General features: G+C 43.3%; 94 protein-coding genes and 1 other RNA gene. 33 read left to right on the plus strand and 62 right to left on the minus strand.

The genetic code is table 11. The features are described from left to right. Positions 1-318 precede the first annotated feature (318 nt). Both DKT73_RS15035 and glgC read right to left on the minus strand, forming a co-directional pair. Positions 319-951, minus strand: a complete 633-nt coding sequence (locus tag DKT73_RS15035) for a riboflavin synthase subunit alpha (RefSeq protein ID WP_111639375.1) — start codon at positions 949-951, stop codon at positions 319-321. 333 nt (positions 952-1,284) lie between these two features. Continuing rightward, complete coding sequence (gene glgC, locus DKT73_RS15040; protein ID WP_111639376.1) at positions 1,285-2,538, minus strand: glucose-1-phosphate adenylyltransferase; 1,254 nt, start codon at positions 2,536-2,538, stop codon at positions 1,285-1,287. A gap of 92 nt (positions 2,539-2,630) precedes the next feature. Here glgC and glgA point away from each other — a divergent pair, with 92 nt between their 5' ends. Continuing rightward, positions 2,631-4,064 (plus strand): glycogen synthase GlgA, encoded by a 1,434-nt coding sequence (glgA, locus tag DKT73_RS15045; RefSeq protein WP_111639377.1) that lies wholly within the window; start codon positions 2,631-2,633, stop codon positions 4,062-4,064. A gap of 69 nt (positions 4,065-4,133) precedes the next feature. On the opposite strand, the gene DKT73_RS15050 is transcribed toward glgA, so the two are convergent. Together DKT73_RS15050 and DKT73_RS15055 are read right to left on the minus strand one after the other, a co-directional pair. Next, the gene (locus tag DKT73_RS15050; protein WP_111639378.1) at positions 4,134-4,970 is read right to left on the minus strand and encodes a substrate-binding periplasmic protein; all 837 of its coding nucleotides are present in this window, start codon (positions 4,968-4,970) and stop codon (positions 4,134-4,136) included. Between the two features lie 273 nt (positions 4,971-5,243). Then, positions 5,244-7,544, minus strand: a complete 2,301-nt coding sequence (locus tag DKT73_RS15055; RefSeq protein ID WP_111639379.1) for a transglycosylase domain-containing protein — start codon at positions 7,542-7,544, stop codon at positions 5,244-5,246. 287 nt (positions 7,545-7,831) lie between these two features. Here DKT73_RS15055 and DKT73_RS15060 point away from each other — a divergent pair, with 287 nt between their 5' ends. Continuing rightward, the gene (locus tag DKT73_RS15060; protein WP_111639380.1) at positions 7,832-8,161 is read left to right on the plus strand and encodes a Rieske (2Fe-2S) protein; all 330 of its coding nucleotides are present in this window, start codon (positions 7,832-7,834) and stop codon (positions 8,159-8,161) included. Positions 8,162-8,264: 103 nt separating this feature from the next. On the opposite strand, the gene DKT73_RS15065 is transcribed toward DKT73_RS15060, so the two are convergent. Next, positions 8,265-8,714: a DUF2798 domain-containing protein gene (locus tag DKT73_RS15065; RefSeq protein ID WP_111639381.1), complete on the minus strand. Its 450-nt coding sequence runs from the start codon at positions 8,712-8,714 to the stop codon at positions 8,265-8,267. Positions 8,715-8,813: 99 nt separating this feature from the next. Between DKT73_RS15065 and DKT73_RS15070 the strand changes: the two genes are divergently transcribed. Then, on the plus strand, positions 8,814-9,260 hold the full coding sequence (locus DKT73_RS15070; RefSeq protein ID WP_111639382.1) for a MarR family winged helix-turn-helix transcriptional regulator: 447 nt from the start codon (positions 8,814-8,816) through the stop codon (positions 9,258-9,260). A gap of 25 nt (positions 9,261-9,285) precedes the next feature. Here DKT73_RS15070 and DKT73_RS15075 read toward each other — a convergent pair whose 3' ends face one another. Then, positions 9,286-9,924 (minus strand): HD domain-containing protein, encoded by a 639-nt coding sequence (locus DKT73_RS15075; protein WP_111639383.1) that lies wholly within the window; start codon positions 9,922-9,924, stop codon positions 9,286-9,288. A 130-nt stretch (positions 9,925-10,054) separates the two neighbouring features. After that, entirely contained in the window at positions 10,055-10,669 is a 615-nt protein-coding gene (locus DKT73_RS15080) for an OmpW family outer membrane protein (protein ID WP_111639384.1), read from the minus strand. 314 nt (positions 10,670-10,983) lie between these two features. On the opposite strand from DKT73_RS15080, the gene DKT73_RS15085 reads away from it, so the two are divergent. Next, positions 10,984-11,862 (plus strand): carboxylate/amino acid/amine transporter, encoded by an 879-nt coding sequence (locus tag DKT73_RS15085; protein WP_111639385.1) that lies wholly within the window; start codon positions 10,984-10,986, stop codon positions 11,860-11,862. 76 nt (positions 11,863-11,938) lie between these two features. Here DKT73_RS15085 and DKT73_RS15090 read toward each other — a convergent pair whose 3' ends face one another. Beyond that, the gene (locus tag DKT73_RS15090; RefSeq protein ID WP_111639386.1) at positions 11,939-12,670 is read right to left on the minus strand and encodes a YccT family protein; all 732 of its coding nucleotides are present in this window, start codon (positions 12,668-12,670) and stop codon (positions 11,939-11,941) included. 207 nt (positions 12,671-12,877) lie between these two features. On the opposite strand from DKT73_RS15090, the gene DKT73_RS15095 reads away from it, so the two are divergent. Then, complete coding sequence (locus DKT73_RS15095) at positions 12,878-13,915, plus strand: GGDEF domain-containing protein (protein ID WP_111639387.1); 1,038 nt, start codon at positions 12,878-12,880, stop codon at positions 13,913-13,915. Between the two features lie 16 nt (positions 13,916-13,931). Here DKT73_RS15095 and DKT73_RS15100 read toward each other — a convergent pair whose 3' ends face one another. The 8 genes from DKT73_RS15100 to DKT73_RS15130 form a co-directional block, all read right to left on the minus strand. Continuing rightward, the gene (locus DKT73_RS15100; protein WP_111639388.1) at positions 13,932-14,366 is read right to left on the minus strand and encodes a GNAT family N-acetyltransferase; all 435 of its coding nucleotides are present in this window, start codon (positions 14,364-14,366) and stop codon (positions 13,932-13,934) included. Positions 14,367-14,395: 29 nt separating this feature from the next. Continuing rightward, positions 14,396-14,875, minus strand: a complete 480-nt coding sequence (locus DKT73_RS15105) for an MgtC/SapB family protein (RefSeq protein WP_111639389.1) — start codon at positions 14,873-14,875, stop codon at positions 14,396-14,398. A 165-nt stretch (positions 14,876-15,040) separates the two neighbouring features. Further along, positions 15,041-17,029: a cache domain-containing protein gene (locus DKT73_RS15110; RefSeq protein ID WP_111639390.1), complete on the minus strand. Its 1,989-nt coding sequence runs from the start codon at positions 17,027-17,029 to the stop codon at positions 15,041-15,043. A gap of 196 nt (positions 17,030-17,225) precedes the next feature. Then, positions 17,226-17,501: an esterase-like activity of phytase family protein gene (locus DKT73_RS15115; protein WP_232827895.1), complete on the minus strand. Its 276-nt coding sequence runs from the start codon at positions 17,499-17,501 to the stop codon at positions 17,226-17,228. Between the two features lie 141 nt (positions 17,502-17,642). Then, positions 17,643-17,825: a hypothetical protein gene (locus tag DKT73_RS20220; RefSeq protein WP_198666637.1), complete on the minus strand. Its 183-nt coding sequence runs from the start codon at positions 17,823-17,825 to the stop codon at positions 17,643-17,645. A 24-nt stretch (positions 17,826-17,849) separates the two neighbouring features. Further along, entirely contained in the window at positions 17,850-19,679 is a 1,830-nt protein-coding gene (locus tag DKT73_RS15120) for an ATP-binding protein (RefSeq protein WP_111639391.1), read from the minus strand. Between the two features lie 174 nt (positions 19,680-19,853). Then, positions 19,854-21,455, minus strand: a complete 1,602-nt coding sequence (locus DKT73_RS15125; protein WP_111639392.1) for an isocitrate lyase — start codon at positions 21,453-21,455, stop codon at positions 19,854-19,856. 60 nt (positions 21,456-21,515) lie between these two features. Continuing rightward, positions 21,516-23,693: a malate synthase G gene (locus tag DKT73_RS15130; RefSeq protein ID WP_111639393.1), complete on the minus strand. Its 2,178-nt coding sequence runs from the start codon at positions 23,691-23,693 to the stop codon at positions 21,516-21,518. A 143-nt stretch (positions 23,694-23,836) separates the two neighbouring features. Between DKT73_RS15130 and DKT73_RS15135 the strand changes: the two genes are divergently transcribed. Continuing rightward, on the plus strand, positions 23,837-25,363 hold the full coding sequence (locus tag DKT73_RS15135; RefSeq protein WP_111639394.1) for a DUF3612 domain-containing protein: 1,527 nt from the start codon (positions 23,837-23,839) through the stop codon (positions 25,361-25,363). Between the two features lie 187 nt (positions 25,364-25,550). Here the strand turns inward: DKT73_RS15135 and DKT73_RS15140 are convergent, their stop codons facing one another. Together DKT73_RS15140 and DKT73_RS15145 are read right to left on the minus strand one after the other, a co-directional pair. Then, positions 25,551-25,772, minus strand: coding sequence for a DeoR family transcriptional regulator (locus tag DKT73_RS15140; protein ID WP_111639395.1), 222 nt, complete (start codon positions 25,770-25,772; stop codon positions 25,551-25,553). 17 nt (positions 25,773-25,789) lie between these two features. Next, positions 25,790-26,959 carry an MFS transporter gene (locus DKT73_RS15145; RefSeq protein WP_111639396.1) on the minus strand — a complete coding sequence of 390 codons (1,170 nt, stop codon included), beginning with the start codon at positions 26,957-26,959 and terminating at the stop codon, positions 25,790-25,792. A gap of 142 nt (positions 26,960-27,101) precedes the next feature. On the opposite strand from DKT73_RS15145, the gene DKT73_RS15150 reads away from it, so the two are divergent. Next, complete coding sequence (locus tag DKT73_RS15150; protein WP_111639397.1) at positions 27,102-28,013, plus strand: AraC family transcriptional regulator; 912 nt, start codon at positions 27,102-27,104, stop codon at positions 28,011-28,013. A 129-nt stretch (positions 28,014-28,142) separates the two neighbouring features. On the opposite strand, the gene DKT73_RS15155 is transcribed toward DKT73_RS15150, so the two are convergent. Then, positions 28,143-29,492 (minus strand): alpha/beta hydrolase family protein, encoded by a 1,350-nt coding sequence (locus DKT73_RS15155; RefSeq protein WP_198666638.1) that lies wholly within the window; start codon positions 29,490-29,492, stop codon positions 28,143-28,145. 230 nt (positions 29,493-29,722) lie between these two features. Here DKT73_RS15155 and DKT73_RS15160 point away from each other — a divergent pair, with 230 nt between their 5' ends. Then, positions 29,723-30,784, plus strand: coding sequence for a LacI family DNA-binding transcriptional regulator (locus DKT73_RS15160; protein ID WP_111639398.1), 1,062 nt, complete (start codon positions 29,723-29,725; stop codon positions 30,782-30,784). A 77-nt stretch (positions 30,785-30,861) separates the two neighbouring features. On the opposite strand, the gene nudK is transcribed toward DKT73_RS15160, so the two are convergent. Further along, a complete protein-coding gene (nudK, locus tag DKT73_RS15165; RefSeq protein ID WP_111639399.1) occupies positions 30,862-31,437 on the minus strand; it encodes a GDP-mannose pyrophosphatase NudK in 576 nt (191 codons plus the stop codon). 258 nt (positions 31,438-31,695) lie between these two features. Between nudK and DKT73_RS15170 the strand changes: the two genes are divergently transcribed. Further along, entirely contained in the window at positions 31,696-32,907 is a 1,212-nt protein-coding gene (locus DKT73_RS15170) for a phosphoribosyltransferase family protein (RefSeq protein WP_111639400.1), read from the plus strand. Positions 32,908-32,986: 79 nt separating this feature from the next. On the opposite strand, the gene DKT73_RS15175 is transcribed toward DKT73_RS15170, so the two are convergent. Then, the gene (locus tag DKT73_RS15175) at positions 32,987-33,571 is read right to left on the minus strand and encodes a hypothetical protein (RefSeq protein ID WP_111639401.1); all 585 of its coding nucleotides are present in this window, start codon (positions 33,569-33,571) and stop codon (positions 32,987-32,989) included. A gap of 186 nt (positions 33,572-33,757) precedes the next feature. Beyond that, positions 33,758-34,021, minus strand: a complete 264-nt coding sequence (locus DKT73_RS15180) for a DksA/TraR family C4-type zinc finger protein (protein WP_111639402.1) — start codon at positions 34,019-34,021, stop codon at positions 33,758-33,760. Positions 34,022-34,188: 167 nt separating this feature from the next. Between DKT73_RS15180 and DKT73_RS15185 the strand changes: the two genes are divergently transcribed. Beyond that, complete coding sequence (locus DKT73_RS15185; RefSeq protein ID WP_111639403.1) at positions 34,189-35,292, plus strand: outer membrane protein transport protein; 1,104 nt, start codon at positions 34,189-34,191, stop codon at positions 35,290-35,292. Positions 35,293-35,410: 118 nt separating this feature from the next. Here the strand turns inward: DKT73_RS15185 and DKT73_RS15190 are convergent, their stop codons facing one another. Then, a complete protein-coding gene (locus DKT73_RS15190) occupies positions 35,411-36,046 on the minus strand; it encodes a LysE family translocator (protein WP_111639404.1) in 636 nt (211 codons plus the stop codon). Positions 36,047-36,309: 263 nt separating this feature from the next. Between DKT73_RS15190 and DKT73_RS15195 the strand changes: the two genes are divergently transcribed. Both DKT73_RS15195 and DKT73_RS15200 read left to right on the plus strand, forming a co-directional pair. After that, positions 36,310-36,891 carry a HupE/UreJ family protein gene (locus tag DKT73_RS15195; RefSeq protein WP_111639405.1) on the plus strand — a complete coding sequence of 194 codons (582 nt, stop codon included), beginning with the start codon at positions 36,310-36,312 and terminating at the stop codon, positions 36,889-36,891. Between the two features lie 237 nt (positions 36,892-37,128). Next, entirely contained in the window at positions 37,129-39,324 is a 2,196-nt protein-coding gene (locus DKT73_RS15200; RefSeq protein ID WP_111639406.1) for a bifunctional diguanylate cyclase/phosphodiesterase, read from the plus strand. 148 nt (positions 39,325-39,472) lie between these two features. Here DKT73_RS15200 and DKT73_RS15205 read toward each other — a convergent pair whose 3' ends face one another. The 5 genes from DKT73_RS15205 to ectA form a co-directional block, all read right to left on the minus strand. Further along, the gene (locus DKT73_RS15205) at positions 39,473-40,915 is read right to left on the minus strand and encodes an aspartate kinase (RefSeq protein WP_111639407.1); all 1,443 of its coding nucleotides are present in this window, start codon (positions 40,913-40,915) and stop codon (positions 39,473-39,475) included. Positions 40,916-41,007: 92 nt separating this feature from the next. Beyond that, positions 41,008-42,027, minus strand: a complete 1,020-nt coding sequence (thpD, locus tag DKT73_RS15210) for an ectoine hydroxylase (RefSeq protein WP_269814507.1) — start codon at positions 42,025-42,027, stop codon at positions 41,008-41,010. Between the two features lie 55 nt (positions 42,028-42,082). After that, positions 42,083-42,472: an ectoine synthase gene (locus tag DKT73_RS15215; RefSeq protein ID WP_111639408.1), complete on the minus strand. Its 390-nt coding sequence runs from the start codon at positions 42,470-42,472 to the stop codon at positions 42,083-42,085. 148 nt (positions 42,473-42,620) lie between these two features. Then, positions 42,621-43,934, minus strand: coding sequence for a diaminobutyrate--2-oxoglutarate transaminase (ectB, locus tag DKT73_RS15220; protein WP_111639409.1), 1,314 nt, complete (start codon positions 43,932-43,934; stop codon positions 42,621-42,623). A 128-nt stretch (positions 43,935-44,062) separates the two neighbouring features. After that, the gene (gene ectA / locus DKT73_RS15225) at positions 44,063-44,566 is read right to left on the minus strand and encodes a diaminobutyrate acetyltransferase (RefSeq protein ID WP_232827896.1); all 504 of its coding nucleotides are present in this window, start codon (positions 44,564-44,566) and stop codon (positions 44,063-44,065) included. A 441-nt stretch (positions 44,567-45,007) separates the two neighbouring features. On the opposite strand from ectA, the gene DKT73_RS15230 reads away from it, so the two are divergent. After that, complete coding sequence (locus DKT73_RS15230) at positions 45,008-46,366, plus strand: sodium-dependent transporter (RefSeq protein ID WP_111639411.1); 1,359 nt, start codon at positions 45,008-45,010, stop codon at positions 46,364-46,366. 89 nt (positions 46,367-46,455) lie between these two features. Here the strand turns inward: DKT73_RS15230 and DKT73_RS15235 are convergent, their stop codons facing one another. Both DKT73_RS15235 and DKT73_RS20420 read right to left on the minus strand, forming a co-directional pair. Next, positions 46,456-46,695, minus strand: a complete 240-nt coding sequence (locus DKT73_RS15235; RefSeq protein WP_111639412.1) for a DUF2061 domain-containing protein — start codon at positions 46,693-46,695, stop codon at positions 46,456-46,458. A 99-nt stretch (positions 46,696-46,794) separates the two neighbouring features. Beyond that, on the minus strand, positions 46,795-47,727 hold the full coding sequence (locus DKT73_RS20420; RefSeq protein ID WP_269814508.1) for a MerR family transcriptional regulator: 933 nt from the start codon (positions 47,725-47,727) through the stop codon (positions 46,795-46,797). Between the two features lie 182 nt (positions 47,728-47,909). On the opposite strand from DKT73_RS20420, the gene DKT73_RS15245 reads away from it, so the two are divergent. From DKT73_RS15245 to DKT73_RS15260, 4 genes are all read left to right on the plus strand, one after another. Next, positions 47,910-48,920, plus strand: a complete 1,011-nt coding sequence (locus DKT73_RS15245; RefSeq protein ID WP_111639463.1) for an NAD(P)/FAD-dependent oxidoreductase — start codon at positions 47,910-47,912, stop codon at positions 48,918-48,920. Between the two features lie 22 nt (positions 48,921-48,942). Beyond that, a complete protein-coding gene (locus tag DKT73_RS15250) occupies positions 48,943-49,923 on the plus strand; it encodes a YbgA family protein (RefSeq protein ID WP_111639414.1) in 981 nt (326 codons plus the stop codon). A gap of 15 nt (positions 49,924-49,938) precedes the next feature. After that, on the plus strand, positions 49,939-51,351 hold the full coding sequence (gene phrB, locus DKT73_RS15255; protein ID WP_111639415.1) for a deoxyribodipyrimidine photo-lyase: 1,413 nt from the start codon (positions 49,939-49,941) through the stop codon (positions 51,349-51,351). 152 nt (positions 51,352-51,503) lie between these two features. Beyond that, on the plus strand, positions 51,504-51,992 hold the full coding sequence (locus DKT73_RS15260; protein WP_111639416.1) for a MarR family winged helix-turn-helix transcriptional regulator: 489 nt from the start codon (positions 51,504-51,506) through the stop codon (positions 51,990-51,992). Positions 51,993-52,058: 66 nt separating this feature from the next. Here DKT73_RS15260 and dapB read toward each other — a convergent pair whose 3' ends face one another. From dapB to pomA, 3 genes are all read right to left on the minus strand, one after another. After that, positions 52,059-52,859 carry a 4-hydroxy-tetrahydrodipicolinate reductase gene (gene dapB, locus DKT73_RS15265; RefSeq protein ID WP_111639417.1) on the minus strand — a complete coding sequence of 267 codons (801 nt, stop codon included), beginning with the start codon at positions 52,857-52,859 and terminating at the stop codon, positions 52,059-52,061. A 142-nt stretch (positions 52,860-53,001) separates the two neighbouring features. Continuing rightward, positions 53,002-53,994 (minus strand): flagellar motor protein MotB, encoded by a 993-nt coding sequence (locus DKT73_RS15270; RefSeq protein ID WP_111639418.1) that lies wholly within the window; start codon positions 53,992-53,994, stop codon positions 53,002-53,004. Between the two features lie 26 nt (positions 53,995-54,020). Next, the gene (pomA, locus tag DKT73_RS15275; protein ID WP_111639419.1) at positions 54,021-54,776 is read right to left on the minus strand and encodes a flagellar motor protein PomA; all 756 of its coding nucleotides are present in this window, start codon (positions 54,774-54,776) and stop codon (positions 54,021-54,023) included. Positions 54,777-54,950: 174 nt separating this feature from the next. Between pomA and DKT73_RS15280 the strand changes: the two genes are divergently transcribed. From DKT73_RS15280 to dxs, 3 genes are read left to right on the plus strand one after another with little or no spacing between them, the layout of a single operon-like run. Then, the gene (locus DKT73_RS15280; protein WP_111639420.1) at positions 54,951-55,193 is read left to right on the plus strand and encodes an exodeoxyribonuclease VII small subunit; all 243 of its coding nucleotides are present in this window, start codon (positions 54,951-54,953) and stop codon (positions 55,191-55,193) included. Next, positions 55,190-56,071, plus strand: a complete 882-nt coding sequence (gene ispA, locus DKT73_RS15285; protein ID WP_111639421.1) for a (2E,6E)-farnesyl diphosphate synthase — start codon at positions 55,190-55,192, stop codon at positions 56,069-56,071. The genes DKT73_RS15280 and ispA overlap by 4 nt, the downstream gene beginning before the upstream one ends. Positions 56,072-56,121: 50 nt before the next feature. Then, positions 56,122-58,008, plus strand: coding sequence for a 1-deoxy-D-xylulose-5-phosphate synthase (dxs, locus tag DKT73_RS15290; RefSeq protein ID WP_111639464.1), 1,887 nt, complete (start codon positions 56,122-56,124; stop codon positions 58,006-58,008). An 81-nt stretch (positions 58,009-58,089) separates the two neighbouring features. On the opposite strand, the gene DKT73_RS15295 is transcribed toward dxs, so the two are convergent. From DKT73_RS15295 to DKT73_RS15305, 3 genes are all read right to left on the minus strand, one after another. Beyond that, entirely contained in the window at positions 58,090-58,422 is a 333-nt protein-coding gene (locus tag DKT73_RS15295; protein ID WP_111639422.1) for a YnfA family protein, read from the minus strand. A 277-nt stretch (positions 58,423-58,699) separates the two neighbouring features. Next, positions 58,700-59,161, minus strand: coding sequence for a DMT family transporter (locus DKT73_RS15300; RefSeq protein ID WP_111639423.1), 462 nt, complete (start codon positions 59,159-59,161; stop codon positions 58,700-58,702). 11 nt (positions 59,162-59,172) lie between these two features. Beyond that, on the minus strand, positions 59,173-59,601 hold the full coding sequence (locus DKT73_RS15305; protein ID WP_111639424.1) for a DMT family transporter: 429 nt from the start codon (positions 59,599-59,601) through the stop codon (positions 59,173-59,175). Positions 59,602-59,690: 89 nt separating this feature from the next. Between DKT73_RS15305 and DKT73_RS15310 the strand changes: the two genes are divergently transcribed. Beyond that, positions 59,691-60,638 (plus strand): LysR family transcriptional regulator, encoded by a 948-nt coding sequence (locus DKT73_RS15310; RefSeq protein WP_111639425.1) that lies wholly within the window; start codon positions 59,691-59,693, stop codon positions 60,636-60,638. 58 nt (positions 60,639-60,696) lie between these two features. Here DKT73_RS15310 and DKT73_RS15315 read toward each other — a convergent pair whose 3' ends face one another. From DKT73_RS15315 to prfB, 7 genes are all read right to left on the minus strand, one after another. Then, positions 60,697-61,461 carry an anti-sigma factor gene (locus tag DKT73_RS15315; RefSeq protein ID WP_111639426.1) on the minus strand — a complete coding sequence of 255 codons (765 nt, stop codon included), beginning with the start codon at positions 61,459-61,461 and terminating at the stop codon, positions 60,697-60,699. Next, a complete protein-coding gene (locus DKT73_RS15320) occupies positions 61,458-62,120 on the minus strand; it encodes a sigma-70 family RNA polymerase sigma factor (RefSeq protein WP_232827897.1) in 663 nt (220 codons plus the stop codon). The genes DKT73_RS15315 and DKT73_RS15320 overlap by 4 nt, the downstream gene beginning before the upstream one ends. 10 nt (positions 62,121-62,130) lie before the next feature. Then, positions 62,131-63,135, minus strand: coding sequence for a DKNYY domain-containing protein (locus DKT73_RS15325; RefSeq protein ID WP_157959194.1), 1,005 nt, complete (start codon positions 63,133-63,135; stop codon positions 62,131-62,133). 184 nt (positions 63,136-63,319) lie between these two features. Next, positions 63,320-65,101, minus strand: a complete 1,782-nt coding sequence (locus DKT73_RS15330; RefSeq protein WP_111639428.1) for an SLC13 family permease — start codon at positions 65,099-65,101, stop codon at positions 63,320-63,322. Between the two features lie 224 nt (positions 65,102-65,325). Continuing rightward, positions 65,326-66,384: a histidinol-phosphate transaminase gene (gene hisC / locus DKT73_RS15335; protein WP_111639429.1), complete on the minus strand. Its 1,059-nt coding sequence runs from the start codon at positions 66,382-66,384 to the stop codon at positions 65,326-65,328. Positions 66,385-66,495: 111 nt separating this feature from the next. Then, positions 66,496-67,998, minus strand: a complete 1,503-nt coding sequence (lysS, locus tag DKT73_RS15340) for a lysine--tRNA ligase (protein WP_111639430.1) — start codon at positions 67,996-67,998, stop codon at positions 66,496-66,498. A gap of 45 nt (positions 67,999-68,043) precedes the next feature. After that, positions 68,044-69,139 (minus strand): peptide chain release factor 2 gene (gene prfB / locus DKT73_RS15345; RefSeq protein ID WP_111639431.1). Its coding sequence is split into 2 segments (ribosomal slippage): positions 68,044-69,066 and positions 69,068-69,139, totalling 1,095 coding nucleotides; the frame shifts between segments, so codons are not numbered across the junction. A gap of 144 nt (positions 69,140-69,283) precedes the next feature. On the opposite strand from prfB, the gene DKT73_RS15350 reads away from it, so the two are divergent. From DKT73_RS15350 to DKT73_RS15360, 3 genes are all read left to right on the plus strand, one after another. After that, the gene (locus DKT73_RS15350; protein ID WP_111639432.1) at positions 69,284-69,583 is read left to right on the plus strand and encodes a cell division protein ZapA; all 300 of its coding nucleotides are present in this window, start codon (positions 69,284-69,286) and stop codon (positions 69,581-69,583) included. A gap of 129 nt (positions 69,584-69,712) precedes the next feature. Beyond that, positions 69,713-69,890: non-coding RNA, 6S RNA (gene ssrS / locus DKT73_RS15355), on the plus strand. Positions 69,891-69,894: 4 nt separating this feature from the next. Then, entirely contained in the window at positions 69,895-70,479 is a 585-nt protein-coding gene (locus tag DKT73_RS15360) for a 5-formyltetrahydrofolate cyclo-ligase (protein WP_111639433.1), read from the plus strand. 22 nt (positions 70,480-70,501) lie between these two features. Here the strand turns inward: DKT73_RS15360 and traF (DKT73_RS15365) are convergent, their stop codons facing one another. The 8 genes from traF (DKT73_RS15365) to astE all read right to left on the minus strand — a co-directional run bounded on the left by traF (DKT73_RS15365) (position 70,502) and on the right by astE (position 79,169). Further along, complete coding sequence (traF, locus tag DKT73_RS15365) at positions 70,502-71,914, minus strand: conjugal transfer protein TraF (RefSeq protein ID WP_111639434.1); 1,413 nt, start codon at positions 71,912-71,914, stop codon at positions 70,502-70,504. Between the two features lie 117 nt (positions 71,915-72,031). Beyond that, positions 72,032-73,279 carry a conjugal transfer protein TraF gene (gene traF / locus DKT73_RS15370; RefSeq protein WP_157959195.1) on the minus strand — a complete coding sequence of 416 codons (1,248 nt, stop codon included), beginning with the start codon at positions 73,277-73,279 and terminating at the stop codon, positions 72,032-72,034. A gap of 312 nt (positions 73,280-73,591) precedes the next feature. Next, positions 73,592-74,410, minus strand: coding sequence for a 3-deoxy-manno-octulosonate cytidylyltransferase (gene kdsB, locus DKT73_RS15375; protein WP_111639436.1), 819 nt, complete (start codon positions 74,408-74,410; stop codon positions 73,592-73,594). Next, positions 74,410-74,991 carry a KdsC family phosphatase gene (locus tag DKT73_RS15380; protein WP_111639437.1) on the minus strand — a complete coding sequence of 194 codons (582 nt, stop codon included), beginning with the start codon at positions 74,989-74,991 and terminating at the stop codon, positions 74,410-74,412. Before DKT73_RS15380 ends, kdsB begins: the two co-directional genes overlap by 1 nt. 3 nt (positions 74,992-74,994) lie before the next feature. Further along, complete coding sequence (gene kdsA / locus DKT73_RS15385) at positions 74,995-75,861, minus strand: 3-deoxy-8-phosphooctulonate synthase (protein WP_111639438.1); 867 nt, start codon at positions 75,859-75,861, stop codon at positions 74,995-74,997. A 118-nt stretch (positions 75,862-75,979) separates the two neighbouring features. Beyond that, positions 75,980-76,954 carry a KpsF/GutQ family sugar-phosphate isomerase gene (locus tag DKT73_RS15390; protein ID WP_198666640.1) on the minus strand — a complete coding sequence of 325 codons (975 nt, stop codon included), beginning with the start codon at positions 76,952-76,954 and terminating at the stop codon, positions 75,980-75,982. A 118-nt stretch (positions 76,955-77,072) separates the two neighbouring features. Further along, on the minus strand, positions 77,073-78,047 hold the full coding sequence (znuA, locus tag DKT73_RS15395) for a zinc ABC transporter substrate-binding protein ZnuA (RefSeq protein ID WP_111639440.1): 975 nt from the start codon (positions 78,045-78,047) through the stop codon (positions 77,073-77,075). A gap of 105 nt (positions 78,048-78,152) precedes the next feature. Beyond that, positions 78,153-79,169, minus strand: a complete 1,017-nt coding sequence (gene astE / locus DKT73_RS15400) for a succinylglutamate desuccinylase (RefSeq protein ID WP_111639441.1) — start codon at positions 79,167-79,169, stop codon at positions 78,153-78,155. 240 nt (positions 79,170-79,409) lie between these two features. Between astE and DKT73_RS15405 the strand changes: the two genes are divergently transcribed. The 3 genes from DKT73_RS15405 (at position 79,410) to hemE (ending at position 81,966) form a co-directional block, all read left to right on the plus strand. Further along, positions 79,410-79,946 (plus strand): NUDIX hydrolase, encoded by a 537-nt coding sequence (locus DKT73_RS15405; protein WP_111639442.1) that lies wholly within the window; start codon positions 79,410-79,412, stop codon positions 79,944-79,946. 22 nt (positions 79,947-79,968) lie between these two features. Then, on the plus strand, positions 79,969-80,712 hold the full coding sequence (locus DKT73_RS15410) for a DUF2927 domain-containing protein (RefSeq protein WP_232827898.1): 744 nt from the start codon (positions 79,969-79,971) through the stop codon (positions 80,710-80,712). 153 nt (positions 80,713-80,865) lie between these two features. Beyond that, positions 80,866-81,966, plus strand: coding sequence for a uroporphyrinogen decarboxylase (gene hemE / locus DKT73_RS15415; RefSeq protein ID WP_111639444.1), 1,101 nt, complete (start codon positions 80,866-80,868; stop codon positions 81,964-81,966). A gap of 62 nt (positions 81,967-82,028) precedes the next feature. On the opposite strand, the gene DKT73_RS15420 is transcribed toward hemE, so the two are convergent. Further along, positions 82,029-82,397, minus strand: coding sequence for a hypothetical protein (locus DKT73_RS15420; RefSeq protein ID WP_111639445.1), 369 nt, complete (start codon positions 82,395-82,397; stop codon positions 82,029-82,031). A gap of 137 nt (positions 82,398-82,534) precedes the next feature. Here DKT73_RS15420 and DKT73_RS15425 point away from each other — a divergent pair, with 137 nt between their 5' ends. Then, positions 82,535-82,873: a P-II family nitrogen regulator gene (locus DKT73_RS15425; protein ID WP_111607907.1), complete on the plus strand. Its 339-nt coding sequence runs from the start codon at positions 82,535-82,537 to the stop codon at positions 82,871-82,873. Between the two features lie 84 nt (positions 82,874-82,957). On the opposite strand, the gene DKT73_RS15430 is transcribed toward DKT73_RS15425, so the two are convergent. The 5 genes from DKT73_RS15430 to DKT73_RS15450 all read right to left on the minus strand — a co-directional run bounded on the left by DKT73_RS15430 (position 82,958) and on the right by DKT73_RS15450 (position 87,293). Next, positions 82,958-83,668: an ABC transporter permease gene (locus DKT73_RS15430; RefSeq protein WP_111639446.1), complete on the minus strand. Its 711-nt coding sequence runs from the start codon at positions 83,666-83,668 to the stop codon at positions 82,958-82,960. A 3-nt stretch (positions 83,669-83,671) separates the two neighbouring features. Further along, entirely contained in the window at positions 83,672-84,361 is a 690-nt protein-coding gene (locus DKT73_RS15435; protein ID WP_111639447.1) for an ABC transporter permease, read from the minus strand. A 149-nt stretch (positions 84,362-84,510) separates the two neighbouring features. Then, positions 84,511-85,269 carry a transporter substrate-binding domain-containing protein gene (locus DKT73_RS15440; protein WP_111639448.1) on the minus strand — a complete coding sequence of 253 codons (759 nt, stop codon included), beginning with the start codon at positions 85,267-85,269 and terminating at the stop codon, positions 84,511-84,513. Between the two features lie 74 nt (positions 85,270-85,343). After that, positions 85,344-86,111 carry an ABC transporter ATP-binding protein gene (locus tag DKT73_RS15445; RefSeq protein ID WP_111639449.1) on the minus strand — a complete coding sequence of 256 codons (768 nt, stop codon included), beginning with the start codon at positions 86,109-86,111 and terminating at the stop codon, positions 85,344-85,346. Positions 86,112-86,261: 150 nt separating this feature from the next. Beyond that, positions 86,262-87,293, minus strand: coding sequence for a GlxA family transcriptional regulator (locus DKT73_RS15450; RefSeq protein ID WP_111639450.1), 1,032 nt, complete (start codon positions 87,291-87,293; stop codon positions 86,262-86,264). A 294-nt stretch (positions 87,294-87,587) separates the two neighbouring features. Between DKT73_RS15450 and DKT73_RS15455 the strand changes: the two genes are divergently transcribed. Together DKT73_RS15455 and DKT73_RS15460 are read left to right on the plus strand one after the other, a co-directional pair. Continuing rightward, positions 87,588-92,405: an NAD-glutamate dehydrogenase gene (locus DKT73_RS15455; RefSeq protein WP_111639451.1), complete on the plus strand. Its 4,818-nt coding sequence runs from the start codon at positions 87,588-87,590 to the stop codon at positions 92,403-92,405. A gap of 54 nt (positions 92,406-92,459) precedes the next feature. Next, positions 92,460-93,695 (plus strand): aspartate aminotransferase family protein, encoded by a 1,236-nt coding sequence (locus tag DKT73_RS15460; RefSeq protein WP_111639452.1) that lies wholly within the window; start codon positions 92,460-92,462, stop codon positions 93,693-93,695. Between the two features lie 48 nt (positions 93,696-93,743). On the opposite strand, the gene DKT73_RS15465 is transcribed toward DKT73_RS15460, so the two are convergent. Beyond that, positions 93,744-94,610, minus strand: a complete 867-nt coding sequence (locus DKT73_RS15465; protein ID WP_111639453.1) for a PhzF family protein — start codon at positions 94,608-94,610, stop codon at positions 93,744-93,746. Between the two features lie 214 nt (positions 94,611-94,824). On the opposite strand from DKT73_RS15465, the gene sbmA reads away from it, so the two are divergent. Further along, the gene (gene sbmA, locus DKT73_RS15470; RefSeq protein ID WP_111639454.1) at positions 94,825-96,117 is read left to right on the plus strand and encodes a peptide antibiotic transporter SbmA; all 1,293 of its coding nucleotides are present in this window, start codon (positions 94,825-94,827) and stop codon (positions 96,115-96,117) included. A gap of 69 nt (positions 96,118-96,186) precedes the next feature. Here the strand turns inward: sbmA and DKT73_RS15475 are convergent, their stop codons facing one another. The 3 genes from DKT73_RS15475 to DKT73_RS15485 form a co-directional block, all read right to left on the minus strand. Continuing rightward, entirely contained in the window at positions 96,187-96,396 is a 210-nt protein-coding gene (locus DKT73_RS15475) for a hypothetical protein (protein ID WP_111639455.1), read from the minus strand. Positions 96,397-96,492: 96 nt separating this feature from the next. After that, the gene (gene glnE, locus DKT73_RS15480) at positions 96,493-99,423 is read right to left on the minus strand and encodes a bifunctional [glutamate--ammonia ligase]-adenylyl-L-tyrosine phosphorylase/[glutamate--ammonia-ligase] adenylyltransferase (RefSeq protein ID WP_111639456.1); all 2,931 of its coding nucleotides are present in this window, start codon (positions 99,421-99,423) and stop codon (positions 96,493-96,495) included. 50 nt (positions 99,424-99,473) lie between these two features. Continuing rightward, entirely contained in the window at positions 99,474-100,421 is a 948-nt protein-coding gene (locus DKT73_RS15485) for a CYTH domain-containing protein (protein ID WP_111639457.1), read from the minus strand. 130 nt (positions 100,422-100,551) lie between these two features. On the opposite strand from DKT73_RS15485, the gene argE reads away from it, so the two are divergent. Together argE and argA are read left to right on the plus strand one after the other, a co-directional pair. Further along, on the plus strand, positions 100,552-101,736 hold the full coding sequence (gene argE, locus DKT73_RS15490) for an acetylornithine deacetylase (protein ID WP_111639458.1): 1,185 nt from the start codon (positions 100,552-100,554) through the stop codon (positions 101,734-101,736). After that, positions 101,717-103,039, plus strand: coding sequence for an amino-acid N-acetyltransferase (gene argA, locus DKT73_RS15495; RefSeq protein ID WP_111639459.1), 1,323 nt, complete (start codon positions 101,717-101,719; stop codon positions 103,037-103,039). The genes argE and argA overlap by 20 nt, the downstream gene beginning before the upstream one ends. 73 nt (positions 103,040-103,112) lie before the next feature. Here argA and DKT73_RS15500 read toward each other — a convergent pair whose 3' ends face one another. Beyond that, positions 103,113-103,538: a chemotaxis protein CheW gene (locus DKT73_RS15500; protein ID WP_157959196.1), complete on the minus strand. Its 426-nt coding sequence runs from the start codon at positions 103,536-103,538 to the stop codon at positions 103,113-103,115. Between the last annotated feature and the right edge of the window lie 137 nt (positions 103,539-103,675).

Here is a 103,675-nt window from a genome sequence, read left to right on the forward strand (position 1 = left end):
CAGCGAAAAACAATCAATTATAGATATGTGCAATTATCGAAAAATTGCGTATGTGCTTAAGATTATTGGAAGACACTATTTACTCACACTTTAAAAGCGATATTAGAATGATTACCTGTTAAAAAACGCTCATTGGACATCTATTTCATTACGAGTGACACTCAAATTAAATAACATCATCATGACAATCATAAGAAATACTTATCAACACGCTTGCAGGATAGAAATTGGCGAGCATTCTACCGAAAATCGGGCAAGGACTCCATTTATTTCAAAGCCAAGCAAAATGAGCGGGTAAAATCGACACGAAATAGACGTCTAAGGTAAAACGATCCCTCTTTGTTTCAAGATACGCTCAACTGTATCAACAGTCGCTTGCGTATGCGCATCGATCTCAAGGTTTACCCTATCGCCTAGTGATAACATAGCAAAGGTTGTCAATCTAAGCGTTTCTGGAATCAAAGACACTTCGATCCAATCATTACCAATGGCGCTAATCGTCAAACTGGCACCGTTTAGTCCCACGTAGCCTTTGTCGAACAAATAACGTCTTGCATCCACTTCATGCTGACGATCTGTCGTGAAACGAATATGCACACTTTCTTCAATTTTCTCAATTCTAGACACCACGACAGAAGTCATAATGTGACCAGACATAACATGCCCACCAATTTCATCCCCCATCCGAGCGGCGCGTTCAAAATTGACTGTATCGCCTACCTGTAAAAGACCAATATTGGTTAATGCTAAAGTGGTATCAATGACATCAAACGTCAAAACATCATGACCAATTTCGGCAACAGTAAGACAAACGCCGTTAATAGCCACACTTGCCCCAAGCTGCTGCCCCAACATAACGCCAGCGGGAAAAACCACTTCTAATCGCTTGTTACGACCGACTTGATCGGCCGTTTTGACCGTCGCTGTCCCCTGAACAATACCCGTAAACATAAAACCTCCTCACTAGTAGGTGAAAATACAAACCGATTTACCAAATACACTGCGTCAGTTGAAAGACTGAAGAAGAAATGAACACCAATGTGCAAAGCAGCATACTGACTGGTTTTGCGTAAGTTATCAAAGATTCACCAATAGGGTTATCCACAGGTTACGGGGATAACCAACGCTCTTTTCAATCATTTAAAAACCCACCTTACTAATGCGTCCAATTTAGTATTTTACAAGACATAGCCCACAAGATAGTGGAACAAAGCTTGATCTTAAACACAAAAAAGCCGCTGATTAAGCGGCTTTTCACGACATAAACAAACACCATACAGAACACTATTCAGACAATGCTTCTATCATCTCTTGAGTCACCAAAGTGATACCGTCTGAATTTCGGTAAAAGCGCGCAGCATCCGCAACAGGATCTTCACCAATAATCGTCCCTTCTGGAATACAACAATCAGAATCCACCACCACCTTGTTCAAACGACAATGACGACCAATATCACATCGAGGCAATATAACCGACTTATTCACATGAGAATACGAGTTGACTCGAACGTTGTTAAACAAGATAGATTGCTCAACAGTAGAACCGGACACGATACAACCAGCCGACACAACCGAATTTAATGCCGTACCAATGCGTTCTTCATAATTATAATTGAACTTGGCTGCAGGTCGTTGATACTGCGCAGTACGTATGGGCCACTCTTCATCGTATAAATCCAATTCTGGAACCAATCGAGTAAGATCCATATTGGCTTCCCAATAAGCCGTTAAAGTCCCTACATCACGCCAATAGGGTTTATCTGGATAACTGCTGTTATTGATCACGCTGTTAGCAAAATGGTGTGCCTTAATTTTACAACGTCCAACAAACAAAGGAATTAGGTCTTTACCAAAATCATGACTTGAGTCGTCATCGCTTGCGTCAGAGCGCAAATTCTCTGATAAAAACTTAGTATTAAAAATATAGATTCCCATACTTGCAAGTGAGACATCTGGCTTACCTGGCATGGTCGGCGGATTGGCAGGCTTCTCTTCAAACGCAATAATATTGTCGTTTTCATCTACGTGCATAACACCAAACTGATCAGCCTCTTTTAGAGGGACTTCGATACACGCAACGGTCACATCTGCACCACTTTCGATATGATCCTGCAGCATCAAACTGTAGTCTTGTTTATACACATGATCACCAGCGAGAATCAAAATATACTCACTGTCTAAACCGTCTATCATGCTTAAATTTTGATAAACGGCATCGGCCGTCCCACGATACCAGTCACTACCTGTCTGCTGCTGAGCAGGCCACAGCTCAATAAACTCATTAAAGTCTGAGCGCAGGAAATTCCAGCCTCTTTGCACGTGCTGGTTTAATGTGTGAGAGCGATACTGAGTCAGAACAGCAATACGACGCATGCCTGAGTTAATACAGTTGGAAAGGGGAAAATCAATAATTTTATACTTACCTGCAATAGGCACAGCAGGCTTAGAACGATTATCCGTTAGTTGTCTTAATCTTGAACCACGTCCACCGGCTAGGATAATGGACAAAGTTTTCATACGCGCCGTATTTAAATCCATGTGATGCCCTTAAAATTTTTATCAACACACCTATTTGAAGTCCTATTTAGGTATACTCTGATCATTATTCTAAATCAATAAGATGACTAATAATGAAAATACTCTTTGCTGCTTCTGAAATTTACCCTCTCATAAAAACAGGTGGATTGGCCGATGTGGCTGGCGCACTACCTGTCGCGTTAAGAAACAAAGGCCACGATATCAAACTTATCATGCCAGCGTACCAAGGCATACTAAATAAAGTAGCGCCAATTCAAAAGAGTATCAACCTAGGAAACCCATTCGGTGTCGGAGATTTATTGTTACTTGAAACCCACATTCCCGACAATGACACACCAATTTGGCTATTACAATGCCAAGCACTTTACGAACGTGAAGACGGTCCCTACGTTGACAAAAATGGCGTCGACTTTCAAGACAACCATTTACGCTTTGCCGCCTTTTCATGGGCTATCGCGACACTGGCCTTGCATGGAAATCTTATCGATTGGCGAGCTGACATACTTCACCTAAACGATTGGCAAACAGGCTTTGCAGCCGCCTATCTGAAAAGTTGGAAAGTAAACCATATCCCTGTTGTGACGACTGTACATAATTTACGTTATAACGGTAGTTTTGATATGGATCAATTTTCAGCCACTCACTTATCACCAGAACTTCTCAGCATGCACGGTATGGAGTTTTATGGCCGATTCTCAGGACTGAAAGCTGGTTTAGTCTACGCTGATGCCATTACTACGGTCAGTCCAACCTATGCACAAGAAATTCTTACTCCTGAATATGGAGATGGCCTAGACGGCACTCTCAGAGCGATGCAAGACAAGCTGATTGGTATTTTGAATGGTGTCGATTACAACCAATGGTCACCAGAGAAAGACCCCCTTATTCCACAAAATTACGACCTCAACAGCCTTAACCTCAAACAGAAAAACAAACTGGCCTTACTTCGCGAGAATGCCCTATCAGAAGAACTAGACTATCCAGTATTTGGTGTAGTTAGTCGACTAACGGAGCAGAAAGGATTAGACCTTGTTTTGCAAGTCATGCCAGCTTTGCTGGAAAAAGGCGCTCGACTGATTGTACTAGGTTCAGGTGACAAGCATTTAGAATCGGGCTATTTGGAATTACAAAGAAACTACCCTCAACAAGTCGCTGTGCGCATCGGATACTTTGAAGATTACTCTCATCGAATACAGGCAGGGATAGACGCACTGCTCATACCATCACGTTTTGAGCCTTGCGGACTGACACAGCTTTATGCTTTGAAATACGCTACGTTACCCATTGTGAGACAAACCGGAGGACTCGCAGATACGGTGTTCGAGGAGGGAGAGAAAGCCAATGGTTTTGTCTTCAAGGAAGCCGACATCGAATCTTTAAAAGCCGCTATGGAGCGCTGTATGGCATGCTTCCAGGATACGAACCGCTGGCAACAAAAACAGCAAAACGCTATGGGCTATGATTACAGTTGGGAAGCCGTAACTGACCAGTGGATTGAGCTCTACCAATCTTTATTAAATCGCTAAAAATAAATCAGGGGGAGGAAAACCTTCCCCTGATTTATGACAGCGTTAACTATGGTAAGACCGCACTAACTAAGGTAAGACCACACTAATACGGCTATGGGCTTCCCATTCCTGAACACCGCTAATCAGTGCTTGTTCAGTAAAACCATCCTGCTTCATCTCCTGCAATGCCGTGGCAATACGCAGCTTAATGCTATTCTCATTACACGGTGATTTTTTTGACATAGTAAGATACAAGCCTTCACTGCTAATATAAGGCACCGCCGCGACAATAGAGTCGGATAAACCCAACATGGTCGCATAGGCATGAGCTGGACTTTTCTCATATAAAACATAGTCAACTCTGTCCGCCTCAAGCATACGCAACGCTTGGGTTAAACTAGACACGGCCAAAATATTCAAGTTACGCTGGGCATATTGATCAAACTCTTGACCAAAACTATTGTTAATGACTGTGACTCCCCACTTGCCCTTTAAATCTTCTTTTTTGTTGAACGGGAAGGTTTTGTCTTTACGTTGCCAGACAACACTCGTCGTATGCAAAATCACAGGCGTAAAATAATCCATATAGTCTGCCCGCTCATTGGTGTAAAAAGCACCAGCCATTAAATCAATACGACCATTTTTCACTTCTGTCTGGGCTCGAGACCAAGGCCCCGCATGAACCAATGTGATAGGAATATTAATACGTCGGCTAAGCTCATCTATAACAAGGCGATTTACACCGCGAAGTTCTGTTGATGTATCACTTTCTCGCCACAAAAAAGGGGGGTACTCAGAATTGCCAGAGGCTTTGAGAGCATTACACGAAGAGGTCTGAGGCAAATTTGTCGCACCAAAAGTCATGCCTGCATTAAAAAAAGTGGCTGTCAACAAACAGCCAACTATGTATGTGTAAAGCCGCATAACTGCGCCACTCCATTACCTATAAAATTAAAACAACCAAAAGCATTTTTCTTTTATATATTAAGGTGGTGTTATTTCTGAAAAGAGTTCGATAAATCTTCTCAGTACGACAATTATTCTCCTATATTGTCTATTATCCTACTTCCGTAAAGGCACCTAAAATGCTCAATAAAGATCGACCTAGAGTGTAACCTTATTATTTTCAACAACCTAGAAGGCTATATAAGAACAAAGGAATTATCAATCTTCTTTTTATCTTTCATAAAAGGCAGCCTAGAAAGGCCAAAAACATGAGCTACTGTCTCTTGGCTCAGTGCCTAAAATAAAGGCGAGTGTCGTCTTATCTTTACAACGATCCGCCGCCACCTCAAATTTACTGTCTAACACATTGAAACGCGCAGCGCCGTCAGGCAAGCTTTCAGGTAAAGATATCGGATTAACATTACGAGTAAAGTCTATCCAGACATTTTGCGCCCCACTACTTCCCGTAATACTCAATGGCCTATTATCGTCGTCTCCTAGCCATACCGTAGAAGAATAATCACCTGTAATCCCCACAAACCAACTGTCTTTTTGTTGATTCGTGGTTCCCGTTTTAGCCGCAAAATTTAAGTTTGGAAAAGCCGCTTGGGCCGCCCGTGCGGTACCAATTTTTGGTGTTTTTGTCATACCGTCTAAAGTAACAGCCAACAAGGCATCCGTGAAAGGCACATCATTGTGTTGATCAAAACGCTTCATTAATTGATCATTTTGATCCATCACAGCAAGCACAACTCCGAGTTCACTACTCTTTCCTTGTGATGCTATAGGTTGATATAAACGTGATACCTCAAACGGTGACAACTCCAATGCCCCTAAAGCCACAGCTGGATGCATGGTAAAGGGTCGCTTAACGCCTAACTGCCTTAAAGTCTCCCCCACTCGATCAAAACCGATTTGCTGCGCCAGAGACACTGTCGCCAAATTATAGGATTTTGCCATGGCCTCATAAAGATGAACTTCACCATGTGTCTGTCTGTCGTAGTTTTCAGGCTGCCACGTTTTGCCGCCAACATTGAAGCGTAATTTTTTATCTTCAATCTTGGACCACCATGTGTAACGCCCCGTAGCTAATGCCGACAAATAAAGTGGCGGTTTTACTAAAGAACCAATAGGTCTTACCGCTCCCAAGGCCCGGTTAAATCCGGTATACACTTGGCCACTTGATCCGACTACAGCGCGAACCTGTCCTGACACTCTGTCTGTCACTACCATCGCGCCCTGCAAGCCTTTTAATTTAGGATCTCGCTTCTCCAATACCGCGACTTGACGCTGCATAGCCAAGCTAGCGGCACGTTGAGCTCGTATATCTACGCCTGTATAAATACGCAAATTCTTAGTGGCTAAGGTGGTTTCATCAAAATCCCGTGATAATTGCATCGCCACTAAATCTAGATAATCACCAAATACTGAACGCTCTTTTTTCTTACTGGCGAGACGAAGAGGCTGTTTTACCAAACGATTATAGTCAGCATCAGACAATCGTCCCTGACTTTTTAATACGCCTAATACGGTATTCCGTCTCTCTTTCGCACGATTAGGAGAGCGTTCAGGGTTATACAAAGAAGGACCTTTGACCATCCCCACTAATAACGCAAATTCGTCAATGTTTAATTCATTTAGAGGGCGACCAAAAAAGTGCTGACTCGCAGCAGCAAAGCCGTGTAATGCACTACTGCCCACCTGAGCCAAGTACACTTCATTCATATACGCGGTGATAATGGCCTCTTTTGAGTAGTGGTACTCCAACAGAACACTCATAACAATCTCAGTTACTTTACGCGTGTATGTCCGCTCAGAACTCAAATACATATTTTTAACGAGTTGCTGTGTGAGAGTCGAGCCACCTTGACGCACAGAAGCATGCGTAAGATTCACGACCATGGCACGAGCGATACCCACTAAAGAAATTCCCCAATGCTCATAAAACTCTTTATCTTCTACAGCAATCAAAATATCAATTAAAGGCTTGGGAATGTCTTCATAGGATAATATCTGGCGACTCTCTGTATTACCGCCATACAAAAAGCCAATACGCTGAGGTTCAATTCTTGCTTCTGCAATCTCATCACCATTTAGCGCTTGTATCACCAATCGACCATTTTGAAATGAAAATATACGTCTTTCACTTTGATGAAAACCCAAATGATCAACATAAGATCGTAAGTGTGCACTCACTTTTGTTTGGCTGCGAGCGGCCCAACCGACATTTTGACTGTTACGACCAAACCGATACCCAGTCTCCTCCAATAGCGCTTCAAGATCTTGCTTATTCCAAGGTGAGCCATTACGCAAAATAATGGGGGCACTGTAGACTTCAGAGGGAACTTGCCACTTTTGTCCTTCAAAGCGACTCACTACCTGCCCGTTAAGCCACCACACCCAAGCAGAGAAGGGAATACTTCCGACCAAAGCAACAATGAGCCCCCATTTAAAAAGGGCGTGAATAATTCTCTTCAATAAAGAAGACGTCGTTTTTTTTCTCTTTTGAGTCGAAGACTTAGAAGACGATCTTGCGGGAGTTTTTTTAGCCATAACTTGCGATTATAAAGGAGCTTAATCACAGCAAGCAACGAGCAAAAAACAACTAACTTAATTCTTGCATATTGACTCGTGCTGGATAGCGCTTTAGAGTGCTTTGCTCACGGAAAGTTTATTTAACTGACATTTTCCTGAATTTCACCAGCTTAGTCGGCAACAGAATGGCAAGAAACACCACTAAGAGCATGACGATAGTCACAACATCTCTTAGTTCGCATGATTATGGAAAGCAGCCGTTCAGTTGGAATAAACAACATTCATCAAAAAAGTGCGGTAATCACGTGTTTAATAAATATCTTATACCAAATGCGCACAACCTTCCTGAAGGTCAAGCGCTTAATATCACTGTCGAACAGTCTAATTTTTTAATCACCAAACAACAGGGGCAGATTATAGCGTTCGAAAACATTTGCCCACATCAAAACAAACCCCTTAATTGGTCTTCTGAATCTGTATTGGATGACGAAGGTGATTATTTACAGTGCCACCACCATGGTGCCCTTTTCTCTCCGTCAGACGGTGTATGCATTACAGGACCATGCCAAGGCAGTCAGCTAAAAAAAGCGACTGTCGGTATCGAGCAAGGTCATTGTTACCTGCTTTTTGCTTAACCCACAAGAAGCGACTTTGCTTTGCTGTCATAAAAAGCCAGTGGCTATGGTGAAATAACATCGTAGCCAATCGTTAAAGTTAATTTTTTTATCAACACATCTTTCAAGCTTTCGCCCAAAAGACAGCAAGTCTCGGTTTAATGACCAGCGACATTAGAACAGAAATGATCAATCCCGCTGGCAACGCAGAAATAAAAGTCGCCCCCCAATAATCGACAAACTCACTTGGAAGCAGAAAGCCATGCAAGTTGATGGTTGTCACAATCGCCATAATAGATTCCATTATTACCGCCATCACAAGTCCAAACAGAATGTTTTTTTGTGTCCTAGATAAAGCATAAAACACCTTATTCACCAGACTGTTTGTCACAATAGAGATCACGCCGCCAATTGGTGCAATACATAAAACACACCACGCAAATGACGATAACCAAGCCCCAATGAAATGATGAGAAAATCCGATGTTTCTCCAAGTCATTAAGAAGGTTAACAAACCCCCAATGACCATAATAAAGCTAATAATGATGGCAATTTTTTGAACTTTCTTTGACATAGATACACTTCCAAGGAATGATAGGATGGGAACGAAAACTAATTGACAATGTCAACTATATTTAATTAAATTGACTTTGTCAACTATCTGGAAATCACTATGCATAATACCGAATCAGCGCTACAAGCCCTTTTTATGAATACCATTGGCGGACTAAAAACCTCGATGAAAAACATCATGAAAGAAAAGCAACTGTCCCTGTCCCCCATATATTTTTTGGTTTTAAAAAATATTCATGATACGCCAGACTGTACCGCAAATTATTTGGCAGACATCACAGAGAAAGACAAAGGGCAGATCACTCGATTGGTTCAAGAGCTGATGAATCAATCAATGGTAGCAAAAGTGCCTAATCCAACCGATAAGCGCAGTCAGTTTCTCGAGTTAACACCTATGGGAATGGCCTGTTATCAGGCCTTAGCCAGCGCTGATCGAACGGTGCTTAAAGAAATGAGAGCCAATATTAGCGATGAAGACCTGACGTTGTTTTTGGCCATAGGGGAAAAAATGCTCGCGAATTTAAACGCAATTAATCACAAGCTATAGATCATTCTGCCTAAACCGTTTGCCATTAAATCTCTAACGCTAATTGCTCCAAAAAGAGACGCATCACTTGTTCACGTCTGCTTCCCTCCAACTGGGCCGAAGGCGTGTTCAAACTCCCCGAGATGCGGAACAGCTTATGATAGAAATGATCAATAGAATAACGTACATCATCCGGTTTACGCTCTTCACAGAAAGGATCGTCCAAAGCATACAAAGTTCTGTTTAGCGCCCCACTTACTTGCATACAACGAGCAATACCTATGGCTCCTAATGCATCCAAACGATCTGCATCTTGAACTATTTTGGCTTCAAGGCTTTCAGGAACGACATTGGCACTAAAACTATGAGCTCGAATGGCATGATGAATCGCATCGTAGTACTGACTGGGGTAAGCAATTGACAGTAAAAACGCAACGGCTTTGTCTCCTGCCATTGTCGAAGCCAAATGTCGATCCGGATGGTTTTTGGGTAAAGACACACAGTCATGCAGCCAAGCAGCAGGAACCACGACCGCTAAATCGGCACACTCTTCAATCGCCAGTTGCTTCGCAACTTTGACAACGCGAGAAATGTGGCTCAAATCATGAGCTGAGTCAGCATGCCCTTGGGTTTGCAAAAAGACACGGCATTGATGTTCAAGTTCAGGTAAAAATTCTAATGACATCGTTTTTCCATGAGAGGTGAGGTATCTACATTAAAATGAAAAAGCCTACCCCATATACATGAAATAACACAGTAAAAAAGGCTTTGATTCGAAAACCAAAGCCTTTCTTTTAACGCTTAGATAAACACTTTTAGAAGGTATAACCCACACTTGCCATAAAGGTAATAGGGTCAATGTCTGTATCAAATGTCCCTGCAATGGTATGCACATCTGTATTGATATCCATGTACCAAAGAGAAGCGTTCGCAAACCAGTTTTCAGCAAAATTCACATCAACACCAACCTGAGCGGCAAATCCCAGTGAATTATCAAGACTTACGTCCGTTCCACCTAAAACAGACCCTTTGCCTTTTTCATCGAAGAACACGGTATAATTTAAACCAGCTCCAACATAAGGGCGGATTTGGCTGTTCGCTTGTCCAAAGTAATACTGTGCCATAATGGATGGTGGTAAATGCGACACTTCAGCGACTTCTCCCAGCCCTTTTGTTGACACTTTATGAGTAAAAGGGGTTGCGGCTAAAAGCTCAACACCAAATTGCTCTGTCAACATATAAGTCACCGTCACCCCAACTTGAGTATCACTATCCAGTTCTAGCTCTCCAGAATTGGCGACATCATCACTGCTTTCATTTGGCATCACTACCGCAAGACCACCACGAACAAATACATCGCCAGCGTTGTGAGCTAACGCAACAGATGAACAAAGCGCAGAAACAAGAGCGAGAGGAAGTATAGCTTTCATAATCGATTCCTTTTTTGGTCAAATAAAATGTCTGTGACAAAAAGGTAACAGGATAAAAATTTAAATTATTAATCTAGATCAAGGTTTTACTCGCCACGTAACAACGACCTCCGCAACCTATTAGCTAGATCAAGAAAAGCAGAACTACCCAAATAAAATCACTTTTAAGACAATTGTGCAGATAAAAAGATGGAGGCTGGTGAAAACGATGAAAAAGCCATTAGTAAACCTAATAAAATATAAAAGTAAACTGATTTACCCTAATGCCATTTGTCGGTAAACTTTGCGAAAATTTTCTTATGGAAGAAATACCTATGCCAATACTTATAGCCGTCACCCTACTTTGGGCGTTTTCATTCAGTTTAATTGGGGTTTATCTTGCCGGACAAGTCGATGCTTGGTTCTCAGTTCTAATGCGCGTATCTCTCGCTACGCTGGTTTTTTTACCCTTCTTAAAACTACGCCAGATTGAAGCAAAAATCGCTTTTAAATTGATGATCTGTGGTGCTTTACAGCTGGGAATTATGTACGGCTTCTACTACCAATCCTTCTTGTATCTGTCTGTACCAGAGGTGCTGTTATTCACTGTAATGACACCACTGTATGTGACGCTGATCAATGACATGCTAGACAAACGATTTAATATTGGTTTCGCCATCAGCGCGTTATTGGCCATTCTTGGAGCGGTCGCCATCCGTTACCAAGGTGTCGATGAAGGCTTCATCAAAGGCCTAATGATAGTGCAATGTGCCAACTTGTGCTTTGCAGCAGGCCAAGTAGGCTATAAACGAATCATCGCAAAAGAGCGTCCAGACCTACCGCAGCGCACAGTGTTCGGGTGGTTTTTTATCGGCGCTCTCGCCGTCGTTATTCCTTGTTACATCGCCATGGGCAACACAGAACAGTTGCCGACAACGAATCTACAATGGGGCATCTTGATTTATCTTGGGATTATCGCTTCGGGCTTAGGTTATTTTGCTTGGAACAAAGGGGCAACCATGGTAAACATCGGCACCTTAGCGGTGGCAAATAACTTACTCATCCCAGCGGGTATCTTGGTCAATGTGGTTTTTTGGAACAGAGACGCGGATATTCTACGCCTTACAATCGGTGGGGCTATTATCTTGTTGGCACTTTGGGTCAATGACAAATTCAACCAAAAATTTGCTGACGCTAAAGCAACAACAGCTTAATAAAACGCTAGCCAATCTGTAAAAAACGCCTAACAATCGTTGGGCGTTTTTTATACATTTAACTAAGAATAATGGCTTACTCTTCGGTCAACCAAGTTTGAAAAGCGTTGCGATCACTTTGATCTGCTTTTTTGAACCAAAACTGTGACATTTCTAATTGAATACTAGAAACAGTTGGTTTGTATAAATCGTCAGCGATCCACACACGGAGATCTTTACGAGTTGCTTCATCAGATTGGTTATACCAAAACTTCATCATATTAAGTGTGACCTTGTCTGACATGACCTCAGGTGCGGTAACAGGCCCACTAGAGGACGTTGCGCTGCTACCCATAGTTTTATCTGTTAAGCGTTCAATTTCTGCAACATAGTCACGCGTATTTTGAAAACCCGATTTCGTTGCCAATGCCTGTTGTTGATAATTGACCTCTTTACCACTTAATTCATCATGAATAGTGAACTGAGGGTTTTTCGCGTTATCTTCCGCTTGTCTATGTGTTGAGATATAAGGCGCCTTCAGAGTCAAATAAGTATCTTTTTCAAACAAAAGATCTAATACAATTGGCTCAGACTGAAAGACTTGAGTATCGCCGCCGCTGCGAAATAGCTTATTGAAGCGGACAACAATCTGGTGCTGACCTTCGTCAAGGTCCACTTTAAAATCATTACCAAAACGCCCAGCGCTTTCAAGGTCAACATACATAATCTCATACGAACGAGGCACTTCAAATGTTGCCGCCATTAAAGGCGATGCAATTGAGCCACACAATACGGCTATAAACACTAGAACACGATTTTTTAAGCACATAGAACACCTCTTACAACACACAACAAAAAAAGAAAAGAATTTAGCATAGAGTGCTGTATTATTTGTTTATTAAAATAGGGTTATGAGAAACTTGCTAGATTTTGTCTTTTTTCATACCCTAAAAAAACAAACCCTATAGACTGCTGGTCTCTAAATTGCCTTTCTAAAGACTTGTTAGCGCAAAAACAGGATAGAATTCAAAAAATTATGCCAAACAGTGCACAGACCCAGCTTAACCATTTGTTAACCTTACGAATCATAGAGCTGACGATATTGACTTTAGCCTTCTCATTGGCTGTCAGACCCTTATTTACTGAATCATCAGACATCTTACAACTGGCCGCACTATTAGCACTCGTCATCGTGATCGGCTTCTATTTTGTTGTCCGATCGAACATGATTCCGAAATGGGAAATTACGTTATCACTGCTTATTGCTCTAATAATTATTCTACCAACACTTACCATATCAGGTGGTGTCAATAGCCAAGTAGCGTATTTCTTACCGCTTTACCCTATTTTAGCGGCCTTAATAGGTGGCACAAAAGAATCTGTTGTAATAACTATCATTCTGGTCGTCTACACTGTCATCGCAACTGTATTTGGTGACCTTATTACGGATTTAACAGATGAGATAGACTCAAGAGAAAAGTCTCTCGATCGTGGATTTTGGCTAACAACCACCATCGTTTTTAGTGCTTTTTTTGGCCATTTTTTCCTACGAAAATACGCAGAACTGACGACAAAGTTGAATGAAGAAAACACCCAAGATCCATTAACGGGTCTTTTGAATAGACGAGGATTAAACATTTATTTCAGTATAGAACTCAAAAAATCTCTATTAACATCATCACCATTAAGCCTAATTTTAATCGATGTCGATTATTTTAAAAAAATAAACGACCAATATGGGCATGACATTGGAGATATTTGTCTGATTGAGATTGGTCAGTTGCTTAAAAGGAATCTTAAGAATAAAGATATTATTGCTCGATTTGGAGGAGAGGAATTTATTATTATTTTACCAAATACGAATAAAGATGAGGCAGCCTTAACTGCAGAGTATTTAAAGGACTTGGTCTCGAAAGAGACTTTCAGTGAATTTAATCTGGCGTTAACGATTACGTTAGGCGTAACAGATTATGAAAAACACGATGATAATGCTTTAAATATGACAAAACGAGCGGACAAAGCTTTATACAAAGGCAAAGAAAATGGACGAAATAGAGTCGAATTGTCACAATGATTAGTAAGAAATAAATCTAAGAACACTCATTATAAACATCCGGATTCCATTTCTGCATCAGGGTCGATGGATGACTCAAAGACGAATAACCAAACTGCTCATACAAACCATGAGCATCACGTGTCACTAATAGTATCCTGCGTAAACCTTGTAGCGCTGGGTAGTCATGAATGGTCTGCATTAACCACTTAGACAACCCTTTTCCACGATGTTCCTCATCGATAAAAACATCGGCTAAATAAGCAAATGTGGCTTGATCAGAAATCATTCTAGCAAAACCTATTTGCTTCCCTTCCGGCGAAAAAACGCCAAAACACAGCGAGTGCTCAAGCGCTCTTTTCAAGGTTGTTTTCGGAATATTGTTTGCCCAGTAGGTATTTGATATATAATGGTGGATAACATCAAAGTCCATCTCTTCATAATCACAGCTAATGCGATAACCTAATACCATGTTAGTTCCCCAATGATCCTTCAGTGTATTTATTCTCTATTACGCCATCGACTGTATTTGGAATGTACACCACGAGTAAAAGCCGACGAGTATACTTCCAAAATATCCACGCCATATAAAATGGCCACAACAATAAAAGACAGCTTTATCGCCACATAAGAGTCAATAATAGCAATGCACACACCGATAGAAGCTAATGCCCAAATAGTCGCAGCGGAGGTGACTCCAATCACAGAGCCGTCTTTTGACAACATAACACCGGCACCAAGGAAACCAATGCCAGTAATAACCTGCCCTATAATTCGTGATGGATCTGTTATATCCACTGCAACTAACATAGAAGATGCGATAAACACATACGTCCCTAAAACAATGAGTGCAGAGGTTCTTATGCCTACCGGCTTACCTCTAAGTTGTCGTTCTAAACCAACCACAGCACCACAAAAGATAGCCGTCGCAATCGAGCTCCAGCTATAAGGATCAATAGAAAATAACGATTCTAAATTCATATGATTTTCTTAGGACAAACGCCATGAGTGGAAGAATAAAACCTTATCAATAGGTTACTGAGTTTTTGCTATTAGTATAGTTTTAAATCGGAGATGCGCACAAAAAAGCAGAGAGCGCATACTAAAACACCGACGTCTTCCATGACATCATATGGATATTTTAAGCTAACAAGGCACGAGCACCCAGGCTATAATCGTATTCTCATAACCATCTTGACGTTTATATTCTCGATATCCGTTCGACCTCGCAGCACCAATAAGATACACATTGCCGTCGAATCTAATAGCGGTTGCTGTACTGCCATCTTGATAGAGCTCAGTCATGCTAATCGCAGGAAAAAAGACACTGCCAACAACATGATGGTCCGACGAACTTGCAATGACAAAGCCTTTATCTGAAGTAAACAAGGCTTTAGTACCTGCTTTTACAACACCATTCTCTCTGGGCAAAATATCATTAAGAATGGCACGAAACTCTACCGTAGAATCGAATACGATACCGATACCACCAACCACCTCATTGTTTTTTTCAGGACTACGAATAGCCGCATTATAAATATAAGTATGCGCGCCACCGTAACAAGCAAAAGGCATGAATGGCGACACGCAGTAAGCGTAAATATCTTGCGAGTGGAACACGCCCATTCCTGCAGAATTTTCTTCTATATTTTGTCCAATATAATGCTGATAAGAGTCATCTGAAAAGGCGAGATAACGCCCATTTTGATCATAAACGTATAAGCTATGATACACAGTATACAAAGAGTGTATTTTCCCTAACGTCTGACGAATACGGCTTTTATCAACCTCTGATGTCGATAATGCCGTTTGTAACGATGTATTCAATCCCCACCAGCGGCAGTCATTTGCACGTTCATAAAGATTACGATCTATAATGTCTACCGCCAAGCTGGCTTGCAGACTTATTGCATTTAATTGGCCCGAAATGATAGTAGAAAACAAAGATTCAATGGAGTTCGCAAACACATTGTCTATGTCTCTACCAATCTTTTTGATGGCTTCTAGTACAGGCATAAACTCCACAGCATCTTTACGAGCCGCTGTGATAATGCCATTCAAAACAATCAACTCTAGGTCGTCATTGATAGAAATAGATTGACGACGGATATCAAACAAATCAGCTGAAATAAGCCCAGCAAGATCAGCAACCAATGTTTGATGATCCTGTGTCTCGCTTACCCGATCCATGTTTTCTAATGCTAATAAGGACGCCATATGCCAATTTTCAGGTCCAGTATAACCTTGATAAGGTTGGCCTTTGGTCGTCACTTGAACACGGTCTTTATGATAAAACGACACTACTTTTGGCGCAGCGCTTATAGACAAATGAGTCGGAATCCCCTGCTGGTAACTTTGTGGCGCAAACAGCACGCCCCCCGCACCATTTAAGAGCAGAAAGTGATTCTCCTCCTGTTCAAATAAAAGATGATTGGTTATTTCTTCTAGTTCATTTTGAAATCGAAAACACAAAACAATAACACCAACAACACCTTCCTCATCTCTTACCGCATGAGCATACAAAAGGTTTGGTAGAGAATTCGCCATCAAATCCGTATGCCCAAAATACTCCACATAGCGATCTGGGTATGTAATCGCTTGCTGAATGAACCTATCCTGCACCTTGCCTCGTCGTGAAGACTGGCTAAGCTGAAACACCACCTCACCATCAAGCGCAATGAGAAATGCATCTTGGTAGACTGAATAAATATCGATATAGGCTTGAAGTCTCTGTCTTAAAAAAACACTATCCTCTTCTTTTTGATCACTATTTTTCAAAAATTCGATAACATCATGATCTGTGGCCAAAAAGCCAATATCAGCCGTTCGCTCAAAAAGGTTACGAATTAACACATCAATCGCCATCTGGCAGCGAGACTGATCTTGCATAATAACTTTTCGAGCCTGCTCGTTTGTCAAACTGTCAATTAAGCGTTTCTGAAGGCGGTGGAACTGCCCCAATGTATGCTCCATATCTTCCAAAATAGTCGATGCGACTTCTAAACTATTAATCTTGCCGATTAAAGCAATTTTTTCCCACCAAGTACTCAATGATTTTAATGTTTGATCGTACTTATCCACCCCTTTGGCAAAACGCTTAATGGTTGATTGATTTTTAACAAGGAACAGGTCCACTACAAATATCCTAGAAAGCATTGAAGATCGCCGTAAGCAGCAATTAACTTGCCAATACCGAGACAACTGAAAAAAGCAAAATAATAGTGAATTACACATGACAAGAGCCAATGTGTTAGATAATAACTCTGGTTCTTTAGGATATAAAAAAGGAATGCCCTTAGACATTCCTACTTTCGTTGTTTTGATAGATCAATCAATTACCCATCAAATCTGCTTTAAAAATGTAGAGACGATTCGAGTCAATCGTGTTTTGATCAAGGTACTTTTGCTCCAACTTACCGTTGGTCGACCAAGTAGCAAAATCGTCATCGTTTAGCACCCCAAGATGATTGTTATCAATCACCCATAAGCCTTCCATCTTATAGTGTGGATAAGACACTTCCTTCACCATATCAACCACCAAGGTTTTGCTGACAGGTTTAATCCCTTTTGCCGCTAACGCACCCCAACCCTTAGTGATAAAGCACATTGGTGCATTTTATAGAGTAAAGATTCCCTATGGCGCTTTGATGAACAGACATCAAAAAGCCCAAGTCTTGATTGTCAATGACTCAAGCTGTACTTATTCTTTATATTAAAAGAGTTCTTCTCTATGGTAAAAGAATACGATTTATTGACGCAATGGCTCAGTCGGACCACCACTACGATGATCACCACCGTGATAACCATCATTCGAAAATAACGTACAAGCCGCTAAACTAATCAATACCATGCCAATCGATCGTGATTGAATCGTGCTAAGTCGTTTATTACTGAAACACAAAGTTGGTATATCAAAAAAGAACCTGTTCATAAAAACAAGAATACGAGCCTTATATTAATTGTTCAGATTTGTTGATTGATTTACCAACTCACTTCGGACTTTGTTAACCACAGACTCCAAATCTTCAAACAAAAACGGTTTGCTCAAGAAGTCGTTCATTCCAGACTCAAGACATTTACGTTTAATGCTCTCCTCCACATGAGCGGTTAAAGCTATAATCGGTGTTTGGTTTAAGCCTTTGTTTTTCTCAATCTGTCTGATGGCAAGGGTGGCTGAAAAGCCATCCATTTCAGGCATATTGCAATCCATAAAAATGGCATGGTAACGCTGAGCGTTGTCGAATTTATCCAGTGCTATGACGCCTGTCTCCGCTAAGTCAACTGTACACCCCAGCTTAAACAGAAACTGCTCACAAATTTTTTGATTTATACGATTGTCTTCGACTAACAAAATATGCAATACCTGTTTAGACGGACTGTCACTAGCTGATTCTTTTAATGTCTCTCGAGAAAGCGTATTGACATCAACATCAACAGGCCGTGTATAGGGAAGCGTTACACTAAAAGTAGTACCAATACCAATGGCACTCTCCACTGCAATGGTGCCCCCCATAAGTTCCACTAAACGCTGGGTAATACTAAGCCCAAGTCCCGTTCCTCTAACATGAGGATTAAAGTGACTTACCTGATAAAACTGCTCAAAAATTTTTTGTTGATCATCGGGCGAAATACCAATACCCGTGTCTTTTACAACGAACGACATAAAAAGTGTTTTATGGTCATCACTCTCTTCACAGGATACACCTATAGAAATATCGCCCTCATTCGTGAACTTAAAAGCATTACCAACAAGGTTGTAAAGAATTTGATGAAGCCGATAAGGGTCGCCTTGTACTAACTCAGGAATATCGTGGATGAGACAGGTAAGTTTGATGGGTTTTTTATCAAACTGAGGATGAATTAAAAGCATCACCTCATTAACAACATTACGGGGGCTAAATAAAACTCGCTCAATCTCTAACTGTTTAGCACTGATCTTTGAATAATCGAGTATGTTGTTGATAATATGCATCAAGGTTCGACCCGCATTATTAATCACTGCAACTTGCTGCTGCTGTTGGTCGTTAAGATTACTCATCGCCAGTAATTGTGCCATGCCAAGCACGCCATTCATTGGTGTCCGTATTTCGTGAGTCATTGCAGATAAAAAATCCGCCTTAGCCTGTCCGGCTAGCTCCGCAGCTATCTTAGCTTTTTCTAGTTCTTCAGCCTGCGCTGAAAGCTTTAAATTGTCATTAAGCGCTTGCCAATAAATACGATTCTGTTGTTTTCCTGTCACAAAAATAAACAGCCCATAACCCAGAATTAAGCCAACAACAATAAGGTTACCAGGCTCATTAAGAAACAAACCAGCCGCCAAAGCAAAAGGAAAGCAGATTATAACAAAGTAACTGCGCATGATCTGATAAGAGGGAGCCAACACTGTAACGCCACCAATACTGATACCAGCGGCCGCCATCATATTTATCGTCACTGCCAAATCAACCACAGGGTTGACGTAAAATAACCAAGCCGCACCACTTACCCAAACTGCAGCGGAGGCATTGTAGACAAAAGCATAATGAAAGAAATACGCGTTAATTCTAGTACGACTAGGGGAAGATACGCGTAAAAACAACACCAAACGATAAACTTGCAGCAGAACAAAGCCGCTCGAAAAAAAACCAATGATATCTAGATGTTGACGAGCCGTCACTGAGCTAAAAACCGCTCCCCAAAAAGCCAGCAAATAAAAGATTCCGCCAAATCTCGAGCGTTGCGCCAAGTCCTTTAAGCTGATGTCACTGACTTGCTTATTACTAAGCATATACCTTGAATTATTCAATAAAACTCTCAGCTAACAGGCGAATTAAAGAGAAATATCATCAGAAAAAAGCAACTGATTTACCCACAGGATAGTAGAGCATTTTAAGAAGATTGAAAACAAGCGCAAAAAAGACCAGCGGGGGGAAGGCCGCTGGTCTTTGTTATCAAGACACTCTGATTATTATTTCGCCAATCAGACTGCGAATTGATTCATGGTGTTATCTTTGCCGGACGCTTTTAGTGCTTGCTCACCAGAGAAGTACTCTTTATGGTCGTCACCAATATTAGAACCCGACATGTCTTGGTGTTTCACACAGGCCAAACCTTGGCGAATTTCTTTACGTTGAACTTCTCTCACGTAGCCTAACATACCCAGTTCACCGAAGTAGTCTTTTGCCAAATTGTCTGTAGACAAGGCCGCCGTATGGTATGTCGGCAAAGTAATCAAATGATGGAAGATCCCCGCTTGCGCGGCAGCGTCTTTTTGGAAGCGGCGAATTCGTTCATCAGCTTCATCCGCCAGTGCACTGCCATCGTAATCTTGTGACATCAGTTTCTCACGCTGATATTGGCTCACATCTTTGCCTTCAGCCAACCACGCATCAAACACTTGCTGACGAAAGTTTAATGTCCAGTTAAACGACGGGCTGTTGTTGTAAACCAATTTTGCGTTTGGCATAACATCACGAATACGATTCACAATCGCAGCAATTTGTCCGATGTGTGGTTTTTCGGTTTCGATCCACAATAGATCCGCGCCATTTTGCAAAGACGTAATACAATCCAACACCACTCGATCTTCACCTGTATTCGGTTTAAAGCGCACCAAACCATTGGCTAAACGAGTTGGCTTAATCAAACGCTCACCCAGTTTGATCGCCATATCACCAGACTTCATTTGCTCCAGTGACGTCACTTCTTCACCATCAATAAAGGCATTGTATTGTTCCGCCAAGTCGCCAGCCGTTTGAGAGACAGGGATCTTTTGAGTCAAACCCGCACCCAAAGAATCCGTACGCGCTACGATGACACCATCGTCTACACCCAATTCCAAAAAGGCGTAACGCACAGCGTTAATTTTCGCTAAGAAGTCTTCATGAGGCACAGTAACCTTTCCGTCTTGATGACCACACTGTTTGGCATCAGACACTTGGTTTTCGATCTGAATACAACAAGCGCCCGCTTCAATCATTTTCTTCGCCAGCAAATAGGTCGCTTCTTCGTTACCAAAGCCCGCATCGATATCCGCAATAATCGGTACAACGTGGGTTTCGAAGTTATCGACTTTTTGCTGCGCGGCTTGCTCACGAACTTGATCGCCAGCAGCTCTGGCTTCGTCCATTTCCTTAAATAAATGCTGCAACTCTCGGGCATCCGCTTGTTTCAAAAAAGTATAAAGTTCTTCAATCAAAGCAGGAACAGACGTTTTTTCATGCATAGATTGATCTGGCAATGGGCCAAACTCAGAACGCATGGCCGCCACCATCCAGCCAGACAAGTACAAGTAACGACTGCGTGTGGTGCCAAAATGTTTCTTAATCGAAATCATTTTTTGTTGGCCGATAAAACCGTGCCAGCAACCTAAAGACTGGGTGTAATTCGCTGGGTCTTTGTCGTAGTTGGCCATGTCTTCACGCATGATCTTAGCGGTATATTTGGCGATATCTAACCCCGTATTAAAACGGTTTTGCAATTGCATTCTAACCACGGATTCTGGGTTCATCGCGGCCCATGTTGGACCTTGTGCATGAATCGTTTGGCTAGCTTGTTGCGTTTTATTTTTGTAAGTATGCATCGTTTTTCTCGCTCTTTAGGTTGTTTAAATGGGTACAAATTCTTAACAATTAATTCGTTTTCAGTGAGATTCTTTCACCTGCATTCGATAAGCATGTAGTAAAGGCTCCGTATAACCGTTAGGTTGAATGACGCCTTTAAAAATCAAATCCTGCGCAGCTTTAAAAGCGACACTTTTGGCATTTTTTGCCATCGGGCGATATCCTTCGGTCGCTGTATTTTGCTCATCCACCACCCGCGCCATGCGTTGCATGACTTCATCAATTTGTTCTTTACTGCACAGCCCATGAAGCAACCAGTTCGCCAAGTGCTGACTGGAAATTCGCAAGGTGGCACGATCCTCCATCAAGCCTACGTTGTTAATATCTGGCACTTTCGAACACCCTACGCCGGCTTCAACCCAACGCACCACATAACCGAGTAACCCTTGAACGTTGTTTTCGATTTCTCGCTCAATGACTGGCTGCGACAAGGTCAGATTGCTTGGAATCGTCGGAATAGTTAGTAGATCCGTTAGATTCGCTTTTGGGCGATGTTTAATACGCTCCTGCACTTCAAATACATTCACTTGGTGATAATGCATTGCGTGCAATGTGGCCGCTATTGGTGATGGCACCCAAGCCGTATTCGCGCCCGCTTTCGGATGGGCAATTTTCGCTGTCATCATGGCGGCCATTTCATCTGGCATGGCCCACATGCCTTTGCCGATTTGGGCTTTACCTGGCAAACCACACTGCAAACCGATATCTACATTGCGATTCTCATAAGCCTGAATCCAAGGCTGAGTTTTAATCTGATCCTTTGGCAAAAAAGCGCCCGCTTGCATACTGGTGTGAATTTCATCGCCGGTGCGATCCAGAAAACCGGTATTAATGAAAAACACGCGTGTTTTCGCCTGACGAATGCACTCTTTCAGGTTCAAGGTAGTACGACGCTCTTCGTCCATAATCCCGATCTTGATGGTGTTTTCTGGTAAGCCAAGCATCTGCTCTACTCGAGCAAATAACGCACAGCTAAACGCCACTTCTTCTGGTCCGTGCATTTTTGGCTTCACGATATAAATGCTGCCTGTGCGGCTATTTCTCATTCGGTTATACTCAGTTCGCTGCAAGTCCAATGAGGCAATCAAGCTTGTCACCACGGCATCGATAATGCCTTCAGGCACAAAGTTACCCAGTTCGTCTTGCATTAGGTCACATTCCATCAAGTGGCCAACGTTTCGAATCAAGAGTAAAGAGCGGCCATGTAAGCGGTATTCCTGATTATCTAAGTCAGTAAAAATACGATCTGGGGTCATGCGCCGCGTTTGTATTTTTCCATCTTTTTCGAAGCTCGCTTCCAGCGTGCCTTGCATCAACCCTAGCCAATTTCGGTACACTTCGATTTTGTCTTCCGCATCAACGGCTGCTACTGAGTCTTCACAATCCATAATGGTGCTTAGTGCTGACTCAATGAGAATATCATTGATATTGGCAGGGTCTTTCATACCGTTTTTGCCGTTACGATCAAACTGAATTTCTACGTGCAGTCCATTGTTTTTCAGCAAAATAGCTTCTGGTTCGCTGCGTTGACCATTTACCGCCACCAGCTGGCAAGGTTGCTGTAAACCGGTTTGGCTTCCATCTTGGAAAAAAGCCAATAAATGATGGTAATAAACCACGTAACTGATCACGTCTTTATGAGAACCAGACTCCAGCGGAAACACCTGGTCTAAAAAGTCTTTGGCTTTGGCAATCACGGCGTCACCACGAACTGGGTTATAGGTTTTGCCTGTCGCTAGTTCACCTGCTTTGGCAATCACATCCGTGCCGTAAAAAGCGTCGTACAAACTACCCCAGCGGGCATTGGCAGCATTCAATGCAAAGCGGGCATTCTTTACTGGCACCACCAATTGAGGCCCTGCTAAGCTGGCGATTTCTTCATCGACATTCGTCGTGGTGATGGTGAAATCGTCCCCCTCTTCGACCAAGTAACCAATCTCACGCAAGAAAGCTTCATACGCTTGGATATCCATCGCTTTGCCCTTGTGGTCAAGATGCCATTGGTCAATCTGATATTGCATCGCATCGCGAGTGGCCAACAATTGGCGATTAATCGGCGACAAATCGGCCACTAATTGCTCAAGGTCGCGCCAGAATTTAGTGGGTTCGATAGCGTGAAGCGGCAGCACTTCTTCATTGATGAAGTGGCAAAACCCTGAATGAATCACACTGTTATTTTTCGCTTGGGGCATATTCATCTCGCATTCCTTCTTTTTCTTATCAGTCTGATTCTAAGGGTTAGCAATGCATTGAATCTTTCTCTCGATTGCTTGATTTATAGTCTATGCCCATCTAAGCTAAAATTTCACAATAAGAATTACACAGTGTAAATTTTACAAAAATGAAAAATAAAAATAGCCTAAATCGCAAAGCCCATTTTCTGGGCACTAAGATCCGTAACCTGCGTAAACGCAACCGTTTGACGATGGAAGACCTATCGGCGCGCTGTATAAAAGTCGACGCAGAGTCCGCCCCGTCTGTGTCTTATTTATCCATGATAGAAAGAGGAAAGCGCATTCCCAGTGAAGACGTCTTGGAAGTCATTGCCAGCGTTTTTCAAAAAGAGGTCGAATGGTTCTTAGATGACATTCCAGAAGAAGACGCCATCACGCCAACGAAAGGCTCTGGTGGCGGCATTAACGGCATGGCGTTAGAGCCAAACTTTTTGTTCTCGAAAGAAATACTGCAAATCGCCATCCCTGAAATGCTTTCACAAACAGGCACCAGTGGTCGTCAATTTGCGCATTTATTGATTCGTGCCCACCAAGAACATCATCAGAACCATTTCCCAGATTTAGAACGCGCGGCGGAAGAAGTGGGACTCAAGCGTTTGCCATTGAGCCTTGATGAGATTGTCGCCATCACCAAGCAAATGGGCTTACAGGTTAAATGGTTTAAAAAAACCCCGTTGGCAGTTTTGCAAGAAATGGGTATTAGTGAAAGCCATGTAGTGACGTCTTTCTTTGATCCGCCAAACACGATTTATATCAATCACGTCATGAAAAATCAGCCTCAGCGCCTCAAATACAACCTTGCGGTACACATAGGTCACACGGTATTACACGACAAAGACGGGCTAAAAAACGTCTTAGTCACGGGACGAAATGAGATATCCCCCCTGCAAGCCAAAAACGCAAAGATACAATCGTCTGGCATGGATGCTCAGGATATTTTGTACGCTTGGCGAGACTTTGAGTGCAGTTTTTTTGCTGGTGCGTTGCTGTGCCCCAAAGTGCCGTTTCGCCAAATGCTGGATCGCAACGGGTATGAAATTAATACTGCGCAACTGGCTGGCGTGTCGGAATCCGTCACCATGCGCCGTATGACCGCCGCCTCACCCTATCCTCATTGGCATTATTTTGATGCTTACGCACCGGGCAAACTCAAAGCCGTTTACCGTGGCAATGGCATTCCCTTACCTTGGGGGAATATGAGTACCGTGGAAGATCCCTGCCAACACTGGTCGGTGTTTCGCAAAATAAGCGAGCCAAGCACCGGCACCTCTGCGCAAATATCGATTCTCAATGTCAGTGACGAGCCACGAATTTACGCCTGTGAATCTATTAAAGTGCAAGACCTTGCCGGCAACAGCCACGTACTTTGCTCCGGTATTGATCTGAACCCAGCCATTGATGCCCAAGGCAAAGACGCTCTATCCATCGCCGCCGATTTAAGGGAGGCTTGCGTTACCAAAGGAGGCTCATCCCAAATCCCGAGAAGCATCAAAAAAGACCTCATGAGCGTGGCAAAAATTCTCAATATTAATTGGGTAGAACGCGGCATAGACAGTGATGCACGTTTGATTTGTTCACGCGGTGCCGTTTGCCCAAGGAAACCGAGTTGTTATCAGCAGTGTGAGGCGAGATAGTTTGTTTGAGGAGAGTTTGTCGGTGGAAGCCAAGCCGTTTTAGCTTCTCTTCGTCTAGTCTGATGGAGGTGGCTTTTAAAGACATTGAAACTCTCCGAGGTTCTCTAAGAATCTAAATCATTGTCCATCCATGTTTCTTTGTCTTCATCACTCTTAAAATTTGACGATGAATAAGACAAGATAACCGCTACTTTTCTGCCGGCTCCAAACATTCTTCTATAACAACTGCCCCAGCTTCGATACGCGTTAGCAAACCCGCTTTTTCTAAATACATCAAGTCGCTGAAAATAATACTATCTGACACCTTAAATCGCCGTTTTAGCGTCTCAGAGAAGACTTTTCCATCCAGCGCTAGCAAAAGCAGTATGGTTTGTTGTCGCTGAATATTTTGCATCTTGCTGTCGCTCATCAGAATTCCTCACTTTCCTACTGGCGCAATGACATGTCGCTGTAACGCCTTAATCGTTCCGTGGTTAGTAATAAGATGGCGACCAGAAACAGCAATATCATGGGGAATGAAGCAAAGGTGAAGACCTTTGCTGTGGCACCAAGTATTGGTGGTACAACCATGATACCGGTATAAGCCGTCGCCATGGATAGCCCAATAATGGCTTGCGATGCCGATGAGCCAAAGCGTTTTGGGGTCATTTGAAGGGTATTAGGAAAGATAGGTGCACAACCAAGTCCAATGAATATCAAGCCCATTTTTGTAAGTTCACCTGAAAAGGGTAAAGCAAGTAAGACACAACCAAATAGGATAATCACAACACCAGAGCGGATAAGGGTTTCTTCTACCACTTTTTCAGCAATCACTCCACAGGCAAAGCGACCTGCGGTAATACCTAAATAATACATTGCTACCCAAAAAGCAGCATCAACTGGCAAAATATTTCGCTCTGTCGTTAAGTAACTCGCAGCCCATAACCCTGTGCTCGTTTCTATGGCACAATAACTAAAGAACATAATTAATTGCAGTGATACACCTTTCATTTTTAATGCAGTCATATTTGTGACTAATGGAGCACTTGTCTCATCCCTTTTTACTGAGTGGGTAACAAACTGTTTCCACAGTGGAAGGGAAGCAAATAGTAAAATGACCAGTAAAAATTGCACTACCGCAATAGTCATGTAGCCGTCACGCCAGCCTTCTGTAAGAGCTAGAAAATTCGCCATGAGAAGCGGGCCAGCTGTCGCCCCCACGCCCCAAAAAGAATGCAAATAGTTCATGTGCTTAGCTTTGTAGTGCAATGCAACGAAGTTATTTAATCCAGCATCTACAGCACCTGCCCCAACACCTAAAGGAATAGCTAGGAACACAAGCGCCAATGCCATATTGGACATACTAAAACCAAGCAATGCCACTGCGGTTAGTAAGACACTTAGCGCAACAACTTTTCCTATTCCAAAATAATGAATCGCCTTGGTGACATAAAGGCTAGAGAGCACAGTGCCAGCACTGATGATAAGAGAAATAACACCAGCAAATTCCAGTGAGGCATTTAAATCGTTTCTCATCACTGGCCATGATGAACCGAGCACGGCATCTGGTAGACCTAAACTGATAAAAGCGATGTAAATAATGAAAAGTAGTAGCATATCCGGATTTGCCTATTTTAGTTTTTTAGAACAATACCGTCTGCTAAGCTTTATATATAGGTATATACTCTCTTAAAACATAACGATTCTACCAAAACGATTTTAACGACTATTTAACCTAAGCTCGTTACTAAGCACTAGCATGCAAATTTATAAGATTGAAACAGAAGAAAATGGCAGAGAACTAACGATTCACGGGAATCATGATTTCCCCTGTGGTTCTTATGACGAACGCTTTTCACATTTTGTTAGTGGCGAAGTACCGTGGCATTGGCACAGTGAAATAGAAATCGTATTGGTTATAGAAGGCGCCACTAAGGTCGAATGCCTTAATTCCAGTGACATAGTGAAGACTGGAGAAATGATTTTTATCAATGCCAATACCTTACACAAGCTAACCAACCACAGTAAGGAAGACTGCCGAATACTGAATGTGGTGTTCAATCCAAAAATGCTTGGAGGTGTTGGTTATGGGCTAATTTATAAAAAACATGTGCTTCCTGTTATCAATAACAAAGAGCTGCTGTTTTATAAATTCTGTGGTGATAAAGCTTGGCACAAGACAGCGATCAATGAGCTTATTTCTGCCTTTGATGTGTGGGCTGAGCAAGGTTCTGATCGTGAGTTTTATATGAACATAGCACTAATGAAATTTTGGCACATTTTCTGTACCAATCAGCAAGATATCATCGCGAGCCAAAGCACCACAAAGGGACATGAGAGAAGAGTTCAATCCTTGCTAAATTTTATTCATAGCAATTACAAAGAACGTATTTCCATTGCCGATATTAGCCAAGCTGCAAACATCAGTGAAAGTGAGTGTTATCGTATCTTTCGCAACGCTTTGAGTTGCTCACCAAACAGTTATTTATTGGATTATAGGTTGCGCAGATCTGTTCAACTTCTAACCGAAAGTAATAAAAAAATCGCCGATATTGCTTACGAGATTGGTTTCAATTGCTCTACCTATTTCGCCAAAAAATTCAAACAAGCCTTCAATGTTACCCCTATGCAATTTCGGAAAAACTACCGTCTAACCCTAGGGAAACTATAAACAAGCCTTCTTGTCTTTATACATGGGTAAAAGCTTGCTATTCGTAAACAGCAAAGACAAGACCCAAAAGCCTGATTAAACGCTTTTGGGTCTGCCTAGGTGATCCACTCACTAGGTTTTTAGCTGTTTTTAAGAGCCCGCTTTTAAGCTTTCCAATCTCAAGCCACTTGCGCTCCGGTTAGGGAAACCTTTCCAGTAGGTATTATCTGGTTTGTCCATACCATTTTTGTCTTTACTCCATTTCCCATCATTGGAAACAGGAACAAGATCAAAGTAGCTCGACATAGCAGAATCTTGTTTTAAATACTTACCGAGCCATGCGGTAATAAAGTGCGTTGAAATATTGTTCATGCGCACATTGTCCCAAACAGGATCCAGGTAATGCATGCTTAAGTTAAAACCCAAGTCCGGAGACAGCACATTGGCTTCTTTCGGTGGTGCCATTGGCGCCCCCGCATTATGATTGGCATAATCAAACGTCAATAAAGAACGATCAACGCTGCTTGCCGACTTCCATAAAGCACGTACACCCTCTTCATAGCCGACCACATCGTCTACCGAGCCTGCAATAAACAGCATAGGAACGCGAATGCCTTTTGCTGTGTTTGAATCCATAAAGCGTCTTTTCATCCCTGCTGGGGCGAAAGTCACCGCGGTTTTAATTCGCTCATCAGCTAACGCTAAATATGCTTTGCTGCCACTCAAGTACTGGTCCAATGTGCCTTTGGGTGAAGAAAAAAAGCCTTCTCGTTGATCCAAAGCATAGTGTGTTAAACCACCACCCACGGTCACAACCGTGCCATAGCCGCCCATGGAATAACCAATGATTCCTGTATTGTTTGCATCCACTAAGTTGTACAAAAAGGAGGTTTTGTCTTTGGCTAGTTGGCTAATTTGATCCAAGACAAACAGCTGATCTTTGGTTCGATTCACCAAGCTTGAACTGATCTTAGATAACGTACTGTAAGTGGAGTCAGTATGATCAATCGCAACAACCACATACCCTTTTGAAGCAATATTTTCGGCGATGGGTGACATTAAAAACCGATTACCAGGATAGCCATGAGAAATAATCACCAAGGGGAAGGCTTGCTTGGTACTTGCTGGCTTGGCGCCTACAATGGCTTTTCCGTGTAAATCAACGAGTGTTTTGCCATCGCGCATAAAAGCGTTAAGTACATGAGAACCACTGGCGTTAGCCTCTGCCGGATACCACACCTCAACCGTTAAAGGTCGATCATAATAGGGAAACGCATCCCCCTCTTTTCTATTGACGTCGGTATTTAAAATATCAATTTGGTTTTTATGAATAAAATCCAGTTGTCTAACGCCAACCGTTTGTTCGCCATAAGCGGCAAGCTCAGGGGCATCGGCCCGTATGATATCGATCCTGTTTTCCGCCCTTAAGGTCGAAAATGGGATGCAGGTTGCTACCAATAGCGTCAAGGCGCATCGAGTCATGGGTTTATTTTTCATCATAACCATCCTTATTATCTTTATTTTTGAAGAGTAAAACGCTTACCAAGCGGTATTTTTAACATTGGCTTAATCTTTAGGTAATCGATTAACCAAACAAAGTATAAACACGATAATCCTTCCTTCTCAAGCCCTAAAACAGTCATTGCTCAATGAATCAACCGGCTTGCTTGTTGCCCTTATCAAACGCAGTTAGAATCTTTACACACCAAAGCCCTTGCTAAGGATATGTCATGCCGCCCAACCAACGTCGTAAACAAAAGCACACCACAACCAACCGAGTGTCTTTGGCTATGGTGGCGGCTCATGCCAATGTATCGACGGCAACCGCTTCTCGTATTATCAACGGCATAACCAACAAGGCGTCCGAACAAACCATTATTCAGGTTAAAAAGGCGGTGGAAGAATTAGGCTACCGGCCAGCGAGCATTGGCAGAGCCTTAAGATGTCAGGAAAGCCGTATGGTGGGGGTGTTAGCGGCAAGCTTGGCTAACCCCACCATGTCTGCCATCGCCTCCTCCATAGAGTGGGCATTAAGAGACGAAGGCTACATCATGTCCCTTTGTGACACCCATGAAGAAGCCGACATTCAAGACGAATATTTACGAGAAATGCAGTCTCAGCTCGCTCGCGCTGTGGTCATAATTGGTGCCGTACAAAGTGAGTTACTCAATGATTACCGTCATAATGGCACGACACTCCTGTTTGTTAATCGCCCAGCACCAGACCAAAAAAACAGCCATTATGTTGGGATCAACAATTACCAAGCCGGAGTCGATGTTGCCAATACCCTTTTGCAGAATGGAAAACGACACATTGGGATTATTCATGCGTCTTTAGAATTTACCGCGGCTGCCGAACGGCGTAGAGGCTTATTAGATAGGCTGTCTGAGGAAGGCATTCACCCTAACGATGTGCCTCATGCCCATAGTGAAGGGCTCAATCATCTGGAAGTTGGCTATAAAAGTATGGAGACTTTTTTGGAGATGCCCAATAGACCCGATGTCATCGTTTGTCTAAGCGATATGCTGGCCTATGGTGCCTATCGTCTTACTCAGGAAATGGGGTTAGATCCTGTCGAAGACTTCACTTTTTTTGGCTTTGATGACAACCCGCTTAACCCTTGGGTTGCTGGCTGGCTAAACTCGGTTGGCGTTCCTGCAAGCGCCTATGGCCCCGCCACAGTTGCCACCTTAAAGGCCATTTGGAATCAATCACCACCAACCGAGCCTGTTTATCTTCCACATCAATTTCGTTTGAATAAAGCGTTTTTTCTTCTGTCACTGAAAAAATAAGTTATCTCATGGCTAATCTGATCAACTTCTCACGTTATCAGGATACGCCTCAAATTTTGCTTTTACGCTAGGCAACATTAAAGCAAACCCTGTAATTTAGCGTATTGCAGCAACATAATGGTTTTTCCGTCTTTAATTTCACCAGATTCCACCATGGAACAAGCTAGCTGGAAATCTAACTCAAGCACTTCAATATTCTCCTGTTCATGCTCAAGCCCTCCCCCATCAGATACCTTCATGTTGTCAGAGTATTCAGCGACAAAGAAGTACAGAATCTCTGTCACAGAGCCTGGCGACATGTAAGCTTCAAAGATTTTCTTTACTCGCTCGACTTTAAAACCCGTTTCTTCTTCTGTCTCTCGTTTTATGCAAACTTCAGGGTTATCTTGGTCTAATAATCCAGCACAAGACTCAATCAACATGCCATCCTGATTGCCATTCACAAAAGTAGGCATTCTAAATTGTCGCGTCAGTACGACCGTCTTTTTTTCAACGTTGTAGAGCAAAATAGTCGCTCCGTTACCTCTATCATAAGCCTCTCGCTCCTGACGTTGCCACTGACCATTTTTGCCCTTTAGTTCAAAAGAGAACTTATTCAAGGTATACCAATTGTCAGATAAAAGCGTTTTTTCAATGTTGCGAATGTCTGTCATGACCGCACTGGTTCCTAAAAAAGTTTATAAAAGAGAGCAACCAAATATAACAGGATGAGAAGGCTTTATTCTATCCGTTCGGATGAGGACTTTAAAAATAGACAGAGCAACGATAACAACACTGAACTTGATCACAAACAGTCCTCGCAACCTCTAATCCATATAAAAATGTCATTTATCCTCAATCAACCCTATCGAAATAAGCCCACAAGTATTAAAATCAGCGCAAATTCCCCTACCCTTAGTTAAGGATCTCTCATGACTTTGTCGACCGGTCAGGCTACTAATGTTGTCGTTGTTAGTAACTCTTCCGATAATCCCTTTGCTATTGATGTCGCCTATGCAATGGGACAACATGAAGACATCGCTGATTTAATCAGTATGAAGCAGTTCATGAATTCCGAGTTTTGCCCTCGATTTATTTCCGATGAAGCCGATTTCGATAACATTGGGCGTAAGCTCAAGGGGAAAGCGGTTATTATCGTTAGTACTGGCAGTCATGTAAAAAGTCGTCAAGAACTGGCCATGTCTAACCTGATCATCGCCCGTGCAGCAAAAGAGAATGGTGCTGACCGCGTTATTCTGGTTGAACCAGATCTTTTTTACAGCGCACAAGATCGTGGCCCACATCAGAGCTTAGGTGAAACCAGTTTTGAGCGTGATATCCAAGACGTAAAAAAATTCGATGGCCAGCCTTTTACCGCCAAACTTTATGCACAGTTGCTAAAACTGTCCGGCGTGGACACTGTGATGACCATTCACAACCATTCTGAATCCGTGCAAAAGATGTTTACCGAGGTGTTTGAAGGCGACTTCCACAACCTTATCCCATACGAGATCTACGCCCATTACTTGTTGAATTCGAATATTCTTAACTATGGTGAAGATGGTGAAGGACTTGTTCTTTGTGCACCAGACAAAGGTGCCCGAGACTTCGTCAAAGAAATGTATAAAACATTGGGTCTGAGCAAAGCAAAATTCATCATGCTGGATAAAGACCGTACCGCTGAACGCAAAGTTGAAATCACATTACACAAAGAAAGCGAACATACTTTCGACGGCCTAGATGGCGCGAGTATTGTGCTATTCGATGACATGGTTCGTACGGGCTCTACCGTGGTGAAATCTTGCCAATTCTTACAACAAATCAATCCTGAGCGCATGGTGTTTGCGGTATCGCATTTCTATGCCAGCGATGAAGGTCGCGAGCGTATGGCGCACCCAGCCATTGGCGAAATTTTGACACTGAATACCTTACCAACGATTTTGAACCGTGATGAACAAGGTCGCTTGCGTAAGAAAATGGTGGTATTGAAAGTGGAAAAATGGCTTGCTCAAGAACTTTGCAACATTCTTGATTTGCCACAAACACATGAGCCGAACCCTTACAAAATTGATATGTCGTCTAAAAACCCTCGTTTTAAACGCAAAATCTGGTTTAGTGAAGAATTGTCTGAGCTAAAAAGCTAATACTGCTAGTCACTTAGATTTCCCATAAAAATGCCGCGATCACGCGGCATTTTTGTTTCTGTTCGATGTAACTTCTTTGCTAAGCACGAAAAGCCAATAAAAGGATGTCTTTGATTTTACGATCGATTTCTACTTGAGCAGTCTCAAAATCCGCTCGTTCTACCTTGTACAAGAACGGCTGAACACCACGTAATTTCTTAATGGCTTGTGGATCTTCCGCTAACAAAACCGCCACATAAGAAAAGGCATCGTAGTAGGGAAACGCTTGTTCACGCAATGCGTTCAAGTAGGAGTCAACCGACGCCTCGCCAAACACTTGTTTTATCGCCGTCACTGCGCCAAAAACAGCAACGCCTTCACATAAGGCTGTTGTTTTCACTCCTTCAAAACCCACTGGATACTGGCCGCGAACCATCTCTTGAATGACATCGGCTAACAACATGACGTCATTACTAAAGACTCTTGCTGGCATGTGAATTTTATAGCAATAAGGTTCACCGGCGTGCTCAAAGACCGCACTTGGTTTGGCAATATCATCCCAAACCTCAAAGCCATCAAATTTGGCTTCCTCAACGGCTTCACCAAAAAGAAACTCGACTGCAGGCAACCAAGCCGCTCGCAATTTCTCTAATTTATTTACTTCTGTTGAGTAAGTGTCTGCCACAACCTCATCCTTATTTATTCTGAAAGAAATAGAGCGTCAGACTCATGGTCAACACACTCTTTTAGATAGAAGAAACCTTACCATACTGAAGAGAATCAAGCAGGAAAAATTCGATGATAAATAGCTAGATTCAGTGAATAACAATGGAATTTAGATCAATGAAACCGAGGAAAACAACGAACAACCTCACCTGAGCTGACTGTCCTTACTGCCCGCTCGATTATACCAAGAAGTCCGTCCTTTCTTCTCTTGCTCAGACTGGCATTGAATGCACAAACGCACACCTGAAATGGCTTTGCGACGAGGCTCAGGAATGACGGCATCGCACTCTTCACAATGGGTCAGACTCTCGCCTTTTGGCAGGCTGTTCTTGGCGCGCTCAACTTCAGAATCGACTGTCGCCTCTATTTGATCTTGTACCGCGCCATCTTGCGCCCAACCGCTTGCCATAATCGTTTGGCCTCACACTCTATAAATAACCAATTTACCGTTTAGCAATCTCTTACAATTGCTTTATTATTGGCCGCTGTAAAAGACACGCCAAATAATTTTTATTTATTTAACAGCCTACTTATTAAAAAGGAGGCGGCATTAAACCGAGAATAGGTCAAAGTCTCATGAACAAGTCTCTCATTTCAGCCACTCTTTGTGCGCTTAGTGCCACAAAAATATATGCCGGTGGCATGGATCTATCAAGACAATCCATAGCGCCCCTATTCGAGCAGGGAACTTATCTTGAGTTAAGTGTCTATTCCTTAGAGCCAAAAGTATCAGGAAAACTAACGGACTCAATCCAATCAGGAAATGTGGCGAATAGACACTATTTTTTCGGTGGAGCCTATAAACAAGACGTGTCCAACTCAACATCAATGGCCATTATTATAGATCAACCTTTCGGTGCAGATATTCACTACCCTTCCAGTACGACTTATCCTCTTTCTGGAACCCGTGCTTCTGTCGATACCCTAGCCATCAGCGGAATCATTCGCTATAAAATAAAGACACCTTTTTCAGTCTATGGCGGACTAAGAAATGTCACATCCCGTGGTGACGTTACCGTCCATCAGAGATCGAACAATCTACTCTACACAATGACAACAGATACTCAAAACGATTGGGGTTATCTGTTGGGCGCTGCCTACGACATTCCAGAAATCGCTTTTCGCGCCTCGTTAACCTATCACTCAGCGATAAAAGTAGATTTTGAGAGCAAAGAAAACCTTGTCAGCTCCTCTTTTGCAAAAGAGACTTCGTTTAACGTCGATATGCCCAAATCAGTAAATTTTGACTTTCAAACTGGTATTACGCAATCCACATTACTTATGTTTTCTGCACGTTGGGTGGAATGGAAAAATACAAAAATCACCCCCGAACTTTTCACCCAGTTTGTTAATGCCGGAAATAACCTTGTTGGTTTTAGAGAAAACACCATCACCTACTCTCTCGGGCTTGGCCAGACACTAACAGACACGCTTACAGGGTTACTCTCCATCTCGTATGAAAAACCATCAGAAAACCTAGTTAGCAACCTATCACCGACCGATGGCTTTACGTCATTAACTGCTGGACTTAAATATCAAGCAACACAAAACACAGCCATTACGACAGGCGTATCTTACACATGGATCGGCGAAGCTAAAGCCAATCTAGCGGGAAATGAAGTAACATTCGAAGACAATCACAGTGTGAATTTTGGGATAAAGCTATCTCATCATTTTTAATATTGGCATAAAAAATAGTAAAAGACCTAATTCCACCTGATCAATGTGACAAATAAGGCCTTTTATCATACAAGGCAAGGTCGCTGTAAGTTGACTTGTGTACGCTTTTTCACTCTCTTTATCGATTACTCAACAATATTCCGCCGCCCATAGCGATAAACAACCCGCCCGTAATTTTGGTGATTTTGGCTTCCATGTTTTTCAGTGAGAAACGTTTTCCTAGATGCGATATACCAAAGGCGTAACCGATATGCACGCTGGTCACGATAGCGCAGATGGTAATAAACATAACAGAGAATTGTTGGTACGCTGGCGACTCTAGCGTTAAAAACTGCGGTAAGAAAGCCGACAAAAATATCAGTGTTTTTGGATTACTGGCAGACACCAAGAAAGCTTCACTAAAGAGCGCAAGTCCCGTTTTAGTCGCCCCAGTGACGGCTATATTATCTACAGCATCAAACGTTGATTTCTTTTTCGATCTCAAGGCTTTAATACCAAGGTAAATCAAGTAGGTTCCGCCCATTATTTTCATCGCCAAAAACCAGACAGGTAATGTTTGTAACAGTGCCCCAACCCCTAAAGCTACCAAACACACGATCAAAAATTGACAAGTCAAATTCCCGAAAATCGTAATAAAGGCCGATTTCCAACCAAATTGAATGCTGTTTTTAAGCACAAGCAATACATTCGGCCCAGGCGACAGAGTGGTCACCAAGTAAGCCAAGAAAAATAAAGTCCACAGATGAAAGGTCATAGTTTCTCCTTAACGGTATAGCGCCATTAGTGTCTGATTGGTAATGGTGTTTGTATCATCCATACAGACCAAAACCTCAGTAAAGACTAATTTATCACCTTATTTCGCCAAAAGCTGAATATTTCGTCATCGATTGGCAATATCATTCAATTTACCCTCTCTATAGGTGTGTTAGAATCCTCGCTTCCAGCCGCAAGAGCGGTGGTGTAGAGAAGACCATCCTGTAAGGTCTTAATATTCATGAATATTTTGGAGAAACAACCATGCGTTTATCGCTTAAAATGGGATTGGCCGCACTTATTGCCGCAATACCAGCTCTTGCATCAGCTCACCCAGGACATGAACATACAACAAGCTTTATGACAGGCTTTATGCACCCTATGGGTGGCTTGGATCATTTATTGGCTATGTTAGCCATTGGTCTTTGGGCGGCTAGCCTTGGCGGTCGCGCGTTGTGGGCTGTGCCGGCAGCGTTTGTTGGCACTATGTTAATTGGTGGCGGATTAGCGGTTGCTGGTGTACAGGTTCCTTTCATCGAGCAAGGCATTGTCTTGTCTGTTATTCTGATGGGAGCATTATTAGTAGGAGCGGCACGTTTCCCTATTATCGTTTGCGCTGGTATTGCTGGTTTATTCGCCCTTTTCCACGGCGCCGCTCACGGATTAGAAATGCCATTAAACGCTAACGGCGCAGAATACGCTTTGGGCTTTGCTGCCGCAACCGCCTTGTTGCACGTTGCGGGTATCGGCTTTGGTATGGCCGTGGCTCGTTTTCAAGCGCCAATCGTCACTCGTGTTATGGGAAGTGTGATTGCTATCGTAGGTATGTACCTAGCTATCGCCTAAGAAACATCAAGACCGCACTGCCTTCCCAAAAAGCAGTGCGGCTGTTTATTTACCACTTCACCGACTTTAACTGTGTCAATGTGTTGCTGACAATGGGCCTAAAATACTAGCCACCTCGACTTTAGACATTTAATCACTGTACACAGAATCATCTATTTACAAAATTATCAGATACCCAGACAGAATTTATGTGTATGATTTTGCGTGTTTGTTCATTATGAAATAAAGGATCATTCGTTGAGTAAAGCCGAGTTTAAACAACCCTCAGCCCTATTGTTTTCATTGATTACTTTTTTCGCCATTACTTTCTTTGGCGTCTATTGGACACAATCGGCTACCGACTCGATCATTAGTCAACAGCAATCTATTTTAAGCGATCTATCACGAACACAAGCCTCCTCTCTAGAGCGCCACCTGTCAGCCGCTTTTACTTCGGCGCAAATATTAGCGTACGAAGTAGAATTAAATAACGGTAACACTGACTGGTTTAATGACTACGCTGATAAGTTAATTCAGTCTATTGGAGGGATCGAAAACCTTCAATTGGCACCTGACGGTGTTATTCAAAAGATTTATCCTATCAAAGGAAATGAAGCCGCAATCGGCCTAAACATCGTCTCCAGCCCCAGATTTATAGATGAAGCAATATTAGCCATAAAAAACCGTAAACTGTTCGCGATAGGCCCAGTTCCTCTCGTTCAGGGTGGTATAGCCGTTATCAGCCGATCTCCTATTTTTTTAAATAAAGGCACTCAATATGAGGTCTTCTGGGGACTGGCATCGGCAGTTATTTATTTGGATAACTTACTTAAAAATACTCAACTAAAACAATTGGAAGCAGAAGGCTATCAGTACACACTGGTAAGACCTCATGCCGACCAAAAACAACAAATCCTACTTTTTTCTTCGGTCGCACCATTGATGAAAATTCAAGCGTCAACGGATTTGATTCTCCCCGTAGGTTCATGGACACTAACGATCAGCCGCGATTTAGACCTGCAGCTGGAAAAAAGAAAAACATTTGGCTATATACTTTCTTTGGTCGTAGCACTGCTACTGTCGATGTCACTTTATGGTATTTTGTTACAACCTCTTAGACTTAGAACCTTGGTCAAAGAAAAGACCGCCGAATTACAACAACTTGCTTACAATGACCCATTAACAGGCTTGCCTAATCGTCGTTACTTACAAGACAGCTTACCCAACACCTTATTTAACAATCAAAAACGTAAGCGCATTTCAGCGTTTATTTATTTTGACCTTGATAACTTTAAACGCATCAATGATACGATCGGCCATGACATAGGTGATCAAGTATTAATTATTGTGGCTGATCGTCTCAATAAATTAAGAGGGATATCTGACTTAGTTGTGCGTTTGGGTGGTGATGAGTTTGGTATACTACTCAGCGACATCATGAATCAAGCAGAAGCAGAAGAATTTGCCAACAAAATACTCAACAGTATTCGAACTCCAGTTAACATTGACGACAAAGAATATTTTTTAAGTACTTCATTGGGTATCGCTATGATTCCCGAGCATGGTGATGATCTGGTTACCATTATGCAAAATGCCGACATGGCTTTGTATCAAGCGAAGTTGTTGGGGAAAAACCAACATTCTTTTTACAATGAAAACATGAAGATCCGCACGCATAATCTCATCAAAGCAGAAGAAGATTTATCATTAGCATTGCAAAGAAATGAATTTGAGCTCTACTTTCAACCGCAATTCAACCTTCATACTGACCAGGTGTTTGGCGCTGAAGCACTCATTCGCTGGAACCACCCTGAAAAAGGTCTGGTGTTTCCGAATGACTTTATACCGCTCGCAGAAAGTACGGGGAAAATTGTAGAGTTAGGCTATTGGATTCTAGAGGCTGGTATTGCGTATTTAGCGAAGCGTAAATTAGAAGGCCGACCTGATATTTTATTGCATATCAATCTGGCCTCATCGCAGCTGTCTGATCCCAGCTTTATTGTTTTGGTCAAAGAATTGCTGCTTAAATACCAAGTTCCCGCGCATTTAATCGGCTTTGAGATCACCGAAACCTCGATTCTTGAAGATGTTCATCTTGCAAGAGCATTATTGCAAACCTTTAAAGACATGGGAATTTGCATTGCCATTGATGATTTTGGTACAGGATATTCATCACTTTCGCAGTTAAAAAATCTTCCAGTCAATTTATTGAAAATCGATCGTAGCTTTGTAATGGATCTAGAAAATGATCCGGATGATCGTAAAATCATTGAAGCCATTATTGCCATGGCGCACAAACTGAATATCAGAGTATTAGCAGAAGGTATAGAAACCAGAGAGCAATGGAAAATGCTGGCCGAATTCCAATGTGATTTTGGCCAAGGTTACTATGTAAGCAAAGCAGTGACTGCCGATGAGTTCAATCAGGGCTTACCGATCACACACAAAGAGTAGTGTGTTGTATTATTCTTTATGAAAGCTTGATCCATTAAAAGCCGAGCTATTATTCATGATTCACAAATCGCGCTTTTTATAAAAAAGCCTCAAGCATCTCTAACAATGCTTGAGGCTTAGAATCACGCCAACCGATACTATTGCCGTATTAGGACGCTAAACAAATAGCACGACCATGGTTGTGTACTTCAACCAACTCTTTATGTAAGCTGCAGATCGCTTTTTCGTAGTCTTCTTCATCGACAACAAACTGCATGTCTACCTGACGCATAGATTGGTGCATGGCCAATACGTTCACATCTTGTTCAGCAATGGCTTTTACCGCCTTCGCCAACATACCTGTGGTTTTCATATCGCTGCCAATAGCAGAAACAATCGCCACTTTACGTTGCGTTATCTCAGCATCCGCAAAGCGTTCATGCAATACTCGCATGACTCGCTTCAAGGTCTTCAAATTAATCGCCAAGTAATGGGTAATGGTGTTGGCGTTAATGTCTTTGGCAATGATATGAGCATGGAACTGTCTTAATACTTTAAGAATATCGACATCAAATTTATCGATATCACCCGCCATATCTTGATCGAATAATTCTACGGCAAACACACCACGGCAACCCGCAATAATTTCAACACATGGCGCATCACTGACGTAATCGCCTGTAATCAGCGTACCCGTATGCTCTGGCTCAAAGGTGTTTTTTACGCGTAGCGCAATACCACTTTGACGCAAACCTTTTGCTGCTTTTGGATGAATGGCTTCCATACCAAGGTTAGCAAGTTGATCTGCTACATCGTAATTAGTACGCCCAATTGGCACAGCTTTGCTTTCCCCTACTAATCGAGGATCGGCACTGCTCAGATGGAACTCTTTATGAATGACCGCTTCATGAGCCTTTGTCAAAACGGCAATACGACTAAAGGTCATTTCACTGTAACCACGGTCAAACGTTGACATTAGACCAGTTTCACTGTGCGCATACCCTGTCGCGATAGGAAGCTCTTTAGTCAAATCAATGTCTTTGAAAGCATCTAAGATACGTTCATCAAGAGACATGTGACTCGGGCTGTTCCAGCCTGTCAAATCAACAAACACCGCATTAACGCCATCACGTTGCAACAAATGCGCCGTATTCCAAGCACTGTGCGCTTCGCCAAGACTGGCAAGCATCTCACGAACGGTTGCAAGGTGCTCACTGATCGAAAAATGCCCATGTTGGCAAAGACGATGTAAGTCTTCTAAACATTCTTGAGCTTCTTTCAAGCGGCTATTTAAAAAAGCATCTGCTTTGTGACGCAGTTCACCCGCTTCGAACAAACTGTGATTAATTGCCAACATCGCATTGCGTACGTCTTGCAAAGCCGGAAACCAATTATTTTGCTTACGTTCTTGCGCAAACAAAGCAAACACGCCAGCATCACCCGTTTTCTTATGTTCTAGCAACTTATCCGTCATACCGGCATAAGCAGAAACAACGAAAATTCGCTGGTACATGTTGTTCGCTAAAGTGGGTTTGAAGATTATATTATCTCTCACAGAACGGTAGTCACTCATGGACGTACCGCCAATTTTTTCAACTGTATGTTGTCCCATCATTTTTCCAATTTTTAAGGGGCTAAAAGCCAGCTTATACCGATATTTAAAACTGCCGCTATAGTGTCATAAGGTTGCGGAAAATTTAAGCATTAATCGCTATTTTTGAGGGCTTTAATTGACTTCCTAGCCGCGATGTATTCAGGCCTTGGCGCCGTGCTGCCAAATGGCTGACCGACACGATTCGACAAAGCATTGTAGACAAAAAATAAATTCGACCTAGGCGTTGAAGTAATGTTGCTATTCGAACCATGCAACACATTACAATCAAACAAAATAATTCTACCAGGCTGACCAACGGCTGCTTCAATACCGTTTTGTTCAATCAATGATTGCAACGAAGCCTCATCTGGCACACCAAAATCTTGTTTTTTAAGAGAAGAAAGATAGTTATTCTCTGGAGTTTCACCGACACAAGATATAAAAGTCTGATGAGAGCCAGGAATCAGCAATAAAGGCCCGTTATAATGATCATTTGGGGTCAACGTAATGGACATACTTAACGCCCTCATGCGAGGCATCCCATCTTCCACATGCCAGGTTTCAAAATCTGAATGCCAATAAAACTCTTTGCCACGAAAACCTGGTTTGTAATTTAAGCGCGTCTGATGGAGATAGACTTTATCGCCCAACAGATACTCAGCGATTCGAACTATTCGTGGATCTTGTGCGACTTTCTGAAAAAAATCACTCAGTTTGTGCACATCAAAGACTGAACGAACATCCCCGCTGTTGGCTTCGGTTATGCTTTCTTCTCTTTGCTTGATCTCATCACTGTCTCGTAAGCGCTGCATATGGCGTTGCATATCAGCGATTTCATGATCCTCAAAAAGATCATCTAAAAACAAGAAGCCTTTTTTTTCATATCGATCTAAAAGCGCGGCATCGAGCGGCGCTTTTTGTCGACCATCAGAGTAAATTACAGGGTCTATACGATTAAAATGCCTTGGCAAAGAATACTGTCTAGAAGGATAAACGTCTCTCACCTCCTCTTCTTGTGCCTTATTCCTCACCCTCTCTTCGCTATCATTTTTTTTACTCATGAGCTCTTGCTCAGCAAGATCTGTATCATAAAAAATATCATGTGCTAAAGCTGATGCCGACGACGACATTATCGTACCTCCTACTTTACTCCTTCATTAATGAACAACTTGACCTAGAATCAAATTAATCCAGTAGCTCGTAAGCACCTTCTGAATTGTGTACTTCTTTACCTGTGATAGGTGGATTAAATACACAAGCTAATTTCAACTCTTTGAACGCACGCAAAGTGTGTGCATCGTGTTTATCCAGCACATACACCACACCAGGTTTAATAAGATGCTTCTGACCTGTTTCGCGGCTTTCTACTTCACCTTCACCCGAAATGCAGTACACAGATTCAAGGTGATTTTGATAATGCATGTCAAAATCTTTACCTTCATAAATAGTGGTTATGTGAAAAGAAAAGCCCATATTATCTTCTTTCAATAAAAGACGTGTGCTTTCCCAATTTCCATCTGGAGACACAACGCGGCGTTCGGTTTTTTCACATTCGGCTAAATCACGTGCAAACATTCTTTTCTCCTTATGATCCGAAGATCGCTTAATTGTCGGTAAAGCGTTACCGAAAGAAACTTGAGGTTTTTAACTTACTATTTACGTCACTCAAGTGTTTGACAAAATCCGCCCTTAGAAGACAGGGGCGGATTTTATAACGAAGGAACTAGACCGCGATGTCGTAGTTCTCATCAAAATAACTTTTTGCTTCAGGCATATCGTCTTCTTTCGCACACACATCGCGGATAGCACGTTCTAAGATATCGATACCTTGTTTTAAATCTTCGTCACTGATAATAAGTGGGCAAAGGAATTTCACCACTTGATCATCGGCACCCGATGTCTCGATCATCAAGCCATTCTGGAAACATTTTTTAGTAATTTTTCCAGCAAGCTCACCACTTACACAGTTGATGCCTCGCATCATGCCTCGCCCTTGAAGCGTGAAGTTCCCTTCACCAAATTCATTAACAATTTCTTGTGTACGCTTATGGATGTACTCACCTTTGCGCTTAATTTCTTTTTCAAACGCATCATCTTTCCAATACGTTTCAATCGCTGCTTTTGCCGTAACAAACGCAAGATTATTTCCACGGAAAGTACCGTTATGCTCACCAGGCTTCCACTCATCCAATTCTGGACGCATTAGAACCACAGCAAATGGCAAGCCGTAACCACTTAATGACTTAGACATGGTAACGATATCAGGCTTAATACCCGCGTCTTCAAAGCTAAAGAAAGTGCCTGTACGACCACACCCTGCTTGAATATCATCAACGATTAGCAGGACGCCATGTTTTTTACAGACCGCTTCAAGGTTTTGTAACCACCCAAAACTCGCAGCATTAATGCCACCCTCACCTTGAACTGTCTCAACGATGACAGCTGCGGGCGTATCAACACCACTACTTGAATCTGACAAAACCTTATCTAAATATTCAGTGGTTTCAATGCCATCACCCAAATAGCCATCAAAAGGTACAGTAGAAACACCCGCACCCAAACTTGTACCAGCTGCACCACGGTGATGGGAATTACCCGTAACCGATAACGCCCCCAAACTGCAACCATGAAAACCATTGGTAAAACTAATAACATTTTCACGACCAGTCACATTTCTAGCCAATTTCAATGCGGCTTCAACTGCGTTAGTGCCCGTTGGCCCAGTGAACTGAACCATATATTCCAGACCACGAGGCTCAAGAATGTGCTTTTTAAAAACTTCAAGGAATTCACCTTTAGCCTTTGTGTGCATATCTAGACCGTGAGTAATGCCATCTTCAAGGATATATTCCACCAACTTTTCTTTAAAAATTGGATTGTTATGACCGTAATTCAAAGTACCGGCCCCCGCTAGGAAGTCTAGGTACTTGTTACCCTCTTGATCAAACAAGTAGGCGCCTTGAGCACGATGAAAAACACGTGGAAAAGAGCGGGCATAAGATTGTACTTCTGATTCGATTTCGTCAAAAATTTTCATATTTTCATCATCCTTTAAATTAATAAAACGTATATTGAGTGTGTAAGTTGAAAGCAAACACTGAGAACGAAAGTTCAACTTTGCGCCCCATCGCGTTTCTACTTCACTTTTTAATAAATTGATCGAGCCTATACAGTCGCTGAAAACGGCCCAATTCTGACTAGATGCTCGGTGTCATGCTTGCCTTTGAAATGATCTTGTTTATCAAACATAACAGACTCCTCTAGAGAGGCTTGTAGTTGATCCGCAAGCCTTCTGAATAAAGCCCAAGACCCTTCATTCGATGCCGTGATGCTGGTTTCAATGTAATGCACCTCTGAGCACGCTGAACGCTCAAGCAGTGATAAAAGCATTTTTTTCGCTAGACCTTGACCACGCGCTTTTTCGCTGACAGCGACTTGCCAGATAAACAAGGTATCCAGTTGATTGGGAATAATATAACCAGAGACAAAACCCAGCATTTCACCACCTTCCACACTCGCAACAACGGAGGTTTCATTGAAGTGGCTGGCTTGTAACAAATTACAATACACCGAATTTGTATCCAGTGGCGGGCAGGCTGCCACGAGCTGGTTCACAGCCATACCATCTATCGCACTGGGTTTAGTAAACACAATTCTTTCTGATTTCATAATAGTATCCATTAGAAAACAAAGTATTTTAACCAGTTAAATCGATAAGCCTGACGGTTAACAAAAAACGTAACTGCCTATTAAAAGGGCTATAACGTCAATCAACTGATGTTTAAAAGCAATTTAATTTGATGTCTAATCATTCTACATGAAATCAAATTCATGTCCAGACATTTATTTAGAGAACTAACCATTACATGCGTAAGTTTATTGTCATATTTACCATCAGAAAAGAAAAGGGCCAGTAAAATGATAGAAAACGCCACAAAAAAACATTTTTAGTTGCATATCTCCATCGAAATTCGGAAAATCCCGCCCCTACTCAGAGTTTTGCTTACCAGCAACTTTCTTATGCTGGCAAAATGGGAAGCATAGGTATGGATAAAAAACCAACTCTGATCGCTGTTTATATATTTTGCTTTCAACCATTTAGAGATAATTATGACAAATAAAACATCAATCCAAGGCTCGTGGGCGAGCCGATGGATCTTTATTTTGGCAGCAACAGGTTCTGCTGTCGGCTTAGGCAACATCTGGAAATTTCCTTACATTACAGGTGAGAATGGCGGTGGGGCATTCGTTCTTGTGTATTTAGCTTGTATTTTACTTGTAGGCATCCCAATCATGATGGCTGAAGTATTTATTGGGCGACGTGCGCGTAAAAACCCTATCAATGCGTTAAGCGATGTAGCAGAAGAATCTGACAGCTCTAAAAAATGGGGCCTAATCGGCGTCATGGGCATGCTGTCCGGTGTTTTGATTTTTTCTTTCTACTCCGTGGTTGGCGGCTGGGTTCTTCATTACATTAAAGCCATGCTAACAGGTGAAATGAATGGTATTTCCTCTGACAATGCGGGTGCGGCTTTCGGAGCACTGCTTGCTGATCCTGCTACACTTTTAGGCTGGCATACCTTATTTAGCATCATGACAGTGGTGGTGGTGGCTGCTGGCATTAATAAGGGTATCGAAACCGCGACTCGTATTATGATGCCTGCTTTATTTGTCCTACTCATCATCTTGCTTGGCTATGCCATGACCACAGACAGCTTTGCGCAAGGCTGGAATTTCATGTTCGAGTTTGACTTCAGCAAGTTAACTTGGAATGCCGCTCTGATTGCTCTAGGCCATTCATTTTTTACTTTATCGCTTGGTATGGGCACCATCATGGCTTACGGCTCTTACATGACCAAAGATGCGTCTATCGGTAAGACTGTATTAACTATTGGTGCATTGGACACCCTTGTCGCCTTGGTTGCTGGTCTTGCTATTTTCCCAATCATTTTCTCTAACGGGATGGATCCTGCCGCAGGCCCAGGCTTGATGTTTATCTCGTTGCCAGTTGCTTTTGGACAAATGCCATTTGGTCAATTGTTTGGTGTCTTGTTCTTTGTACTTGTTGGTGTAGCCGCTTGGACATCTGCTATTTCGCTGCTAGAACCAACAGTTGCCTTTTTGGTTGAACGTTTCAAACTGAAGCGCGTTACTGCCGCTATAGGCTTAGGCATCGTCGTATGGGGGTTAGGTATTGCGTGCCTAGGCTCATTCAGCTTCATGTCTGACGTTACCTTCTTCGGCAAAAACACGTTCGATTTCTTAGATTACATTACGGCAAACATCATGTTACCACTGGGTGGTATCTTGATTGCTCTATTTGCTGGTTGGATCGTTAAAGATAAATTTGCAAAAGACGAATTAGCAATTTCAGATACCGTCTACAAATTATGGAATTTCTCTATGAAATTCACCGCCCCTATCGCGGTTGCTGTCGTTCTGTACTTCTTAATCAACCCCATGAAGTAATTTATGGAACACGCCCTCCTCAGAATAACAATCTGAGGAGGGCGTTTTCATAACCACAATAGAGAATGACATGACATGACATGACAAAGTCACATAGATCTTAAAGCGTAATTTTCACCTGCCGCTTGTATAGTCTTACCCAACTCAGAAGCAACATCCGCTTGCTGAATTTTATTCCAGATCATTTCATGAAAATAAAACGCAACCGTATTTACCGCAGGTTCTACTATCGCCACCAAACCACCTACTACTAAACTTCCAGTTATCAGATAAGCGACAGAAAATGCTATCGAGAAGTGCATTACCGCAAAAGTCATTGTTTTAGCCATGATGAGTCTCCCTTTTGAATTACTATAGAGACTAAGGCAAGAAGATTGATTGTAAAAATATATTATTAATATCCACCTGATAGCTTTTTGCTTTCATTATCATGATGCTTTATCCAAGAAGTCCGCCACGCCTTCTAACAGCTCTGAATAAACACGGACTTGTGCAACATCGGTCGCTGCAGATTCACGCATGGCCAACCAAAAACTAGGGCTAATGACACCAACAGGCCTTTGCCATTGCTGAGTTTGCTGCATAAAATCTGCGATCTTATTAACCAACTCATTTTCGCAGAAAATCAATACTGCGCGTGGATTCAGCGCTTCAACAAGACTAGACCAATCTTGGCTATATTGTATATTTGGTATGACACGACACGACACGCCCTTATCGAGCAAAATAGCGGCAGCCATGTAACACCACACAATACGCTGAGAAGCTAAACCCGTTATCAATACCTTAGGAAGGCTCTTTTTCTGCACTTTAAAGCCACTTTGTCGCGCCATTAAACACGAGAGTATGATCGACTCACAAAAGGCTAAGGTCGCTCCCTTTCCTAGCTGTTCAAAGCTCGGCAAGAGCCAATCTCTTATCGCAATCTCTGCGGGATATTGAGAAAAAACTTGCTGGTATATTTGTTCAACTTTATCAGCCTGAAACGTTTCCGCCGCATGGATTAAAGATTCTTTCCACTCTAACCACTCGCTGGATAAAACCATCCCTTCCAGTGTGCCTCCTTGCTCGAGTAAAGCTCTCACCTTACTCACAGCAACTCCTTGCTGAATCCAACGCAAAATAGCTTCTACGCGCTGCACATCGGCTTGATCGTAAAGTCTATGACCTTTTTCTGTCCGCTTAGGCTTCAATAATCCGTAACGCCGCTCCCAGGCCCTTAGGGTGACTGAATTCACACCCGTTTTTAAAGATAAATCACGAATGGGAAAATACCCTGAATCACTCGACAAGACAGATTCGTCTAAAAGTTTCTGGGAGACTTGATTTTGTGCTTCTAAGGCTTGGTTAGACCGACTCATACATATTTCCAACAAATCATCACTCATCTAAGACAATTTCATTATTGTGGCCTAAACTTCTATGGCCATCAAAAAAACGATACCACTAAAACTATACAAATATTTTTTTGTACAATCCAGTTGCTTTTCTTGTACAGTTTTCTATATTGTATAAGAAAAGCAACATGGACACTGGGAAAAAAATGAACACATCATCTACCGGTCAAGCTCACACTCCAACGTTCGATATTGCCATTATTGGCGCAGGTCTCGCTGGCAGCTTATGTGCGCATTTGCTATCTCAGTCTAACCAAACGGTATGCGTGATTGATAAGAGCCGCGGCAGTGGCGGTCGAGCGAGCAGTAAAAGGTTAGAAGGAGATGTCAGCTGCGATCTTGGCACACCCTATATTATTGCAAAACACCCTGAAATTATCTCACTCTTCAAACAACTGGCTAAAGAACATATCGTCGCACCATGGAAACAACTCAACAAAGCGGACACACAAGCTTTTGTGGGCGTCCCAAAAATGAGTGCTGTCACCCGCCACTTATTAGGTGACACGCATTTCATCACCAACACTCGCATCCAACACCTAGAGAAAGTAACACACCAAAACCAGCAGCCATATTGGCAACTAAGAGATGATAAATACCAACCTATTGTAATCGCGAAAACCATTATCATTGCTGCACCAGCACCGCAGGCCGCTTCTATATTAGCCACTCACAGTGAATTGGCAGTACTTTTGCTTAGAGCAAATCAAGCCAGCTCTGCATACCAATCACAATGGGCAATGTGGTTAGAAACAGAGACATGCGATCTAAGTGCACTGATTGAGCCTAAAAATTCGCCCATAAAACGCATGATTAAAGATAACTACAAGCCCCTACGCCACAGTGAAAAAATGGACCGCTGGGTCATTCAAACCAACCCAGACTGGACTAAACAACACATCGATAGTGATAAAGAGTGGATCACTCAAACACTGCTTCAAGCATTTGCGGATATAACAGAACATCGTGTGCTAAAACATGGCGAACCACATCGCTGGTTTTTTAGTCGATTTACAGAAAATAAAGGCAACCATAATTTTGCTTGGTCCGCCGAAAACAGCGTTGGACTTGCTGGTGATTGGCTATGTCAGGGTGACGCTGAAGGAGCATTACTCAGCGCCCTATCACTTGCTCAATGTATTAAAGACTCAAAATAGAAGAATATTGGAGGATTCAACTATGCCACATTCGCAACTTTCACCAGATCAATTGACACATAAAATTCCAGTTGGTATCAGTGCCTGCTTACTTGGGGACAACGTCCGCTTCAATGGCGGTCACAGCCATTCTGATTATTGTGACAAAACACTCAGTCAGTATTTTGAGTATCAAAAGTTTTGTCCTGAAATTGCAGCGGGCTTTGGCACACCTCGCCCAACCTTACGACTAGAAGGTGACCCAAACTCCCCTAGAATGGTTTTTAGCAAAAATGCCGATCAAGACGTTTCGGATGTGTTCATGGCCGCATCGAATCAATATTTAGAACATCTAGCCCATCTAGATGGCTATATTTTGATGAAAAAATCCCCTAGCTGTGGCATGGAGCGAATTAAGGTTTATCAAGAAAACGGTCATCCTCACATGCAAAGAAGCGTCGGACTCTTTACCAAAGCTCTGCAACAACGCTATCCATTACTGCCCATTGAAGAAGACGGTCGCTTAAATGACCCAGCTCTGAGAGAGAACTTTTTATTAAGAGTCTTCACTCATCATGATTTCCGGCACTCCATGACAGAAGACGCTCGAATGAAAGACCTAATTGCTTTTCATAGCCGCTACAAATACATGGTTATGGCACACTCTCAGCCAATGTATCGACAACTTGGGCGCATGCTTTCAGGTAATGATCCGAGACCTTTTGATGAATTAAAAGCCGCTTACTTTGAAGCATTAATGACCACACTTTCAAAACCTGCTGAACGTAAAAATCACTGCAATGTACTCATGCACCTTGTGGGCTACTTAAAACACGCAGTGGATGTGTCCGTTCGCAAAGATATCTTAGATGTAGTTGAGCAATACCGACGCGGTGAAGTCAATCTAGCCACGCCCGTCACCCTACTTCGTCATTATCTAAAACATTACGGCAGCGAGTACATAAATAGACAAAGTTACTTTATCCCCTACCCATCTCCGCTTGGTATCCGTAATACAGTTTGAAGGTAAGACAGAAAAATGAAAATTGAACATCTGGTTTGGTTAAGAAACGATCTTCGTAGTCTGGACAATCCAGCGCTATATTTCGCATCATTAGAAGCAAAAAAAGCAAAACAAGGCATTGCTGTTGTTATCACGCCTACCCCAATACAGTGGGAGAAACATAACGAATCAGACGCAAAAACAGGCCTTCGAGCAGGTTTAATAAAGAACCTTGCAAACACTTTAGCGACATTAGGTATTCCACTGCACATTCTTGAGGCTGAAACGTTTGACCAGCTTCCTGAGACAATAACAAGGTTCTGTCTCGACCATAATATCAAACACCTTTGGTTTAACCGCGACTTACCGGTTCACGAACAGCAACGTGATCAAGCTGTGTGTGAACAGTTAAAGCAACATCAAGTTCATTCTCACGTTCAATCCTCCGACATTATTGTTCCGCAAGATGTGCTTAGTCAGCAAGGTACACCGTTCAAAGTCTTTACTCCCTTTTTCAATCGGTGGGTTGTCATGCTGGCTCAACAAGATAACACACCACTACCAATACCTGAGCCACAAGCAGAAGCCCTGCCTAAGCCGAATTTGAATTTCGCATGGGAAAAACCCTTCAGAGACGACCTATGGCCGGCCGACCAAGACACAGCAAAACAAAAACTTTGGCAGTTTTGTCACCACAAAGAACGCCATTATCAAAAATCCAGAGATTATCCCATTGAACCTGCCACTAGCACCTTATCGCCGTATCTTGCACTAGGTGCTTTGGGCCCAAGGCAATGTTTAGAAGCGATTTTCTATACTTGCACCCAAGAGGAAAAGCGCTGGCAAGAAAGTATCTGGTTAAAAGAGCTTGCCTGGCGAGACTTCTACCGTCAGCTAATGGCCCATTTCCCTTTCCTCAGTATGAACCGCCCATTCAAACCGGAAACCAATGCACTAATCTGGCGAGAAAGCGAAGAGGAATTTCAGGCTTGGTGTGAGGGCAAAACCGGCTTTCCTATTGTAGATGCGGCAATGCGCCAATTAAACCAAACAGGTTGGATGCATAATCGTTTAAGAATGATCACTGCCAGCTTCTTCACTAAACTGATGTTTGCCGATTGGCGTAGGGGCGAAGCCTATTTCATGAGCAAACTCATTGATGGAGAATTTGCCGCAAACAATGGTGGATGGCAATGGAGCGCGTCCACTGGCTGTGATGCTGCTCCGTATTTCCGTGTCTTCAACCCTACAAGACAATCACAAACTTACGATCAAAATGGCGACTTCATTCGACGCTTTGTTCCAGAACTTGCCAAGCTAGACGCTAAATCCATTCATGACCCCAAACCAGAACAACGAAAACTCTGCCACTATCCTAACCCCATCGTTGATTATAAAGCAGCAAGATTAGCGGCTATCGCTGCTTTTGATGCATTAAAAGAGCATTAAATAAAGGGTGTTTTTCTGTTGACCGACACGGGAAGATTGGCAAAACAGAAAAACACCTATATACTTTGAACTGTAACTTTTTTAAAACTAATCTTTTACAGATCAAAATAAAACCATATAATCCGTAAAATCTTTGGGATTACCTATTCATTATGCCTAATTCTCCACAACACTTACACGACGTTCTCGTCCACTTAAGACGCATTATTCGCGCTACAGATCTTCAATCAAAGCGTGTGGTAAAAGCCTGCGGCTTAACGATTCCGCAAATTATGGTACTGCGATCCATCGAAGCATTGGGTGACGTGACCGTACGCAAGATTTCCGATAGTGTTTCATTAAGCCAAGCGACTGTGACGACCATACTAAATCGTTTGGAAGACCGTCAATATGTCGAACGCGTTAGAGCACAAAAAGACAAGCGTATTGTGAATGCACGACTAACAGAATCGGGATTGGAAATACTAAAAACCACACCGCCTCTGCTGCATGAAAAATTCATTGACGAATTTGAGTCACTGGAAGGCTGGGAACAAACCCAAGTACTTTCATCCTTGCAACGTATCGCTATGATGATGGACGCAGAAAACCTAGATGCAGCACCATTACTGGATATCAATTCTCCTGATGCGCTAGTTTAAAAAACGCTTAAATGAAAATGGCCGCAAATTTGCAGCCATTTTCATTTAATTCACAGCAAGCCAAGATCACTTCAGATTCAGTACATCCTGCATATCGTACATGCCTGCCGATTTACCAGCCAACCAGCTAGCGGCACGAACAGCACCTTTCGCAAAAGTCATACGACTACTGGCTTTATGAACAATCTCAATACGCTCACCTTCCGTTGCAAACCAAACACTGTGCTCACCAACCACATCACCAGCACGAATGGTTTCAAAACCAATTTCTTTTTGGGTACGGGCGCCCGTTTGACCTTCACGGCCATAGACAGCACACTCTTTTAAATTTCGACCTAACGCTTCAGCAACCACTTCTCCCATGCGTAATGCCGTACCAGAAGGTGAGTCAACTTTATGGCGATGATGCGCTTCTACAATTTCCACATCGTAATCATCACCTAAAATTTGCGCAGCCGTCGCTAATAGCTTAAGCGTTAAGTTCACACCGACACTCATATTTGGAGCAAAAACAACAGGCGAGCGTTGTGCGGCTTCCATCAGCGCCGCTTTCTCGTCATCGCTTAACCCTGTCGTTCCAACTACAATGGCTTTTTGGTGTTTGGCACAAAAAGCGGCATTTTCTAACGTTAGCGTCGGCGTCGTAAAATCAATCAGCACATCAAAATCATTCACACAGTCAGTCAACGATGCAACGGCAGCTACACCTAACTTCCCAACACCCGCAATTTCACCCGCATCGGCACCGATCAAACTACTGCCAGGTTTTAAAATAGCAGCGCCTAAAGAAACCTCTTTAGCATCATGAATGGCGGTAATTAAATTTTTTCCCATGCGCCCGGATGCGCCAATAACTGCAACTCGCATTTGTCTACTTCCTCAATTTTGTCTGCGCAAACCATAGCAAAAATTCACTTTAAACTCAGCATTAAAAATCAACAACTTGTAGAGCGAACAAAAAAAAGAAGCCGAAGCTTCTTTTTATCTGTCTACATTGTTAGAGAACGACCTAAAAGATCTCATTAGGTCGTAATTCACTCACATTATCCAAACCAAATTCAATGGCACCATCAGAAGGTACATCATCGACTGTCGTGCGCATGGCTGGTCGCGACGTATCGTTTTGCTTAATCACAATTTCTACCCGTCGGTTTGTCGCACGGTTAGCAGGCGTATCATTCGGCACCAAAGGACGAGTGTCCGCGTAACCCGTAACGGCAAAGCGACCTTGATTAAGAATGCCTGTCGAGAACAGCTCTTCAGCCACCGAAATAGCCCGTGCAGAAGACAGCTGCCAATTCGAGCGAAAACGACGGCTATCAATAGGCACGTTGTCAGTATGGCCCTCTACTGAAATCGTACCTTGAATGCCAACTAAAACATCACGAATGAGGTCAATAACAGGGATAAAATCATAATTCAACTCCGCAGAGCCAGACTCAAAAGACCCTTTATCCTTAATCCTTATTGTGATGGTCTGCTCTTGCGTTTCAATTTCTACCGTACCTTTTGAAATTTCTTCGCGCATCACCGAGGCAATCATTTGTGCATCACCCTCTGTTTCTTGAATTTGTTTCTCTCGTTCAAGATCCGCATTCGATTTATCCACAAAAGTGACTGGTGAAGGAGAACCTGAATTACTTTGCTCTTTTAATTCCGCATCACCAGGCTTACAAATGACCTCAAGCGTATTTTCAGGTGTACTGTCTGCTTTTTGCCGCACCTCATTTATCGGCGTCGGCTCAGGACGACCTGGACTGAACTCTTGGGCAATTATCGAGGTTCCCATTGGAATGGAATCCGCTTTTACCTCACTCTGTACACCAAACGCTACTTTCAAAGAACCTGCCAGTTGCTTAAATTTCAACACATCCATTTCAGCAAATGATAGTAAAAGCACAAAGAAACACATTAATAACGACATGAGATCGGCAAACGTTCCCATGTATGCAGGTAAGCCCTCTACACATTCGGGGCAATCTGACTCTTCTTCATCGCTCATTATCGAACCCGTTTACAACTAAAATATTATTCACGCTCAGTCCGCTTACCTTCTGCAATATAGGTTTTCAGAGCACCATCCAAAATACGAGGGTTCTGACCCGACTGAATCGCAAGCAAAGCATCCAAAATAAGTTTCTGACACGTTAACTCTTCATTAGCACGAATGTTTAATTTCGCTTGAATGGGCAAGCACACCATGTTGGCCAGCATCGCGCCATAAAGAGTGGTCAACAAAGCAATAGCCATGGCAGGACCGATGGCCTTAGGATCGTCCATGTTAGCCAACATTTGCACTAACCCCACCAGTGTCCCTATCATCCCCATGGCAGGGCCTACATCACCAAAGGCTTTAAATACTTTAGCGCCAGCCGTATGACGAAGGTAGGATTGATTCATGTCTTTGGTCAACTGACTTTTCACCACATTGCTATCATGGCCGTCCACTAACATTTGAATACCTTTCGATAAGAAAGGATGCCCCACTTCTTTTCCTTCTAACGAGAGCAATCCGCCTTTTCGAGCCTCATCGGCTAAACCGTATATTTCATCGATCAAAGTATCTAACGGAACGCTTTTAAACATAAAGGCTTTCGCAGCCACTTTGCCAGCACTCAGAAACTGACTTAAAGGATATTGCATCAAAACAACGAAGGTAGATCCGACCAAAACAATCAACGTCGATGCTGTATCAATAAACATTCCCGCTGATCCACCAACAAAAATGGCGGAGATAATTACTATAAAAGACCCAACAAGTCCTATTAACGTTGCGATATCCACACACGTCTCCTGACAATAAAGCTATAATACGACCGATACATTTAGTGATTCTATACGAAACGAAGACGAAGGATGAGATCTTCTTACAGGATTTTTGTAATTTTCGTTAACACTCCCTCGAACAATAGGCAATTTTCTGTTACAAAACGTAGGTTAAAAACAAGAGTAGTCAACATGTCACGTAAAACAAATGTCCGTCATTTTGAAGAAAACCTCAGTGAACTGGACACGCTGGTCACACAACTTGAATCCAATCAGCTCTCACTCGAAGAAGCATTAAAAGCCTTTGAAAAAGGCGTTAAGCTAAGCCAAGAGTGCCAAGCGGTCCTCACTCAAGCCGAACAAAAAGTCCAAATTTTGCTGGAAAAGCAAGATGGAGAGCACCTAGAAACCTTTGATCCGGAATTACATTCGTGACGCTAAACGATTTCTCTCAATACGCTCGTCAACGCGTAGACTTTTACCTTACGCAAAATTTAGACCAATATAAACCTGCAAGTCATTTACAGGAGGCCATGGCCTACAGTTTATTCAATGGCGGCAAACGCGTTCGCCCTATGTTGACCTATGCGGCAGCCTCTTTGTTTGGTAAAGCAAATAGCCTCACCGACGCCTGTGCGGCAGCAATTGAATCCATTCATGCTTATTCCTTGATTCATGATGATCTTCCAGCGATGGACGACGATGATTTGCGCCGTGGTAAGCCTACTTGCCATATACAATACAACGAAGCAACAGCTATATTGGCAGGTGATGCCTTACAAACCTTTGCTTTCGAATTATTAAGTGACGCAAAGCACCAAAACACCAAGATACAATTGCAATTAATTCAGGAACTTGTTCTTGCTTCTGGCCGTCATGGCATGGTCACTGGACAAATGATTGACTTAGCCAATGTTGGAAAAGATATTGATATCAATGCACTTGAACAAATGCACCAACACAAAACCGGCGCCCTTATTCGTGCTAGCATACGGATGGGAGCGATCAGCGCAGGTGCGAACAGTGAAGCCGATTTAGTCGCCTTAGATGCCTATGCCACAGCCATTGGGCTGGCTTTTCAAGTACAAGATGACATTATAGATATCACCAGCGACACCACCACACTGGGAAAAACCCAGTTTTCGGATGAAGACGCAAACAAGCCAACTTACCCTAAACTGCTTGGTTTAGAAGGCGCACAAGCACTTGCTCAAAGCCTACACAAACAAGCCATTACAGCGATTTCACCTTTTGGTGACGCGGCTCAACCTTTAGTTGAGCTTGCGAACTATATTATTGGCCGCAACCACTGATATACTTACCCGCTTTTTTAGATTAATTAAATGTGACCAAACCTGTGCCCATGTTCGAAGAGATACCTACAGCGCGACCTGAAACGCCACTGCTTGATCAAGTCAACGCGCCCGCTGACTTACGCGCCTTTAAAAAAGAGCAGCTGCCAACACTTGTCCGTGAGTTACGAGAGTTCATGCTTTACAGCGTCGGACAGACTGGCGGACATTTTGGTGCAGGACTTGGTGTTGTTGAACTCACCGTTGCCCTTCATTATTTATACAATACACCTGAAGACCGCATCGTTTGGGACGTGGGCCACCAAGCCTATCCCCATAAGATTTTAACCGGTCGTCGCGAAGCCTTACTCAACATTCGCCAAGAAAACGGTATATCCGGTTTTCCAAAACGTGATGAAAGTGAATACGACACCTTTGGTGTTGGCCATTCTAGTACGTCAATTGGCGCGGCACTTGGAATGTCTCTTGCCGCGAGACAATTGAAAACAGGCCGCAAAGCCGTTGCCGTTATAGGCGATGGCGCGATGTCCGCCGGCATGGCTTTTGAAGCACTGAACCACGCAGGCGATGTAAAAGCCGACATGCTGGTCATTTTGAATGATAACGAAATGTCCATTTCCAAACCTGTTGGTGCATTATCCAGTTATTTTGCACGTATTTGGGCAAGTAAAACCTACGATCATATTCGCGAAGGCGGCAGAAAGGTTTTTTCTGGATTACCCTCCGCATTAGAACTGGCTCGTAAAGCGGAAGAACACATGAAAGGCATGGTATCGCCTGGCATGATGTTTGAAGAACTAGGTTTTAACTATATCGGCCCTATTGATGGTCACGATATGGATCATCTATTGACCACCATTGCCAATTTGAAAGACAGAAAGGGACCTCAATTCCTGCATGTCATCACCAAAAAAGGCAAAGGTTTTGAACCTGCTGAAGGCGACCCAATCGGCTACCATGCCATTAACAAGATTGAACCAGACCCCAAACCCAATGTAGAAAAAAGCAAGCTGCCCAAATACTGTAATATTTTTGGTCAATGGGTATGTGACGCGGCCGAACAAGATGACAAGCTGGTTGCCATCACACCCGCCATGAAAGAAGGTTCAGATCTCATTGATTTCGCTGATCGTTTTCCTGAGCGATACTTTGATGTCGCCATTGCTGAACAACATGCCGTGACGCTCGCCGCTGGCATGGCGTGCGATGGAATCAAACCCGTTGTTGCGATTTACTCTACTTTCCTACAGCGTGCCTACGATCAACTTATTCACGATGTTGCCTTGCAGAATCTGGATGTTTTGTTCGCCATTGACCGAGCAGGATTAGTGGGTGAAGACGGTCCAACTCATGCTGGCGTTTATGATCTAAGCTACCTTCGCTGTATTCCAAACATGGTTGTTATGGCTCCGTCAGACGAAGACGAATGCCGTAAAATGCTACAAACAGGCTATGAATACAAAGGCCCTGCTGCCGTGCGTTATCCGCGTGGAACAGGCCAAGGCATCGACATTGAACCGGATTTACGCACGCTTGAAATCGGCAAATCTCGTACCCTACGAACAGGACAATCTGGCATTGTCATTTGTGGTTTTGGTCGCCCAACTTACGATGCTCTGCAAGCAGCAAATACATTAGACGCAACCTTGCTCGATATGCGTTTTGTCAAACCAATTGATGAGGAAGCCCTACTGTCTCATCGTGAAGCAAAGCTCATCGTCACTGTCGAGGAAAATGCCATCATGGGAGGCGCGGGGTCAGCCGTCAGTGAGTTCTTACTTGCCAACAACATCAACATTCCAACGCTTCACCTTGGTTTGCCCGATCAATACGAAGAACATGCTAGCCATGCTTCTATGCTAAAACGTGTAGGACTCGATGCAGAGGGTATTCAGAAGTCTATAGAACTCAAATTAACTCGCATTTCAAACATCTAAAGTGAAAAAATCCGTTTCAGAATGCCTATATTGGGTAAACTAAAACGGATTTTTTTATCATGAATTATAAGCAATTGTGGATTACATAGACCTCGGTGCGAACATAATAATGGCCATCCCCAAAAGTGCCACTGCAGACCCCACCATATCCCAAGTAGTTGGACGAATGCCATCCACAAGCCAGAGCCATACCACCGCCATGAAGATATAAACACCGCCATAGGCCGCATACACTCTCCCAGAGGCTGTTGGGTGCAGTGTCAGCAACCAAGCAAATAATGCCAGACTGAGTGCTGCGGGCAACAATAACCAAATAGTTTTTCCTTCTCTCAACCAAAGATAAGGTAAATAACAACCAACAATCTCAGCCAGTGCAGTCACCATAAAAAGGCCAAGTGTTTTTAACTCAGACAAAAGAACGCTCCTTTTAATACTCTTATCAAGGCGTCAAACACATAGGTACAAGACGAATGCCATTAAAACCATCCTTACTTGCTAGCGTAAAGCCAACTATGCTTCGCTAAAAAATGTCAGTTTACAAGCTAAACGAACATTACAGAACTTTATTCAGTGACATTTCTTGAGATGGCTCTATTGAGACGATAGCATTTGGAAGCGTAAAGACAAAAGTGACCTAGCCGATCTATTGTTTACAGATCTACTAGGCCATTAAAGGTGACAGGATGAATGATTAAGCGGCTTTTAAACTACGCTTGTTACTCAGATAAATCATTGTGATCGCACCAATTAACAGCAAAATTGCAATGTATCTATTGCCATCCAATGGAATGACACTGTTCTCTAACCAACCAAAATGATCAATGATTAGACTCATAATTAACTGACCTGAAATAGTACAAACCGTCGCTGCTGCGATACCAATTTTAGGCACAGCAAACACCACGATAAGCATATACATTACACCAAATAAAGCGCCACTAAGTTGCCACTTAGGCGCACTGAATAGGGTAGTATCATGACTCGGTTCAAAGAAGAAAAACAATAAGAACGAGATAGCGAAACCAATCACAAATGTCAGCCAAGCACTGGCGATCACCCCCACAGTATTCCCTAAGCGGCCATTAATAGAAGATTGCACAGACAGAGCTATGCCACCTAATATCAACATAAACACGGCGAAAAATACGGTCATATTATTTACTCCTAACTCAACAACCAAAGGGCAGCGACAATCATCACCACAGCCAAAATTCGATACGGATCAATGCCGCGCTTTTCACTGCCCAACAAACCATAATGATCAATCACCAGACTCATACCGATTTGCCCTAATAAAACACTGGTCATTGTCATACCGACACCAATAATCGGTGTCGCTATGGTGAGAAAGACCACATAAACCGGACCTAAAACGCCGCCGGTTAGCAACCATTTAGGCTGTTTAAACAGTTCCGGCAAATTAGGCTTCGCAAAGAAAACCATAATCAATGACAGCAAGATAGAACCAATCATAAAAATCGCCAGGGTCGCTGAAAAATGCCCAACTAACTCCCCCAAAGGCCCTAAGAGTCCAGCCTCAATAGACAATCCCATGCCTGCTGCCAATACCAAAAGATACACCATTATTTGCATAAATTTGATTCCACTCGTTTTCGTTGCAGGCATTGTTCATTGATGCTTAAATCAATTCAATAACACAGATAACAAGTGATAATTGCATTATGAGCATCAAACCCCTTAGAGTTTTTCTTTCCGTCGCCAAAACCGGCAGCTTTGTTGCTGCTGCACGCGAGCTAGATTTACCCCCCTCTTCTATTTCTCGATACATTTCAGCCTTAGAAGAAGAGCTTGGTCAGCGTCTATTTTATCGACACACGCGTGCGGTAAAACTAACGGAAGTGGGTGCTTACTATTTCGCTGAAGTGAGGGAAGCATTAACCAGCCTAGATCTGGCGACCGAACACGCTAAAGGCTCACTTCTTACGCCACAAGGTAACTTAAACATTAATGCGCCTGTTTCATTTGGACGGTTACACCTATCCCAATTAATCTGTCAGTTTCAACAGCGTTATCCAGACATTAACGTCGAGTTAATGCTTACCGATGCCTATATTGACCCAGTCGCAAATGGCTCGGACATTGTCATTCGCATTGGAGGGTTTGAAGACTCTAGCCTGAATTACCAGGCCATTGCCGATGAACAGTTCGTTCTGTGCACATCACCGAGTTATCTTGAAAACATAGAAGATAAAATCGACACACTAACTCAACCAAAGCAATTACTCGATTTAAACTGTTTGGTTTATAAAGGTAATAATGGACGCCGTAACTGGTTTTTCCGACAAGAAAACAAAACCAAATTTGAATGCATTGAGGTCACTGGTAACTTATGCAGTAACAATGCAGATATACTGGTACAGGCCGCTTTAGCTGGCCAAGGGATTATCTTATTTCCACGTTGGCTGGTCTTTCAGCATCTAGTCTCGGGGGAATTAGTTGCCTTGCTAGAAAACTGGGAAGGATCCGAAAAAGACACTCAACAAAGTATTTATGCTCTCTATCCAGGCAACAGAATGAAATCGTCAAAGGTGGTGTCTTTCTTAGACTTTATGGCGGACTTTTTTGGTCGCTCCCAGCCATACTGGGATAAACACTTTATTAGCAAATAAAAAAACAAAAAAAGCCAACCTATTGGGGTTGGCTTAAATGAGCCAAACATAACACGTCTTATAGGGACGTTGGATACAGCCTGCCATGAATCGCAGGGCCAGTCGGTACGCCCGTTGGAGAACCACCAGCGGGCTCCACACTGATCCCAAACGTCGCATGTCGAATCACCGCAGGATCATAATCGATCCGTTTTTGAATCGGCGCGGCCACATTCGCCAATAAGCCTAAAGAGCGTGGCGCTGGACCAATTTCATCAGCCTTAATCCACAACTGATAGGTTTTCCCTTCCGCCTGTCCTTGTGCGGTGACCGGGCGGACCGTCAGCTGTCGAGTTTCAATGTCCAATGACATAATAAAAGCGGGTTGTTGATCGTCCGCTTGAAACACCGCGACAAAAGGCGCATTGACTTGCGCCGGTTGCGTTATTGGCGGTTTCACCACCATAAAAAGCGCAAGGCAAGCGGCAATCGCCGAGGCACCAAAGGCGGTGAATCGCCAACGCTGCAGCTTAGCTCGCATGACTGCCATTTCGACAATGACAGCAGAAGTGGATGCGCTCATCACCTGACCATTCACCGCGTTATTGTTCGAGCGCTGATCAAGCTTCGCTAAAATATCGTCAAACAAGCCGTCTCTTGGCTTTGCTTCTTGCACGTAGTCGTTCAAACCTGCAAAGTGTGCTTGCCAGCGAACAATAGCCTCTTCAAGCTCAGGCTCCTTTGTACGCCTAGCTTCTACCGCATCACGTTCAACGCTATCCAAAGTACCAAGCACATACTCTGCCGCTAACGTGTGAATAGACATTTCTTCGTCGTTATTCATAAGTTCATACAACCTTGCAGCTGCTTAATGCTGCGATGAAGCCAAGTTTTAATCGTCCCTAGCGGCTGCTCGAAGTGGTCAGCAAGCTCTTGACGGGAGAATCCATCAAGATAGGCTGCCTTAATCATTTCTGCACGAGGCGATTCAAGCCTACCCAAACACGCTTCTAGTTTTAACAAATCTTGGCTCTTAGTAAAAAAGTCATCTGGTGCCATGGAATCGTCTGCAATTAAATCAAAATCCACATCCTCATCACTGTCTGGTAAAGTATTCCTTCGCACTTCATCAATAGTACGATTACGTGCAATGGTGGCCATCCAAGTAATGGGGGAGGCAAGGCTCGCGTCAAAACTCGCCGCTTTTTCCCATATTCTAAGATAAACCTCTTGCAACACCTCTTCAGACGCAGCTTGATTCTTCAAGATACGATAAACAATGCCAAAAAGTTTCCGATGAGTGGATGTATATAACTCAGAGAAAGCAAGACGATCTTCTTGAGCGACTCTAAGCAGCAAATTCGCCAAAGATTCTGTGGTGTGCTGTTCTGATAATAAAGATTGCTTCATAAGACTCGTATCAATTAAGTATCCACTGAATGACATGTCCGCAGACACCACGTTTAATTGTTCACCCCCAAGGTCACGACTGAGCTTAGGCATTTCTCTCTATTTACGGCTCACTCACCTTCTGACCTCTCATATAATAGGCGTTAGCGTCTTTCGCATCATACTCATGGTCTTCAATATAACCCACTATTTCGAAACTTCTATAATCGACACTATCAAGAACCAACACATTTTCTTCTTCAACGTAGTAGATCGCGTTTTTATCTCTATAGTAACCCCATCCCAACTCATCAAAAGAGTCAGGATCAGCACCGTTTATTAGGATAGGGGTATCGCTACCCAAATAATAAAGGTGACCTTTATCTCGCGCAAAACCATAAGTTGAAAACGCTTCAAAACTATCAATATCGACCTGTAATGTAATGGGTTGGCCATCGTAAAAAATGCGATTTTTATCTTTGGCTAACCGATCTGTTAAGGGGATAAAAGAGTGGAAATCAGCCAAATCAACCGAAGTATTGTCATAATAAAGGGTATATTTTTCACCCACTTTAGAATAAGTCCAATAAGAATAGCCTTCAAAGTCACCAAACGTTTGGGGATCCAAACCAGCTATGACCTCGCCATTTCGTATCACCTGAGTATCATTTAACCAATAAAAATCATACGCAACGATCTTTCCAATTAAATTTTCTAGACGAATGCCTGGAAGCGGTTTGCCGCGAAAATACAGGTACTGATTATCCGCAGCGTATTGATCCACACTGTAATCATTATGATAGTCTTCGCTCTTATAAGCATTAAAGCTTTCAGCATCCGCACCAACAATAGGATCAGCATTGTAGTAAACCGTATTTCCTACAACACCGTAACCGCTATTAGGGATACCTCTTATGACATTCGACATCATCCCAGTGTAACCAAAAAAAGACAGCACAAAAAAAACCACAATCGCACTGATTAATGCCAACACAAAGCTGTTAAAGCCAAAATACTTCCCGCCTAAAACACCCAGCAAAAGAAAAATCGTCACCGGATATGACATAAAAAAGAAAGCAGTAAATATAGCCCCTTTATTATCATCAGCACCTGGTGCGGCAAACATCATAGGTGACATCATCATCACAACAGGCCAATACAAAAGCGCTAACGTCACAATGATGTTGATAACAATATGCATAATATCCTTCCTGAAAAATAAACATGCTTTCACTGCACTGGCAGGGAGGGTATTTTTATATCAAAATACGCTTCAACAATCGAATAAAAACCTCTTACCTTAACTCAAAACCTTATGCTGTTTTAACCAATGGCCAACCTATAATGAGCACGGCTAGAGTAACCGCCCCAATAAATATATTCATCGGTATACCCACTCTTAAAAAGTCACTGAATCGATAGCCACCAGGACCATACACCATCAAATTAGTTTGATAACCAAGCGGAGTCGCAAAGCTCGCCGAAGCCGCCATCATAATAGCGAACACAAAAGGCTCATTATTTAACCCAGCCTTCTCGGTCACCTCTAACACGATAGGCAACATCAATACCGCGGCGGCATTATTCGTAATAGTTTCGGTTAACAAAGACACGGCAACATAGATCAAAACTAACATCAGCCAAGGGGTGCCGCCACTCAGATTAATCATATTATGAGCAAGAAATTCCGCCACACCCGTTTTCTGTAACGCCATCCCCAAAGCAAACGAGGCGGCAATAGTAATGATCACCGTTAAATCCAAGCTTTTTTCTGCCTGACTAATAGAACAGCAGCCTGTGATAATCATTAAACTGGCGCCTATTAACGAAGCATTCAGCATACTAATCAAATCAAAGCCTGCGGCAGCGACCACTCCGACCAGAATCGCCCAAGACAACCAAGCTCTATCGTGTCTCGGCGTTTCGGCCTCTAGGTCATTAATCAGCAAAAAATCTTTGTTATAGCGTTGACGGGTAACAAAAGCCGGTCTGGCCTCCAATAACAGCGTATCCCCCGCTTCTAAATGAATGTTCCCTAAGTTTCCCTTCACCCTCTCGCCATTACGTGCGACAGCCAACACAACCGCACCATATCGATCACGAAACTTGGCATTTCGAATGTTTTTTCCCAACGCGGTGCAATGAGGCGAGACAACCGCTTCCACTAAACAGCGCTCAGCGCGATCTTTATTCAGCGTGCTAACTTCCCCATTGTCCGCGGAAGCCACAATGCCATGGATTCGCAATAAATCCGAAATCGCTTGAGTATCGCCAGCAAACACCAAACGGTCTCCACCGTGCAATACTTCTTCTGAGGATACCGCTGTCACAATGGTATCTTGTCGCTCAATTTCAACTAAGTATACACGCTCCAAATTTCGTAGATTCGCACTTTGAACCGTCTTTCCTACTAAAGGTCCATTTGGGTCTACTGTCACTTCTAACGTAAACTCTCGCAGATTACCAAACGCTTGCTTATCGCTACGATCAGGTAGCCATTTGGGCAAAAATACCCAAATGAAAACCATACCAGCCAATGCAACTGGGATACCCACTGCGGTAATAGAAAATAAAGAAAAACCAGCGCCTCCAGTAAGCTCTTGGTACTGTCCATTCACTACAAGGTTGGTACTGGTTCCGATAAGCGTCAAAGTACCACCAAGAATCGCCGTATAACTTAAAGGAATCATCAGTTTGGAAGGAGGTATTTTTATTTTACGAGACCAAGCATGAATAGCAGGGATCATGGTCGCCACGACGGGGGTATTGTTCAAAAAACCACTCAACACAACCACTGGCGCAAAAATCCGACAAAGAGCAGAGCGTACGGATTTAGGGTGACCCAACGCCTTATTCACCATCAAATCCACACCACCGGAACCGTGTATTCCAGCAGCGACCACAAACATGGCTGCCACCGTAATCAGCCCCGCATTAGAAAACCCCGCCAAGGCTTCGGTGCCAGATAAAATCCCCATCGCACTGAGAATGGTCATTACCGCCATCATGACAAAATGGGGGGCCATTCTTGTGAGTGTTAACAAACTCAATGCCACAACAGTCAACGCTAGGCAAAACCAACCCTGCCATTCCATTTAAAACGCCTTCTACGTTATAAAAAGAAAGATTCTACCCATTCCCACAAATAACATAAAAGAATATTAAGATTATAAATTAGATCAATAAGGAATATAAAATTCACCAAAGACATCACAGCACACAGCAATGCAGGAACAACCTGAGAGCAATATGGCAATACATTCAATGTAAAGACGAGACCCTCCTCTTTTCCAAAAGGAGGGTTCTGGCGACACAGTGGTTACAAAGTCTTCAATGCGGCTGTTAGCGCTGACATTTCTGCATCAGTCCCTATAGTGATACGTAGGTAGTTGCCAATGCGCGGCTTTTTACCAAAATAACGAACCAAAATGCCTTGTTCTTTTAAGGTAAGGTAAATTTGCTCGGCATCTTTGTCTGGGTGAGTGGCAAAAATAAAATTAGTCGCGGAAGGAACAATACTGAAGCCAAGCGCTTCCAGCTCTTTAACAGACTGTTCACGGGTGGCGATGGTCTTGTCGCAAATTTCTTTTAAATAGGCTTCATCTTCTACTGCGGCCGTTGCACCCGCCAAAGCAATACGATCAATTGGGTAGGAGTTAAACGAGTTCTTCAAGCGCTCTAACCCTTCGATCAAATCGGCATGACCTAATGCGTAGCCAACACGAATCCCGGCTAAAGCTCGAGATTTAGACAAGGTTTGTACCACCAATAGATTTGGGTATTGGTTAATCAAAGACACCGCGCTTTGCGCACCGAAATCCACATAAGCTTCATCCACTAACACCACCACGTCAGGATTCGCTTTTAAGATTGTCTCAATATCAGACAAAGGCAAGGCTTTACCGGTTGGCGCGTTTGGATTGGTTACCACCACACCTGAGACATCTAGGTTTTCATAATCGGCAGGCACAATATCAAAATGCTCATTCAGCGGAATCAGTTTTGGTTCGATGCTGTATAAGCCCGCGTACACTTTATAAAAACTGTAGGTAATGTCAGCAAACGCCAAAGGCTTACCACCGGCAAAGTAGCCCATGAAGGCCAACGCCAATACCTCATCCGAACCATTGCCAACAAACACCTGGTTCGCATCCAACTGATAACTTTTTGCCAATGCGCTTTTTAGCGTTACAGCATTTGGATCTGGATAAAGACGTAAACGCTCACTTACTTCTGCCGCCATAGCTTCTAAGGCCTTTGGCGATGGAGAGTATGGGCTCTCATTCGTATTTAACTTAATGTACTTTTTGTCTTGCGGTTGTTCGCCTGGCACATAAGGGTCAAGAGAAGCGATTTTATCTGTCCAAAAACGACTCATGGAGTGCTCCAATATTTTTCAGCAAAAGTAGAAAGTGCAAAAGACTTCAAATCAAATAAGGCCTCAATTGAGGCCTTATTTTTTATGTAACGTTTTCTACACGGCCAAAGATTAATCTTGTGGGCGCATATGTGGGAACAACAATACGTCGCGGATCGAAGGCGCATTAGTGAATAACATCACCAAACGGTCGATACCGATACCTTCACCAGCGGTCGGTGGTAGGCCGTATTCTAGGGCATTGATGTAGTCAGCATCGTAATGCATGGCTTCATCATCACCCGCGTCTTTTTCTGCAACCTGACGCATGAAGCGCTCAGCTTGGTCTTCTGGATCGTTAAGCTCAGAGAAACCGTTAGCAATTTCACGACCACCCACGAAGAATTCAAAACGATCAGTGATGAAGTCATTATCGTCATTACGACGGGCAAGTGGCGATACTTCCGCTGGGTATTCAGTAATGAAGGTTGGTTGATCCAGTTTATGCTCGGCGGTTTCTTCGAAGATTTCCGTCCAAAGCTTACCTAAGCCCCAAATAGGCTTCACATCGATTTTCAGTTTCTTCGCAACGGCCGTTGCACTCTCCAAGGTTGCCAAATCTTCCGCTTTCAACTCTGGATTGTAGTGAAGGATAGAATCCAGCATGGTCATGCGAACAAACGGTGCACCGAAATCGTACTCAGAACCCTGATAAGTGACCGTAGTCTTACCCAAGACTTTTTCTGCCACAGTTCGCAACATGTCTTCGGTCAAATCCATCATGTCATTGTAATCAGCATAGGCTTGGTAGAATTCGATCATAGTGAATTCTGGGTTATGACGAGTCGAGGTTCCTTCGTTACGGAAGTTACGGTTAATCTCAAACACACGCTCAAAACCACCGACCACCAAACGCTTCAAATAAAGCTCTGGCGCAATACGCAGGTACATACTCATGTCCATGGCATTATGATGAGTCACGAATGGACGTGCTGATGCACCACCAGGAATGGTTTGTAACATGGGTGTTTCCACCTCCATGAAACGACGGTCTTCTAGGAAGCGACGAATCGTAGAGATAATTTTTGAACGCATCTGAAAGGTCTCACGAGACTCTTCGTTTACAATCAAATCAACATAACGCTGACGGTAACGCATTTCCATGTCAGACAAACCATGATGCTTGTCTGGTAATGGTCGTAGAGATTTGGTTAGCAATTGCGCTTCTTGCATATCAATATACAAGTCGCCTTTGCCAGATTTATGCACAGGACCAGAAATGCCAATAATGTCGCCCAAGTCCCACGTTTTTTGATCTGCCAATAGTTCAGGACTCAAGGCTTTACGATTGACGTAAGCTTGGATTTGACCTGTCATATCTTGCAACAACATGAACGCACCACGATTACGAATAATACGACCCGCAATGCTGACTTTATGGTCTTTCTCTTCTAACTCAGCTTTTTCTAGTTCGCCAAATTCCGCTTGAAGGTCTGCGGCATAGGCATTAGGACGAAAGGTATTTGGAAACGCATTTCGTTCTGCACGAATAGCGGCCAATTTACCACGACGCTCGGCTACTAGGCGATTGTCATCAGATTGCAGTGTGGATTCTGTGCTGTTTTCGTTAGCCATGATTTTGCTATCTACTCTTTTCAATATTTTAAATAAGGAACGGCGTTATAGGCCTTGTTTCAAACTTGCCACGATAAACTGGTCAAGACTACCATCCAAAACGGCACCAGTGTTGGACGTTTCCACGCCCGTACGCAAATCCTTAATACGCGATGCATCCAGTACGTATGAACGAATTTGACTGCCCCAACCGATATCAGATTTGCTATCTTCTAAGGCTTGAGCCGCTTCGTTGCGCTTCATCATTTCAAACTCGTATAATTTGGCACGAAGTTGTTTCATGGCAAAGTCTCGGTTAGCGTGTTGGGAACGCTGATTTTGACATTGCACCACAATGCCCGTCGGCACGTGAGTAATACGCACAGCAGAGTCTGTCGTGTTTACGTGCTGACCACCCGCTCCAGAAGAACGATACGTGTCAGTCCGAATGTCCGCCGGATTGATCTCGATGTCTACATTGTCGTCAACTTCAGGAGACACAAACACAGACGCAAACGAGGTATGACGACGGTTACCAGAATCAAAGGGAGATTTACGAACCAAACGGTGTACACCCGTTTCAGTACGTAACCAACCAAAAGCATACTCACCTTCAAAACGAATGGTGGCAGACTTTATTCCAGCGACATCTCCTGCCGACACTTCCATCAACTCAACGTTGAAGCCTTTGTCTTCCCCCCAGCGTAAATACATACGCAATAGGATATTGGCCCAATCTTGCGCTTCGGTGCCACCAGAACCTGACTGAATATCCAAGAAAGCACTGTTTTCGTCCATTTCTTTGGAAAACATGCGGCGGAACTCTAACTTAGCTAATAACGTTTCTAGCGCTTCTAGCTCAGACTGAACCGCTTCTACGGAATCTTCGTCATTTTCCTCTACAGCAATGTCTAACAACTCTTTAGAGTCGCTTAGACCAGACTCCATGCTGTCTAGCGTTTCAACAACAGCTTCGAGCGCTGCGCGCTCTTTACCAAGTTTTTGAGCGTACTCTGGATTATTCCAAATGCTTGGATCTTCCAGTTCACGGTTAACTTCCTCTAAGCGTTCTTTCTTTGACTCGTAGTCAAAGATACCCCCGAAGGGTTAAAGCACGAGCTGAAAGGTCTTTGATCTTAGAAACTATCGGGTTTATTTCCATATTGGCGTCAATTTGCTATAAACAGTGTGAATAAAGATGATTCGGAATTGTAACGAATTTACTCGCAGCATAAAATGCCATTCTCTACCCAATGATGGAAAAACAGACCATTTTTTGTGGGCCTTGCTATCAAATGGAGTCAATATGGATAAACCAACGGTTACTGTCGCCATACTGGGACAAAGTTATAAGATAAATTGCCCAAAAGGGCATGAACCGGATTTGAAAGAAGCCGCTGAATATTTAAACAATCAAATGCGCGAAATCAAAGCCAGCGGAAAAGTAGTGGGTCTTGAAAAAATAGCGGTACTCGCTGCATTGAATATTACTCACGACATGCTTTCGAACCGAAAATACGCCCGTTCTAACGAGCAACAGTTGCGAGAACTGACGTCGCAGCTTGATGCGGCATTAGCCCATGAAACAAAATTGGTTAATGAATAAACATCCGTGGTTTATTCCTTGATCTACTTTTTCGATTGCAAGCGTAGAACACGAATTTTCTTCATACAATACAGAAAACGAATTAGCCTATTGGGTGATTTCTCTGTTGAGTTACTCTATACTGGAGTTCGTTTCCTGGGTTGTTCGAAGCGGCTTAACGCCCTTGAGCCTATGAGTAATACCCCGGAAAGAGCCTGCTGGCTTGGTGTGCATGTCCGTGCGTCGGAAAGCCTAAAAAGTCACAGTTCTTTCCACCTTGAACCACTGGGTTCAAGGCCAATAGCCGAAACGGCAACTTGGGAAACTCTTTTATGACCTCTCATCTCGACCCCAGACAAACCCTTAGACGTCAATTACGTCAAACAAGAAGAAGCTTATCGGATGATGAGCAACTTAACGCTGCGATGGCGCTACTGAAGGGCTTTAAAGAACAACTTTCTTCACTCAATCTAACCAAGATAAATCGCGTTGCTTTATATCTAAGCAATGATGGCGAGATTTCTCCGCATATCTTATGTGAGTATTGCTGGCAACAAAACATTGAAACATACCTCCCTGTTGTCCAAGGGAAACAACTTGCCTTTGCACGATACAGCGCAGACAGCATCTGGCAAGAAAATATCTTTGGCATCAAAGAGCCAATGACAGCGGAATATTTAACAGGCAATGAATTAGATGTTGTACTCTTACCTTTAGTAGGGTTCGATTGCCAAGGCGGTCGTCTTGGCATGGGAGGCGGCTTTTACGACAGAACATTTGCCAATAAAAGTGTCAATACCCCTCCCAAACTAATCGGTTTAGCGCACGATTGCCAAGAAGTAAAAAGCCTGCCAATCGAGGGCTGGGATGTTCCTTTACAAGCCATACTTACACCAAATAAGGTGGTTATAGTATAGGGGCTAAATGATTACTGATAAGTTAAAACACAAAACTATAACCAACCGACACAAATGCGCCGCTATTACCTTCATCGTTTTCGGGCGCGTAGGCAACATCAACATCCAAGCGTCGATAAAACGTTAGGCCCGCTGTGTAATAATTTAACTCGCTACCGACTAGGTTTTTTCGATAACCAATACGCATGCCTGGTAAAACCCAATTATCACTAAAATACGATAAAGACACTGTCGCCCACTGATACTCATCGCCCAGCGGATCGGAAATAGCATTTACATCATAAGAGCCAGCAAGAGAAAAATGCTGATCCTTACTCTTAATCGCTGCATCGACCGTCATTTGCGCTTCCATCTTATACGTTTCCTTTAGCGAGAAAACGCCTTCGCCTGCGAACCTAAGAGCCGCCTCACAACTCGTCTTATCGGCTCCAACTAGACCTGTACAGTTACTCACCAAACCTTTGTAGTCGAACTCAGGCTCATTCACGTTTGCTATCGAAGCACCCAATTGAAAATTACGTGCTGCTAAAATAAGTCCCAAATCCAACGAAACACCTGACGAAACAGAGTCACGGCTTAAGAAAAAATCACTATAAGAAACACTGGAATCGTCATCCTCTGTCAGGACTGTCAGCTTTTGATCTAAAGCAAGTCGATGAAAGTTAAGTCGACCACCAACAATCAAAGCGCTGGTTTCGGATCGAGACACCATTTCACTGTAACCCACACTAAAATGATAATCCGACGCCCTCTTCATATAGACTGAAGTATCCGATTCAACATCAGCGCCGCTAACATCAACACCATCAAGATCCGCCGCACTGGTCACAGCCTCTAACTCATCCACGCCCGTAAGGGTTAAATTATCTGCCAATATATCGGCACGGCCAACCAGAGACGCACTCGCGTCTAACGTAAAAACACCACGACGTCTGGTTTTATAAATAATAGGCAAAAAAGGCGCTTGAACTGTCGTAGCAAATTTTACATAAGTGGTTTGACTAATATCAGAAATCACGGCATCAGCGGAATCAAGAGAGCTATTAATGTCCGCAAGCACTTCATCAATCTTAGCGACGACAAACGCATCCGGATCAGGAGCAGACTGGGCTTCTGTTTTAATCGCCTCGACATCTATACTGGAAGTAAAGTCTTCATCAAAAATGGCTTCAAGCTCATCGACTCTATCATTTATATCATCGATTCCTCCCCCTTCAACAGCAATCCCTACTGGCCCTAAAAAACTAACCCGAAAACCTTGTAGATTTGCCATTAAATAGGAAGCCGCTGGGTTACCAGCTGCTGTCGATAATGCATGACGATTGCCGTAATTTCCCAACACTATGCTCGAGCCAATAGGCTGATACACATTCATCGACGCCGCTGAATAGACGCTATATACACTTAAACCAATAACCATCAAATACTTTTTCATGCTTTGCTCACAATAATCAATACAACACAGCCCTGCATGCTAAAAAGCCTATCGCTGAGATAAAAAAAGCCGAGGACGTTTAAAGTCATCGGCTTTCTTTATTAAATCTTTACAATTTTAAAAGGCTGTATCGTAACCAATCGAGAAATAACCACCACGTGGCAACTCATCGCCATCCTCATCTGTCACTGTGTCGAGCGCAACAGCTAGGTCAATGTTAAGTCGTTTCAAAAATGTTAAGCCAAGAGAAGCGTAACTAAGTTCAGTACCGACCATATTCTGACGGTAGCCAACACGAATGCCCGGTAAGAAATGTGAATCGCCGTAGTAAGACAAAGAAGCCGCTGCCCATTGGTATTCATCACCCACAGCATCTTTTACTTCATTGGTGTCGTAGGACAGACCTAATGTCACTTGTTTGCCTTTGGTCGATACAGCCGCATCGATTGTGGTTTGCATTTCCATGACGTATTTATCCGTTGCCGAGATATTATATTTATTCGACGCAGCATTTGAAATAATTGATGCACCATCGAACTCTGGCTCATTAATATTGGCAACCGTCACACCGACGTGATAATTATTAGAGATCCATAATGCGCCTAAATCGATACCGACCCCAGTACTGCTTACCGCATCATCGGAAATGGCATCGGAAATAGCATCGCTAGCTTCAACACTCTCGTCATCAAGCTTCACTAGCGCACGCCCCATGGAGATATCATGCAAATTGGCTTTAACTCCACCTATCAACATGCCATGATCGTTTTGCCACATTGATTGACTGTAACCCAAGCCTATTTGTAAATCTGTAGCCGTTTGAGCGTAAAATGAAGAGTCAGTTTCCAAGCCATCATTGGTACCGTTTTCAACAACTTCACTTGCTAACAAACTTCCTTTCGCCACACCAGAAAGGCTGGCATCTAGCATAAAAGCCCCATTATTTTTAGTCTTATAAATCAACGGCATAAAAGGCACTTGCATGCTGGCAGATATCTTCAAATAAGCACTATCACCTATTTCATTTAGGATATCGTTCGCACGATCTCTGTTAGCCGTCGCATTCGTTGCATTGGCATTATCAATAAGATCTTCAATCTCCTCAACTTGATCATCCAGATCACTCACATCACCCATTTCAACACCCACGCTCAGAGGGCCTAAAATGCCAAAACGAAAACTGTCATTGTCATCCTGATTTACCATCAAAAAAGGCGCAGCAGGGTTTCCAAGCGCTGTCGACAACGCTCTGATGTTTGGCGCGCTGCTTAACGTAAAACTAGAACCAACAGGCTGATTAACCGGCATTGCCGCCATCACAGCAGAGCTCAACAAACTCGTAGAAAAAATAGCAATTTTTTTCATAATGGAATCCCTCACAAAACAAACATAAACAACGGTAAGATAACTTATCTCAATATAGCAAATTATAAGACTATTTCTTACACATTCCATACATTTTCAATGCATTTTTTTCATCGATAAAATCAAAAAAAACCATAAGAACAAAAAGGACGTTTAAAAAAGAGAAAAATTTCGAGATGAGAGTGTTTTTTGGAGAATATAAGATATAAAAACAAACAGAATAATGAATTTTATGCACATTAATTGCACATAAAAAATGGCAAACAGAAAGGGTGTTTGCCACTTTAGAAGCATTGTATTTACAGTTGCGTGTTAATTGACGTCCAGAGACAACTGGTGACGAAGTTTTTCCAAGTCCTCAGGCGTATCCACACCATGGGTAGGCAAACTATCCGCGAGCGCAACCTGAACCTTGATGCCTTGATGCAAAAAACGCAGCTGTTCAAGCTTTTCCCAGCGCTCTAATGGTGACATAGGCAGATCAGCGTATTTGGCTAACAAACTGGCTCGATAGACATACAAACCTATGTGACGAAGAGCGGGGAAATCAATAGGCAAAAACCCCGAACGATCAAGGTTACTAGCAAAGCCATCTCTATCCCAAGGCATAGGGGAGCGACTAAAATACAGCGCACGCTGCTTCTCATCACACACTACTTTCACAACGTTAGGATTAAAAAAATCTTCCAGCTGGTCAATCGCACACGCCACAGTGGCCATTTCCGCTTCTTTATCTTGGTTTAATGCAATTACGCTGGAATGAATCAAGTTAACGGGCAAAAAAGGCTCATCACCTTGTACGTTGACGACAATTTCATCACCTTGCCACCCCTTTTTTGCGGCCACTTCCGCCAATCGTTCCGTGCCATTTTCGTGATCATCACGCGTCATGACAACCGACGCGCCAAATGCCAAGGCCGCTTGCTCAATAATCTCGTGATCGGTGGCGACGGTAACCGATTGCGCACCCGCCTTTAGGGCCAATTCATAAACCCACTGTAATACGGGTTTGCCACCCAGGTCTGCCATCAGCTTTTGTGGAAAACGCTGAGAAGCGTAGCGAGCCGGAATCACTATGTGGAAATCCGGTAGCGTTGCAGTACCAGCTATTGCATGTAAAGAGTCAGTCATTATTTTTCAAACTCCGGTTTTTGCGCCAATTCATAGGCTTGTTCCAAAGACATTCGAGAGGCTAATACCATATCCGCTACCTCACGCGCCACACCTTCTCCAGCCGCTTTACTGAGTATAATTGGGCAATGACGCTGCACGACAATGTGCGCATCGGCTGGACATAACGCCACACCAACGTTTGGCATGACCTGAAGATCAATCACATCATCGCCAACGTAGGCGGCTTCTTCTGAGAGAATGCCCAACTGCTCTATCAACTCATTAAATGCAGCGGCTTTATTGTGACAACCCGGGTAAAAATGCGTCACTTTTAGCTCTTCCATCCGTCGTCTCAGTGGCAGCGAATCTTTTGCTGTGATCACAGCGACTTGTATCCCCCACTTTGGCAACAACTTCATCGCTACGCCATCTTTAACGTTGAAGCGCTTTATGCTTTCACCTTGCTCGGTATACAAAAGACGACCGTCCGTTAATACACCATCCACATCGAACACCACCAACTTCAAAGATTGTAATTTTGGTAGCAAATTTAAATCGTCATTCAGCACGGGATAAGAAGAAAGAAAAGCCATATCCATTGATTAAGCGCTCGTGTCTAATTCTTCGAATGTTTTCACCAACTCATCAAGCTGCTTCATTTGTTTCAAAAATGGAGCAAGCTTACCCAAAGGCAGAGCGCATGGACCATCGCATTTAGCATTATTTGGATCTGGGTGAGTCTCTAAGAACAAACTAGACAAGCCAAGAGACATACCGGCACGAGCCAATTCGGTCACTTGAGCGCGGCGACCATCCGCAGAATCTTCACGACCACCAGGACGCTGCAAAGAATGCGTTACGTCAAACATGACAGGGAAACCAAACTTTTTCATTTCCCCAAAGCCAAGCATGTCGACGACTAAGTTGTTATACCCCATCATGGTGCCACGCTCACACAACATAAGTTGATCATTTCCCGCTTCTTGGCATTTTGTCAGAATATGCTTCATTTCATGAGGCGCTAAAAACTGGGCTTTTTTGATATTAATCACGGCGCCTGTTTTCGCCATCGCGATGACCAAATCGGTTTGACGAGATAAAAAAGCGGGCAACTGGATCACATCCGCAACCTCTGCGACTGGCGCACACTGGTAAGCTTCATGCACATCGGTAATCACTGGCACACCAAACGTGTCTTTTATCTCTTGCAGAATTTTTAAACCTTCTTCCATGCCAGGGCCACGGAAAGAGTTTATGGACGAGCGGTTCGCTTTATCAAAAGACCCTTTAAATACATAAGGAATGCCCAAATCTTGGGTCACTTTCACGTGCTCTTCTGCGACGCGCATAGCAAGATCGCGAGATTCCAATACGTTAACGCCACTGAACAACACAAAAGGAAGATGGTTAGCCACTTCAATTTTGCTACCAATTTTAATGATTTTTGATGCCTGAGATGACTGTGTCATGAGAACTCCATTTTTAATCTAAGTTAACGCACACTTACGCGTCAGCGTGCGATATAAATAAGGCAGATACTGTATTCGATGCCACAAGCACTATAATCTTGCAAAGGCACCTTATGACTTATCGATCGTAAATCTCTAAAATTCCAGACAGATTTTTCGCATCGTCCACAACGACCAGCAAGGTGATTTTATCGCGCAGCATTTGCTCTTCGGCTTGCACTATCATCACATTTTCATTAATGGTTTTAGGATTGGGAGTCATTAAGCTTGCCATGGTTTTGTGTATCATGCCCTCGCTTTCTTTTAGCATAGCGCGGCGTAAGTCTCCATCGGTGAAAATGCCTAATAATTTTCCCTCATCTTGAATTAAGACGACGCCCATTCTGCCGTGGGTCATAACGGATATAGCATCTTTTAAAGTGGTATTTGGTGTGCAAATCGGCAAATTATCTTTGTGCATAAGATCTTTTACACGAGTCAGCAGTTTACGACCTAGACTGCCACCAGGATGAAATCGAGCAAAGTCTTGTGGCTGAAAATTACGACACTCCATCAATGCCACCGCCAAAGCATCCCCCATAGCCGTTGTCATCGTCGTCGACGTAGTTGGAGCAAGATTATTTGGGCAGGTTTCTTTATCGATAGAAAGGTCTAGAACACAATCACAATGCTTCGCTAAGGTGGAATCTGTGTTTCCCACCATGGCAATGCTCGGATTACCGAAGCTTTTTAACGAAGGCAATAAGCGCATCAGCTCTTCTGTTTCGCCCGAAAAACTGATTAATACTAAAACATCTTCCGGCTGAATCATGCCCAGATCACCGTGAAAAGCTTCTCCAGGATGAAGGAAAAAACTGGGCGTGCCGGTTGACGCTAATGTAGCGGCAATTTTCTTACCTATTAAGCCAGATTTTCCCATACCACAAATGATCGTGCGGCCTTTACTGGTTAAAATCATTCGAACGGCTTTAGCGAATTCTTCGGTTACTTGATCAACCAAGTTAGCCAAAGCTTGGGCTTGGGTAGACAGAGTACGTCGAGCACTCTCAATGAGCACATCGGAGTGAATACTCTTTATGGACGGGTCACTCATACAGCCTCTCAACTCAGCGTAATAATCGGAAAGTGACATCATTATACAGAGGAGAAAGCAAGTCGCCTATCAAAGAGCTATTTTTCCTCCCTGACAAGCGACCAGAAAGCGGAAATAATTACCCTAAGCAGCTAAGAAACTGACCGCTCAAACTGTCGAGGAAAGAAAAATACGCATTCGTTCCCATTTTTACCTGACTGCCTAACGGATCAAGAGGGGCGGTTTTAACGTCAGAACCTTCCAACAAGGTTTTCACGATAGCTGGGCTAAACTGCGGCTCACTGAAAACACATTGAACCTTGTTTTCTTCAATTTCATGACGGATTTCCGCTACTTTCTTCGCCCCTGGTTTGCGCTCTGGACTGACGGTAATTTCACCAACGTTTTGCAGTCCGTAATGCTGCTCGAAATAACTATAGCCATCATGGAATACGATATAAGGGACTTTGTTAACCTTATTCAATGCAGTACGAATTTCTGCGTCTTTGGCACTCAGACCTTTTTCAAACGACGCTAGATTATCTCTATAGTACTCGGCATTGGCAGCATCCAAAGAAACCAAACGATTTGTCACGGCTTTTGCCAGCACTAGAGCGTTATCTGGTGATAACCAAACATGTGGGTCGATACCTGAATGGTCATGTCCTTCGTGACCTTCATGATCATCATGATCATCATGATGCTCGTGATCGTCATGCTCTTCGTGATGCTCTTCGTGATGCTCATGATCGCCATGCTCTTCGTGGTGATGCTCTTCTGCAAAGTTGTGCAGCTGCATTCCTTCCAAGGCAAGCCATTCAATGGCGTTGCTTTCTTTACCTGCGTTTTCAAGCGGCTTTTCTAAAAACTTCTCTAAGGCTTCCCCTACCCACACCACGGTATCAGCATCGGTAATTTTCTTTAAGTCTGAAGGGCGCATCGCAAAGTCATGGGGTGACGCAGTACTTGAAACAATTTGTTGAATGTCCGCTTTATCACCCGCAATCGCAGCAACAACCATAGAAACAGGCTTAATACTGGTAGCAATAACAGGTTTGGCTAAAGCCAAAGGCGATAATACAGACACACCTAGCGCAAGAAATACTTTATTCATTTTTCAATACCATATAAACGTTATAACGTAACAATACGACATAAAAAAAAGAGATTCAAGGGGGCCCCCTAAATCTCTTTAGTATCTAAACGCAATAACACCTCTTTAGATTAACGACAACGCGTCTACCGAGACTGCTCGCACAACTAAACCCGCTCTCTGTCCGACCGGAATATTGGTATTCGGAAAGACAATCGCATCCCCTGTCTGCTTGATTCGATATAGACTTTTTTGCGAATGCGCTAAACGATAATCCTCGACAAATTGAGTAAAGTTTTTCGCATCCTGATCAATGTTTAATTCATAACTGTCATCGTCTTTAACAAGCGCATCTAATACCATAAAGACATGCAATGAAGATAAGGGTGACTGAGCCAAATCCCCCTCTTCCAGTAATTGAACTAGGTTTTTCTCTAAAGCGGCAAAACGAGACAAATCATTCTGCCCAAATGGATACACTTTACCCAGCTCCACCGTAAAAGCATGCGCAGCATGCACAAAGTGACTATAGTAAGAAAACGTCGTTGTCGGTTGATGGGATAAAAGCACCGCTTCTATCTCACTGGCCGCAAAAAAAGCCAATTGCTGTTGACTGTAGTGCGCATTTTCGACAAATGGATAAACCACAAACTTTTCATGCATCGAACCACGAATCGCAGTATGCAAATCATAATGTAACCTTACCTGATCACTGTCGGTCGATGCCAACGCATAAAAATCACTCACGGCTTTTTCGAGTCGCTGGGCTCTTTTCGCTTCAAAACCCTCATAATTCCGCCAAGCACCGTTGAATAAACGATTCAAATTGACGTCACAAAAACGTTTCGTCGCATTCGCAGCGACAGGATTGCCTATGACCACTAACAGACGAATTGCGAGTGTTAACTTGCCAGTTAAAATGGCTTTTACCAGCTTATTGATTAACTCTATCGGCCCTGTTTCATTACCATGAATACCAACCGATAAAACCAAACTCACCTTACTGGCCTGATTTGGCTCAAGTCTTAAAATTCCAGTCTCTTCCACCACACCAATGCCACTGGGAAAAGTAAACTGAAAAGGTGATATACCATTGGGGTTCGACAGTGTTAACGCCAAAAAGTCATGATTTAAAATGGTCATTTTCGCCATCCAATAAAGCTGTAAATAAAATCATCATACCGCTTTTCTAATGATGGACGCTCATCTTTTACGGAGACGAGTGGAAAACAAAAAAATAGGTCGCTTTTAAGATAAATGACTGTCGTAACTGGCTTACTTAGTGATCCATTCGACCATTAATAAACAAGAAGTCTTTTCTTTCAGAAGAAATGCCGATACCCTTTCGTTTTAGACCAGTTTCACAATTAAATTGAGTATTTTATGCCCGAAAATGACGAAGTCATTATCTTAGTCGACCAAAACAACACCATTATTGGCGATGTACCACGACACCTAATGAACTTTGGCAGAGATTACCATCGTGTTACCTACATACTGGTGTTCAACACCAAAGGCAATCTACTAGTTCAAAAACGCACCGATGACAAAGCTTTCTGTCCGGGTTATTACGGCATTACAACAGGCGGCGTGGTTGAAAAGGACGAATCTTACATAGAATCGGCTCATAGAGAACTACAAGAAGAATTAGGCTTTGATGCGCCACTCAAAAGCCAAGGCATCTTCTTTACAGAAGGGCAAGGCTTTAAGATTTGGGGCAAAATTTACACCTGTCACTATGATAAAGCGATACACGGCGAACTGACTTTACAACCTAAGGAAGTTGCTTCTGTACATGAGATGACTATTGACGACATTTTGAACAATAGAAATAATCTTTTATTCACACCAGACTCATTGGAAGCACTTCGCCATTATGCTCATAAGCTTACTCAGCCTAAAGACAACGATCCGCTATAGCATTAGCCTGTTGGTTTTTTGTATGGCCTCTTGCTCTTTCGGGCAAGAGCGTTGGCAACAGGATGACTACATACAAGAAAGCTTCATAAAAATTGCCTTAGAACGCGAATACAAAGAGACCAAACATCCAAAACTGATACGTTGGCATAAACCTATTAAGCTATTTTTTGAAAGCGACCAAGGTGACGCCAGCCTGCAAAAAGAACTGCTCAGTGTCCATGCTCAGCATCTCGCCCAAATAACTGGCTTAACCATTGATTTTACGACATCACCTGAACAGGCCAATATTTTTGTCATTTTTACGTCTTACGACAACATGGAAAACAAAGTACGGCAGTATATCGGTGATCCAGAAAAAATTCGTAAAGCACTCGACGAGGCCATTTGCTTAGGCAATTTTAGTCGCAATAGCCAATTCGAGATAACCAAGGGCAGTATTATTATCCCTGTCGACTATGCACGCACAAAAGCACGCTTTTTAGATTGTATTGTAGAAGAAATCACACAACTACTGGGTCTTCCTAACGACTCTAACGATGTTTTCCCATCTGTCTTTAATGATGTCAGTGTAGATACTTACCTTAGCCCATTGGATTATTTATTACTGAAAGCACTGTACTCTCCTCATCTTAAGCCCGGCATGGATGTCGCACAAACAAAGGCAGCATTCGCCAAAGTTTTAGCCGAGCTGCATGCCAATAAAGACATAGAAAATGCGGTGCAACGCGTACAAAAAAACAGTTTAAAAACCTACCTAGGCGATTAATATCTACTGCACATAGTCTTCGACAAATCCTGCGATAGATCAATAATATTGGCCTTTTAGCCTACCTTCTCATAAATTGTGCTTATTCACTCTGCTTTTCCTACTCAAGTTAGGTAAAATGCGTCAACTGAAAATTTACACTGGAGAGTACTAATGTTTCCTGAGCTCAAAAATGATCGCTTTTTGCGCGCATTACTCAAACAACCTGTCGATACTACCCCTGTATGGATGATGAGACAGGCCGGACGTTACCTACCAGAGTATCGTGCTAGCCGCGCGACCGCTGGCGATTTTTTGAGCCTTTGTAAAAACGATGCATTCGCGTGCGAAGTCACTCTACAACCACTTGAGCGCTATGACTTAGATGCGGCGATTTTATTCTCCGACATATTAACCATTCCAGATGCAATGGGCTTAGGATTATATTTTGAGACAGGAGAAGGCCCCAAGTTTAGACATACAATTCGCAGCAAAGCCGATGTCGATGCCATCCCAATTACTCAAGCGAACGACTTAGATTATGTCATGAAGGCGGTAACAACCATTCGCCATGCACTTAATGGGCATGTGCCGCTGATTGGCTTTTCTGGTAGCCCATGGACGCTGGCAACTTATATGGTAGAGGGCGGTTCTAGCAAAGACTTCCGTCATATTAAAGCCATGATGTACCGTTCACCTGAAACCTTACACGCATTATTGAACAAGCTGGCAAAATCCGTTACAGCGTATTTAAACGGCCAAATATTGGCCGGCGCACAAGCCTTACAAATCTTTGATACTTGGGGCGGCGTTCTAAGTGGCCCTATGTACCAGCAGTTCTCACTGCTCTATATGAAACAAATTTTGGATGGCCTTATCCGAGTCCATGAAGGGAAAAGAATTCCTGTTATCCTATTCACAAAAAACGGTGGTCAGTGGTTGGAGAATATGGCGGCCACAGGACCAGATGCTCTGGGTTTAGATTGGACGACAGACATCGCAGAAGCACGTGCCCGCGTTGGTCACAGCGTGGCTTTACAAGGCAACATTGATCCTTGTGTACTCTATGCAGGCAAAGACGTTATCGAGCATGAAGTAGAAAACGTCCTATCCGGATTTGGTACTGGCAGTGGCCACGTCTTTAACCTTGGTCATGGTATTCATCAATTCGTACACCCTGATCATCCAAAATATTTGATCGATGCCGTACACACACTTGGAAGAAAATATCACGAACCTCAATACGATGATTTGGACGCATTAAATGGTCTTTAACAAATAAACCGTCCCAATTGAGCTTGGAGCCAATGGCAACACTTGGCTCCAAGCTCAATCAATCATGCCACCAAAGGTTCTAGGCCTTGCAGACATAACAATTCCGCACTTTTCTTTTGCTTCTTCCAACGGCCATCAGAGGCCATCATCAAGCACTCAAATGACTCATTGATATAGCAGCAAACATGGTCAACACCTCGACAATCAAGCCAAGACAGCCTTGCCAACATTCTGCCTGTTGATAGGGGAATCAACACCAGCCGCAGCATCAAATGGCGTTTCGTCCCCCTTACCTGATAACACGCCACATTCTGGGGCATTGACACACTGGATAGACGAATGCCGACTTTGGTTGACAATACATGCGCGATATCAGCGAAGAATGACGCTGATTTGTCCATAAACTGCTCGCTCGATATTATTTTTTTCATCTCAAGCCCTCCTATTTAGATGCAATCACACTCAAACCATTATTAAATGTAGATCATAACCCTCTAGCCTGTGGCGACTTTTACAATAGAGTGGTATTTTTAGATTAAATAATGCTTTATTCGTATGGAGAAGAAACATGAAATTAATTACGGCGATTGTTAAGCCTTTTAAACTGGATGAGGTGCGTGAGGCACTGTCTGAAATTGGGATTAACGGCATTACCGTCACCGAAGTGAAGGGATTTGGGCGCCAACGAGGCCATACAGAACTATACCGTGGTGCAGAATATGTGGTCGATTTTTTACCAAAAGTAAAACTAGAGCTCGCGGTTGAAACCGACCAAGTAGAGCGCGCTATTGAAGCGATTCAGCACAGCGCGAACACGGGCAAAATTGGCGATGGCAAAATTTTCGTTACTGCTCTTGAGCAAATCATTCGTATTCGTACTGGTGAAACAGGCGCGGATGCAATCTAGCCCTATGAATGCTGCTCAGCAGCATTAGCGCTATCCAATAAAAAAGAGGCCGATGCCTCTTTTTTATTGGATAGCCATCACCAACTAACCTTTGTCTGGAACTTTGATCGATAAAGTACCAAGATAACGATTCTGACGTTGCTCTATTTGACGAAAAATGGCAATGATCACAATACTAATGACCAAATAAATAGCACCTGCCGCCAAGAATATTTCCATTGGCGTATACGTTCTGGCGATAATGGTTCTCGCCATACCAGTGAGATCTAAAATGGTAATAGTACTCGCCAATGCACTGCCCTTAAGCATCAAAATGATTTCATTACCATAGGCTGGCAATACGATGCCAAACGCGCGCGGCAATAAAACTCGACGGTACATCTGCGTTTTGGTCATGCCTATGACTTTACAAGCCTCGACCTCTCCTTGAGGAATAGCCTGTATTGCACCACGGAAAATTTCAGCGGTATAAGCGGACGTGTTTAAGGTAAAAGCAATGATCGCACACCAATATGGCTCTTTTAGAATCGGCCACAAGACACTTTCACGAACGACATCAAATTGTGAAGCACCGTAGTAGACCAAAAAGATCTGCACCAACAGTGGAGTACCACGGAAGAAAAAGATATAGGCAAAGGGAATTGCTCTAATCCAAGCCACTGGAGAGATGCGCGCCAACGCAATAGGCAAAGCAAAAATCCCACCAAGCACGATGGAGATCATCACTAATTGAATACTGACCCAAGCCCCTTCAAGCAGGCGAGGGAAGTATTCAACAACAACCGAAAAATCCATACTTTATCCCCTCGCTAAGCCACGGCTTGCACGTTTTTCCAAATAAGAAACGAATACCATCGAAATAATGGTCAACGCTAAGTACATGAAAGCCGCCACCAAATAAAACAGAAACGCCTCCTTGGTACTGCTGACAGCAATATTCGCCTTACGCATAATATCGTCCAAGCCCACAACAGACACCAATGCGGTATCTTTTAGCAAGACCAAGAATAAATTCCCCAGCCCAGGTAACGCAATTCGCCATACCTGCGGCAAAATAATTCGATAAAATTTTCGAATCGGCCCCATTCCTAAAGCAATCGCCGCTTCATGCTGACCTTTTGGAATAGATTGTAATGCGCCACGAAAGACCTCTGTTGCATAGGCACCAAAAGTCAAACCAAGCGCCGTAACACCCGCTGCGAATGCACCAACCTCAATGTATTCGTCGTAACCAAACATCCCAGCTATGGCCATCAAAACGCTGGTTGCACCAAAGTAGATGATAAGCACGGTGAGGAGCTCGGGAATGCCACGAATAATGGTGGTATAGCCATGAGCAATCCACCTGAGTACTTTGAAAGAGGATAATTTAGCAGAGGCGCCTAATAATCCTAGAATCAAGCCAACAAACAGCGAACACATTGCCAGCTCTAAGGTCACAATAGCACCTTGTAGCAGCTGATCACCAAAGCCATGAAGATCAATCATAGTTTTTTCTCAGACTAAGCTTAACATCAGCCTATCGACATACAATGTCGATAGGCTGTAAGAAATATCAACTCTATAACCAGATCAAAAAGTCCACGCATGGCTTAACAGATAATCCATGCGCTGGGACCGTCACTTATCCAGTCAACTTAGTAGATAGAAAACGGGAAGTACTTAGCGTTAATCTTCTGATAAGTACCATCTGCTAAGATCTGATCAAGCGCTTTGTTCAGTTTTTCTTTCAGCTTGTCATCCCCTTTACGAACCGCGATACCAATGTTGTCTGTCTTCATAAAGGCATCGCCTTTGAATTCAAACTTGGCACCACTTTCAGATGTTTTCAACCAGTTATAAGTTGGTAGCTCATCAGATAAAACGATGTCTAAGCGACCCGCGACTAAATCCAAATAAACATTGTCTTGGTTATCGTAAAATTTAAGGTCCGCTTTCCCAGTGAAATTGTCTTCTAGGTATTGCGCGCCTAATGTTGCACGCTGCGCACCAATGGTTTTGCCAGAAAGATTGCTTAAGTCGAAATTGTCTCCTACACGCCCCATGAAGCGCAAACCACCAGAGTAATATTTGTTAGTGAAATCAACCACTTTCAAACGGTCTTCAGTAATCGACATAGAGGCAATAATAGCGTCGAACTTACGCACTTTCAGACCTGGAATCAAACCATCCCAATCCTGAGTTAAAATTTCACAATCTGCCGCCATCTTTGCACATAAGGCACGAGCGATATCCACATCAAAACCCTGAGGTTTTCCAGCTTCATCAATAAAGTTAAACGGTGCCCAAGCGCCTTCCGTCACAAAACGCACCTTATCAGCCGCCTGCACAGAAACCGATGATAATGCAGCGGTTAACAACAACGCAGAACCTAACACTACTTTTTTTAATTTCATTATAATCCCCTTGGAATATTTGTTTATTTGATCGTTTTTGCTTTTTTATAATGTCTTAACTAACCAAATGTGCCCTAAAACACACTGGATAAAAACGCCTTGCAACGCTCTGATTTTGGCGCACTAAAGACCTGACTTGGTGTGCCCTTTTCTTCCACTATACCCTGATGAAGAAAAACAACATCACTGGAGACTTCACGAGCAAAGTTCATTTCATGGGTCACAATGAGCATAGTACGTCCTTCTTCTGCCAAGTTACGCATCACCCCTAGCACCTCCCCCACTAACTCCGGATCCAATGCAGACGTTGGCTCATCAAATAAGATGACCTGAGGATCCATCGCTAATGTTCTTGCAATAGCGACACGCTGTTGCTGCCCACCAGATAACTGATTAGGGTACATATTTTTTTTCTCAGCGATGCCAACTTTGCGCAACAAATGCTCCGCGTACTCAGCCACTTCTTGTTTTGGGCGTTTTAACACATGAAGCGGCCCTTCCATGACGTTTTGCAAAATTGTCATGTGTGGCCACAAATTAAAACTTTGAAAAACAAAACCAATTTGTTGGCGCATCTGGGTAAGCTGCTTCATATTGTTGGCCACTAAATCCGATTCACCTTGTATCAGGTCAAGTTTGTTGCCATTGAAGACAATTTCACCACGAGTCGGGTTTTCAAGCATGTTGATGCAACGTAAGAAGGTACTTTTGCCTGATCCACTGGATCCAAGAATGGAGATGACATCACCGTCATAGGCTTTTAGGGAAATGCCTTTTAACACCTCAATATCGCCAAACGTTTTGTGAATATCGATGAGCTCTAACGCCGGGACTTTCGACATGTTTTCTACCTTTTTCATGTTATGAACTTATTATTTTTGACGTAAACTACACAACGTATTCGATAATCCCTTTAACACTAAACGCAAGCAACTTACACCCACAAAAAGAATACAATAATCACGCCAAGAATAATTCACCCATATTTTAAGTTACTTTTTCCATAGCTGCCTCTTTTTCTTGTCTATTTGGACAGTCTCTGAGGGTTTATTATGCATTTTTTTATAAATTGTATTACGTTCTTCACGAGGCGTGATGCCAAAAAAACCTTTATAAGTAGTACTAAAATGGGGCGCAGAACCAAATCCGCAGGCCATTCCGACCTCAGTAATACTTTTGTCTGTCTGAATAATCAACTGTTTAGCGTGTTGCAAACGTAATTCTAGGTAATACCGTGACGGAACAATGTCCAAATTGCTTTTAAACAGCCGCTCTAAATGCCGTCTAGAGACACCAACATGGAAAGCAATGTCATCTGAAGACAAGGGCTCTTGAATATTGGCCTCCATCAGTTGTACCGCCTCTACTAGCTTTGGTTGTCCAGTTCCAATCCTAGCCTGCAAAGGGATTCTTTGCGGATCTTCGTGTGTGCGAATACGCTCACAAACAAACTGTTCTGAAATGCTACTCGCTAGAGACATACCATGCTGCTTACCAATCAAAAAAAGCATCATATCCATCGCGGCGGTGCCTCCGCTACAAGTATAACGATCTCGATCGACTTCAAAAAGGTGATTTGAAACAATCGTCTGTAGAAACTCATCACGTAAATTCGCCAAACTACGCCAATGAATCGTTGCACGGTAACCATTTAGCAAGCCAGCTTTTGCTAATAAGTAACTTCCTGTACACACGCCTCCTAAAGCAACCCGTCTTTTAGCCTGTTTCTTTATCCAATTTTCTAAAGTCTCACTTTCGTTTTTTATCACAGGTGAGGCGCCACACACAAAAATGGCGTCCAAATCGCTCGGAGCATCACTTGTTAGATAGTCAGATACGGTTGTAACCCCCGTATTTGAAGGGGTTTGTTTTTCTTCATGACTAATAGTGCAGAAAGAATAAAGTTCTTTTCCTGTCACCCAGTTCGCCATGTGCAAGGTTTCAATGGCGGAAGAAAAACCTAACATAGAATAGTGCGGCAAAAGCAAAAAACCATATTTTAAGGGCTTTTTACTCGCCTGCATGATTTCTCTTGATGCGAATTCAGTCTTGTACAAAATATTATCCTGCGAACTATAGACAAAAAAGGAGTTTATTTCGTTTAAAATGGATAACAAAGGTTTTTTTCGTCTTGAGCAAGACTTTTTTAGCCCAATTAACCAGACATCATAACAATATGTCGCAATTAGATAAGTTAACAACTATCAAAGGAGTGAATTTTTCATAATAATCTTATTCAGAGTCCGAACCTTGTACTTCCGTAAAACTGCATTACAACTAGCTTTAATTAAGAACACCACAACGAGGGATGAGTTCTAATGACTGACCATAAAAAAAGCGAACTAATCGAACGCGTCGAAGTAGAAATAAACGAACACTTCAATGCGACCGAAGCCAACAACCTGATTCAACTTGCCCACCTCTACTTTCAGGACTCTCTAACGGAAGATCTGGTCAATGAATCTATTGAGAACCTATATGGTACCATCGTCTGTTTGTGGGATTTTTTGCAACAACGCCCCATTAATCAGCCAAAAGTGCGCGTTTACAATCCAAATTATGAAGAGCACAGCTGGCAGTCGACTCATACTGTCATTGAAATTTTAACAGACGACATGCCTTTCCTTGTGTCGTCTTTTAACATGGCACTCGTTCGCCTTGGCCACACCATTCATATGACCTCTCACCCAGTGGTGCCAGTTGAACGTAATAAAAAAGGCGAACTACAAGGCATTAACCTTGAGTCTAAAACACATGAAGCCCTCATGCGGTTTGAAATCGACCGCTTATCCGACATTAATTTGCTGGATAAAATAAAAGAAGAACTGCTTAACAGCTTAGTCGATGTGAAGAAAACCGTCGCTGACTGGCCTACAATGAAAGCGCGATTGAATGACATCATCAAAGAGTCTGAACAATTAGCTCATTTAAAAGGCAATGAAGAACATCAGGAAATCCTAGATTTCTTACGTTGGGTAGAAAATGATCATTTCACCTTTATTGGCTTTCGTGCATACGATCTCGCCGTGGAAGACAATGAGACCCACCTTAAATTAGTCGAAGGGTCTGGTTTAGGGACGTTCCGCGACATCAACGATAAAAAAGTCAAACGCGATATTGTATTAGAAAACAATCTTGCCAAACTTGCCGTTGACAGCAATAACATTTTAATACTGACCAAATCTACGGCAGTATCAACCGTTCATCGTCCGGTTCACCTTGACTACCTTGGTATTAAACGCTTCGATAAAAAAGGCAATGTCATTGGCGAATGGCGTTTCTTTGGTTTGTATTCATCTGCGGCTTACATTGCACGCTTGCAAGACATTCCCTTACTGCGCAAAAAACTCAATGTCATTGTTGAAAAAGCCAATGTAGATCCAAACAGTCATAAAGGCAAAAATCTCAAGCACATTTTAAACAGCTACCCTCGTGATGAGATGTTACAAGCACCGGTCGACGAGCTGTTTGTCACGATCGAAAGCATTCTGGCCATTCAAGAACGTCGTCAATTGCGTGTTTTCCTGCGTAAAGATATTTACGGTCGCTTTTTGAATGCCTTGGTATACGTACCGAGAGACCGTTACAACACAGAATTGCGCATCAAAATGCAAGACATTCTAATGAACGCTTGCAATGGCACCAGTTCTGAATTCAATGTACAGTTCTCGCAGCTTGTTTTGGCTCGAGTCAACTTCACTATTCAGATAGCCGACCCTAGCCAGAGCCCAAGCATCGACGTAGAAGACATTCAACGTAAGATGCAAGACGCAATGAGTTCATGGGAAGACAAATTACTCAATGCGCTCCATAAGAGCCATGGTGAAGAAAATGGCAACCGCTTATTTAATGATTATGTAGCGTATTTGCCAGCGGCTTACAGGGAAGATTTTTCTCCAAATGCAGCAGTATTAGACATTGAGCGTTTAAGTCAATTAGCGGGTGAAGGCGACACGTCTACACATATTTACCGCCAAGTTGGACAGGCAAAAAATAATTACTTCTTCAAAGTCTATGGTGCAGGCACGACGCTAGTGCTATCTGATGTATTGCCTATCTTAGAATACATGGGATTACGGGTGCTAGAAGCCCGCCCTTACGAATTGGATCAAAACGGTGATGGCACGACCAACACATGGGTTGTGGAATTTGCCATCAGTGTGGATGCCGATGTAAATCTTGAGAAAAACACTCAACGCGAAGCATTCCAAGACGCCTTTAACCAAGTCTTCCGTCGCCGTGTTGAAAACGACCGTTTTAACGCCCTTGTTCTTAGTGCATCCCTAACATGGCGCCAAGTCACCATGCTACGCGCGCTAACCAAGTACTTGATGCAGTTACAAGTCCCTTTCTCTTTGCAATATATGCAACAGACGCTAGAGAAAAATGCGGGCATCGCTCGCTTACTGGTACAACTTTTTGAACAACGCTTTGATCCGAGTCAAGAAGCAAAACGCGACGAAAAAGTGCAAAAACTACTGGAAAAAATTGATCTAGAATTGGATCAAGTTGCGAATTTGGATGAAGACCGCATTCTTAAGCACTACTTATCTGTGATTCAGGCCATGTTGCGCACCAACTTTTATCAAGCTGGCGCAGAAGGTGAAATCAAAGACTATGTGTCTTTCAAACTGGATCCATCATTAATTCCAGCCGTTCCTCTACCACGCCCGAAATTCGAAATTTTCGTCTATGCGCCGTGGGTCGAAGGTATCCACATGCGTGGTGGTAAAGTAGCTCGTGGCGGTCTGCGCTGGTCTGATCGTATGGAAGACTTCCGTACAGAAGTACTTGGCCTCGTCAAGGCGCAAATGGTGAAAAACGCGGTTATCGTTCCTTCTGGTGCTAAGGGTGGCTTCGTTGCCAAGCAACTGAAAAAGAACGCTTCCCGTGAAGAAGTTCAGGCAGAAGTTGTCCACTGCTACACCACGTTTATCAGTGGTTTACTAGACATTACTGACAACCTAATCAAGAACGAAGTGGTGCCCCCATTATCTGTGCTTCGTTACGACGAAGACGACCCATACTTGGTTGTGGCGGCAGATAAAGGCACAGCGACCTTCTCAGACTTAGCAAACAGTATTTCGGCGAAATATGGCTTCTGGCTAGGCGATGCTTTTGCTTCAGGTGGTTCAAACGGTTACGACCACAAGAAAATGGGCATCACCGCACGTGGCGCTTGGGAATCGGTGAAACGTCAGTTCAAAGAGATTGGCATTAACTGCCAAACAACAGACTTCACCGCAGTGGGCATTGGCGACATGGCTGGCGACGTATTTGGTAACGGCATGCTGTTGTCTAAACACATTCAGTTGGTTGCTGCTTTTAACCACATGCACATTTTCATCGACCCAACACCTGATGCAGCCACCTCTTTCGTGGAACGTGAGCGCATGTTCAAGCTACCTCGCTCTTCTTGGGAAGATTACAATAAAGACCTTATTTCGAAAGGCGGTGGTATCTTTAATCGCTCTGCGAAATCCATTCCTATTAATGCTGACATTCGTAAAGCGCTGGGCATTGAAGGCAATGTTAAATCCATGGCACCCACCGATCTTATCAACGCCATTTTAAAAGCGCCGGTCGACTTACTTTGGAACGGCGGCATCGGCACTTACGTAAAATCAGAAACAGAGTCTCATGCAGATGTTGGAGACAGCGCAAATAACGGACTGCGCGTAAATGGTAAAGAACTGCGCTGCAAAATTGTTGCAGAGGGCGGTAACTTAGGATTAACACAGTTAGGTCGAATTGAGTTTGCGCAAAAAGGCGGCTTGATCAGTACCGATGCGATTGACAACTCAGCAGGGGTAGACAGCTCGGATCATGAAGTCAACATCAAGATCCTGTTAAACCGTGTCGTTGAAAGCGGTGACTTAACCGAAAAACAACGTAACAGCCTATTGGCAGAGATGACCGATGAAGTCGGTAACCTCGTGTTACGCCATAACCGCGGTCAAAGCCATCTATTGTCTTTAGCCAATGCGCAGGCACCAGAACGCTTGGCCGATCACTGGCGTTTGATTCAATCTTTGGTACGCGAAGGTCGCCTAAACCGCGAGATTGAATATTTGCCAAGTGACGCACAGATCAAAAAACGTCTAAACAAAGGACAAGGCTTAACACGCCCTGAAATTTCTGTACTGCTGGCTTATTCAAAAATTAAGCTCTCTGAGCAATTGGTCGAAGATGGCATTGGCGAAGATGTGGATTTGACAACGCAGATCAACGAATACTTCCCAACCCAGTTGACCAAGCATTTTGGCGGACAAATGGCGTCGCACCCACTGATTCAAGAAATCATTGCGGGGCATGTAACCAACAATCTTGGCAATCGCATGGGACCCACCTTTAGCACCTACATGCAAGAGGAAACCAGCGCGTCGTCTTTGAATGTGGTTCGCGCCTACATGGCAGCAGAAGATATTTTTGGTATCCCTGCACTATGGGACGCCGTCAATAGTTTGGACTTTACCGTCGAAAACTCGGTTTTAAACGGCTTACTGATTCGGATTCAAGGACTACTAGAGCGAGCGACGCTTTGGCTATTGCGCAACACTCGCGAAAGTTTGTCCATCCAACGCTTGAAAGACGCTTACAAACCGGGTGTGGAAGTCATTAGAGCCAATATGCAGGCCATTTTGACAGAATCCAGCCAAGCGCATTTGGCTGACATTACGACGCGTCTTGTCGAACACAATATCCCAGTCGAGATAGCAGAGAGATTATCGTCTCTTCACTACCTCTTCTATGGACTAGACATTATTCGTGTCGCGGCAAACACCGAAACCGAAGTGCTGGATGTTGCTCAAACTTACTTTGCCCTTGAAATGGACCTAGAGTTGCATTGGTTGCGTCACAAAGTCAGTGAATTATCCGCCGATGATGTGTGGCAACGTCGTGCAAAAGGCGGGCTTGGCGATGAAATTGATAACAGCCTACGAACGCTCACCCAAGAAGTCATTCAATCCAGTGCGGACATTAAGAAACTGGAGCAACGTCTGACGCATTGGCGTGAATCAAACAATGACAGTATCAAGCATTACCGTGCCACTTTTAGCGAAATTAAAACCGAAAGTGAATTCACACTTGCGATGATCACTGTTGCTATTCGTGAGTTGAGAAATCTGATATAAACCAAAAGGTGGCCGTCATTGCGGCCACCTATTTTTAAGAGGCCTTTTTTTAAGATGGATAGAAAAGTGACAGAACAAGTAACGAGAGCAACCTTTGACGAAGTAATGGTTCCCAACTACGCACCTTCTGCAATTATTCCGGTGCGCGGTGAAGGCTCTCGCGTATGGGACAAAGAAGGCAAAGAATACATCGATTTTGCAGGTGGCATTGCCGTGACCGCACTGGGTCATTCCAATCCTAAACTGGTCGAGGTTATGCGTGAGCAAGCTGGACAAATTTGGCATTTATCCAATGTCATGACCAACGAGCCAGCCCTACGATTGGCGAAAAAATTGACCGAAAAAACCTTTGCTGACCGAGTCTTCTTTGCGAACAGTGGCGCTGAAGCCAACGAAGCTGCGTTCAAATTGGCTCGTCGTTATGCGTTTGATCATTTTGGTCCAGAAAAACACGAAATTATTGCTTTTTATAAATCCTTCCATGGCCGTACCTTGTTTACCGTTTCTGTCGGTGGTCAAGCCAAGTACAAAGAAGGCTTTGAGCCAACACCTGGTGGTATTAAGCACTGCGATTACAACAATATCGAACAATTAAAAGCCATTATTAGTGACAAAACCTGCGCGGTTGTGATGGAGCCAATTCAAGGCGAAGGCGGAATCATTCCCGCTGATATTGAATTTGCTAAACAAGTTCGCGAGTTATGTGATCAATACAATGCTTTATTGGTTTACGACGAGGTTCAATCCGGTGTTGGTCGTACTGGCACTTTATATGCCTACGAGCAACTCGGTGTGACACCTGACGTGCTGACCACAGCGAAAGCACTTGGCAACGGTTTCCCAGTTGGCGCGATGTTAGCCACAGAAAAAGCGGCCAAGAGCCTCGCTTTCGGTACTCATGGCAGCACTTATGGCGGCAACCCAATGGCTTGTGCTATTGCCGAGGCAGTAATTGATATTATTGATACACCAGAAGTGCTAGGCGGTGTTGCAAAACGTCATGACCTATTTTTTGATGGCCTAAAAGCCATTAACGAGAAGTACCACGTTTTTAAAGACATTCGCGGTATGGGTCTTTTAATGGGGGCAGAAGTCATTGACAGTCTAGCAGGCAAAGCGGGGGAGATTGTCAAAGCCGCAGCTGAAGAAGGCTTATTTGTGCTTGTTGCTGGCCCTAACGTATTGCGTTTAGCACCATCGTTGATCATCACCGAACAAGACATAGCTGACGGACTTGCTCGTCTTGATAAAGCCATTGCGACTGTGATTGCGAATAATCAAGCGGCGTAAGCAAGCTTGTGGTAAAAAGCATCAATAAATCGGGCTTCGGCCCGATTTTTATTTGTCTAGGCAAACAGAAATTAATTTACTGAATGTGCCTTCCCCGCCAACCTGAACCTGCCTTACCTCTTCTTCCTGTAGGGTAAGTTTCGTCATTATACGCGACGACATTTTCATTGCTCGCCCCTGTTCAAAAACAGACTGTTCATAACCTAAATATCGATTCAAATAGCAAGCCAGCGCTCCACTCGAACTGCCTGTAGCCGATTCTTCTGGGATACCAACCAAAGGCGCAAAGTTTCGACAACTGGCGGTATAGGACGAATTGGGAGGGTTCATTTCAAAAACATGAAAGCCAACACACCGCTGCTGTTGACAAAAACGCGCTATTGAATCCAAGTCCACCACGAGGCGATCCAACGCGCCATAGGGCACTGGAATTATTACGTCTACCAAACCTGTAGAGAGAGCCTGAATAGGCAAACCTAACTGAACAATAAGCCTTGATTCAATTCCAAGCATCGGCGCAATGTCTTCTGCATAAAACTCTGTAGACCAAATTGGCAAACCTTGGCTCATGAAAACATCACCATTTGATGCGACCTCAACATCCAGCACACCAGCTTTGGTTTCCTGTTGATAACAACCCGCATGAATATGCGTCAGGTGATGCAACAACCAAAAAGCACTTAATGTAGCGTGGCCACAAAAATCGACTTCTACCGTTGGGGTGAAAAAAGACAACTGGAAGTCCGCTTTATCACTTTGGTTAACAAAAGCGGTTTCTGACACACCCACTTGCTTCGCGATAGATTGCTTCTGAAAATCCGTTAACGTATCGGCCTGCAACACCACACCCGCTAAGTTACCACCCTGCCCTGATATTGAAAAAGCTTGAATCAGATACACATCAACTTGCGTCATGAAACCTTCCTATTGCCGTAATTCCATAGTCTAACAGACGGTTTTACCCAAAATGCGCTCACCATTGACCAATTATCGTCTTTTTTGCCAATTCATAATGAGCTGTTTGATTGTGATTATCACTTGAGTGGTTTAAGCTCCGCTAAGTGCCATTAACAACTTAGCGTAAATCAATGGCTTATGGATCATTCAACTGATGTAGAGAAACTAAACCGTGTTTCATTCTTTCTTCCCCAAACCCAAGCTCTTTTTCCTTAGTTTTGCATTGTGGGCACTCGTTTGTGTGATTGGCTGGTATGCAAAAGTCCAAGACCTAGGCAATGTATTAAGCCTTGGCTCACTATTTGGCATTTACTTTCCAGAGGCCTTAGCCGAAGGTGCTGACGCGGCTGCTCAAGCCGCTTTCCAAAGCGCACAAAGCACAGCATTTGATGTCTGGTTATACCAATACATGGCGGTTTGTTATGGACTGTTTATTGGTGGATGGGTGGTATATGGCGGCCAAAAGTGGGCAAAATGGTCTGTCGTTGGTTCGGGATTAATCGTTTTCATCACGTGGTTTCAAGTCCAAGTAAGCGTGATGTTAAATGAGTGGTATGGTAGTTTTTATGACCTTATTCAAAAAGCGTTAGCCGAACCCAATAGTATCCTGTTATCTGACTACTATGCTGAACTTTCCACTGTTGCGGTAATCATCATGGTCGCCATCACAGTATCTGTTCTGAGCAACTTCTTTGTCAGTCATTATGTATTTCGCTGGCGCACAGCCATGACAAGCTACTACACATCCAAATGGGATAAAGTACGTCATATAGAGGGTGCCTCACAACGTATTCAAGAAGACACTATGCGTTTCGCCTCAATTGTAGAGGGATTAGGGGTCAGCCTATTACGCTCTGTTATGACACTCATCGCATTTTTGCCGATTTTATGGGGACTTTCTGGATATGTTAAAACGCTACCGTTGATTGGCGAGGTTCCTCAGGCTTTAGTATTTACCGCAATTGTATGGTCTATTTTCGGCACCTTACTGTTGGCTTTGGCCGGGATAAAACTTCCAGGGTTGGAATTTAAAAATCAGCGCGTTGAAGCTGCTTACCGAAAAGAATTGGTCTACGGTGAAGATTACCATGACAGAGCAACCCCAATCAGTCTCAATGAGCTATTTGAAAATGTGCGTAAAAACTACTTCCGTCTTTACACCAATTATCTGTATTTCAACGTGGTACGTTATGGCTATTTAAACGTCGGTCAATTTGTACCATTGATTGTTCTCGCGCCATCTATTATTGCTGGCGCTTTTACACTCGGTATCATGCAGAGAGTATTAAACGCCTTTAACCAAGTGGAAAACTCTTTTCAATACCTGATTAATTCTTGGACAACCATCGTAGAGTTGCTATCTATCTACAAACGTCTAAAAGCCTTTGAAGCCGCTATTGATAACCAACCATTACCAGAAGAAGACAGTCGTTACTTAGAGACGCACAACACACCTTCTGAGTAGTTTTTTACTTTTCACAAAAAAGCCCCTTAGATAAGGGGCTTTTTTGCAAGTGCTTGTTGAAACAACAACTCAGACGTTTATATTAATATTCTGACCGAGATTATCGGTTGTGGAATGAGACCCACTGCTGGCGGCAGGGGTTACATTTCTTGTCGCTTGCGCCAATAGCGCCAAATCCTGTTCTGCTTTTTGCTGTTGAGCAGCTTTGGCTAAATTTGCGCTATATACTTCACTGGCATAATCCATCGCAGGACTACTCACACCATTAATACTTGGCATTTTTCCTCCTATCATTCTTTAAACCAATCACTAAATTGTAGCGGCAAATTGGTTAATTTACGAACATCTTTTTTGTAAAAAAGATCAAGGTAATGATTAAATAGAGTCATCGTGTGCAAAATTTTCCCAATACTGACTCACAAGATTTTGATTCTCCACAAGTGTGTCTTTTTGCACGACTCGTCCTTGTTGTTGCAAGCTTAGCCTGTGCGTCAAGGAGCGATAAAGGGTATAGGTATCCGTCATTTTTTCAGCCTGTTCTGCTCCAATCAACCCGACTAACGCTGCAGCTTCTAGTTGACGAACATTGTCAGAAAATCGCATCAGCTCGGGGTACTTACATGACCAAGCCAATACCAAATACTGCACCATAAACTCAATATCTATGATGCCACCCGCGCCTTGTTTGAGGTCAAAGCCTTTCTCTTTACCGCCCGTATCAAGATGGGCGCGCATTTTTTCGCGCATCTTGATCACTTCCGCTTTGAGCTGACTTCGCTCTCGAATCGATGCAATAATTTCTTTACGACAATCTTCAAATTTCGCCAATAAATTCGCTTCACCCGCTAAGCCGCGTGAGCGAGTCAGCGCTTGATGCTCCCAGACCCAAGCTTCTTTTTGTTGATAGTCTTTAAAGGCTTCTAAGCTAGAAACCAATAAACCAGAATTACCAGAAGGCCGTAGACGCATATCCACTTCATACAAACGACCCGCTGCGGTAAAACTGGTAAGCATATGAATAAGACGCTGACCCAGCCGCGTATAAAAAGTCAGGTTATCAATGCTTCGTTCACCATCTGTATGGCCCGTTGCTTGCGCATCATGAATAAACACAAGATCTAGGTCAGAATCGTACCCCAGTTCCCAGCCCCCTGATTTGCCATAACCAATAATCGCCAATTGTGGTGTCAACGCAACGTCACCTTGGCTAATAGGAAAACCATGTTTCTTAGTCAAATATTGCCAAGACTGTTGTAATACTTGATCCAAAAGCACTTCTGCCAACCAAGTTAGGTGATCACTCACCTTCATAACTGGCAATATTTCTGTGATATCACAGGCGGCAATACGTAAAATAATAGAGCGCCTGAAACGACGCATAGCGTCCATCTGGGCTTCTTCGTCGTCTTCAGGCAGTCGCAATAATATTTGCTGAAGCTCTTCCGCCAGCATGATTTTATCGGGCGGTGAAAATAAAGTATTGGCGTCCAGAAGCTCATCCAGCAATGCGGGTGTCGCTGAAATAGCTTCGGTGAACCACATACTTTCTCGACACAAACGAATAAGATGAGTCAATGCCGTTTGGTTTTCACACAACAATACTAGGTAGGCCGTACGGCGTAATACGGCTTCCAGTATTGGAAATACCCGTTCAAGCACTAAATCAGGATTGGCTTCATCGGTTAATTTGCTCATCAATGCGGCTAAAAATACCGCTAGCCGCTCTTGTCCAATTGGTTGCATAAACACGACTGTACGCGAACTAAGCAGTTGAGAAATGCGTGTAATATTGGCGTCTTTATCTTGCCAAGTGATCAGTTCAATAGCGTCCTCTATGGCTTCTCTGTCCTCTGGATGTTTGATCAGCAAGCGCCACGCTTCTTGATTTTTCACTTCTTCATTACTTTCATGACCATCGTCTATTAACGCCACAAAAGAACGATGTACGTTTTTGCGCACTTCCCACAAACGTTTATCCAATGCTTCCCATGATGAAAACCCTACTATCAAGGCAATACGTGTACGCGCTCTATCATCTTCTGGCAGTAATTGCGTTTGCTCATCATTCACCGCTTGCAATGCATGCTCAGTTCGACGGAGCAGCAAATAGGCTTCGCGCAATTGATCCATTTCTTCGACGGGCAAATAGTCATGCTTCGCCAGATAAGGCAAGACTTTCAGTAAGGCGGGGGTTTGCAACCCTTGGTCTCGCCCTCCATGTAATATTTGTAAAGCTTGAGCGATAAACTCAACCTCTCGAATACCGCCCTCCCCCAACTTAATGTTGTGTTCTATCCCTTTACGGCGCACTTCTTTGGCGATCATTTGCTTAAGATCACGCAATGCGCCAATGGCACCAAAATCCAAATATTTACGATACACAAAGGGCCTACGCAAGGCTTCAAATTCCCTTATATCTAGGGCGCTCCCAGACATGACGCGGGCTTTGATCATGGCGTAACGTTCCCAGTCTCGTCCTTGATCTTGGTAATAGTTTTCCAATGAGTCCATGTTTAAAACTAAGGCACCAGACTGGCCAAAAGGTCGCAGACGCATATCCACCCGAAAAACAAAGCCATCTGCGGTCACTTGATCCAAATGTTGAATGAGCTTTTGACCGAGCTTGGTAAAATACTCCTGATGCGACAAGCTTTTCTTTCCGCCTTGTGTGTCCCCATGCTCACGAAAGGCAAAAATCAAATCAATATCGGAAGATAAATTGAGTTCATTGCCTCCCAATTTCCCCATGCCGATGACAATCATGGATTGAGGCAGTCCTTGACTGTCTAACGCCTGACCATATAAGGCTAAGTAGTGTTGTGTCGTCCATTGCAAACTGGCATTAACGCAGGCGTCTGCTAAAGCACTCAAACGAGCGGTAAGCTCGGTCAAAGATAGCCGTTGCTGTATGTCTAGGGCAATCAATCGCACCATCCACCACTGACGATATAAGCGTAAGCGTTTGATAAACCCCGTCTCATCTAATACCACTTGGGAAGCTTGGGAGCAGGCACTTGCTTCATGAGAGAAAAAGCTTTCCCCTGCCATCAAGGCCTCTTTTGAAGGCCGTTCAGGTAGTTTCTCTAGCACCAGCAAATCATCTAACCAACCAGGAAAACGTATGCACTGCTTATGCAAGTAATCACTTAACACCCATAAAGGCTCTAAGACAGCAATATGCTCAGTGCTCAATGCAGCAAGACCCTGTCTCTGTCTGGCCTCTTGAACCTGCTCTAACAGCAAAAAACGGGAAGTAGATTGCTCACAAAAAAGCGTATAATTGGGATTCAGATGTGGGGGAGTCAAAAGAGGTTTCCTTACTTTTTTATTTTTACGTCATCACGACAAACATTAGCCTAAGCGGTTTGTTGATTTAACCATTGGCCAACCATAAGCATCGCTATACCAATTTGCTTTATACTGGCTAACTTTGTCAACATCATAGCTTCTTCGACCATCAGACATGACTCTAGATGCCGATCAAGATCGTTTAATACTTTGACCAAATCATTAGGCAGATAAGCAGTTAATTGTGATACCGAATGACGAAAAGGCTGCAAAAGCGCCTCGTCTTGCATAAAATGCATAGCCTCCCAATAAACTAACCATACTTCATACCAATAAGCAGCCAACGTGATCGGATTCGCAGTATGAAGAGGTTTATTAGGAAACTCTATTTGCCCATATTTCAAACGCACGCCTCTCTGCGCCTTTGAGACAATGCTCACTTGGACAGGCACGCGCTCTGCTAGTTGTAACGCGAACTGATACAAAGCCGCCTCATTCCCTTCTTTAAGCTCTAGCTCTAACTCGCAAATCGCATCTTCACCATAGGGAGAAGTCACCAAACCATGGTCACAGACGACTTCCATTTTGGTGTCTTGAAACCGAACGTTCCAAACTTGCCTCTCAAAATCGGTACGATAAACTTCGATCAGCTCTCTACTCCAAGACATATCCTTCAGTGCATCAGGTAATGGAACCTCAGCCAAAAGGGACAAATCCAAATTATCATTTGGTAAAAACCATTCCCATTCGCCACGAGCATGCATACCGATACGATCACTGCCACGCGTTTTAACCGTTTGAATAAATTGGTCATTCACAGCACGGATACGCAGCGCCATGCCTCCTTGCATTAAGCTTGCCTCTGCGGTATCAAAATACGCGTTCATCAAAGACAAGGTAGGCTGGCGAGATTGTCCATCCGTCGCTGAAAATGTACAAATTTCATCAAGAAAGTCACTTGCGGACTTGAGATACTCGGAGTGAAGCATTAACTTTAGCTCTAGCTCGGTAGCCATAATATACAAACCTCTAAAACCTTTGCTGTTGAGCAAACAACAAAGAAAAATAATGTGCGAGCAAGTGTACCAGATGCCTAGCTTACAGTAGTAATATTCGAAAATAACTTGGATTCAAGGAATACCCTTTATGCCCGCACTTCCATCGCTCATTAGTATGATGTCACAACTTGTTGCATCGCCTTCTATCAGTTGTAGTCAAGCTCACTGGGATCAGTCAAATAAAGGCGTCATTCAATTACTCGAAAGCTGGCTAAGCTCCCAAGGCTTTCAATGCGAAGTCATGCCACTGCCTGATCAACCAAACAAGTTCAACCTCATTGCGACGTTAGGAACTGGCGATGGCGGTTTGGTTCTGGCAGGGCATACCGATACCGTTCCTTACGATAAAGGCCGCTGGAAATCTGATCCATTCAAACTGGAAGAAAGAGACCAAAAGCTTTACGGTCTTGGTAGCTGCGATATGAAGGGATTTTTCGCCATCGTGCTTGATACCGTTCGTCATATGCAGCTATCTGATGTAAAACAGCCGCTTATCATTTTGGCGACCGCAGACGAAGAAAGCTCCATGTCTGGCGCACGCGCTTTGGTTGATCAGAATAAAATCAAAGCAAGATACGCCCTAATCGGTGAGCCAACCTCATTAACCCCAATATATGCCCACAAAGGCATTATGATGGAGCGCATTCAAGTCACAGGCCAAGCAGGACATTCTTCCAATCCTTCTTTGGGAAATAATGCCTTAGATGCCATGCATGCCGTCATGTCAGAGTTAATGATCTTTCGCCAGCAGCTGAAAGCAAACTATCGTGATGCCAGCTTTGTCATCGATTATCCAACTATGAACTTTGGTTGTATCCACGGTGGTGATAATCCCAATCGAATATGTGGCCGTTGTGAACTGGAATTTGACTTACGGGCCCTGCCAGGCATGAGCAACCAAGCCTTAATGGCAGAAATCGCTCAAATATTGCCCCGTATCGAAGAAAAAACTGGCACAATAATACAGTTGAGTAGTTTATTTGCTGATGTGCCGTCTTTTTATACGCCTATTGAATCGGATATCATAAAAGCATGTGAGGCTTTAACGAATCGTCAAGCGAGTACGGTCGCTTTTGCGACAGAAGGTTCATTCTTAAATCAGCTTGGAATGGAAACATTAATACTAGGACCTGGATCGATTGATCAAGCCCACCAACCAAATGAATTCATGGCCTTAGATCAAATTCAACCTATGCAAGAGGTAATTCGCGGCCTAATAGAGCGGTTTTGCCTTCAAACAAACGAGCAAAAAAATGAGGAACAGCGTGCCTGAAGATCTCAAATATGTGGACTGGTTCCGCCATTCATCCCCTTATATCAATGCCCACAGAGGAAAAACCTTTGTCATACTTATTCCAGGGGAAGCCGTCGAATGCACACATTTCTCAAGTATCATTCATGACCTTGCCTTGCTGGACTCTCTCGGAATCCGTTTAGTATTGGTGCAAGGGGCACGTCCACAAATCAATAGAATTCTAGAAAATAAGCGCATTGTTAGTCGCGTGGAAGACAATTACCGCATTACACCGCAAGATCAATTACTGGATGTTATTCAAGCGTCAGCAGCCGTACGCGTTCAATTGGAAGCACAACTTTCTATGGGCTTGTCTAATACCCCAATGGATGGCGCTCGCTTGAAAGTTTGCAGTGGCAACTATGTCATTGCCCGCCCTCTAGGCGTTGTCGACGGTATAGACTATGGACATTCCGGCGAAGTTCGTCGAATCGACACAGAAGCAATTTTTCGTTTGCTGGAAGACGATAACATGGTGCTTCTACCACATCTTGGTTTTTCACCTACAGGAGAAGTCTTTAACTTAAAAAGTGAAGATGTTGCTATTCAAGCCGCCATTCAACTTAAAGCGGATAAATTGGTCATCTTTTCTGAAGAAGAAGGGGTTTTTAAAGAAGACGGCGAACTGTACTCAGAGCTATTGACCAAAGACGCTGAGGCCATTCTCAAGGCGAAATCACTGTCAAATATTACCCATGCCGCCTTGGACGCCTGTGTTCAAGCGGTTCGTCAAGGCGTACCAAGAGCACACTTGATCTCTTATAACGAAAACGGCGGCCTATTAAGAGAACTCTTCACCCGTGAAGGCTCTGGCACCATGATAGACGAAGACAGTTATGAACAGCTTCGCCCCGCTCACATTGATGATGTTGGTGGCATGATGGCACTTTTGTCACCGCTAGAAGAAAAAGGCATCTTGGTAAGACGCTCAAGAGAATTACTTGAAAACGAAATAGATAGATTTATTGTGATCGAGCGTGATGGTGCAATAGTCGCTTGCGCTGCACTCTATCCGTTTGAGCAAGAATATGCCGGAGAATTGGCTTGTCTTGCTGTGTCACCTGACTATCGTGGTTCAAACCGTGGAGAACGACTCCTGAAAGGTATAGAGCAAGCAGCTAAGCAGCAAAACCTCTCGACGCTCTTCCTGCTAACCACTCGTACTGCACACTGGTTTATTGAACGTGGCTTTAGTGAAACCACATTAGCCAGCCTACCTACACAAAAACAAGCGCTGTATAACTACCAGAGAAACTCTAAAATATTTTCCAAACCTCTGTAAACCTTTGCTGCGACACTGAGCAAATAAAGTCGGGCCAATGGTGTGTAGTTTACCACGGCCCGCTGTCTATTTTTTAGTCTAATGTGGAACAGTACTGGTCAAATTCCACTAAAATATACAATTCATTATCGTGCTGAATCGTGCCTTGTATGCAACTGTGCTCTCGGTATTCAAGCCCTTGAATGTCATTTTTTTCCGGTAAGTCCATCACCCGCTCGACACTTTCTACTCGAATGCCGAAATAGCCAGCAGGCAAATCCAATACAATAATATGCCCTTCTTCCTCACAATCGGCAGGATCTAAATTCAGCAAATGGGTACCGTATAACACGGTCACCATATGACCCCGAACATCAATCATGCCCTCCACACCTTCACGAGCGCCAGGCACAGGAGCTGGAGACTGATAACTTAACACTTCTTTAATATTTGACAACGGATGAACGTAACGCTCTTCTCCCAGTCGAAAACAGATCCCTTTTTCTGTGGTTGGCTCCACGAATAAACCTCCAAAAATTATGCATGACATGAACAATAAATATTCTAAAAAGTCTTTAATCAATAAAAATACTTACATGTCTAATCTTTTTATTCAAGTTTTAGACATCGAGTAGGGGGAGGCGTTACCGCCTCATC

It is taken from the genome of Marinomonas shanghaiensis (assembly GCF_003259175.1).
Classification (GTDB): Bacteria; Pseudomonadota; Gammaproteobacteria; order Pseudomonadales; family Marinomonadaceae; genus Marinomonas; species Marinomonas shanghaiensis.

Bases quoted from the DNA above. Each gene is read 5' to 3' on its own strand.
- DKT73_RS15035 (WP_111639375.1), bottom strand. From the start codon at position 951: ATGTTTACGGGTATTGTTCAGGGGACAGCGACGGTCAAAACGGCCGAT.
- glgC (WP_111639376.1), bottom strand. From the start codon at position 2,538: ATGGATTTAAATACGGCGCGTATGAAAACTTTGTCCATTATCCTAGCC.
- glgA (WP_111639377.1), top strand. From the start codon at position 2,631: ATGAAAATACTCTTTGCTGCTTCTGAAATTTACCCTCTCATAAAAACA.
- DKT73_RS15050 (WP_111639378.1), bottom strand. From the start codon at position 4,970: ATGCGGCTTTACACATACATAGTTGGCTGTTTGTTGACAGCCACTTTT.
- DKT73_RS15055 (WP_111639379.1), bottom strand. From the start codon at position 7,544: ATGGCTAAAAAAACTCCCGCAAGATCGTCTTCTAAGTCTTCGACTCAA.
- DKT73_RS15065 (WP_111639381.1), bottom strand. From the start codon at position 8,714: ATGTCAAAGAAAGTTCAAAAAATTGCCATCATTATTAGCTTTATTATG.
- DKT73_RS15070 (WP_111639382.1), top strand. From the start codon at position 8,814: ATGCATAATACCGAATCAGCGCTACAAGCCCTTTTTATGAATACCATT.
- DKT73_RS15075 (WP_111639383.1), bottom strand. From the start codon at position 9,924: ATGTCATTAGAATTTTTACCTGAACTTGAACATCAATGCCGTGTCTTT.
- DKT73_RS15080 (WP_111639384.1), bottom strand. From the start codon at position 10,669: ATGAAAGCTATACTTCCTCTCGCTCTTGTTTCTGCGCTTTGTTCATCT.
- DKT73_RS15085 (WP_111639385.1), top strand. From the start codon at position 10,984: ATGCCAATACTTATAGCCGTCACCCTACTTTGGGCGTTTTCATTCAGT.
- DKT73_RS15090 (WP_111639386.1), bottom strand. From the start codon at position 12,670: ATGTGCTTAAAAAATCGTGTTCTAGTGTTTATAGCCGTATTGTGTGGC.
- DKT73_RS15095 (WP_111639387.1), top strand. From the start codon at position 12,878: ATGCCAAACAGTGCACAGACCCAGCTTAACCATTTGTTAACCTTACGA.
- DKT73_RS15100 (WP_111639388.1), bottom strand. From the start codon at position 14,366: ATGGTATTAGGTTATCGCATTAGCTGTGATTATGAAGAGATGGACTTT.
- DKT73_RS15105 (WP_111639389.1), bottom strand. From the start codon at position 14,875: ATGAATTTAGAATCGTTATTTTCTATTGATCCTTATAGCTGGAGCTCG.
- DKT73_RS15115 (WP_232827895.1), bottom strand. From the start codon at position 17,501: ATGTGCTTTATCACTAAGGGTTGGGGTGCGTTAGCGGCAAAAGGGATT.
- DKT73_RS20220 (WP_198666637.1), bottom strand. From the start codon at position 17,825: ATGAACAGGTTCTTTTTTGATATACCAACTTTGTGTTTCAGTAATAAA.
- DKT73_RS15125 (WP_111639392.1), bottom strand. From the start codon at position 21,455: ATGCATACTTACAAAAATAAAACGCAACAAGCTAGCCAAACGATTCAT.
- DKT73_RS15130 (WP_111639393.1), bottom strand. From the start codon at position 23,693: ATGAATATGCCCCAAGCGAAAAATAACAGTGTGATTCATTCAGGGTTT.
- DKT73_RS15135 (WP_111639394.1), top strand. From the start codon at position 23,837: ATGAAAAATAAAAATAGCCTAAATCGCAAAGCCCATTTTCTGGGCACT.
- DKT73_RS15140 (WP_111639395.1), bottom strand. From the start codon at position 25,772: ATGAGCGACAGCAAGATGCAAAATATTCAGCGACAACAAACCATACTG.
- DKT73_RS15145 (WP_111639396.1), bottom strand. From the start codon at position 26,959: ATGCTACTACTTTTCATTATTTACATCGCTTTTATCAGTTTAGGTCTA.
- DKT73_RS15150 (WP_111639397.1), top strand. From the start codon at position 27,102: ATGCAAATTTATAAGATTGAAACAGAAGAAAATGGCAGAGAACTAACG.
- DKT73_RS15155 (WP_198666638.1), bottom strand. From the start codon at position 29,492: ATGATGAAAAATAAACCCATGACTCGATGCGCCTTGACGCTATTGGTA.
- DKT73_RS15160 (WP_111639398.1), top strand. From the start codon at position 29,723: ATGCCGCCCAACCAACGTCGTAAACAAAAGCACACCACAACCAACCGA.
- nudK (WP_111639399.1), bottom strand. From the start codon at position 31,437: ATGACAGACATTCGCAACATTGAAAAAACGCTTTTATCTGACAATTGG.
- DKT73_RS15170 (WP_111639400.1), top strand. From the start codon at position 31,696: ATGACTTTGTCGACCGGTCAGGCTACTAATGTTGTCGTTGTTAGTAAC.
- DKT73_RS15180 (WP_111639402.1), bottom strand. From the start codon at position 34,021: ATGGCAAGCGGTTGGGCGCAAGATGGCGCGGTACAAGATCAAATAGAG.
- DKT73_RS15185 (WP_111639403.1), top strand. From the start codon at position 34,189: ATGAACAAGTCTCTCATTTCAGCCACTCTTTGTGCGCTTAGTGCCACA.
- DKT73_RS15190 (WP_111639404.1), bottom strand. From the start codon at position 36,046: ATGACCTTTCATCTGTGGACTTTATTTTTCTTGGCTTACTTGGTGACC.
- DKT73_RS15195 (WP_111639405.1), top strand. From the start codon at position 36,310: ATGCGTTTATCGCTTAAAATGGGATTGGCCGCACTTATTGCCGCAATA.
- DKT73_RS15205 (WP_111639407.1), bottom strand. From the start codon at position 40,915: ATGGGACAACATACAGTTGAAAAAATTGGCGGTACGTCCATGAGTGAC.
- thpD (WP_269814507.1), bottom strand. From the start codon at position 42,027: ATGTCGTCGTCGGCATCAGCTTTAGCACATGATATTTTTTATGATACA.
- DKT73_RS15215 (WP_111639408.1), bottom strand. From the start codon at position 42,472: ATGTTTGCACGTGATTTAGCCGAATGTGAAAAAACCGAACGCCGCGTT.
- ectB (WP_111639409.1), bottom strand. From the start codon at position 43,934: ATGAAAATTTTTGACGAAATCGAATCAGAAGTACAATCTTATGCCCGC.
- ectA (WP_232827896.1), bottom strand. From the start codon at position 44,566: ATGAAATCAGAAAGAATTGTGTTTACTAAACCCAGTGCGATAGATGGT.
- DKT73_RS15230 (WP_111639411.1), top strand. From the start codon at position 45,008: ATGACAAATAAAACATCAATCCAAGGCTCGTGGGCGAGCCGATGGATC.
- DKT73_RS15235 (WP_111639412.1), bottom strand. From the start codon at position 46,695: ATGGCTAAAACAATGACTTTTGCGGTAATGCACTTCTCGATAGCATTT.
- DKT73_RS20420 (WP_269814508.1), bottom strand. From the start codon at position 47,727: ATGAGTCGGTCTAACCAAGCCTTAGAAGCACAAAATCAAGTCTCCCAG.
- DKT73_RS15245 (WP_111639463.1), top strand. From the start codon at position 47,910: ATGAACACATCATCTACCGGTCAAGCTCACACTCCAACGTTCGATATT.
- DKT73_RS15250 (WP_111639414.1), top strand. From the start codon at position 48,943: ATGCCACATTCGCAACTTTCACCAGATCAATTGACACATAAAATTCCA.
- phrB (WP_111639415.1), top strand. From the start codon at position 49,939: ATGAAAATTGAACATCTGGTTTGGTTAAGAAACGATCTTCGTAGTCTG.
- DKT73_RS15260 (WP_111639416.1), top strand. From the start codon at position 51,504: ATGCCTAATTCTCCACAACACTTACACGACGTTCTCGTCCACTTAAGA.
- dapB (WP_111639417.1), bottom strand. From the start codon at position 52,859: ATGCGAGTTGCAGTTATTGGCGCATCCGGGCGCATGGGAAAAAATTTA.
- DKT73_RS15270 (WP_111639418.1), bottom strand. From the start codon at position 53,994: ATGAGCGATGAAGAAGAGTCAGATTGCCCCGAATGTGTAGAGGGCTTA.
- DKT73_RS15280 (WP_111639420.1), top strand. From the start codon at position 54,951: ATGTCACGTAAAACAAATGTCCGTCATTTTGAAGAAAACCTCAGTGAA.
- dxs (WP_111639464.1), top strand. From the start codon at position 56,122: ATGTTCGAAGAGATACCTACAGCGCGACCTGAAACGCCACTGCTTGAT.
- DKT73_RS15300 (WP_111639423.1), bottom strand. From the start codon at position 59,161: ATGACCGTATTTTTCGCCGTGTTTATGTTGATATTAGGTGGCATAGCT.
- DKT73_RS15305 (WP_111639424.1), bottom strand. From the start codon at position 59,601: ATGCAAATAATGGTGTATCTTTTGGTATTGGCAGCAGGCATGGGATTG.
- DKT73_RS15310 (WP_111639425.1), top strand. From the start codon at position 59,691: ATGAGCATCAAACCCCTTAGAGTTTTTCTTTCCGTCGCCAAAACCGGC.
- DKT73_RS15315 (WP_111639426.1), bottom strand. From the start codon at position 61,461: ATGAATAACGACGAAGAAATGTCTATTCACACGTTAGCGGCAGAGTAT.
- DKT73_RS15320 (WP_232827897.1), bottom strand. From the start codon at position 62,120: ATGCCTAAGCTCAGTCGTGACCTTGGGGGTGAACAATTAAACGTGGTG.
- DKT73_RS15325 (WP_157959194.1), bottom strand. From the start codon at position 63,135: ATGATGTTTGCCGCACCAGGTGCTGATGATAATAAAGGGGCTATATTT.
- DKT73_RS15330 (WP_111639428.1), bottom strand. From the start codon at position 65,101: ATGGAATGGCAGGGTTGGTTTTGCCTAGCGTTGACTGTTGTGGCATTG.
- hisC (WP_111639429.1), bottom strand. From the start codon at position 66,384: ATGAGTCGTTTTTGGACAGATAAAATCGCTTCTCTTGACCCTTATGTG.
- lysS (WP_111639430.1), bottom strand. From the start codon at position 67,998: ATGGCTAACGAAAACAGCACAGAATCCACACTGCAATCTGATGACAAT.
- DKT73_RS15350 (WP_111639432.1), top strand. From the start codon at position 69,284: ATGGATAAACCAACGGTTACTGTCGCCATACTGGGACAAAGTTATAAG.
- DKT73_RS15360 (WP_111639433.1), top strand. From the start codon at position 69,895: ATGACCTCTCATCTCGACCCCAGACAAACCCTTAGACGTCAATTACGT.
- traF (WP_111639434.1), bottom strand. From the start codon at position 71,914: ATGAAAAAGTATTTGATGGTTATTGGTTTAAGTGTATATAGCGTCTAT.
- traF (WP_157959195.1), bottom strand. From the start codon at position 73,279: ATGAAAAAAATTGCTATTTTTTCTACGAGTTTGTTGAGCTCTGCTGTG.
- kdsB (WP_111639436.1), bottom strand. From the start codon at position 74,410: ATGACTGACTCTTTACATGCAATAGCTGGTACTGCAACGCTACCGGAT.
- DKT73_RS15380 (WP_111639437.1), bottom strand. From the start codon at position 74,991: ATGGATATGGCTTTTCTTTCTTCTTATCCCGTGCTGAATGACGATTTA.
- kdsA (WP_111639438.1), bottom strand. From the start codon at position 75,861: ATGACACAGTCATCTCAGGCATCAAAAATCATTAAAATTGGTAGCAAA.
- DKT73_RS15390 (WP_198666640.1), bottom strand. From the start codon at position 76,954: ATGAGTGACCCGTCCATAAAGAGTATTCACTCCGATGTGCTCATTGAG.
- znuA (WP_111639440.1), bottom strand. From the start codon at position 78,047: ATGAATAAAGTATTTCTTGCGCTAGGTGTGTCTGTATTATCGCCTTTG.
- astE (WP_111639441.1), bottom strand. From the start codon at position 79,169: ATGACCATTTTAAATCATGACTTTTTGGCGTTAACACTGTCGAACCCC.
- DKT73_RS15405 (WP_111639442.1), top strand. From the start codon at position 79,410: ATGCCCGAAAATGACGAAGTCATTATCTTAGTCGACCAAAACAACACC.
- DKT73_RS15410 (WP_232827898.1), top strand. From the start codon at position 79,969: ATGGCCTCTTGCTCTTTCGGGCAAGAGCGTTGGCAACAGGATGACTAC.
- hemE (WP_111639444.1), top strand. From the start codon at position 80,866: ATGTTTCCTGAGCTCAAAAATGATCGCTTTTTGCGCGCATTACTCAAA.
- DKT73_RS15420 (WP_111639445.1), bottom strand. From the start codon at position 82,397: ATGAAAAAAATAATATCGAGCGAGCAGTTTATGGACAAATCAGCGTCA.
- DKT73_RS15425 (WP_111607907.1), top strand. From the start codon at position 82,535: ATGAAATTAATTACGGCGATTGTTAAGCCTTTTAAACTGGATGAGGTG.
- DKT73_RS15430 (WP_111639446.1), bottom strand. From the start codon at position 83,668: ATGGATTTTTCGGTTGTTGTTGAATACTTCCCTCGCCTGCTTGAAGGG.
- DKT73_RS15435 (WP_111639447.1), bottom strand. From the start codon at position 84,361: ATGATTGATCTTCATGGCTTTGGTGATCAGCTGCTACAAGGTGCTATT.
- DKT73_RS15440 (WP_111639448.1), bottom strand. From the start codon at position 85,269: ATGAAATTAAAAAAAGTAGTGTTAGGTTCTGCGTTGTTGTTAACCGCT.
- DKT73_RS15445 (WP_111639449.1), bottom strand. From the start codon at position 86,111: ATGTCGAAAGTCCCGGCGTTAGAGCTCATCGATATTCACAAAACGTTT.
- DKT73_RS15450 (WP_111639450.1), bottom strand. From the start codon at position 87,293: ATGCAGGCGAGTAAAAAGCCCTTAAAATATGGTTTTTTGCTTTTGCCG.
- DKT73_RS15455 (WP_111639451.1), top strand. From the start codon at position 87,588: ATGACTGACCATAAAAAAAGCGAACTAATCGAACGCGTCGAAGTAGAA.
- DKT73_RS15460 (WP_111639452.1), top strand. From the start codon at position 92,460: ATGGATAGAAAAGTGACAGAACAAGTAACGAGAGCAACCTTTGACGAA.
- DKT73_RS15465 (WP_111639453.1), bottom strand. From the start codon at position 94,610: ATGACGCAAGTTGATGTGTATCTGATTCAAGCTTTTTCAATATCAGGG.
- DKT73_RS15475 (WP_111639455.1), bottom strand. From the start codon at position 96,396: ATGCCAAGTATTAATGGTGTGAGTAGTCCTGCGATGGATTATGCCAGT.
- DKT73_RS15485 (WP_111639457.1), bottom strand. From the start codon at position 100,421: ATGGCTACCGAGCTAGAGCTAAAGTTAATGCTTCACTCCGAGTATCTC.
- argE (WP_111639458.1), top strand. From the start codon at position 100,552: ATGCCCGCACTTCCATCGCTCATTAGTATGATGTCACAACTTGTTGCA.
- argA (WP_111639459.1), top strand. From the start codon at position 101,717: ATGAGGAACAGCGTGCCTGAAGATCTCAAATATGTGGACTGGTTCCGC.